This window comes from Caballeronia sp. TF1N1 (assembly GCF_022878925.1).
Taxonomy (GTDB): domain Bacteria; phylum Pseudomonadota; class Gammaproteobacteria; order Burkholderiales; family Burkholderiaceae; genus Caballeronia.
The window spans coordinates 340,557-454,641 of the sequence record NZ_CP084626.1; the positions used below are offsets into that span (position 1 = coordinate 340,557).

At 62.4% G+C, this 114,085-nt stretch carries 101 protein-coding genes and 1 pseudogene (2 of these 102 only partly in view); 39 read left to right on the forward strand and 63 right to left on the reverse strand.

All coding sequences use genetic code 11. The annotated features are described in order from the left end of the window. On the forward strand, positions 1-644 hold the 3' portion of the coding sequence (gene mnmA, locus LDZ28_RS01645) for a tRNA 2-thiouridine(34) synthase MnmA (RefSeq protein ID WP_244827006.1). The gene continues 493 nt to the left of window position 1, outside the view; 644 of the gene's 1,137 nt are visible here — the last part of the coding sequence; the start codon falls outside the window, past its left edge; it ends in the stop codon at positions 642-644. Between the two features lie 163 nt (positions 645-807). Beyond that, positions 808-1,365, forward strand: coding sequence for a TetR/AcrR family transcriptional regulator (locus LDZ28_RS01650; RefSeq protein ID WP_244827007.1), 558 nt, complete (start codon positions 808-810; stop codon positions 1,363-1,365). A gap of 422 nt (positions 1,366-1,787) precedes the next feature. Here LDZ28_RS01650 and LDZ28_RS01655 read toward each other — a convergent pair whose 3' ends face one another. The 5 genes from LDZ28_RS01655 to LDZ28_RS01675 form a co-directional block, all read right to left on the reverse strand. Further along, positions 1,788-2,396, reverse strand: a complete 609-nt coding sequence (locus LDZ28_RS01655) for a glutathione S-transferase N-terminal domain-containing protein (protein WP_244827008.1) — start codon at positions 2,394-2,396, stop codon at positions 1,788-1,790. A 72-nt stretch (positions 2,397-2,468) separates the two neighbouring features. Next, positions 2,469-3,191, reverse strand: a complete 723-nt coding sequence (locus LDZ28_RS01660) for a membrane integrity-associated transporter subunit PqiC (protein ID WP_244827009.1) — start codon at positions 3,189-3,191, stop codon at positions 2,469-2,471. Then, a complete protein-coding gene (locus LDZ28_RS01665) occupies positions 3,188-4,855 on the reverse strand; it encodes an intermembrane transport protein PqiB (protein ID WP_244827010.1) in 1,668 nt (555 codons plus the stop codon). Before LDZ28_RS01665 ends, LDZ28_RS01660 begins: the two co-directional genes overlap by 4 nt. Further along, complete coding sequence (locus LDZ28_RS01670; RefSeq protein ID WP_244827011.1) at positions 4,848-5,534, reverse strand: paraquat-inducible protein A; 687 nt, start codon at positions 5,532-5,534, stop codon at positions 4,848-4,850. Before LDZ28_RS01670 ends, LDZ28_RS01665 begins: the two co-directional genes overlap by 8 nt. Then, the gene (locus tag LDZ28_RS01675) at positions 5,531-6,196 is read right to left on the reverse strand and encodes a paraquat-inducible protein A (RefSeq protein ID WP_244827012.1); all 666 of its coding nucleotides are present in this window, start codon (positions 6,194-6,196) and stop codon (positions 5,531-5,533) included. Before LDZ28_RS01675 ends, LDZ28_RS01670 begins: the two co-directional genes overlap by 4 nt. 487 nt (positions 6,197-6,683) lie before the next feature. Here LDZ28_RS01675 and LDZ28_RS01680 point away from each other — a divergent pair, with 487 nt between their 5' ends. From LDZ28_RS01680 to LDZ28_RS01690, 3 genes are all read left to right on the forward strand, one after another. Continuing rightward, positions 6,684-7,253 carry a cytochrome b gene (locus LDZ28_RS01680; RefSeq protein WP_244827013.1) on the forward strand — a complete coding sequence of 190 codons (570 nt, stop codon included), beginning with the start codon at positions 6,684-6,686 and terminating at the stop codon, positions 7,251-7,253. 119 nt (positions 7,254-7,372) lie between these two features. Beyond that, the gene (locus LDZ28_RS01685) at positions 7,373-7,936 is read left to right on the forward strand and encodes a YceI family protein (RefSeq protein WP_244827014.1); all 564 of its coding nucleotides are present in this window, start codon (positions 7,373-7,375) and stop codon (positions 7,934-7,936) included. A gap of 124 nt (positions 7,937-8,060) precedes the next feature. Beyond that, a complete protein-coding gene (locus tag LDZ28_RS01690) occupies positions 8,061-8,579 on the forward strand; it encodes a YceI family protein (protein WP_244827958.1) in 519 nt (172 codons plus the stop codon). Between the two features lie 132 nt (positions 8,580-8,711). Here LDZ28_RS01690 and secF read toward each other — a convergent pair whose 3' ends face one another. From secF to queA, 5 genes are all read right to left on the reverse strand, one after another. Next, entirely contained in the window at positions 8,712-9,662 is a 951-nt protein-coding gene (gene secF, locus LDZ28_RS01695; RefSeq protein WP_244827015.1) for a protein translocase subunit SecF, read from the reverse strand. A 26-nt stretch (positions 9,663-9,688) separates the two neighbouring features. Beyond that, a complete protein-coding gene (gene secD, locus LDZ28_RS01700) occupies positions 9,689-11,761 on the reverse strand; it encodes a protein translocase subunit SecD (RefSeq protein WP_244827016.1) in 2,073 nt (690 codons plus the stop codon). Between the two features lie 123 nt (positions 11,762-11,884). Then, complete coding sequence (gene yajC / locus LDZ28_RS01705; protein ID WP_244827017.1) at positions 11,885-12,211, reverse strand: preprotein translocase subunit YajC; 327 nt, start codon at positions 12,209-12,211, stop codon at positions 11,885-11,887. Between the two features lie 222 nt (positions 12,212-12,433). Continuing rightward, entirely contained in the window at positions 12,434-13,594 is a 1,161-nt protein-coding gene (gene tgt, locus LDZ28_RS01710; protein ID WP_244827018.1) for a tRNA guanosine(34) transglycosylase Tgt, read from the reverse strand. A 111-nt stretch (positions 13,595-13,705) separates the two neighbouring features. Beyond that, positions 13,706-14,758 carry a tRNA preQ1(34) S-adenosylmethionine ribosyltransferase-isomerase QueA gene (queA, locus tag LDZ28_RS01715; RefSeq protein ID WP_244827019.1) on the reverse strand — a complete coding sequence of 351 codons (1,053 nt, stop codon included), beginning with the start codon at positions 14,756-14,758 and terminating at the stop codon, positions 13,706-13,708. 84 nt (positions 14,759-14,842) lie between these two features. Here queA and recG point away from each other — a divergent pair, with 84 nt between their 5' ends. The 7 genes from recG to LDZ28_RS01750 all read left to right on the forward strand — a co-directional run bounded on the left by recG (position 14,843) and on the right by LDZ28_RS01750 (position 22,989). Then, complete coding sequence (recG, locus tag LDZ28_RS01720) at positions 14,843-17,260, forward strand: ATP-dependent DNA helicase RecG (RefSeq protein WP_244827020.1); 2,418 nt, start codon at positions 14,843-14,845, stop codon at positions 17,258-17,260. Positions 17,261-17,400: 140 nt separating this feature from the next. Further along, positions 17,401-18,360 carry a hydrogen peroxide-inducible genes activator gene (locus tag LDZ28_RS01725; RefSeq protein ID WP_244827021.1) on the forward strand — a complete coding sequence of 320 codons (960 nt, stop codon included), beginning with the start codon at positions 17,401-17,403 and terminating at the stop codon, positions 18,358-18,360. Positions 18,361-18,695: 335 nt separating this feature from the next. Beyond that, positions 18,696-20,180: a catalase gene (locus LDZ28_RS01730; RefSeq protein ID WP_244827022.1), complete on the forward strand. Its 1,485-nt coding sequence runs from the start codon at positions 18,696-18,698 to the stop codon at positions 20,178-20,180. A gap of 20 nt (positions 20,181-20,200) precedes the next feature. Then, positions 20,201-20,359 carry a hypothetical protein gene (locus LDZ28_RS01735; protein WP_244827023.1) on the forward strand — a complete coding sequence of 53 codons (159 nt, stop codon included), beginning with the start codon at positions 20,201-20,203 and terminating at the stop codon, positions 20,357-20,359. A gap of 196 nt (positions 20,360-20,555) precedes the next feature. Continuing rightward, positions 20,556-21,044 (forward strand): Dps family protein, encoded by a 489-nt coding sequence (locus LDZ28_RS01740; protein ID WP_244827024.1) that lies wholly within the window; start codon positions 20,556-20,558, stop codon positions 21,042-21,044. 140 nt (positions 21,045-21,184) lie between these two features. After that, positions 21,185-22,042 carry a 4-hydroxybenzoate octaprenyltransferase gene (gene ubiA / locus LDZ28_RS01745; RefSeq protein WP_244827025.1) on the forward strand — a complete coding sequence of 286 codons (858 nt, stop codon included), beginning with the start codon at positions 21,185-21,187 and terminating at the stop codon, positions 22,040-22,042. Between the two features lie 116 nt (positions 22,043-22,158). Continuing rightward, positions 22,159-22,989 carry an FkbM family methyltransferase gene (locus LDZ28_RS01750; protein ID WP_244827026.1) on the forward strand — a complete coding sequence of 277 codons (831 nt, stop codon included), beginning with the start codon at positions 22,159-22,161 and terminating at the stop codon, positions 22,987-22,989. A gap of 149 nt (positions 22,990-23,138) precedes the next feature. Here LDZ28_RS01750 and proC read toward each other — a convergent pair whose 3' ends face one another. The 6 genes from proC to LDZ28_RS01780 all read right to left on the reverse strand — a co-directional run bounded on the left by proC (position 23,139) and on the right by LDZ28_RS01780 (position 30,278). After that, complete coding sequence (proC, locus tag LDZ28_RS01755; protein ID WP_244827027.1) at positions 23,139-23,951, reverse strand: pyrroline-5-carboxylate reductase; 813 nt, start codon at positions 23,949-23,951, stop codon at positions 23,139-23,141. A gap of 22 nt (positions 23,952-23,973) precedes the next feature. Next, a complete protein-coding gene (locus LDZ28_RS01760) occupies positions 23,974-24,669 on the reverse strand; it encodes a YggS family pyridoxal phosphate-dependent enzyme (protein WP_244827028.1) in 696 nt (231 codons plus the stop codon). Positions 24,670-24,710: 41 nt separating this feature from the next. Beyond that, entirely contained in the window at positions 24,711-25,937 is a 1,227-nt protein-coding gene (gene glcF / locus LDZ28_RS01765; protein WP_244827029.1) for a glycolate oxidase subunit GlcF, read from the reverse strand. A gap of 8 nt (positions 25,938-25,945) precedes the next feature. Beyond that, positions 25,946-27,034 carry a glycolate oxidase subunit GlcE gene (glcE, locus tag LDZ28_RS01770; RefSeq protein WP_244827030.1) on the reverse strand — a complete coding sequence of 363 codons (1,089 nt, stop codon included), beginning with the start codon at positions 27,032-27,034 and terminating at the stop codon, positions 25,946-25,948. A gap of 111 nt (positions 27,035-27,145) precedes the next feature. Beyond that, entirely contained in the window at positions 27,146-28,699 is a 1,554-nt protein-coding gene (locus tag LDZ28_RS01775; protein ID WP_244827031.1) for an FAD-linked oxidase C-terminal domain-containing protein, read from the reverse strand. Positions 28,700-28,856: 157 nt separating this feature from the next. Next, a complete protein-coding gene (locus LDZ28_RS01780; protein WP_244827032.1) occupies positions 28,857-30,278 on the reverse strand; it encodes an FAD-binding oxidoreductase in 1,422 nt (473 codons plus the stop codon). A gap of 338 nt (positions 30,279-30,616) precedes the next feature. Between LDZ28_RS01780 and LDZ28_RS01785 the strand changes: the two genes are divergently transcribed. After that, the gene (locus LDZ28_RS01785; RefSeq protein ID WP_244827033.1) at positions 30,617-31,183 is read left to right on the forward strand and encodes a cob(I)yrinic acid a,c-diamide adenosyltransferase; all 567 of its coding nucleotides are present in this window, start codon (positions 30,617-30,619) and stop codon (positions 31,181-31,183) included. Between the two features lie 50 nt (positions 31,184-31,233). On the opposite strand, the gene aroG is transcribed toward LDZ28_RS01785, so the two are convergent. From aroG to LDZ28_RS01805, 4 genes are all read right to left on the reverse strand, one after another. After that, positions 31,234-32,307, reverse strand: coding sequence for a 3-deoxy-7-phosphoheptulonate synthase AroG (gene aroG / locus LDZ28_RS01790; protein WP_244827034.1), 1,074 nt, complete (start codon positions 32,305-32,307; stop codon positions 31,234-31,236). A gap of 351 nt (positions 32,308-32,658) precedes the next feature. Beyond that, positions 32,659-34,125 (reverse strand): metalloprotease TldD, encoded by a 1,467-nt coding sequence (gene tldD, locus LDZ28_RS01795; protein ID WP_244827035.1) that lies wholly within the window; start codon positions 34,123-34,125, stop codon positions 32,659-32,661. Between the two features lie 133 nt (positions 34,126-34,258). Further along, entirely contained in the window at positions 34,259-35,086 is an 828-nt protein-coding gene (locus LDZ28_RS01800; RefSeq protein ID WP_244827036.1) for a carbon-nitrogen hydrolase family protein, read from the reverse strand. A gap of 57 nt (positions 35,087-35,143) precedes the next feature. Next, the gene (locus tag LDZ28_RS01805; protein ID WP_244827037.1) at positions 35,144-39,466 is read right to left on the reverse strand and encodes a YhdP family protein; all 4,323 of its coding nucleotides are present in this window, start codon (positions 39,464-39,466) and stop codon (positions 35,144-35,146) included. Positions 39,467-39,671: 205 nt separating this feature from the next. On the opposite strand from LDZ28_RS01805, the gene glnE reads away from it, so the two are divergent. Then, positions 39,672-42,473: a bifunctional [glutamate--ammonia ligase]-adenylyl-L-tyrosine phosphorylase/[glutamate--ammonia-ligase] adenylyltransferase gene (gene glnE, locus LDZ28_RS01810; protein ID WP_244827038.1), complete on the forward strand. Its 2,802-nt coding sequence runs from the start codon at positions 39,672-39,674 to the stop codon at positions 42,471-42,473. Between the two features lie 47 nt (positions 42,474-42,520). Here the strand turns inward: glnE and recN are convergent, their stop codons facing one another. Both recN and LDZ28_RS01820 read right to left on the reverse strand, forming a co-directional pair. Further along, complete coding sequence (recN, locus tag LDZ28_RS01815; protein ID WP_244827039.1) at positions 42,521-44,173, reverse strand: DNA repair protein RecN; 1,653 nt, start codon at positions 44,171-44,173, stop codon at positions 42,521-42,523. 29 nt (positions 44,174-44,202) lie between these two features. Beyond that, positions 44,203-45,096 carry an NAD kinase gene (locus LDZ28_RS01820; RefSeq protein WP_244827040.1) on the reverse strand — a complete coding sequence of 298 codons (894 nt, stop codon included), beginning with the start codon at positions 45,094-45,096 and terminating at the stop codon, positions 44,203-44,205. Positions 45,097-45,285: 189 nt separating this feature from the next. On the opposite strand from LDZ28_RS01820, the gene hrcA reads away from it, so the two are divergent. The 8 genes and pseudogenes from hrcA to pabB all read left to right on the forward strand — a co-directional run bounded on the left by hrcA (position 45,286) and on the right by pabB (position 54,880). After that, positions 45,286-46,302 (forward strand): heat-inducible transcriptional repressor HrcA, encoded by a 1,017-nt coding sequence (hrcA, locus tag LDZ28_RS01825; protein ID WP_244827041.1) that lies wholly within the window; start codon positions 45,286-45,288, stop codon positions 46,300-46,302. Positions 46,303-46,430: 128 nt separating this feature from the next. After that, the gene (gene hemH, locus LDZ28_RS01830; RefSeq protein ID WP_244827042.1) at positions 46,431-47,498 is read left to right on the forward strand and encodes a ferrochelatase; all 1,068 of its coding nucleotides are present in this window, start codon (positions 46,431-46,433) and stop codon (positions 47,496-47,498) included. Positions 47,499-47,512: 14 nt separating this feature from the next. After that, entirely contained in the window at positions 47,513-47,920 is a 408-nt protein-coding gene (locus LDZ28_RS01835) for an RNA-binding S4 domain-containing protein (protein ID WP_244827043.1), read from the forward strand. A 575-nt stretch (positions 47,921-48,495) separates the two neighbouring features. Continuing rightward, a complete protein-coding gene (gene grpE, locus LDZ28_RS01840) occupies positions 48,496-49,086 on the forward strand; it encodes a nucleotide exchange factor GrpE (RefSeq protein WP_244827044.1) in 591 nt (196 codons plus the stop codon). A gap of 17 nt (positions 49,087-49,103) precedes the next feature. Further along, positions 49,104-49,507, forward strand: a pseudogene (locus LDZ28_RS01845) (thioredoxin family protein). Between the two features lie 166 nt (positions 49,508-49,673). Beyond that, complete coding sequence (gene dnaK, locus LDZ28_RS01850; RefSeq protein ID WP_244827045.1) at positions 49,674-51,638, forward strand: molecular chaperone DnaK; 1,965 nt, start codon at positions 49,674-49,676, stop codon at positions 51,636-51,638. 271 nt (positions 51,639-51,909) lie between these two features. Next, entirely contained in the window at positions 51,910-53,046 is a 1,137-nt protein-coding gene (gene dnaJ, locus LDZ28_RS01855) for a molecular chaperone DnaJ (protein WP_244827046.1), read from the forward strand. Positions 53,047-53,083: 37 nt separating this feature from the next. Continuing rightward, positions 53,084-54,880, forward strand: a complete 1,797-nt coding sequence (pabB, locus tag LDZ28_RS01860; protein ID WP_244827047.1) for an aminodeoxychorismate synthase component I — start codon at positions 53,084-53,086, stop codon at positions 54,878-54,880. 39 nt (positions 54,881-54,919) lie between these two features. On the opposite strand, the gene dgoD is transcribed toward pabB, so the two are convergent. Further along, positions 54,920-56,068, reverse strand: a complete 1,149-nt coding sequence (gene dgoD, locus LDZ28_RS01865) for a galactonate dehydratase (RefSeq protein WP_244827048.1) — start codon at positions 56,066-56,068, stop codon at positions 54,920-54,922. 488 nt (positions 56,069-56,556) lie between these two features. Between dgoD and LDZ28_RS01870 the strand changes: the two genes are divergently transcribed. The 3 genes from LDZ28_RS01870 (at position 56,557) to LDZ28_RS01880 (ending at position 58,842) form a co-directional block, all read left to right on the forward strand. Further along, on the forward strand, positions 56,557-57,192 hold the full coding sequence (locus LDZ28_RS01870) for a FadR/GntR family transcriptional regulator (protein WP_244827049.1): 636 nt from the start codon (positions 56,557-56,559) through the stop codon (positions 57,190-57,192). A gap of 3 nt (positions 57,193-57,195) precedes the next feature. Further along, positions 57,196-57,525, forward strand: coding sequence for a hypothetical protein (locus LDZ28_RS01875; protein ID WP_244827050.1), 330 nt, complete (start codon positions 57,196-57,198; stop codon positions 57,523-57,525). A 303-nt stretch (positions 57,526-57,828) separates the two neighbouring features. Further along, positions 57,829-58,842 (forward strand): DedA family protein/thiosulfate sulfurtransferase GlpE, encoded by a 1,014-nt coding sequence (locus LDZ28_RS01880; protein ID WP_244827051.1) that lies wholly within the window; start codon positions 57,829-57,831, stop codon positions 58,840-58,842. 86 nt (positions 58,843-58,928) lie between these two features. Here the strand turns inward: LDZ28_RS01880 and LDZ28_RS01885 are convergent, their stop codons facing one another. The 14 genes from LDZ28_RS01885 to LDZ28_RS01950 all read right to left on the reverse strand — a co-directional run bounded on the left by LDZ28_RS01885 (position 58,929) and on the right by LDZ28_RS01950 (position 74,030). Continuing rightward, complete coding sequence (locus tag LDZ28_RS01885; protein WP_244827052.1) at positions 58,929-59,858, reverse strand: DMT family transporter; 930 nt, start codon at positions 59,856-59,858, stop codon at positions 58,929-58,931. A gap of 336 nt (positions 59,859-60,194) precedes the next feature. Continuing rightward, entirely contained in the window at positions 60,195-60,581 is a 387-nt protein-coding gene (gene gloA / locus LDZ28_RS01890; protein WP_244827053.1) for a lactoylglutathione lyase, read from the reverse strand. Positions 60,582-60,705: 124 nt separating this feature from the next. Then, positions 60,706-61,587, reverse strand: coding sequence for a M48 family metallopeptidase (locus LDZ28_RS01895; RefSeq protein WP_244827054.1), 882 nt, complete (start codon positions 61,585-61,587; stop codon positions 60,706-60,708). A 91-nt stretch (positions 61,588-61,678) separates the two neighbouring features. Next, positions 61,679-62,452, reverse strand: a complete 774-nt coding sequence (locus LDZ28_RS01900; RefSeq protein ID WP_244827055.1) for a 1-acyl-sn-glycerol-3-phosphate acyltransferase — start codon at positions 62,450-62,452, stop codon at positions 61,679-61,681. Positions 62,453-62,477: 25 nt separating this feature from the next. Next, positions 62,478-63,038 carry a D-glycero-beta-D-manno-heptose 1,7-bisphosphate 7-phosphatase gene (gene gmhB / locus LDZ28_RS01905; RefSeq protein WP_244827056.1) on the reverse strand — a complete coding sequence of 187 codons (561 nt, stop codon included), beginning with the start codon at positions 63,036-63,038 and terminating at the stop codon, positions 62,478-62,480. Continuing rightward, positions 63,035-65,134 (reverse strand): glycine--tRNA ligase subunit beta, encoded by a 2,100-nt coding sequence (gene glyS, locus LDZ28_RS01910; RefSeq protein WP_244827057.1) that lies wholly within the window; start codon positions 65,132-65,134, stop codon positions 63,035-63,037. Before glyS ends, gmhB begins: the two co-directional genes overlap by 4 nt. Positions 65,135-65,151: 17 nt before the next feature. Next, complete coding sequence (gene glyQ, locus LDZ28_RS01915; RefSeq protein WP_244827058.1) at positions 65,152-66,168, reverse strand: glycine--tRNA ligase subunit alpha; 1,017 nt, start codon at positions 66,166-66,168, stop codon at positions 65,152-65,154. Between the two features lie 253 nt (positions 66,169-66,421). Further along, complete coding sequence (gene lnt / locus LDZ28_RS01920; RefSeq protein ID WP_244827059.1) at positions 66,422-68,086, reverse strand: apolipoprotein N-acyltransferase; 1,665 nt, start codon at positions 68,084-68,086, stop codon at positions 66,422-66,424. A gap of 84 nt (positions 68,087-68,170) precedes the next feature. Next, positions 68,171-69,076 (reverse strand): HlyC/CorC family transporter, encoded by a 906-nt coding sequence (locus tag LDZ28_RS01925; RefSeq protein WP_244827060.1) that lies wholly within the window; start codon positions 69,074-69,076, stop codon positions 68,171-68,173. A 195-nt stretch (positions 69,077-69,271) separates the two neighbouring features. Then, entirely contained in the window at positions 69,272-69,949 is a 678-nt protein-coding gene (locus LDZ28_RS01930) for a gamma-glutamylcyclotransferase (protein ID WP_244827959.1), read from the reverse strand. Positions 69,950-69,984: 35 nt separating this feature from the next. Next, positions 69,985-70,446: an rRNA maturation RNase YbeY gene (gene ybeY, locus LDZ28_RS01935; protein WP_244827061.1), complete on the reverse strand. Its 462-nt coding sequence runs from the start codon at positions 70,444-70,446 to the stop codon at positions 69,985-69,987. Between the two features lie 4 nt (positions 70,447-70,450). After that, positions 70,451-71,536: a PhoH family protein gene (locus LDZ28_RS01940; RefSeq protein WP_244827062.1), complete on the reverse strand. Its 1,086-nt coding sequence runs from the start codon at positions 71,534-71,536 to the stop codon at positions 70,451-70,453. Between the two features lie 21 nt (positions 71,537-71,557). Next, positions 71,558-72,937 (reverse strand): tRNA (N6-isopentenyl adenosine(37)-C2)-methylthiotransferase MiaB, encoded by a 1,380-nt coding sequence (gene miaB, locus LDZ28_RS01945; protein WP_244827063.1) that lies wholly within the window; start codon positions 72,935-72,937, stop codon positions 71,558-71,560. Between the two features lie 121 nt (positions 72,938-73,058). Then, positions 73,059-74,030 (reverse strand): LysR family transcriptional regulator, encoded by a 972-nt coding sequence (locus tag LDZ28_RS01950; RefSeq protein WP_370652118.1) that lies wholly within the window; start codon positions 74,028-74,030, stop codon positions 73,059-73,061. Positions 74,031-74,133: 103 nt separating this feature from the next. Here LDZ28_RS01950 and LDZ28_RS01955 point away from each other — a divergent pair, with 103 nt between their 5' ends. Beyond that, on the forward strand, positions 74,134-74,511 hold the full coding sequence (locus LDZ28_RS01955; RefSeq protein ID WP_244827065.1) for an extradiol dioxygenase: 378 nt from the start codon (positions 74,134-74,136) through the stop codon (positions 74,509-74,511). 19 nt (positions 74,512-74,530) lie between these two features. Then, the gene (locus tag LDZ28_RS01960; RefSeq protein ID WP_244827066.1) at positions 74,531-75,712 is read left to right on the forward strand and encodes an MFS transporter; all 1,182 of its coding nucleotides are present in this window, start codon (positions 74,531-74,533) and stop codon (positions 75,710-75,712) included. On the opposite strand, the gene glpK is transcribed toward LDZ28_RS01960, so the two are convergent. After that, positions 75,709-77,205, reverse strand: coding sequence for a glycerol kinase GlpK (glpK, locus tag LDZ28_RS01965; RefSeq protein WP_244827067.1), 1,497 nt, complete (start codon positions 77,203-77,205; stop codon positions 75,709-75,711). The genes LDZ28_RS01960 and glpK overlap by 4 nt on opposite strands. A gap of 261 nt (positions 77,206-77,466) precedes the next feature. Here glpK and LDZ28_RS01970 point away from each other — a divergent pair, with 261 nt between their 5' ends. Continuing rightward, a complete protein-coding gene (locus LDZ28_RS01970; RefSeq protein WP_244827068.1) occupies positions 77,467-77,841 on the forward strand; it encodes a hypothetical protein in 375 nt (124 codons plus the stop codon). 48 nt (positions 77,842-77,889) lie between these two features. Here LDZ28_RS01970 and LDZ28_RS01975 read toward each other — a convergent pair whose 3' ends face one another. Then, entirely contained in the window at positions 77,890-78,087 is a 198-nt protein-coding gene (locus tag LDZ28_RS01975) for a hypothetical protein (RefSeq protein ID WP_244827069.1), read from the reverse strand. A gap of 443 nt (positions 78,088-78,530) precedes the next feature. Between LDZ28_RS01975 and ggt the strand changes: the two genes are divergently transcribed. The 3 genes from ggt (at position 78,531) to LDZ28_RS01990 (ending at position 81,903) form a co-directional block, all read left to right on the forward strand. Then, entirely contained in the window at positions 78,531-80,168 is a 1,638-nt protein-coding gene (gene ggt / locus LDZ28_RS01980; RefSeq protein ID WP_244827070.1) for a gamma-glutamyltransferase, read from the forward strand. 331 nt (positions 80,169-80,499) lie between these two features. Beyond that, the gene (locus LDZ28_RS01985; RefSeq protein ID WP_244827071.1) at positions 80,500-81,324 is read left to right on the forward strand and encodes a ferritin-like domain-containing protein; all 825 of its coding nucleotides are present in this window, start codon (positions 80,500-80,502) and stop codon (positions 81,322-81,324) included. A gap of 66 nt (positions 81,325-81,390) precedes the next feature. Continuing rightward, entirely contained in the window at positions 81,391-81,903 is a 513-nt protein-coding gene (locus LDZ28_RS01990) for a hypothetical protein (protein WP_244827072.1), read from the forward strand. Between the two features lie 17 nt (positions 81,904-81,920). Here the strand turns inward: LDZ28_RS01990 and LDZ28_RS01995 are convergent, their stop codons facing one another. The 4 genes from LDZ28_RS01995 to LDZ28_RS02010 all read right to left on the reverse strand — a co-directional run bounded on the left by LDZ28_RS01995 (position 81,921) and on the right by LDZ28_RS02010 (position 86,559). Further along, positions 81,921-83,513, reverse strand: a complete 1,593-nt coding sequence (locus LDZ28_RS01995; protein WP_244827073.1) for a DEAD/DEAH box helicase — start codon at positions 83,511-83,513, stop codon at positions 81,921-81,923. Between the two features lie 251 nt (positions 83,514-83,764). After that, positions 83,765-84,385, reverse strand: coding sequence for a hemolysin III family protein (locus tag LDZ28_RS02000; RefSeq protein WP_244827074.1), 621 nt, complete (start codon positions 84,383-84,385; stop codon positions 83,765-83,767). Between the two features lie 110 nt (positions 84,386-84,495). After that, a complete protein-coding gene (locus LDZ28_RS02005) occupies positions 84,496-85,794 on the reverse strand; it encodes a cytochrome c (RefSeq protein WP_244827075.1) in 1,299 nt (432 codons plus the stop codon). Positions 85,795-85,815: 21 nt separating this feature from the next. Next, positions 85,816-86,559: a cytochrome c gene (locus LDZ28_RS02010; protein WP_244827960.1), complete on the reverse strand. Its 744-nt coding sequence runs from the start codon at positions 86,557-86,559 to the stop codon at positions 85,816-85,818. A gap of 468 nt (positions 86,560-87,027) precedes the next feature. On the opposite strand from LDZ28_RS02010, the gene LDZ28_RS02015 reads away from it, so the two are divergent. Further along, positions 87,028-87,969, forward strand: coding sequence for a CopD family protein (locus tag LDZ28_RS02015; protein ID WP_244827076.1), 942 nt, complete (start codon positions 87,028-87,030; stop codon positions 87,967-87,969). 15 nt (positions 87,970-87,984) lie between these two features. Here the strand turns inward: LDZ28_RS02015 and LDZ28_RS02020 are convergent, their stop codons facing one another. The 7 genes from LDZ28_RS02020 to hda all read right to left on the reverse strand — a co-directional run bounded on the left by LDZ28_RS02020 (position 87,985) and on the right by hda (position 93,628). Then, the gene (locus LDZ28_RS02020; protein WP_244827077.1) at positions 87,985-88,284 is read right to left on the reverse strand and encodes a hypothetical protein; all 300 of its coding nucleotides are present in this window, start codon (positions 88,282-88,284) and stop codon (positions 87,985-87,987) included. 88 nt (positions 88,285-88,372) lie between these two features. Beyond that, positions 88,373-89,188: a 3-methyl-2-oxobutanoate hydroxymethyltransferase gene (panB, locus tag LDZ28_RS02025; protein WP_244827078.1), complete on the reverse strand. Its 816-nt coding sequence runs from the start codon at positions 89,186-89,188 to the stop codon at positions 88,373-88,375. A gap of 47 nt (positions 89,189-89,235) precedes the next feature. Continuing rightward, entirely contained in the window at positions 89,236-89,916 is a 681-nt protein-coding gene (locus tag LDZ28_RS02030) for a deoxynucleoside kinase (protein ID WP_244827079.1), read from the reverse strand. Next, on the reverse strand, positions 89,913-90,473 hold the full coding sequence (gene folK, locus LDZ28_RS02035) for a 2-amino-4-hydroxy-6-hydroxymethyldihydropteridine diphosphokinase (protein ID WP_244827080.1): 561 nt from the start codon (positions 90,471-90,473) through the stop codon (positions 89,913-89,915). Before folK ends, LDZ28_RS02030 begins: the two co-directional genes overlap by 4 nt. Positions 90,474-90,571: 98 nt before the next feature. After that, entirely contained in the window at positions 90,572-92,134 is a 1,563-nt protein-coding gene (gene pcnB, locus LDZ28_RS02040) for a polynucleotide adenylyltransferase PcnB (protein ID WP_244827081.1), read from the reverse strand. After that, positions 92,127-92,813, reverse strand: a complete 687-nt coding sequence (locus tag LDZ28_RS02045; RefSeq protein ID WP_244827082.1) for an HAD family phosphatase — start codon at positions 92,811-92,813, stop codon at positions 92,127-92,129. The genes pcnB and LDZ28_RS02045 overlap by 8 nt, the downstream gene beginning before the upstream one ends. An 11-nt stretch (positions 92,814-92,824) precedes the next feature. Next, positions 92,825-93,628: a DnaA regulatory inactivator Hda gene (gene hda, locus LDZ28_RS02050; protein ID WP_244827083.1), complete on the reverse strand. Its 804-nt coding sequence runs from the start codon at positions 93,626-93,628 to the stop codon at positions 92,825-92,827. Between the two features lie 267 nt (positions 93,629-93,895). Between hda and purM the strand changes: the two genes are divergently transcribed. After that, positions 93,896-94,951: a phosphoribosylformylglycinamidine cyclo-ligase gene (gene purM, locus LDZ28_RS02055; RefSeq protein ID WP_244827084.1), complete on the forward strand. Its 1,056-nt coding sequence runs from the start codon at positions 93,896-93,898 to the stop codon at positions 94,949-94,951. Between the two features lie 179 nt (positions 94,952-95,130). Here the strand turns inward: purM and miaA are convergent, their stop codons facing one another. Both miaA and mutL read right to left on the reverse strand, forming a co-directional pair. Further along, the gene (miaA, locus tag LDZ28_RS02060) at positions 95,131-96,075 is read right to left on the reverse strand and encodes a tRNA (adenosine(37)-N6)-dimethylallyltransferase MiaA (RefSeq protein WP_244827085.1); all 945 of its coding nucleotides are present in this window, start codon (positions 96,073-96,075) and stop codon (positions 95,131-95,133) included. Further along, positions 96,072-98,006, reverse strand: a complete 1,935-nt coding sequence (gene mutL, locus LDZ28_RS02065; RefSeq protein WP_244827086.1) for a DNA mismatch repair endonuclease MutL — start codon at positions 98,004-98,006, stop codon at positions 96,072-96,074. The genes miaA and mutL overlap by 4 nt, the downstream gene beginning before the upstream one ends. Positions 98,007-98,199: 193 nt before the next feature. Here mutL and LDZ28_RS02070 point away from each other — a divergent pair, with 193 nt between their 5' ends. Further along, positions 98,200-98,859, forward strand: a complete 660-nt coding sequence (locus LDZ28_RS02070) for a VTT domain-containing protein (RefSeq protein WP_244827087.1) — start codon at positions 98,200-98,202, stop codon at positions 98,857-98,859. Positions 98,860-98,936: 77 nt separating this feature from the next. Here LDZ28_RS02070 and LDZ28_RS02075 read toward each other — a convergent pair whose 3' ends face one another. Continuing rightward, positions 98,937-99,188: a GlsB/YeaQ/YmgE family stress response membrane protein gene (locus tag LDZ28_RS02075; protein ID WP_244827961.1), complete on the reverse strand. Its 252-nt coding sequence runs from the start codon at positions 99,186-99,188 to the stop codon at positions 98,937-98,939. A 382-nt stretch (positions 99,189-99,570) separates the two neighbouring features. Between LDZ28_RS02075 and LDZ28_RS02080 the strand changes: the two genes are divergently transcribed. The 3 genes from LDZ28_RS02080 to LDZ28_RS02090 are packed head-to-tail and all read left to right on the forward strand — an operon-like array spanning position 99,571 to position 101,454. Continuing rightward, positions 99,571-100,461 carry a peptidoglycan DD-metalloendopeptidase family protein gene (locus LDZ28_RS02080; protein WP_244827088.1) on the forward strand — a complete coding sequence of 297 codons (891 nt, stop codon included), beginning with the start codon at positions 99,571-99,573 and terminating at the stop codon, positions 100,459-100,461. Positions 100,462-100,497: 36 nt separating this feature from the next. Then, entirely contained in the window at positions 100,498-101,052 is a 555-nt protein-coding gene (gene bamE, locus LDZ28_RS02085; protein WP_244827089.1) for an outer membrane protein assembly factor BamE, read from the forward strand. A gap of 54 nt (positions 101,053-101,106) precedes the next feature. Then, positions 101,107-101,454 carry a hypothetical protein gene (locus LDZ28_RS02090; RefSeq protein WP_244827090.1) on the forward strand — a complete coding sequence of 116 codons (348 nt, stop codon included), beginning with the start codon at positions 101,107-101,109 and terminating at the stop codon, positions 101,452-101,454. A 320-nt stretch (positions 101,455-101,774) separates the two neighbouring features. Here LDZ28_RS02090 and LDZ28_RS02095 read toward each other — a convergent pair whose 3' ends face one another. Further along, positions 101,775-102,254 (reverse strand): hypothetical protein, encoded by a 480-nt coding sequence (locus tag LDZ28_RS02095; protein ID WP_244827091.1) that lies wholly within the window; start codon positions 102,252-102,254, stop codon positions 101,775-101,777. A 141-nt stretch (positions 102,255-102,395) separates the two neighbouring features. Next, positions 102,396-103,064: a glycine zipper 2TM domain-containing protein gene (locus tag LDZ28_RS02100; protein ID WP_244827092.1), complete on the reverse strand. Its 669-nt coding sequence runs from the start codon at positions 103,062-103,064 to the stop codon at positions 102,396-102,398. Between the two features lie 233 nt (positions 103,065-103,297). Between LDZ28_RS02100 and LDZ28_RS02105 the strand changes: the two genes are divergently transcribed. Further along, positions 103,298-103,453: a hypothetical protein gene (locus LDZ28_RS02105; RefSeq protein ID WP_244827093.1), complete on the forward strand. Its 156-nt coding sequence runs from the start codon at positions 103,298-103,300 to the stop codon at positions 103,451-103,453. A gap of 371 nt (positions 103,454-103,824) precedes the next feature. Beyond that, positions 103,825-104,544 carry a hypothetical protein gene (locus LDZ28_RS02110; RefSeq protein ID WP_244827094.1) on the forward strand — a complete coding sequence of 240 codons (720 nt, stop codon included), beginning with the start codon at positions 103,825-103,827 and terminating at the stop codon, positions 104,542-104,544. Positions 104,545-105,331: 787 nt separating this feature from the next. Here the strand turns inward: LDZ28_RS02110 and LDZ28_RS02115 are convergent. The 8 genes from LDZ28_RS02115 to LDZ28_RS02150 all read right to left on the reverse strand — a co-directional run. After that, on the reverse strand, positions 105,332-105,841 hold the full coding sequence (locus LDZ28_RS02115; protein ID WP_244827095.1) for a Mov34/MPN/PAD-1 family protein: 510 nt from the start codon (positions 105,839-105,841) through the stop codon (positions 105,332-105,334). Continuing rightward, positions 105,829-107,487 (reverse strand): ThiF family adenylyltransferase, encoded by a 1,659-nt coding sequence (locus tag LDZ28_RS02120; RefSeq protein WP_244827096.1) that lies wholly within the window; start codon positions 107,485-107,487, stop codon positions 105,829-105,831. The genes LDZ28_RS02115 and LDZ28_RS02120 overlap by 13 nt, the downstream gene beginning before the upstream one ends. Positions 107,488-107,558: 71 nt before the next feature. Further along, positions 107,559-108,590, reverse strand: a complete 1,032-nt coding sequence (locus LDZ28_RS02125; protein WP_244827097.1) for a cyclic GMP-AMP synthase DncV-like nucleotidyltransferase — start codon at positions 108,588-108,590, stop codon at positions 107,559-107,561. Continuing rightward, positions 108,587-109,600 (reverse strand): patatin-like phospholipase family protein, encoded by a 1,014-nt coding sequence (locus tag LDZ28_RS02130; protein WP_244827962.1) that lies wholly within the window; start codon positions 109,598-109,600, stop codon positions 108,587-108,589. The genes LDZ28_RS02125 and LDZ28_RS02130 overlap by 4 nt, the downstream gene beginning before the upstream one ends. 347 nt (positions 109,601-109,947) lie before the next feature. Then, complete coding sequence (locus LDZ28_RS02135; protein WP_244827098.1) at positions 109,948-112,098, reverse strand: hypothetical protein; 2,151 nt, start codon at positions 112,096-112,098, stop codon at positions 109,948-109,950. Between the two features lie 14 nt (positions 112,099-112,112). Further along, positions 112,113-112,871: a PP2C family serine/threonine-protein phosphatase gene (locus tag LDZ28_RS02140; RefSeq protein WP_244827099.1), complete on the reverse strand. Its 759-nt coding sequence runs from the start codon at positions 112,869-112,871 to the stop codon at positions 112,113-112,115. Then, on the reverse strand, positions 112,861-113,538 hold the full coding sequence (locus tag LDZ28_RS02145) for a VWA domain-containing protein (protein WP_244827100.1): 678 nt from the start codon (positions 113,536-113,538) through the stop codon (positions 112,861-112,863). Before LDZ28_RS02145 ends, LDZ28_RS02140 begins: the two co-directional genes overlap by 11 nt. A gap of 278 nt (positions 113,539-113,816) precedes the next feature. After that, positions 113,817-114,085: the 3' portion of a hypothetical protein gene (locus LDZ28_RS02150; RefSeq protein WP_244827101.1), read on the reverse strand. 3,802 nt of this gene lie beyond the right edge of the window; the window shows 269 of its 4,071 coding nt (coding positions 3,803-4,071); its start codon lies off the right edge, out of view — the gene reads right to left on this strand; it ends in the stop codon at positions 113,817-113,819.

Consider the following 114,085-nt stretch of genomic DNA (forward strand, 5'->3'; position numbering starts at 1 on the left):
TTCCGCTCGGAGAAATTCCGAAGACGCAGGTCCGCGAGATCGCGGCCCGGATCGGTTTGCCGAACGCGAAGAAGAAGGATTCGACCGGTATTTGTTTTATCGGCGAACGGCCGTTTCGCGAATTCCTGAATCGCTATTTGCCGACCAAGCCCGGTCCGATGAAGACGCCGGACGGCAAGGTCGTCGGCGAACATATCGGACTGGCGTTCTATACCTTTGGGCAGCGAAAGGGCATTGGTATCGGCGGCGCGAAGGACGGCAGCGGCGAGCCGTGGTTCGTCGCGGGCAAGGACATGGCGAGCAACACGCTTTATGTCGTGCAGGGGCATGACCATTCGTGGCTCTTGTCGAACACGCTGGAAGCGGGAAACACGAGTTGGGTCGCCGGGTTTGCGCCGGAAGAAGGCGCGGCTTGCGGCGCGAAGACGCGCTATCGGCAACAGGATGCCGCGTGCCATTTCTCGCGCGCCGACGATGCCCGCTTCGCGCTCCATTTCGACGACGCGCAATGGGCGGTGACGCCGGGGCAATCGGCGGTGCTGTATCAGGGCGATGTGTGTCTTGGTGGCGGCATCATCGAACAGGCGGCTTCGGGGCAGACTTCCGCGATGAGCGCGGAGCAGTGGGCCACGCAGGCGCTTTGACGCTTATCGGCGAGTTTTCGGGATCTTCGAAACTCGCCGACTTCCACCGACGCAATAAAGCTTTTTTGATACAAGTGCTTGACTGTCTATCTAGCGATAGATAAATTCTCCGACGTGTGATGCGATAACTATCATCAGTGTTAGAAAATCCGGAGACTGCGCAATGGACAAGAACACCGTACGCGAAGCACTGCTGGAACATGCACAGACGCTCATCATGACGCGCGGTTACAACGGCTTCAGCTATCGCGACTTGTCCGAGTTGGTCGGCGTGAAGACGTCGAGCATCCATTACTACTTTCCGGCCAAGGAAGACCTGGCGCTGGAAGCCGTGAACGCCTACAGCGCGGATGTCATGTCGTCGGTTTATGCCATCGACAGTTCCGCGGCGGCCGACAAAAAACTCGATCGATACACGAAGCTGTTTGGGCGCATTCTCGGCGACGGGAAGCAAGTGTGCCTGTGCGGCATGCTTTCGGCGGATTTCGATTCGTTACCCGAAAAGGTTCGTCAAGCCGTGCAGGGTTTTTTCAAGGCGAACGAGAATTGGCTGGCGAAAGTGCTCGCGGAAGGTGAAGCGCAAGACACGCTCGATGCGGGTGGCAAGCCAGAAGCGGCGGCGCGCGCCTTATATGCCGCATTTCAAGGCAGTTTGCTTGCTTGCCGGCTGTTTCAAACGCGCGCCAGACTGGACGAAGTTGTCGACGCTGTCAGACGGTAGATAACCCTGTGGATAACTATGTGGATTTCATGGGTTTTAGCGTTGCGTAATCTATCTCTAGATAGATAGATTTTGACGAAAAGTGTTTTAATTTGCCTTTGAATCGGGTCGGTGCGGACAAATGAGCGGCAGTAGCCGCCCGTTTAAAGCTTGCGGCTGGAATTCCGTCGCATATTAATTATGTGCAAAGGCTTAAATATTGCGAAATCTATCTAGCAGTAGATTTAATTTGAATTACGGATTAGCGACGATTTCGTGCAGCAATCGTCGTACGAAGCGAGCCGCAAAACAATCGCAAATTCGCCGCGATTATCGTGACAAGATCGATTTGCGAATGCTGAATGGGCCACGCGCAGCGTTCAACAAAGCAAACGCGGCCGTCGAGGCCGCGTCAATCTGGGAAGCGAAGCGTCCGCTCGCGTTCAAGCCGGCGCCGTATCCACGAACGACTGCCGTTGCGCAAGCCGCGCGTAAAACTTATCGAGCGCCGGATGCGCATCGCGCCAATTCAACTCCGGCAGGCGGAAATCCAGATAACTGAGCGCGCAGCCACAGGCGATATCTGCAAGCGTGAAGCGGTTCGCCGAGCACCATTGCTTCGAGCCAAGACCGCGCGCCATTGCGCGGATGCCGTCGTCGATCTTCAAACGCTGCCGCTTGATCCACGCCTCGCTGCGCTGTCCTTCCTCACGCAGCACTCCTTCCAGGCGAATCAGCACGGCGGCGTCGAGCATGCCGTCGGCGAGCGCTTCCCAGCAGCGCACTTCGGTGCGCTCGCGGCGTTCCTGCGGCAGAAGCTTGCCGACAGGCGTGAGCGTATCCACGAACTCGCAGATCACGCGCGAGTCGAACACCGCTTCGCCGTCGTCCAGAATCAGGCAGGGCACCTTGCCGAGCGGGTTGTAGTCGTGGATCTTGGAATCGGATGCCCATACGTCCTCGAGCACCAGTTCGCAATCAATCTTCTTCTCTGCCATGACGATCCGAACCTTGCGGACGTATGGACTTGTGTGCGAACCGATCAGTTTCATTATCTATCTTCGCGATCATTTCTTAATGCAGTCGAGAATGATCTTAACGGACGCACGCAAGCCATCGGCAAATTACAGGGGACGCCGCGCGTGGGTGTCGTCTGGTGACAACGCCGCCAGATTCCCCGACGGGCACGGCAAGAGCGGCGCACTCGGCGTGCTGGCGGCCGTCTTGCCCTTTGCGGACGACGAGACGGCGGGCGCGGGCGGCAGCGCGGCGACACTTCGCACGCCGCTCGAAATCGCCGATGCAATCTCGCTCACCGCCTGCCGATGCCCGTCTACGAGCGCATCGAAACCATCGCCGACGCGTTCCTGCGCCACGGTCCGGCACGTGAGCGTCGTCTGCGCTCCCGCCGATGTCTGCACGCTCCACACGGCGTCGATCACGGCCCGCGAGCCCGGCCACGATTCGAAGCGCTGCACGTTCACCTTCACGCGATACAGCGGCGTTCCTTCCGGCCGCGCCGTGCCCGAGACATCGATTGCCCCGAGCTGGCGTGTCAGATCCGCGGACAGCGCGCGCCGCATTTCGTCGGACGGCAGCGAGGCCCAGCGTTCCGTTTCGAGCACCTTGACCTGCGCGGGGCTCGTCTGCACGACCAACTGGTTGCGCGTGACCTGCTGCGGCATGTCCACCGGCGCGAGTTCGAAATAGAGCGAGGCCGGCTGCGCGGGAGCCGCGCCCGGCGCGTCCGTTCCGGTGAGCGTGTAGAAGCGGCTCGACGGCGACGAGGCGCAGGCGGCGAGCACGCCTGCCGCGCCCAGAGTCAACAACGACGCGACGAACCTCATGGTTTTTCTCCCGTTTTCCCGCGCAACAGCGATTCCGGATGGCGTTCCAGATAATCGGCGAGCGCATTGAGCGATTGCAGCGTCCGCGTGAGTTCCTGCATGGCCTGACGCACGTCGGACTGGACCGGCGAATCTTGCGAAAGCGTCGATTGCGCCGCGCCGAAGGTTTTCTGCGCCTCGGTCAGCGTGCTGCGCATTTCCGGCACGACTTCCGTATCGAGTTGCTTGAAGAGCGCATTGGCCTGCTTGAGCGAGCCGTTCAGATTCGTGCCGATCTCGTCGAACGGAATCTTGTCGAGCTTGCGGGCGATGTCGGCGATCTGCAATTGCAATTCGTCGAGCGTGTTCGGCACGGTCGGCAACTCGATCGGGTCTGTGTTGGCGAGCACCTTCGCGGCCGGCGCCTTCGGGAAGAAGTCGAGCGCGACGTAAAGCTGGCTCGTCAGCAGATTGCCCGTGCGCAACTGGCCGCGCAGACCGCGCTTGACGAGCAGATTGAGCATGTCCTGGCTCGCCGGCGAACCCTTGTCGGGCAGCGCTTCCTTCGCGCGCCGGCCGAGGCGGTCCGGATAGAGGTCGATCGTCACCGGCATCATGAAGGAATGCGATTCCTGGTCGTAGCGCACGCCGATACCCGTCACCTGACCGAGCACGATGCCGCGGAAATCGACCGGCGCGCCGACCGACAAGCCGCGCAGCGACTGATTGAAGTTCATCACCACGTGCACGGGTTCGCCGTCCGGATCGCGCATGGCGTCGGCCTGGTCGGCGGCGAGGCGGAACGTGGAGTTGTCCTTTGCCTGCGCACCCGACTGCTGGTTCGGCGGCGTCTGGAACGCAATGCCGCCGAGAATCACCGTCGCGAGCGACTGCGTGTTCAGCGTGAAGCCGCTCGAATCCAGGCGCAGATCCACGCCGCTCGCATGCCACCAGCGCGAATTGCCGCCTACGTATTGATCGTAGGGCGAATTGACAAACACTTGCATGGTGACGCCGGTGCCGTCCTTGTCGAGCGAAAACGCCGTCACCTGACCGACCTGCACGCGCCGGTAATAGACCGGCGAGCCGATATCGAGCGAACCGAGAGATTCTCCGTGCAGCGTGAAAGTGTGGCCCTTCTGATCCGCCGTGACGGCGGGCGGCGTCTCCAGCCCGACGAAATAGCTCTGATCCTCGGAGGACTTGCCCGCATCGACACCGATATACGCACCCGAGAGCAAGGTGGACAACCCCGTCACCCCGCTCGCCGCCACGCGCGGGCGCACGACCCAGAAGCGCGTGTCCTTCACGGCGAAATCGGTGGCTTCCTTGGTAAGTTGCACATCGACGAGTACGCGTGAATGGTCTTTCGACAACGTGATCGATTTGACCGTGCCGATATCCACGTCCTTGTACTTCACCTTGGTCTTGCCGGTCTCGAGCCCTTCCGCGCTGACGAAGCTGATGGTCACCGTCGGTCCACGGCTCGTCACGGTCTTGACCACCAGAAAGATGCCGATCAACGCCGCCACGAGCGGAATGACCCACACGAGCGAAGGCAGCCAGCGGCTGCGTGGCTCGATCACCGGTTCCGGCAGATTGGGCGGCAGTCCGCCGCGTTGTTTCGACGGCTCGTCACCACGCGTGGATTCGTTCGGCCCGTTCGGCCCCTGGCCACTAGTCATGTTTCTTTCCTGACGGTTCTATGTTGTCCCATATGAGGCGCGGGTCGAATTGCATGGATGCGAGCATGGTAAGCACGACCACCGAAGCGAAGGCGATGGTTCCCGGTCCCGCCGTGATGACCGCGAGCGACTTGAAACGCACCAGCGCGACGGTGAGCGTGACCACGAAGACGTCGAGCATCGACCATCGTCCGATGCCTTCGACGATTCTAAAGAGCGTGGTCCGCTGGCGCGGTCGCCACACCGAGCGTCGCTGTACGCTGATGAGCAGGAAGCCGAGCGTGGCGAGCTTCATCATCGGTACGAGAATGCTGGCGATGAAGATGATTGCCGCGAGCGGATAGTCGCCATCGTTCCAGAAGAGCGCGACGCCCGACATGATGGTGTCGTCCTCGGAGCCGAGAATGGACGACGTGTGCATGACCGGAAACAGGTTCGCCGGAATGTACAAAATCGCCGCGCTGATAAGAAGTGCCCACGTGCGCGCGATGGCATCCGGGTGCCGCCGGTGCACGACCGCGTCGCAGCGCGTGCAGCGCTGTCTTTCGATGGTATGCGCGAGCGGCTGCACCAGACCGCATGCGTGGCACGCCACGACGTTCTGGCGCGATGCCGTGGTGTAGAGCGTAGGCGGCGCTTCGGGTTCATCGACGGCCGCGCTGGTTTGATCCGGATTCATGATTTCTGCCTCACCGTCGGTGCGATGCGTTGTCTGCGTTCCGCGCGCTTGGGCAACCTTTCGGCGATATCCCACAGCCGTTGCGGATCGAAGCTCACGACCACGGCGACCATCAGCGTCAGCGCGCCGAAAGCGAACAGCGCGGCTTCGGGAATCACGCGCGCGAGACTCACCATCTTCACGAGCGTGACGAGCACGCCGAGCATGAACACCTCGATCATTCCCCACGGACGCACGAACTGAATGGTGCGTAACGTGGCATTGAAGCCCGGCGGCACGTAACCCGCGCGCAGCGGCACGAGCACGTAGAGCAGCGCGAGCAGTTCGGCGAGCGGCGCGAAGATGGTGGCGAAGAACACCAGCACCGCGATGATCTCCATCTGCTCGTTCCACAAGGAAACGATTGCACCGATCAGCGTGGTCTGCGAAGTGATGCCGTTGGCGTCCAGTTCGACGATGGGAAACGCCTGCGCGATCACGAAGGTGATCAGCGCGGCGAGCGTCATGGCGCTGATGCGATCGAGATTGCCCGCGATACTGCGATAGAGCAGCGCACCGCAACGCGGACAGCGCGCCGACGTATGCCGGGGCAACGCGCGCTTCTTGAAGAGCGCGTCACACTCGTGGCACGCAATGAGTTCATCCGGTTCGTTCTCGTTCATGGTCTGAAGCCGAGCCTTCTGATGCGGGTTGATCTGGCGCCGCGAAGATCGGCTCGGAGCGAGCACAGCAAATTACGAGCCAGCGCGATCGGAAGCAGCATGGTAACAAACGTCGCGGGACTGACGCTTATCTGGCGGCGCGGACAGGTGGTGGACGCGGTGAAATGAGCGCGGGAATATTGGCGCATGCTCCATCGTTATTCCTCATTGGGCGTCGGTCGGGCGTGTAATAGGCGTCTTGCAGGGCGTGCGGGCGACTGAAGCCGAATGAATCAATCGACCGTTGCATGGGCGGAATAGTTCGTTGCAACAGTGCGACGTAGCAGCAAAAGAGCGCGCAGCGTCAATGGCGGCGGGGCTTTGCGGCTATTGGGCAGACACCTCGCACGCGCTGGCAATTCCGTATTGTTGATGTAGGATTGCGGCCTTGAAGACCCGTCGTTCCGGACGGCCAGCCGCATAACGATGAATATCAGGGTGAAGCAATATGGAAAGCAGCGTTCGCATCGCGTCGGCTCAGTCGACCGGACGATACAGCGCCACGGCAATCGGCCTGCACTGGCTGATTGCGTTGCTGATCGTATGCGGCTTTTATCTCGGCTGGATCATGACGGACATACCGGGTTTCACGCCGACCAAGCTCAAGTACTTTTCGTGGCACAAGTGGATTGGCGTGACCGTGTTCGCGCTTGCCGTTCTGCGGCTCGTGTGGCGCGCCACGCATCGCGCGCCGCCGATGCCCGTCGACATGCCGGGCTGGCAGAAGGGCGCGGCGCATCTCACGCATTTCCTCCTTTACGCACTCATGCTGGTGATTCCCGCATCGGGTTATCTTTATAGTTCCGCGGCCGGCTTGCAGGTGGTTTATCTCGGCGTGTTGCCGTTGCCAACCATCATCGGGCCGGACAAGGCTTTGAAGGCGACGCTGAGAATCGTGCATATTGCGCTGAACTACACGTTGCTCTTCTTCGTCGTGATGCACGTGCTCGCGGCACTCAAGCATCATTTCGTCGATCGCGATGGCTTGCTCGGCCGCATGCTTCCGTTTCTGCGCTAAGCCGCCGATGCGATTGTTTCCTGTGCGTTGGCAAGGCGTTTCCCGCCTGCTGTTTGTTCCAGCATTCTTTTGATTTCCAATACCGGATGTTCGTCGGACCCGATCAGGAAAAGGTACACATGAAAGTGAAACTCAATCGTTGGATGCTGGCCGCCGTATCGGCAAGCTCGCTTGCGCTCGCCATCGGCGCACATGCGCAAGTGGACGTGAGCAAGAGCAGCGTGACCGCGACATCGAAGCAGATGAACGTGCCCACGGACGGCAAGTTCAACAAGTTCACGGCGCAGATTTCGTTCGATCCGGCCAAGCCCGCCGCCGGCAGCGCGAATATCACGATCGATACCGGCAGCTACGATCTCGGCGACGACGACTACAACAAGCAGGTGCGCGGCAAGGAATGGTTCGATGCCGCGACCTATCCGACCGCCACGTTCGTTTCGAGCGCCATTGCGCCGGCGGGCGGCAATCAATACAAGGTGACGGGCAAAATCACCATCAAGGGCAAGTCGCAGACGGTCACGGTGCCCGTGACCATCACGCAGCAGGGCGCAACGGAAACGTTCGACGGCTCGCTGCCGATCAAGCGCAACCAGTTCGACATTGGAACGGGTGAATGGAAAGACACGTCGGTGGTCGCCGACGATGTCGTCATCAAGTTTCATATCGTCGCCGCGAAGAAGTAAGCGGCCGACTCAAGCAAATTAAAGCCAACTCATTGCATCGCAACGATTCAACCAGGAGAAGCACTTGAACAAACTTTCCGTTTTCGCCGCAGGCGCGCTTGCAGCCAGCCTCTCGTTCAGCGCAATGGCCGCTGATACCTACCAGCTCGATCCCAACCACACGTATCCGAGCTTCGAATCCGATCACTTCGGCGGCGTGTCCACGTGGCGCGGCAAGTTCAACAAGAGCAGCGGCACCGTCGTGCTCGATCGCGCGGCGAAGACCGGCACGGCTGAAGTGACGATCGACATTGCATCGATCAACACCGGCAACGCGAAGCTCGACGAGCATCTGCAAAAAGCCGAATTCTTCGATGTCGCCAAGTACCCGACCGCGGTGTACAAGGGCACGTCGATCCGCTTCAACGGCGACACGCCGGTTGAAGTCATCGGCACGCTGACCATGCACGGCGTGACCAAGCCGCTCAACCTGAAGCTCGACACCTTCAAGTGCTTCGTCAATCCGATGATGAAGAAGGAAGTGTGCGGCACGGAAGCGTCGGCGACGTTCGATCGCGGCGACTTCGGCATGGACTACGGCAAGTCGTACGGCTTCAGCCTGAAGACGACGCTGCATATCCAGGCCGAAGGCGTGAAGCAGTAAGTTTCATCGAGTGTGGGATGAAACCGCCTCGCGTGCTGTACGTGAGGCGGTTTTTTTGCGCCCGCGCCAAATGCAAAGGGCCGGTCTCCTTTCGAAGACCGGCCCTTTGCTTGTCCATCGTTACGACGCGCCTTAAACCTGAGCGCCCGCGTTCGGATCGTTCGGATCGAACCTGTCCTTCTTGTCCTTGACGAGATCTTCGCGCTTCACGCCCAGCCACATCGCAAGCGCGGCGGCCACGAACACCGACGAGTAGATACCGAACAGAATACCCACCGTCAGCGCCAGCGCGAAGTAATGCAGCGTCGGACCGCCGAAGAAGAACATCGAGAGCACCATCATTTCCGTACAGCCGTGAGTGATGATGGTTCGCGACATCGTGCTCGTGATCGCGTGGTTGATAACCTCGATCACCGTCATCTTGCGCTGCTTGCGGAAGGTTTCACGAATCCGGTCGAAGATAACCACCGACTCGTTCACCGAATAGCCGAGCACCGCGAGAATCGCCGCCAGCACGGACAGCGAGAACTCCCACTGGAAGTAAGCGAAGAAGCCGAGAATGATCACCACGTCGTGCAAGTTGGCGATAACGCCCGCCACCGCATACTTCCACTCGAAGCGGAACGACAGATAGATCACGATGCCGATCACCACGCAAGCCAGCGCCAACAGCCCGTTGGTCACGAGTTCCTTGCCCACCTGGGGCCCGACGAACTCGACACGTTGCAGTGTGACTTGCGGGTCGTTGACCTTGAGCGCGGTGATCACCTGATCGCTCTGCTGCGCCGACGTGAGGCCTTGCTTGATCGGCAAACGGATGAGCACGTCGCGCGATGTGCCGAAGTTCTTCACTTGCGCATCGGCGTAACCGAGCCTGGCCATGGTGCCGCGCACGGGTTCGAGCGGCACGGCTTGCGGATACTGCACCTCGATGACCGTTCCGCCCGTGAACTCCACCGACAGATGCAGGCCTCGATGCACGAGGAAAAAAACGGCCGCGAGGAACGTGATGAGCGAGATCGCGTTGAAGATCAACGCGCGCTGCATCAACGGCAAGTCGCGGCGAATGCGGAAGAATTCCATGTTTCGTTTCTCCGGGGTTCAGTCAATCAGCGGGGCGAACCCGGTTTTTCCTCATCGATGCCAGGACCAGAACGGCGGCGCACGCTCGGCTTGCCACCGCGCGCAGGCGTCTGAACCTGAGCACGCGGCGCCGCGACGGGAACAGCCGTCTTGGTCTTGCCTTTCGCCGTCTTGATGATTTCGTCGACGGGCGAATCGTCACCGCGTTGGGCGGCGAGATACGCGGCCGCCGCAGCTTCGGTGTTGCCGCCTTCCGGGCGCCACACCTGACCGATAGCCAGCGACTTCAGCTTCTTCTTGCCGCCGTACCACAGGTTCACGAGGCCGCGCGAGAAGAACACCGCCGAGAACATCGAGGTCAGAATGCCGATACAGTGCACGACCGCGAAGCCGCGTACCGGACCCGAGCCGAACGCGAGCAGCGCGAGACCGGCGATCAGCGTGGTGACATTCGAGTCGAGAATGGTCGCCCAGGCGTGCTTGAAACCTTCCTGTATCGCCGTTTGCGGCGGCGCGCCGTTACGCAGTTCTTCGCGGATACGTTCGTTGATCAGCACGTTCGCGTCGATCGCCATGCCGAGCGCAAGCGCAATAGCCGCGATACCCGGCAAGGTCAGCGTGGCCTGCAGCATGGAGAGGATCGCGACGAGCAGCAGCAGGTTGACCGACAGCGACAACATGGAGATCAGGCCGAACAGCATGTAGTACACGATCATGAAGATGGCGATCGCGGCGAAACCGTACTGCACCGAATCGAAGCCCTTCTTGATGTTGTCGGCGCCAAGGCTCGGCCCGACCGTGCGTTCCTCGATGATGTCCATTGGCGCTGCGAGCGAACCGGCGCGCAAGAGCAGTGCGAGATCCGTGGCGGCTTGCGGCGTCGGCTGGCCGGTGATCTGGAAGCGGTCGCCGAGTTCGGACTGAATGGTCGCGACCGTCAGCACTTCGCCCTTGCCCTTTTCGAACAGAACCATGGCCATCGGCTTGCCGATGTTGTCGCGCGACACGCTCGACACCGCGCGGCCGCCGGCCGAGTCGAGGCGAAGATTTACGGACGGACGCTGATGATCGTCGAAGCCCGTGGACGCGTCGATGATGCGGTCGCCCGTGAAGATGATCTGCTTGCGCAGGAACACGGTGCGGTCGCCCTGCTTGAACGCTTCGTCGCCCGGCGGCACCGGATCGGTCGCGTTTCCGTAGGTGTTCACGGGATCGGCGAGACGTGCTTCGAGCGTCGCCGTGCGGCCGATGATGTCCTTTGCCTTCGCCGTGTCCTGCACGCCCGGCAGCTCGACGACGATCCGGTCCGAACCCTGCTGCTGAATCACGGGCTCGGCCACGCCGAGTTCGTTGACGCGGTTATGCAGCGTCGTGATGTTTTGCTTGAGCGCGCCGTCTTCCACCGTGCGCTGCGTGCCCGGCGTGAAGGTGCCGACCACCTGATAGCCGTCGCCGCCCTGACGCGTGGTCCATTGCAATTCGGCGACGCCCGTCGTGAGCAACGTGCGCGCGTTGTCGGCCGCGGCCGCATCGGCGAAATTCACCACCACCGATTGCCCCACGCGATTCACGCCGCCATCGCGGATATTGCGGTCGCGCAGGTAAGTGCGCGCGTCGGCGGCGTCGGAATCGAGCTTCTTGTTGAGCGCGCCAGCCATGTCCACTTGCAGCAGGAAGTGCACGCCGCCGCGCAAGTCGAGACCGAGGTACATCGGCAATGCATGCAGCGCGGAGAGCCAGCGCGGCGATGCGCTCTGCAGGTTCAGCGCGACGATGTACTGCGGGTCGGTCGGGTCGCTGTTCAGCGCCTTCGTGATGATGTCTTTCGCATGCAACTGCGTGTCCGTGTCTTTCAGACGCACACGAATGTTCGCACTCGCCGACGAGTTGTCGAACGTGACTTCGTCGGACTGGATCTTTGCCGCGGCGAGCGCGCTCTCGACAGTCGAAAGCGTGGCGGAGTCGAGCTTCACGGTTGCCTTGCCGCTCGATACCTGCACGGCAGGCGCTTCGCCGAAGAAATTGGGAAGCGTGTAGACGAGACCGATGACGAGCGCCACCAGCATCACGACATACTTCCAGAGGGGATAACGATTCATGGGGATGGCCGAACGGAAAGTTGGCTGCGGGGGAGGGGGCGTCCGGCGTCATGCGCTGCGAACCGCATGGGAAGACCCGGTGGCTCGGTGGCGAGGCCGCGCCGGACGCGAAGGAACGTGGCCTTACAGCGCTTTGATGGTGCCCTTCGGGAGAATGGTCGTGACGGCAGCCTTCTGCACGGTGATTTCCGTGCCTTCGGCGATTTCCACGCCAACGTAAGCTTCCGACACCTTCGTGACCTTGCCGACGATGCCGCCGTTCGTGACGACTTCATCGCCCTTGGCCATGGCCGACAGCATGTTGCGATGCTCTTTCTGACGCTTCATCTGCGGACGGATCATGATGAAGTACAACACGGCGAACATCAGGATCAGCGGCAGGAAGCTCATCAGGCTCGATTCCGCGCTGCTGGCGGTGCCTTGTGCAAAGGCATTGGAAATGAACGACACGTTGGTCTCTCCGTTAATACGTTCAGAATTGCGTTCGAAATGACGTTCGCAAATGCGTTTGAAAACCTGGGCCAGAAATTAGCCCGATATTCTACCACTCGCCGCGCCCCTCAAATGGCTGGAATGCGCTTTGGCATCAAGCCGTTACCGCGACTTTCGAGAGTCCGTTGCGAGCGACGGAAAGGCGATTGTAATGCCTGTCCGGACGATATCCGTCCCGCCTTAGTCGACGCCGCGCGCACGATTCTCCGCGAACGTCTTGCGAAATGCCTCGAACGTGTGTGTTTCGATCGATTGGCGCACTTCGCCGATAAGTTCCAGGTAGTAATGCAAGTTGTGAATGGTGTTCAGCTGCGCGCCCAGAATTTCCCCCACGCGATGCAGATGGTGCAGATAAGCGCGCGTGAAATTGCGGCACGTATAACAACCGCAGCTTTCGTCGAGCGGCTTTTGCGAGTTCTTGTGCGTCGCGTTCTTGATCTTGAGGTCGCCGAAGCGCGTGAAGAGCCAGCCGTTGCGCGCGTTGCGCGTAGGCATCACGCAATCGAACATGTCGACGCCTGCGGCCACGCCCGCGACCAGATCTTCCGGCGTGCCGACGCCCATCAAATAATGCGGCTTGTCGGCGGGCAGCTTCGGGCCGATGTGATCGAGCACGCGCAACATGTCCTCCTTCGGCTCGCCGACCGAAAGGCCGCCTATCGCGAGCCCATGGAAGCCGATTTCCGAGAGACCCGCGAGCGACTCGTCGCGCAAGTCCTCGAACATGCCGCCCTGCACGATGCCGAACAGCGCGTTCGGATTGCCGAGCCCGTTGAACTCGTCGATGGAGCGCTTCGCCCAGCGCATGGACATGCGCATGGAGTCGGCGGCTTCCTGGTGCGTCGTCGGTACGCCGTTCGTGGCGTAAGGCGTGCACTCGTCGAACTGCATGACGATGTCTGAATTCAGCACCTTCTGGATCTGCATCGACACTTCGGGCGAGAGAAAGAGTTTGTCGCCATTGATCGGCGAAGCGAACGTCACGCCTTCTTCCGTGATCTTGCGCAGTTCGCCCAGCGAAAACACCTGAAAGCCGCCTGAATCCGTGAGAATGGGACGGTTCCATCCCATGAACCTGTGCAGCCCGCCATGCGCGCCGATGGTCTCGAGACCCGGACGCAGCCAAAGATGAAACGTGTTGCCGAGGATGATCTGCGCGCGAATCTCTTCGAGTTCGCGCGGCTGGATTGCCTTGACGGTGCCGTAGGTGCCGACCGGCATGAAGATCGGCGTTTCGACGACGCCGTGATTCAGCGTCAGACGGCCGCGACGCGCCTGTCCGTCGGTGGCGAGCAGTTCGAACTTGAGGCCGTTGTCGGGCGGAGTGTGATTCTCGGTCATTGTGGTTCCTGGGCCGCCGGGGAGCGCAGAGATTGTCGCCATGGTAAGCGCTGTCGCTGGCCATGGAAGTCAAGCCGTCAGCTTCGGTCGATACGTCCGGCGCGTAGATGGTTAAGTTTGGGAATGGCGAGTCAAAAGCATGGCATCGCCATAACTGAAGAAGCGGTATTTCTCGTCGATGGCGTGCTGGTAAGCCGCGCGGATCGCGTCCATGCCGGCGAAGGCGGACACGAGCATCAGGAGCGTCGACTTCGGCAAATGGAAATTGGTGACGAGCCGGTCGACTACGCGGAAGGTGTAACCCGGCGTGATGAAGATATCCGTCTCGGCGCTCGTTGCGGCGAGCGGGCGGCCGGCTTCGGCGGCGTCGCGGGCGGCGGCTTCCAGCGCGCGCATGGACGTCGTGCCCACGGCGATCACGCGATTGCCGCGCGCCTTCACCGCCGCGATTTTATCGACGAGCGACTGCGGCAACTCGTACCACTCGCTGTGCATCTTGTGCTCGGCGATATTGTCCACGCGTACCGGCTGAAACGTGCCCGCGCCGACGTGCAGCGTGAGCGTGGCGCGTTCGACTCCACGCGCGTCGAGTCGGGCGAAGAGGGCATCGTCGAAATGGAGGCCTGCCGTCGGCGCCGCGACCGCGCCGGGATTTGCTGCGTAGACGGTCTGATAACGCGTTTCGTCGTAGGCGTCGGGGTCGTGCTCGATATACGGCGGAAGCGGCAAGCGCCCGTATTGCTCGATGAGCGTCAGGCATTCGGCCGGAAAATGCAGCGTATAGAACGGTTCGACGCGCTCGCCGACGGTGACATCGAATGCATCGGCGAGGCGAAGGGTCGTGCCCGGCCCGGGACTCTTGCTCGCGCGAATCTGCGCAAGCGCGGTGGTTGCGCCCGTCAGACGCTCTACCAGCACTTCTACGCGTCCGCCACTGGCCTTCTGGCCGAGGAAGCGCGCCTTGAGTACTTTGGTATCGTTGAAGACGAGCAGATCGCCGGCGTCGAGCCGGTTCGGCAGATTGGAGAAACGCCGGTCGATGAGCGTGGCCGGCGAAACGTGATTGTCCACTTCGAGCAGACGGCTCGCGCTGCGCTCGGTGAGCGCACTCTGCGCGATCAGCTCGGGCGGCAGATTAAAATCGAAATCGGAGAGCGTGAACATGGCGTTTGATAGTTGCCCGATGTTGCTTGAGGGCGGCACAGGCGCGCCGACCAAAACCCCATATTGTACTTGCGTAGAGAGCAGATGCCCTTGTCCGACCGCCGCGTGACTTCTCCCGACGAAGCGTTTCCAAGCGCCGAAGACAGCGGCGCGCGTGTCGAAGGGAAGGCCGCGCGCACGCGGAAGAAAGCGCCGAAGCCGGTCATGGCGGGCACGATCCAGCCGGAGGGCGAGGTGCGGGCGTCCGCGCTCGACGACGGTGATTCGCCGCCGACTGCTTCGGCGGCGAAGGCTCAAGACGCGGGTTTCGACAGCACCGCCGAAACCTTCGAGGAGCCGAGCGTGGCGGACGCGCAGTCCACTCGCGCCGCCCAACCCGCGTCGGCCGCGAAAACTGGGAACGCGGGTCTGACCAGCGCCGGCAAAACCGCGCCCAAGCTCGTCAAACCCGCCGACAAGCTCGCCAAGCTCGGCTTGAAGACCGACATCGACCTCGTCTTGCATCTGCCGATGCGCTATGAAGACGAAACGTCGCTCACGCCAATCGCCGAACTCATTCCCGGCGACATCGCGCAGACGGAAGGCGTCGTGTTCGATAACGAGATCGCGTATCGGCCGAAGCGGCAATTGCTCGTGAAGATTCGCGACGATGCCGGCGACGACCTGACGCTGCGCTTTCTCAACTTCTACGGTTCGCAAGTCAAGCAGATGTCCGTCGGCGTGCGCCTGCGCGTGCGCGGCGACGTGCGCGGCGGCTTTTTCGGCCTGGAGATGGTGCACCCGGTCGTGCGCCCCGTCGATGACGACACGCCGCTGCCGCAAGCGCTCACGCCCGTCTATCCGGCGACCGCGGGCGTCTCGCAGGCGTATCTGCGCAAGGCGATCGACAGCGCGCTCTCTCGCGTGTTTCTGCCGGAGTTGCTGCCCGAGCCGATCGCGCGCGCGCATCTCGCCCCGCTCAACGTGCCCGGCCTGCTCGACGCGGTGCGCACGCTGCATCATCCGCGCGCGGATTCCGACGAAACCGCGCTTATCGACGGCACGCATCCGGCGTGGACGCGCATCAAGTTCGAGGAACTGCTCGCGCAGCAGTTATCGCTCAAGCGCGCGCACGCCGAACGCCGCACTCGCGCCGCGCCTGCCATGCCGCGCCGTGCCGCTGGCGATTCCGCCTCGCTCGTCGTGCGTCTACTGAAAGCGCTGCCGTTTTCGCTGACCGGCGCGCAGCAGCGTGTCAGCGCGGAAATCGCGCACGAACTGACGCTCGCGCATCCGATGCAACGTCTTTTGCAAGGCGATGTCGGCAGCGGCAAGACCATCGTCGCGGCGCTCGCGGCGGCGCAGGCCATCGACGCCGGTTATCAGGCCGCGCTCATGGCGCCGACCGAAATTCTCGCGGAACAGCACGCGCGCAAGCTGCGCGGCTGGCTCGAACCGCTCGGCGTGTCGGTCGCGTGGCTCGCCGGCAGTCTCAAAGCCCGGGACAAACGCAGCGCAAGCGAGGCCGCCGCGCTCGGCACCGCGCACCTCGTCATCGGCACGCACGCGATCATTCAGGACTCGGTCGAGTTCGCGCGCTTGGGCCTCGTGATCGTGGATGAGCAGCATCGCTTCGGTGTCGCGCAGCGGCTTGCGCTGCGGGCGAAGGCGCAGAAAGCATCGAACGGGGCGAAAGACTTCCAGCCGCATCAGCTGATGATGTCCGCGACGCCGATTCCCCGAACGCTCGCCATGACCTATTACGCCGATCTCGATGTCTCGACCATCGACGAATTGCCGCCTGGCCGCACGCCGATTCTCACGAGAATCGTCTCCGACAGCCGCCGCGACGAGATCATCGGCCGCGTGCGCGAGGCGGCGCTGACTGGTCGGCAAGTTTATTGGGTGTGTCCGCTGATCGAGGAAAGCGAGACGCTGCAGTTGCAAACCGCCGTCGAGACTTACGAAACGCTCGTCGCGGCGCTGCCCGAACTGCGCGTCGGGCTGGTTCACGGTCGGCTTGCGCCCGCTGAAAAGGCGGCGGTCATGGACGCCTTCTCGCGCAACGAAGTGCAATTGCTGGTCGCGACGACGGTGATCGAAGTGGGCGTGGACGTGCCGAATGCATCGCTGATGGTGATCGAGCATGCGGAGCGTTTCGGGCTCGCGCAGCTGCATCAGTTGCGTGGACGCGTGGGGCGCGGCAGCGCCGCTTCCGTGTGCGTGCTGATGTACGCGAATCCGCTCTCGCAAACCGCGCGCTCCCGGTTGCAAACGATGCGCGAAACGACCGATGGCTTCGAGATCGCCCGCCGCGATCTCGAAATTCGCGGTCCCGGCGAGTTTCTCGGCGCGCGCCAGTCCGGTGAGGCGATGCTGCGTTTTGCCAGCCTCGAAAACGACGGCTGGCTGATCGAACCCGCGCGCGCGGCCGCGGATCGCATGCTCGAAGCGTTCCCGGACGCCGTTACGCGCCATCTCACCCGCTGGCTGGGCGTGCGCGAACAGTATTTAAAAGCGTGATGGGTGAACTTGAGCGGGCGTCGTCGGTCCCTATTTGCTAAATACACAGCCGCGTTTGCAATAGCCGCGAGAGTTGTCGAATTGCGCTTGGCGGGTGTATAAGATAAACCTATCGAATCAATGTATTCCATTGGCCTCCAATGACGCTCACTGAACTGAAGTACATCGTCGCGGTTGCGCGCGAGCGGCACTTTGGCCGCGCCGCCGAAGCGTGCTTCGTCAGCCAGCCGACGCTGTCGGTGGCAATCAAGAAGCTCGAAGACGAACTCAACGTGCAGATCTTCGAGCGCGGCACGAGCGAAGTCAGCGTGACGCCCATCGGCGAGCAGATCGTCACGCAGGCGCAGCGCGTGCTCGAACAGACGCTCGCCATCAAGGAAATCGCCAAACAGGGCAAAGACCCGCTTGTCGGGCCGCTGCGGTTGGGCGTCATTTATACGATCGGGCCGTATCTGCTGCCGACGCTCGTCAAGCAGATGATCAAGGCGGTGCCGCAGATGCCGCTAATGCTTCAGGAAAACTACACGCTCAAGCTGATCGAACTGCTGAAGCAGGGTGAGATCGATGTGGCGATCATGGCGCTGCCGTTTCCCGAAACGGGCCTCATGGTGCGCGCGCTGTACGACGAGCCGTTCGTCGTTGCCATGCCTTCGGGTCATGCGTGGGAAAACCGCGCGAAGATCGATCCGGACGATTTGAAGCAGGAAACCATGCTGCTGCTCGGCAGCGGCCATTGCTTCCGCGATCACGTTCTCGGCGTGTGTCCGGAGCTGATGCGCTTCTCGCAGAACGCGGACGGCATTCAGAAGACCTTCGAAGGCTCGTCGCTGGAAACCATCCGGCATATGGTGGCAAGCGGCGTCGGCATCACGGTTCTGCCGCGTATGTCGGTGCATGAAGTGAAGCCGCACGCGGCGGGCATCGATTCCGGCCTGCTCAGTTACGTCGCGTTCGATGACCCCGTCCCGGACCGGCGCGTCGTGCTGGCGTGGCGCAAGAGCTTCACGCGCGTGCCTGCCATCGACGCGATCAGCGATGCCATCGCTGCCTGCGATTTGCCTGGCGTGAGAAAGCTGGACATACCGGTGGCGGTGAACTGAGTTCGCCGCAAGTTTCACGTTTCATCGCAAAGCCGTGCCTTCATCGAAGTCACGGCTTTTTCATCTGGGTGGCGCCTCCAACTATCGAATAGATAAATTCAATCAAATTTTTGTTTTCGATAGTTTTCTATAAGATTCCTCCATCGACAGCGCTTGGCCACTCCGGCCAAGCCCACGGAGGAACGTCATGCACCGCCACGCCGCCATCGCCAAATCATGGAACGAACTGCGCCACGTCGCCGTGCGCGTTCTAGCGGACTTCGCGCGCGTCGCCTGAATCTCGGCGAACCGTCGCATCACTCATCTCAAGCCAACGCAAAAACAGGAGTATCACGATGACCAACGAACGCCTCACGACTGCCGCTGGCGCACCCGTCGGCGACAATCAGAATTCGCAAACCGCCGGTCCGCGCGGTCCGGTGACCTTGCAGGATTTTTGGCTGATCGAAAAACTCGCGCATTTCGACCGCGAAGTGATTCCCGAGCGCCGCGTGCATGCAAAGGGTTCGGGCGCCTTCGGTACGTTCCGCGTCACGCACGACATCTCGCGCTATACGAAAGCCAAGATCTTCTCGGAGATCGGCAAGGAAACGCCGATTTTCATGCGCTTCTCGACGGTGGCAGGCGAACGCGGCGCCGCCGATGCCGAACGCGACGTGCGCGGCTTCTCCATCAAGTTCTACACCGAGGAAGGCAACTGGGACGTGGTCGGCAACAACACGCCGGTGTTCTTCATCCGCGATCCGCTGAAATTTCCCGACTTCATCCACACGCAGAAGCGCGACCCATACACGAACATGCGCAGCAATGTCGCCGCTTGGGATTTCTGGTCGCGTCATCCGGAATCGCTGCATCAGGTGACGATTCTCATGAGCGATCGCGGTATTCCGAAGAATTATAGGCAGATGCATGGCTTCGGCTCGCACACGTTCTCGTTCATCAACGCCGATAACGAGCGCTTCTACGTGAAGTTCCATTTCAAGTCGCAGCAGCCGCTCGAAAACTACACGGATGCCGAAGCCGGCGCCGTGATCGCGAACGATCGGGAAAGCGCGCAGCGCGATCTGGTCGACAACATCGATCGTGGCGAGTTTCCGCGCTGGAATTTCCGCATTCAGGTGATGAGCGAGGAGGAAGCGGCGCGCTATCGCATCAATCCGTTCGATGTCACCAAGGTGTGGCCGCACAAGGACCATCCGCTGATCGATGTCGGCGTGATCGAATTGAACCGCAATGCGCAGAACTATTTCGCGGAAGTCGAGCAGGCCGCGTTCACGCCCGCCAACGTGGTGCCGGGCATCGGCTTCTCGCCGGACCGCTTGCTGCAAGGGCGCCTCTTCTCTTATGGCGACACGCAGCGCTATCGGCTCGGCATCAATCATCATCAGATTCCGGTGAATGCGCCGCGCGTGCCGGTGGCGAATGCATTTCATCGCGATGGCGGAATGCGCGTCGACGGCAATCTCGGATCGCGCGTCAATTACGAGCCGAACCGCTTTGGCGAATTCGCGCAGGACGCGAGCGTGAACGAGCCGCCGCTCGCGGCGGGGACGGTGTATCGCTTCGATCACCGTGAGGACGACGACTACTACAGCCAGGCAGGCGCGCTTTTCCGTCTCTTCGACGAAGCGCAGCGCGAGCGGTTCTTCGGCAATATCGCGCGGCATATCTTCGGCGTACCGGATGAGATCGTCGCGCGTCAGATCGAACACTTCCGCCGTGCGGACCCGGCTTATGCGGCAGGCGTGATAGATGCTCTTATCAAGCTCGGACAGAAAGTAACCGTGAAGCAGGACGAGGAAGATACCGCGGCCGCGTGATCGGCCAGGGAGAAACGACCATGAATCAGGCATTCAACACCATCGAGCAGGCCATGAAACATATCGAAGCAACTAGCCGCAAAGTGCGCGTGACGCTTGCGTTTGGCGCCGTCGCGATGGGTTACGGGCTCGTCGTTGCTAGTGCATTGCATGGCGCGGGCGCGGGCGTTTTTGCCTGAGGCAGGACGTCTATCGACACGAAGACAGGCCGCTCTGTCAGCACGACGCGGCGGCCTGTCTTCCATGCATGCAAAGCCGCGCCATATAAAAAAGTGACCTTGTTTCTACGATAAACTAGCGGACGGTCTGTAGCTTCGCGCCTCGCTTGAGCAATAGGCGCACTCAACGTTCGAATCACACTTTCACGGAGTCAATATGGCGAACAAAGACGCTGCACCTCCCGTCAACATCGGCATCAACGACGAGGATCGCAAGAAGATCGCCGACGGGCTGTCCCGTCTGCTGGCCGACACGTACACGCTATACCTGAAGACGCATAATTTTCACTGGAACGTCACGGGGCCGATGTTCAACACGCTCCATCTGATGTTCGAGACGCAGTACAACGAACTCGCACTCGCCGTGGATGCCATCGCCGAACGTATTCGCGCGCTGGGCGTGCATGCACCGGGCAGCTACAAAGACTTCGCGCGGCTGTCGACCATTCCGGAAGCGGATGGCGTGCCCTCGGCCGAAGAGATGATTCGCCAGTTGGTACAAGGTCAGGAAGCGGTGGTGCGCACGGCGCGCGAAATCTTCCCCGCGACGGACGCCGCCAACGACGAGCCGACCGCCGACTTGCTCACGCAGCGCATGCAGACGCATGAGAAGACCGCGTGGATGTTGCGCGCCATGCTGGCCTGACGTCTCGGCTTCAAACGCTTGGAAAGCTTCAAACGCTTCGATGAAAAACCCCGTGCGCGGGGTTTTTTTGTGGGCGCAATGCGCGGGCTTGCGCCAGCACGCTGGTCTAAAATAGGCCATCGAACTTTCGCTGCCTCGCCATGCTCGCCCGCCTTCCGCTGTATATGCGCCTCGTGCGCCTGGATAAACCCATCGGCAGCCTGCTGCTGTTGTGGCCGACGCTCAACGCATTGTGGATCGCGTCCAACGGGCATCCTTCGCCAATGCTGCTCGTCATCTTCGTGATCGGCACCATTCTCATGCGCTCGGCGGGCTGCGCCATCAACGACTACGCCGACCGCGATTTCGACCGCTACGTGAAGCGTACAGCCGAGCGTCCGATCACGTCGGGCAAGATCAAGGCATGGGAAGCGGTGGCGCTCGCGGCGGCTCTATCGCTCCTCGCGTTTTTGCTGATTCTGCCGCTCAATACACTCACGAAAGAGCTGTCGGTGTTCGCGCTGTTCGTCGCGGGCAGCTATCCCTTCACCAAGCGATTCTTCGCCATACCGCAGGCGTATCTCGGCATTGCGTTCGGCTTCGGCATTCCCATGGCGTTTGCCGCCGTGCAGAATCACGTGCCCGCGCTCGCGTGGATCATGCTCGCGGCCAACGTGTTCTGGTCGGTGGCCTACGACACCGAATACGCCATGGTCGATCGCGACGACGACATCAAGATAGGCATCCGTACATCGGCGCTCACTTTCGGGCGATACGACGTGTTCGCCGTCATGCTTTGCTATGCCGTGACGCTCGCCATCTATGTGGGCATAGGCGTGGCGCTTGGCTTTGGCTGGGCGTACTGGCTCGGCTGGCTTGCCGCCGCGGCATGCGCCGTCTATCACTACGCGCTGATTCGCGAGCGCGACCGCATGGGATGTTTCGCTGCGTTCAAACATAACAACTGGCTCGGCGGCATGTTGTTCGTGGGAATTGCGCTGCATTACGCGCTGGCTTGATGCGCCGTTAATCTTGCCGACTGGCATCTTTATGACAGTTTTCGGGCCATCGACTGATTGCGCGAAGCCGTCCAATGGCTAGACTCTTGCGGATTTCCGGACACACGTAAAACCGCATGAGTCACATCGAGCGCCCCATCGCCTTCATTCTGGCCGCGTCAAACCATGGCACGCTGATCGTCAATCGCAACGACTTCAACGCCGTGCAGAACACCGTATCGAACTACACCTACGGCGTCGGGCATCAGATCCTCAGCAAGTCCAGCTTCGATCCGCAAGAAGTGAAGTTCGTGCTCTCTCTTCTCGCGCTGCGTCGTCGTTATTTCGGTGACGGCGTATTCGCCATAGACGGCGGCGCGAATATCGGCGTGCATTCCGTGGAATGGGCGCGTCACATGAACGGCTGGGGACGCGTGCTGAGTTTCGAGGCGCAGGAGATCATCTACTACGCGCTGGCCGGCAATCTCGCGCTCAACAACTGCCTCAATGCGCGGGCCAGGCTGGCTGCATTGGGTGAGTCCGTGGGCGAGATCGGCATTCCGCAACCGAATTACTTCTCTTCGGCGAGCTTCGGCAGTCTGGAAATCAGGCCGCGCGAGCACACCGAGTTCATCGGCCAGGCTATCTCGTACGATGCCGCCGCAAGCACGACGGTGCCGATGATCAGTATCGATTCCCTGAAGCTCGAACGCGTCGATCTTCTGAAGATCGACGTCGAAGGCATGGAAATGGATGTGTTGAGGGGCGCGCGCGAGACCTTGCTTCGATGCAAGCCTGCGCTTTTGGTCGAATGGATCAAGGGCAGCGAGAACGATATTCGCGACTATCTGAGAGGCGTTGGCTACGAGACGTTTTATTCGGTCGAACCGAATGTGCTTGCCATCGCCAAGGGTGATCCGCTGCATGCTCATTTGAACGAGCGCGATGGCGTGCTCAATATCGGTTGAGCGAGCTCGCGCGGCGGCGGTGAGCGCGAGCGAATCCTTCAATGCGCGGGTGCGAAGCCCGCGCACCTCGAAAGATTTACGTGTTGCCGTGCCGCCAGTTCCTTTTGTGCGCATGCGAGTTGCCAGTGCACCGCGCACGATTCACGTTTTCACAAGCCGCCCAACTCGTCACCCATCTCCTTCGCGCGCGCCTGCGCCGCGAGCGCGCCACGCACGATGGCGTCCTTCACACCTTCAGCCTCGAACGATGCCAGCGCCGCCGCCGTCGTGCCGCCTTTCGATGTCACCCGTTCGCGCAGCACGCTCGCCGCTTCGCCCGATTGCGCGGCAAGCTGTGCCGCGCCGGTGAAGGTCGCCACCGCGAGTTCGCGGCCCTGGGCTTCGTCAAGGCCGAGTGCGCGCGCGGCTTCCTGCATCGCTTCGATGAAGTAGAACACGTAGGCCGGACCGCTACCGGAAACAGCGGTGACGGCATCGAGTTTCGCTTCGTCGTCGAACCAGACGGAGGAGCCCACCGCTTCCAGAACTTGCGATGCCAGCGCCTTCGCGTCGTCGCTCACGCCCGGCAGCGCGGCGAGTCCGGTCACGCCCATGCCGATCAGCGCGGGTGTATTCGGCATGGTCCGCACGATCTGCGTGTAGCCGTTCAGCCAGCGCGACAGATCCGTCGCGCGAATGCCCGCCGCGATGCTGATGATGGTTTGCTTCGACAGATGCGGCGCGAGCGATTCGGCCACGCTCTTGAGCACTTGCGGCTTCACGGCCAGCAGGATCGCGTCGTAAGCCGCGAGTTTCTCGTCTATGGCCGCGCCCGTTGCAATGCCGAACTGCTTCGCGGTGCGTTCGCGCGCTTCGTCGTTGATATCGACGGCATAGATATCCGCCGGCGCGACGCCGCGCTTGACCAGACCGCCGATGAGCGCCGCAGCCATGTTGCCGCCGCCGATGAATGCAATTTTCATGGTGAAGTAGTCGAGAGTGAAATCAATGCGAATAGTCGCGCGCGCCGAAGATCGCGGTGCCAATGCGCACCATGGTCGCGCCTTCGAGCACGGCGGCTTCGAGGTCGGCGGACATGCCCATGGAAAGCGTGTCGAGATCGAGACCGTCTGCGCGCAGCTTGTTCATGAGTTCGCGAAGGCGCGCGTGCGGCTCGCGTTGCGCGTCGAGTGTGTCGGCGGCTTCGGGAACGGCCATCAGGCCACGCAAGCGCAGGGCGGGGAGCGCCGCGACCGCATGCGCGAGCGCGGCGGCTTCTGCCGGTTCCACGCCGCTCTTCGAAGCCTCGCCGCTCACGTTGACCTGCACGCAGACATTGAGCGCGGGCGTGCCTTCGGGCCGTTGCGCGGACAGCCGCTCGGCAATCTTCAGCCGGTCGATGGAATGCACCCAGTCGAACTGCTCGGCGACGAGCTTGGTCTTGTTCGATTGCAGCGGCCCGATGAAGTGCCACTCGATGCCGCTGCGTAAGTCGGCGAGCGTGGCAATCTTCGCGATGCCTTCCTGCACGTAGTTTTCGCCGAACGCGCGCTGGCCGGCAATGAACGCGGCGCGCACGTCTTCGGCGGGAAAGGTCTTGGAGACGGCGAGAAGCTGCACGGACGCGGCGTCGCGCGAGGCGTCCGCCGCGGCCTTCGCAATACGCTGCCGGACTTCTTCGAGATGTTGAGCGATAGACATGCTGGCCGCCTGAAAAGCAATCCAGCCATTATACGAAGCGCTCAACCGTAAAGCAGATGCTCGAGCAACTGAATCCAGTGCGCGACGGGCGTGGACGTGCCGCTTTGCAAATGCGCGATACACCCGACATTCGCCGACACGATCATCTGCGGCTCGGTCTTTTCCAGCCGGTCGAGCTTTTGATTGCGCAGCGTGTATGAAAGCTTTGGCTGCAGCACCGAATACGTGCCCGCCGATCCGCAGCAGAGATGGCTATCCGCGGGCAAACGCACTTCGAGCCCGAGCGCGGTCAGCAGATGCTCGACGCGTCCGCGAATCTGCTGCCCGTGCTGCAAGGTACACGGCGGATGGTAGGCGACCGTATGCACGCTGCGGCGTCTTGCCAGCGCGATGAGTTCTTCCTCGTACATCGGCAGGATTTCGGCGAGGTCGCGCGTAAGCTCGACGATGCGCGCTGCCTTGTCCGCGTAGACCGGATCGTCGCGCAAAAGGTGCGCGTATTCCTTAACCGTCGCGCCGCAACCCGACGCGTTCATCACGATTGCCTCGACGCCGTTCTCCACATACGGCCACCATGCGTCGATGTTGTTGCGCACGTCGTCGAGCGCTTCGTCGTTGTAGCCGAGATGCAGGCGGATCGCGCCGCAGCAGCCCGCATCCGGCGCGGTGACGATCTCGATGCCGAGCGCGTCGAATACGCGTGCGGTCGCCGTGTTGACGTTGGGCATCATGGCCGGTTGCACGCAGCCGGAAAGCATCAGCATCTTGCGCTCGTGTTTGCGCGTGGGCGCGGCGAGCGGCTTCTCCGGGACGGGAATCTTCGCGCGCAGATTGCGTGGCAGGATGCCGCGGAACTGCTGGCCGAGTTTCATCGCTGGCGTGAAGAGCGTGCTGTTCGGCAGAAAGCTCGCCAGCAAGCGCCGCTGCAAACGCTGGCGCATGGGGCGCTCGACTTTCTCTTCGACCACCTTGCGGCCGATCTCCACGAGCCGTCCGTACTGCACGCCCGACGGACATGTGCTCTCGCAATTGCGGCAGGTGAGGCAGCGATCCAGATGCAGTTGCGTGCTGCGCGTGACCGGCGCGCCTTCGAACATCTGCTTCATCAAATAGATGCGCCCGCGCGGTCCGTCGAGTTCGTCGCCGAGAATTTGATAGGTCGGGCAAGTCGCCGTGCAAAAGCCGCAATGGACGCATTTGCGCAGGATGGCGTCGGCTTCGTCGCCATCGGCCGTGCCGCGGATGAAATCGGCGAGATTGGTTTGCATCGAGGCGCCTAGAAATCGGGGTACAGCCGGGCGCGATTGAACACGCGCGCCGGATCGAACGCCGCCTTCAGCCCGCGATGGATTTTCATCAGCGGCGCGGGCAACGGCGTGAACACGCCCGCATTGCGGTCATACGCGGAACCGGCGCGGAAGATGGTCGCGTGCCCGCCGGCTTGCTTCGCGCTGATACGCACGGTCTGCGGGTCGGTGTCCGTGATCCACCAGCGCTGCGCACCGCCCCATTCCATGAGTTGCGCGCCCGGCAAATGCAGCGGCTCCGCAATGGACGGCAACGCGAGCCGCCAAAGCGCCGAGCGCGGCTGAATGACCGCGAAGAACGGATCGGTCTGCTCGCGCATGCCGATCCAGAAACGGTCGGCTTCGACGGCGTCGACCACCTCGCCGCCGAGCGTGTTGCGCGCGGACTTGACAGCAGCTTCCGCGCCCGCGAGACGTAGCGCGAGCGTGCCGTCGCGCCACGCGCTGCCGGTGATCGGCAAGGGATGACCGCCCCATTCGTTGAGCTTGCGCACGCCGTCCGTTGCATGCATGTCGAATTTGAGCGTGGCTTCGGCGACGGGGCGGGGCAGCACCTTGATCGACAGTTGCAGCATGAGGCCGAGCGTGCCGAGCGAGCCCGCGAGCAAGCGCGCGACGTCATAGCCCGCCACGTTTTTCACCACTTGGCCGCCGAAGTGCAGCACTTTTCCGTGCCCGTTCATCACCACCGCGCCGAGCACGAAATCGCGCGGCGCGCCGGTCCATGCGCGACGCGGGCCGGCAAGTCCCGCCGCGATGCAGCCGCCGAAGGTCGCGTTACGGCCGAAGTGCGGCGGCTCGAAGGGCAGCATCTGCCCGTGCTCCCTGAGCGCGGCTTCGATTTCCGCGAGCGGCGTGCCGCTCTTCGCGGTGATCACGAGTTCCGCCGGATCGTATTCGACGATGCCGCGATGCGCGCGCGTGTCGAGAATCTCCCCTTGGAGCGTCTGTCCGTACCAGTCCTTCGTCCCGCCGCCGCGAATGCGCAGCGGCGTACCGGTCTCGGTGGCGTGTGCAATCCGCTCCGACCAGCCGGCGACGATGTCGTCCTGTTCCATGGGTGTCCCGCTTGATTGATGCTTTTTCTATTCCGTCTCGTCCGGTCGATTGTACCGGGCGCTTAACGCAGCCACAGTCGGACAAACGTGGATAGCGGGATCGCGCACTCGTCAAAAGCGCGGAATCTCCGGGTGCGGCAAAAGCCCGCCGCGAATGTGCATCTTCCCGTATTCGGCGCAGCGCGCGCGCGTGGGAATGCCCTTGTCGGGATTGAGCAGGCCGGGCGGATCGAACGCGCGCTTGACCGCGTGAAAGGCGTCGCGCTCCTCGGGCGAGAACTGCACGCACATCGAATTGATCTTCTCGATGCCCACGCCGTGTTCGCCCGTCACCGTGCCGCCCAGTTCCACGCAGGTTTCGAGGATATCGCTGCCGAACGCCTCCGCGCGATGCCATTCGTCGAGATCGTTGCCATTGAAGAGAATGAGCGGGTGCATGTTGCCGTCGCCCGCATGGAACACGTTGATGCAGCGAAGCGCGTACTTCTGTTCCATCTCTTCGATCCGCTTGAGCAGCGGCCCGATGGAGCGGCGCGGCACCGTGCCGTCCATGCAGTAATAGTCAGGCGACATGCGGCCGGCGGCGGGAAAGGCGTTCTTGCGGCCCGACCAGAACTTGAGGCGCTCGCTTTCCGTGCGCGAAATCTGGATGCGCGACGCGCCGAACTCGCGCAGCACCGCCGTCATGCGGACGATTTCCTCGGCGACTTCGTCGTGCGTGCCATCGGATTCGCACAGCAGGATGGCGGCGGCGTCCAGGTCGTAGCCAGCGTTGACGAATTGCTCGACGGCGCGCGTCGCGGGCTTGTCCATCATTTCGAGGCCGGCCGGGATGATGCCCGCCGCGATGATCGCCGCGACCGCGTTACCGCCTTTGACCACGTCGTCGAAGCTCGCCATGATGACTTGCGCCGTCTGCGGCTTCGGGATCAGCTTGACGGTGATCTCGGTGACGATGGCGAACATGCCTTCGCTGCCGATCAGCACGGCGAGCAGATCGAGGCCGGGCGCGTCGGGTCCGAGCGAGCCGAATTCGACGGCATCGCCGTCCATGGTGACGGCGCGCACGCGCAGTACGTTATGCACGGTAAGGCCGTATTTCAGGCAATGCACGCCGCCCGAATTTTCGGAGACGTTGCCGCCGATAGTGCACGCGATCTGCGACGAAGGGTCCGGCGCGTAGTAGAGCCCGTAAGGGGCGGCGGCCTCCGATATGGCGAGATTGCGCACGCCCGGCTGAACCGTCGCGGTGCGCGCGTACGGATCGACTTCGATGATCTTGCGAAAGCGCGCAAGCGACAACACGATGCCATGACGGATCGGCATCGCGCCGCCCGAGAGCCCCGTGCCCGCGCCGCGCGGCACGATCGGCACGTCGAGGCGCGCGCAGATCTGCACGACGCGCTGCACCTGCGCTTCGGTTTCCGGCAATGCGACCGCAAGCGGCAGACGGCGATACGCCGCGAGACCGTCGCACTCGTATGGCGCCGTGTCTTCCTCGCGAAACAGGAGGCAATGCGTGGGCAGCACCGCCATCAGCGCCTGCACGACATCGCGCTGACGCGCCGCGAGTTGTTCCTCGGAGAACCGCGGCGCGTCCGCATGCGGCAAATTCGGCGAAGTGTCGGTCACGAGTGCGGTCTTGAGCTCGTCGGGTGCGTTCATGTCTCCTCCGGGCGCTCGGCGGCGCTTCGTTCGGTTTGATCGACGCAGATGCTCTTCGTCGACGAATGATTGGGTTACCGCGGTCCATCTTGCCCGCTTGCGGCGACAGCGTCCATTGCCGTCGCCGTGTGCGCGAAATGAAGCGCAAACCGCGCGATTACTGCTCGAACGCGAAGATCTTGCCCGGATTCATGAGGTTTTTCGGGTCGAGCGCGTGTTTGATCGAGCGCATCACGGCGATGGCGTCCTCGCCGTGCTCCTCGATCATGAAGCCCATCTTGTGCAAGCCGACGCCGTGTTCGCCCGTGCAGGTGCCGCCGACCATCAGCGCGCGTTCGACGATGCGGTGATTCAGCCGTTCGGCTTCCGCTAGTTCCTCGGGCTTGGCCGGATCGAGCAGCATGGCGACGTGGAAGTTGCCGTCGCCGACATGGCCGACGATTGGGCAGGGAAGCGGCGAATCCACCAGGTCTTTTTCCGTTTCCTCGACGCATTCCGCGAGACGCGAGATCGGTACGCAGACATCCGTGGTGACGGCGCGGCAGCCGGGCTTCAGTTGCAGCATCGCGAAGTAGGCGTTGTGGCGCGCGTTCCAGAGACGGCTGCGGTCTTCGGGACGGGTCGCCCATTCGAAACCGGTGCCGGCGTTCTCGGCGGCAATGTCCTGCACCGTTTGCGCTTGCTCCTTGACGCCGGCTTCGGTGCCGTGAAATTCGAAGAACAGCGTCGGCGATTCGGCGAGCGTCAGATTCGAATGACGATTGATTGCGCGCACGGCGAGCGAATCGACGAATTCGACGCGCGCAATCGGCACGCCCATCTGAATGGTCTCGATGACGGCGCGTACCGCATCGCCCATCGACGGGAAAGCGCAGATGGCGGCGGAAATGGCTTCGGGCTGCGGATAAAGCCGCACGGTGATTTCGGTGATGACACCGAGTGTGCCTTCCGAGCCGACGAAAAGACGCGTCAGGTCGTATCCCGCCGACGATTTGCGCGCGCGCGTGCCGGTTTTGATGACTCGGCCATCGGCGGTGACGACCGTGAGGCCGAGCACGTTTTCGCGCATCGTGCCGTAGCGCACGGCGTTGGTGCCGGAAGCGCGCGTTGCCGACATGCCGCCGATGCTGGCGTCCGCGCCGGGATCGATCGGGAAGAAGAGGCCGGTGTCTTTCAGCGCTTCGTTCAGTTGCTTGCGCGAAATGCCGGGTTCGACGGTGACCGTGAGATCTTCGGCGTTGATCGAGATGACGTTTTTCATCGCCGACAAGTCGATGGAGACGCCGCCTTGCACTGCCAGCAGATGCCCTTCGAGCGACGAGCCGTTGCCGTAAGGAATGATCGGCGTGTCGTGTTCGGCGCAAAGTCTGACGATGGCCTGCACGTCATCTGTGCTGCGCGCGAAGACGACGGCGTCGGGCAGTTGCGGGTCGAACGGGGATTCGTCGCGGCCGTGGTGCTCGCGCACCGCCTGGGCGGTGGAGACGCGCTCCGCGAATCTTGTGCGCAGCGCATCGAGCAGGGCGGCGGGGAACGGGCGGCGGAAGGCGGTTCGTGCGGCTTCGGCGGGGTGGTTCACGGTGTCTCCGGGGCAGCTTGGGCGCTGCGATTGTTCGGTCGATTTTCGCGGCGGATTCGTCGCGTGTTGCTTATTCGTGCCACTAAACGCTTCAGGCGACGGATCGAGCACGTTGCGTTTTGCGCGCCGGTGCTTAATCGTCGCGCTCGTTGGGCTGCCGCGCTCGGCGTGGTCGAGTGCTTGCTTCACGACTTCCGTCTTATTTTACGCCGATGGGATGGAGGGCGGCAGGCGGGTAAAACCGTGGGACCGCGTGCCTATAATGGGTCGGAGTTTCGGCGCGGTTCAAAGCGTGAACGCGCGTTTCGAGCGATGAATCAACGAGCAAGGAGAAAACGATGGGCAACCGTCTGAGCAAGATCGCCACCCGTACCGGCGACGATGGCACCACGGGGCTCGGCGACGGCCGTCGCGTTTCCAAGGACGATGCGCGGATTGCCGCAATCGGCGATGTCGATGAATTGAATTCGACTTTGGGCGTATTGCTATGCGAACCGCTGCCAACGGACGTGCGCGATGCGTTGACGACGATTCAACACGATCTCTTCGATTTAGGCGGCGAGTTATCGATTCCTGGGCATTCGATGATCGAGGAATCGCATTTGGCGCAGCTCGATGACTGGCTCGCGGAATACAACGGGACGTTGCCGCCGTTGGCTGAATTCATTCTGCCGGGCGGATCGAGAGCGGCGGCAGTGGCGCATGTGGCTCGGACGGTTTGCCGAAGAGCGGAGCGGTCGATCGTGGCGCTAGGGAAAATCGATGAAGCCGGAGTAAACGAATCGCCGAGGCGGTATGTCAATCGGCTGTCGGATTTGCTTTTTGTACTGGCGCGGGTTTTGAATCGCGCGGATGGCCAGAACGATGTCTTGTGGAAGCATCAGCGCGACGCGGCAACCGATTAACCGTGAACAAATAGACAGCGGCCGCTGAGTTAGCGGCCGCTGTCTATATCTTAATTGCCGCCGCCTCGCGCAATGCGCCGCTGTTTAACCGACGCTGCCAATCCTTCGAGTACAGTCACGCTCTCATCCCAGCCGATGCAAGCATCCGTCACGCTTTGTCCGTAAGTCAGCTCGCCTCCTGGCTTGAGGTCTTGCCGGCCGCCAACCAGATGCGATTCAATCATCACGCCGATGATTCGCTCATCGCCGGAGGCGAGTTGCTTGCCAATATCCTCGCACACCGGAATCTGATTCTCGTGTTTCTTCGAGCTATTCGCGTGACTCGCATCGATCATCAAGCGCGCCGCTAATCCCGCCTTGCCGATATCGCTGCAAGCCGCATCGACACTAGCGGCATCGAAATTCGGCGATTTACCGCCGCGTAAAATGATATGGCAATCCTCGTTGCCGGCGGTGGAAACGATCGCCGAATGTCCGCCCTTCGTGACCGACAGGAAATGATGCGGCTGCGAAGCGGCCTTGATAGCATCGACGGCAATCTTGACGTTTCCATCCGTGCCATTTTTAAAGCCCACCGGACAAGACAATCCCGATGCAAGCTCACGGTGAACCTGAGATTCGGTAGTCCGCGCCCCAATCGCGCCCCACGAAATCAGGTCCGCAATGTACTGCGGACTAATCATATCCAGATACTCGGTGCCGGCCGGCAAACCAAGCTCGTTGATATGCATGAGCAATTCTCGCGCAGCCCGCAATCCATCATTGATCTTGAAGCTGTTATCCATGTACGGATCGTTGATCAGCCCCTTCCAGCCCACCGTGGTACGCGGCTTTTCGAAGTACACGCGCATCACGATTTCCAATTCGCCCGCGAAGCGCTTACGCTGCTCGATCAGTCGTCCCGCATATTCCATCGCCGCCTTGGGATCGTGAATGGAGCACGGTCCGACGATCACGATCAAGCGATCATCCATTCCGTGCAGTATGCGATGCATCGACTTGCGCGCGTTGTAAATCAGTTCCGACACGGGTTCGGCGCAAGGGAATTCGCGGATCAGATGCGCGGGAGGCGTCAGTTCTTTCAGCTCACGAATGCGGACATCGTCGGTATTGTGCGGGGGCATTTCTTTTCTCCTGCGTCTCTTTCAATCAAAACCAACGTGTGAAGGGCGAAAAAAAACCGCCAGACTCGCTGGCGGTTTTTCGGGAATTTGGTTTTGCGTACTTACCGTACTTGCAACGACCCCTCTCCATCCGCCAGCGGCTTGAGATGCCAAAAGAAATAAAAATAAAACTTGGCGGTCATGGCTTAAGAGAGAAAAGTCTGTCGCAAAAAATCAGGTAGCTGCTTTTATAACCGCAAACACGCGGCGCTGGCAAGCCTTCCACTCGAAGAACGCGGGAATCCCGCATCGCCGGCCCGTGCAATCGCAAACGCAGCCCGAAGCGACGCGGAAAGCCCGCATCGAAAAACATCAAACCGTGCCGCCCACCGTCATCTTTTCGATGCGCAACGTCGGTTGCCCAACGCCCACCGGCACGCTCTGGCCTTCCTTGCCGCACACGCCGACGCCCGTATCCAGCGACATGTCGTTACCGATCATCGTCACGTATTTGAGCGATTCCGGTCCGCTGCCGATCAAGGTCGCGCCCTTCACCGGATACGTGATCTTGCCGTCCTCGATCATGTACGCCTCGGACGCCGAAAACACGAACTTGCCGTTGGTGATATCCACCTGACCGCCGCCGAAATTCACCGCGTACAAGCCTTTCTTCACCGAAGCCAGAATCTCCTTCGGGTCCTTGTCGCCGTTGAGCATGTACGTGTTGGTCATGCGCGGCATCGGCAGGGCGGCGTAGGATTCGCGGCGCGCGTTGCCCGTCACGGGCATCTTCATCAAACGCGCGTTGAGCGAATCCTGAATGTAGCCCTTGAGAATGCCGTCCTCGATCAGCGTCGTGCACTGCGTCGGATTGCCTTCGTCGTCGATGTTGAGCGAGCCGCGCCGATTCGGCAGCGTGCCGTCATCGACCACGGTCACGCCCTTCGCCGCGACCTGTTCGCCGATACGACCCGCGAACGCCGACGATCCCTTGCGGTTGAAGTCGCCTTCCAGCCCGTGCCCGATTGCTTCGTGCAAGAGCACGCCCGGCCAGCCCGGCCCGAGCACGACGGTCATGGCGCCTGCGGGTGCCGGACGCGCTTCCAGGTTCACCAGCGCCGCGTGCACCGCGTCGTCGACGTAGCGGTTCAGGATGTCGTCGGTGAAATAGCCATAGTCGAAGCGTCCGCCACCGCCGCCCGTGCCGATCTCGCGGCGTCCGTTTTGCTCGGCGATCACCGTGACCGATACGCGCACGAGCGGTCGCACGTCGGCGGCGAGCGCGCCGTCGCTGCGCGCCACCAGCACGACGTCGTATTCACCGGCGAGCCCGGCCATGACTTGCGTGATGCGCGGATCGCGGCCGCGCGCCATCTGTTCGACGCGCTCCAGCAGCTTCACCTTCGCGTCGGAATCAAGCGAATGCAGCGGATCGGCGGGTAAATACAGATCGCGGCCCGACACGCCCGTGAGCGTGCTCGCCGACTTGATTTTGTGCTTGCCGCCGCCCGCCTTGGCGATCGCGCGTGTTGCGTGCGCCGCCTGGCGAATCGATTCGGGCGAGAGATCGTCGGAGTAGGCGAAAGCCGTGCGCTCGCCCGAAACGGCGCGCACGCCGACGCCCTGATCGATGCTGAAGCTGCCCGATTTGACGATGCCTTCTTCCAGACTCCACGCTTCGCTGCGCGTGGACTGGAAATAGAGGTCGGCGTAATCGACGCGATGCGTGAAAATTTCCGCAAGCGTACGTGTGATAAGCCCCTCGTCGAGGCCATACGGCGTAAGCAAAACGTCCTTCGCCGTGACCAGATTCCTAATGCCGGGTTCGATGATGTTCATGCGGTGCCTGTTGCGAGTTCGGTGATATTTCAGACCATTCTAATGGCTGACGGGGTTCGGTCATGTGCGGAGAAAAAATCGCGCTTTCAAGACCGTCGGAAAACCTATTTTCAAGATACTTGGCGCGCGCGTCTCAGCCGATCACGCGATGCCGATACGCCGGCAAGCTCTGTCGCACTGACGCAATGCGCGCCGGATCGATCTGGCCGGCCACGACGCCCGCGCCTTCATCGCGCACGTCGATGATTTCGCCCCAAGGGTCGATCAGGATGCTGTGGCCGAAAGTGCGCCGGCCGTTTTCATGTTTGCCGCCTTGTGCCGCGGCGAGGACGTAGCACTGGTTTTCAATGGCGCGGGCGCGTAGCAAGATTTCCCAATGTGCCTTGCCGGTCGTGTAGGTGAACGCGGAGGGGACGACCATCAACGCGCAGTCGCCCATTTTTCGATACAGCTCCGGGAATCGCAGGTCGTAGCACACCGAAAGGCCGACTCGTCCGAATGGCGCGTCGAAAGTCCGCACTTCGCTGCCGGGGCAGATGGTGCGCGCTTCGTCGAACGATTCCTCGCCTTTCTCGAAATTGAAGAGGTGAATCTTGTCGTAGCGCCCAACCTGCTTGCCGGCGGGGTCGAACACGAGCGTGGTGTTCAATACGCGATCCGGCTCCGCCGACTGCAACGGCAAAGTCCCGCCGATCACCCACACGCGATGCTCGCGCGCCGCATCGGACAAGAATTGCTGGATCGGACCCGCGCCCGGCGTCTCGCGAATGGCGCGTTTGTCGGTGTCCTTGAAGCCCATGTAGCAGAAGTATTCGGGCAGGAGCACGAGTTGGGCGCCGTCGCGCGCGGCTTCCGCGATCAGCCGGCCGGCCTCGGTCAGGTTGCGATCGCGGTCCGGCGCGCTGACCATCTGTAGCGCGGCGACGCGGAAATTCGCGCTTTCGCTCGATTTATCGTTCATATTTTTGTGCGCATTTGCCAAAAAAGGTGACGAAAATAGGGCGGAACCGTGTCGCCTTCACGGAGCGACTGCTGGTACGGCAGCAGGGACAGCGGCGGCGGCAGGTGTTTCGATCTTACCCTGATCGCCCCGCAGGCGCTGAACGACCGGTTTGGACCAGGGACCGGTGATCGAATAGTCGAGTTCGAACGCCTTCTGAATGGACTTCGACAATGCGAGATCGGCGGCCAGCGCGCCCAGACCGAGCAGCGGATTGATGACCGCCGCGCCGATTGCGACCGCGCCCGCGCCGACGGTCGGTATGACCTTAACGTGCAAATCCTGCGTGCGTTGCGGCAGGTCGACGAGTCCTTGCATCTGCACGCGCGCGGGCGATGTGATCATCACCAGATCGTCCGTCCTCGCGATGCCCTGTTCGATATGCGCGTCGCCCGTGACTTTCTCGAACGGCAGTCCCTTGCCGACGACATCCTGAAAATGCAGCGTGAGCAGATTCGCAAGGCTGCGCAAGCTGAAGATGCCGAGCCATTTCGCGGCGCCGGGCGCGCGCAGAATTTGGCCGTGACGCAAATCGACAGCGACGTTGCCATCGAGCGAATTTGGATCGACTGTCGTCGGGCCGCCGTTCCACGCCGCGTGACCGGACACCGTGCCCGCGCCGTGATTGACCGTGCGCGGCAGACCGAAGCGGTCGATCAACTGACCGGCGTCGTTCACGTCGAGCTTGAAGTCGAGTGCCGTGCGGCGCGGAAAGGTGTCGTCGTTCGCGGGTTTCACGGCGGTCGAGACCACGCCGCCCGGCAGCGTGCGCCACGTCGCGTTTGCGGTGAGCGTGGCGTCGGGGTTCGCGAGTTCGAGCTTGTCGAGCGTCCAGACGGGTTGATCGGCGATGACTTCGTTATGCGCATCGACCTGAAGCCGGCCGAGATCGTGCTCGCGATATACGAGCTCGTTCACGATGAGATCGATCGCGGGCATGTTGCGCGGCGGCTTGCTCACGATGCGTTCGTCCGGCGCGTTCGTCGCCGCTATCTTCTCGGGAATGACCACTTTGTCGAGGCGCGCCTGCAATGCGCCCGGACTTCCCTTGAGCGCGCCCGGCGTGAACGCGAGCGTGCCCGTCACCTGATTCGACGCCACGTTCGCCTGCCATTTGCGATTCGCCGGCTCTTCGTTCGCGCCGATCCGCACGTTGTCCCAGCGGCGGTCGAGCAGCTTGAGCGTGGTGAAGCGGATGTCGGCACGCGTCGGGATGAACTGCCTGACCATATCGCTCATCGGTGGCGAGGCGGGCGCGGCTGTATCGGCCGCGGGTGAAGCGCTCGCGGATGCGTTGATATCGGCGATGAACTTGCGCCACGCGTCGGCATCGAGCGTGTTCATATCGACGGATGCCGACACGCCTTCGGCGGGCAACGCCGCCGGCTTGTTCACGGCGATGGCGCCGCGCGCAACCTTCAGCCGGGCGCGCATGTTCATCGGCTCGGCGGGGTTCTGCGGATCGACCGTGACCTGCGCGCGGCCGATTTGCTGCAGCGAGTAATGCGCCTGCACGGGCCCGAACGTGAGTTGCGCGTCATGCAGATCCGAAGGCCCGCCAGGCGCGGGCTGAAAGGTGAACGCGAACGGCATGGGCGTGCCCTTCGCCTTCCCGAACGGCGCGGGCAGATCGAAGCCGATGCCCGTCAGATCCGAACTCGCCTGCACGACAGGCAACGCGTTCTTCACGCCATGCACGTGCGCCTGATACGGCGCGGAACCGTCGATGCGCTTCAGGAACTGCGCGACCTGCGGCGTGATGCGCGTGTTCAGACGCTGTGCCGCGTCCGCGCCGATGCGCCCGTTCACATCGAACGTGTAGCTGCCGTCCGGTTGCACGCCGCCTTTCGCGCGCACGTCGCCGCCGAGCAGTTGCGCGTTCAGTCCGTCGAGCGTCACGGTCTTCGCCGCGAAATTCGCCTTGCCGCGCAGATGTTCGAGCGGCGGCAGATTGCCATAAGCGACTTCGTTGTCTGCGAACGTGAGCGAGCCTTTGTATTCGGTGCGAAGCGGCGGCGCGGGCGGCGGCGGCCGGAATCGCGGAATGCCGAGCGTAAGCGCGAGCGCGGCATCGCCTTTAGCTTGCAGTTTGCGCGTGGCGTGCTTGGCCATCAGGCCGAGCGAACTGTCGTCGACATACTGAAGCATGTCCGAGAGCGGTCCGCGTGCTTGCCCGTCGATCCACAGTTTCGATTCGCGGTCGCCGGTATCGTCGATTCGCCCGCTCAGATTCGATACCTTCACGCCACGATAATGTCCGCGCTCGACATCGAAGCGCAGTTTGTTTTGCGCGAGCTTGAACGTGCCGTCGATCCCGTCGAAACCCGGCCAGATGCTCGGCATGCCGTTGGCGAGTTTGCGCGGCGGGAACGGCGTCGGATCGAAACGGCCGCCGGTGAACGGCGCCTCGATGCGAAACACGCCCGCGTCCGGCGCCTTCGCATACGGGAACTTGGTGAGGTCGCCATGCACTTCGAGCACGCTGTTGCGCGCCACGCCCGCTTGCAGCGCATGCCCGAGATAGACGCGCACGCGTTCGTTGAGACTCGTCGGCAGATAGCGCACGAGCCTTGTGACCTGCATGTGCGCGATCTTCGCCTTGAGATCGAGATTGCCGCGCCCGTGGCCCTGATTCCAATATGAAGCAGTGACGTCGCCTTCGGCATCGGCGTTCTTCACACGCAGCGTGTCGAGGTGAATGGTGAATGCGCGGCGCAATTCGCCGGGCGCGATTTCATCGGCGACGGTCCAGGTTGCGTGGCCTTGCAGCGTATCGAAGGTCAGACGCGGATCATCGAACGCGCCGGGAATGGTGATGGCCGCATTTTTCGTATCGATGTCGATAGCGCCTTGCGCCTCGTTGGCATCGACATGACCCCACAGATTTTCGATGCCCGGAATGCCCGCACGCGGATGGTTGTTCACGGTAAGTCCCGGCGGCGGTTCCTGCGCCTGCACGCTGATGCCCTGCAAGTCGGCCTTGAGCGTGAAGTGCAAGAGCTTGGCGTCGCCTTTTTCGTGCTGCTGCTTTACCTCTTCTTCATTGCGCGGCGCCGCGCGCTCCGTGTAGATCGAGTAGTTCGCAATCTGCCCGCGCGGATTGAAGCGCACGAGTTCGTTGAGCACGCGCGGCGGCACGGGCAGCGCCCGCACGAAGTCCGCGAGGATGCCGAGATCGACGTGATCGCCCGCGACGCGAAACATCAATCCCTTGCCAACCGATCCCGGCCGGTACGTGCCCGTGAGCGTATGCGCCGCCAGAAGACGCGCGACCGGCGTGCCGTCCGAGAGCGCGGGCTGACCGAGTTCGGCATGGATGTCGGACAGATTCAGCGTGTAGGCCGTGTCGTTCTTGTCGATGGTCCAGTCGAAGCGCGCAATCGGCAATTCGAGGCGCGGCTGGGTGGCGCGCACGCGCAGCGCGACGTTGCCGCCGTTTAGATCGCCGCCTGCCTTTTGCAACTGGCCGCGCGCGAAGTCCACCCAGATACGGTTTTCGACGCGGCCATCGTAGATCTGAAAAGGCAGCTTCACGTAGCGGCCGAGCGTCGGCAGGTCGAGCGGCCCGGTGGAAACGTAGAGACGTCCGGTCCAGTTCGCGGGTGCGCCCATCGCGGTGAACGGCTCGTGGCGAAAGTCCGCGCGCACATCGAGCGGGCCGTGCAGCACGTCGCCGTCGGCGGGTGCATCGAGTGCGAGCCGATGCCGCAAGCCGTCGTTGAGGATGGTCAGTTGCAGGCGCTTGAACGCCACTTCGGGCGCGTCGCGTTCGGCATCGCGCCAACGCAGCGTGCCGTCGCGCAGACGAATGCGGTCTTGTCCGAGCAGCCAGTTCGTGAACGCACCAGAACCCGTGCGATGCGTGGGAACAGGCACGCCCGCCACGGTCAGTTCACCCTTGGCATTGCGCGCGACGATGACATCGGGACCATCGACGGTGAGATCGGCAAGCTTCGGCCGAAGATGCAGCAGCGAGCCCCACGCGATGCTCGCGCGCGCATGCGGCACCGCCACGCCGGGCGATCCGTCGGCGGCGTCGATACGCAGATTGTCGATCAGAAAGGTGGGTTGCGAACCCGCCATGACCGCCGTGATCCGGCCGATATGTAGCTGCGCGTGAATGCGCGAGGAAACGAGTTGCTCGATGCGCGGCCGGAACGAATCGACCTGCGGCAACACGATATAGCGCAGCGCGAGATAGATGCCCGCAACCGCGAAGTACACCACGGCCGCGAACACGAGAACGATTTTGAAGACGCGTGAAAGCACGCGCTCGGCGTTGCCGCTGGGCTGGGCTTGTCCAACTTCGGTCGGGTCGACGGATCGTCTGCTGTCGGACATGCTGCGGCTAGTCGGCGATATGGTAGTTTTGCGTGTTTGACGCTGCAATGTAACACAGGGAAAAGCGGGCAAGGCTTGGCCGCGCCGCTCTGGAAAAGTCTCTCGGAGCCGCTTCGGATAAGCCTCGCGGACCATTGGTTCAAACCGCTTCGCTGCCCGTGTACGATCAGCATCTGTACCAAGCAACGAGCGAGCCTACCCTTTCATGACCGACGCGAAACTCCTCAGTTCCAGCTATTCCAACTACGCGTCGCGCGCTTATTCGGCGCGTCCGGAACTAGCCTCCGATGTCGCCCAGTGGGCAAGGACGCCGATCACGCGGCAATGGATCGAAGCGCGCCTCGACGCTCATTGCGTGCCGTGCGTCGAGACCGGCACGCTCGATGAAGCCGCGCTCAAGACGGCGTTGCGCCGCTTACGCATGGAGGTTTTCTGCACGGCGATGGAGCGCGATCTAGCGGGCACGGCGGATGTCGCCGAAGTCACCGGCGCAATGACGGATCTCGCCGAAGTAACGATCCAACGCGCCATCGCGGTACTCGCGGCCGACCTCGAAGCGCTCTTCGGCGAGCCGCGCTCACCCGAAGGCGAACGGCTTACGCTCGGCGTCGTCGGCATGGGCAAGCTTGGCGGGCGCGAACTGAACGCGTCGTCGGATATCGATCTGATCTTCGTTTATGAAGACGATGGCGAAACCGCCGGCGGCAAGCGCTCGCCGCTCTCGGTGCAGGAATTCTTCACACGGCTCGGGCGGCGCGTGATCGGCGCGCTCGCGGAGATGACGCAAGACGGCTACGTGTTTCGCGTCGACATGCGGTTGCGTCCCAACGGCGATTCGGGTCCGCTCGTGTGCAGTCTCGGCATGCTCGAAGAGTATTTCTATGTGCAAGGGCGGGAATGGGAACGCTACGCGTGGATCAAGGGGCGCGTCGTCTCGGAGACGAAGAGCGATGCCGCGCGCCGTCTCGTCAAACAACTCGAAGCCATTGCGACGCCTTTCATCTATCGGCGATACCTCGACTACGGCGTGATCGCCGCGATTCGCTCGCTGCATCTGCAGATTCGGCAGGAAGCGCGGCGGCGCGCGTCAATGCGTCCCGACAAGGCCGACGACATCAAGCTCGGACGCGGCGGTATCCGCGAGATCGAGTTCAGCGCGCAGGTTTTCCAGTTGATTCGCGGCGGACAGGCGGCGGATTTTCGCATTCGTCCGACGCTCAAGGTGCTCGAACGCGCCGCCGCGCACGGGCTGATCGCGCAGAACGTGTGCGACTCGCTCACCGACGCGTATCTGTTTCTGCGCACGGTGGAGCATCGGCTGCAGTATCGCAACGACGCGCAGACGCATGCCATGCCGGTTGCCGACGACGAGCGCGCGTTGCTCGCGTCATCGCTCGGATTTGCGGACTACGCCGCGTTGATGGACAAGCTCGATGCGCATCGCGAATTCGTCGAACAACAGTTCGATGCCATCTTCGCCGACAAGATCGGCGGTGAAAACGGCTGCGGCGTGTCGGACGATTCGGCTGCATCGTGGATCTGGAGCAGCGCGCTCGCCGACGATTCCGCGCAGGAAGAACTCGCCGGCCGTCTGTCCGAACTCGGCTTCGCGGACCCGGCGCCGGTGCTCGCGCGTCTAACGGGCGTGTGGAACTCCACGCGTTACGCGAGCCTGAACGAGCACAGCCGCGAGCGCTTCGACGTGGTCGCGCAGCGCGCGCTCGAAGTCGTGCAGTCGATCGATGCCGCGCGTCGCGGCGATGTGATCGCGCGGCTTTTCGACTTGCTCGAAGCCATCGGCAAACGCGGCGCGTATCTCGCGCTTCTGACTGAATATCCGGCGGCGCTCGAACGCGTGCTGTCCGTGTTGTCCGGCTCGCGCTGGGCGGCGGGTTATCTCATTCGCCATCCGCAATTGCTGGACGAATTGCTCGATGACGAAGCCATTGCCAGCCCGTTCGACTGGGACGGGTTCAAGCGTTCGCTGCTCGCCCGGCTTGCGGCAGCGGAGGACGCGGAGCATCAGATGGACCTGCTGCGTCACGCGCATCAGGCCGAAGTGTTCCGCATTCTGCTGATCGATCTGGCGGGACATCTGTCGGTGGAACATGTGAGCGACCGTCTGTCCGAACTCGCCGATGCCGTACTCGACGTAACCGTGCAGACGGTTTGGCGGCAGTTTCCGAAGCGGCATCGCGATACGCCGCGCTTCTCCGTCATCGCGTATGGAAAGCTCGGCGGCAAGGAACTGGGTTATGCGTCCGATCTCGATCTGATCTTTCTCTACGACGATCCCGACGATTCGAACGACAGCGCCGCCGACATTTACGCGATGTTCGCGCGCCGTCTCATCACGTGGCTCACGGCGGCGACCGGCGCGGGCACGCTGTTCGATGTGGACTTGCGTCTACGGCCGAACGGCGAATCGGGTTTGCTGGTGACGAGTCTGGAGTCGTTTCGCCGCTATCAGATTCGTGAAGGCGATGCCGCGAATACCGCGTGGGTCTGGGAGCATCAGGCGCTTTCGCGCGCTCGCTACAGCGCCGCCGACGCCGAGATCGGCGCGCAATTCGAAGCCATTCGCGCGGACGTGCTGGTGATGGAGCGCGATGCGGCATTGCTTGCCCGCGAAATCGTCGCGATGCGCGAGCGTGTGGCGGCGGGGCATCCCAATCGCAGCGAATTGTTCGACCTGAAGCACGATCGCGGCGGGATGGTGGATATCGAGTTCATCGTGCAGTACTGGGTGTTGCTGCACTCGCGCGAGCATCGCGAGTTCGTGCGCAATGCGGGCAATATCACCTTGCTCAAGATCGCGGCGCAGAGCGGGTTGATCAGCGCGGACGAAGCGGAAACGATTGGCGCGGTGTACCGGCACTACCGCAAGCTGCAGCACACGCTGCGGCTCGATGGAATGGAGAAGGCGCGCGTCGCGCCGGATGCGGTAAAGGGCGAAAGGGAAGCGGTGACGGCGTTGTGGAGACGCGTGTTCTCGATTGCCGAGTAAGGTGGAAGGCGGCGCAGCGTTTTTGCGCCGCCTCGTTCGCCCGCGCCTCAAGCCGCGAGCATCTCCTTTGCATGCTTGCGTGTCGTCGCCGTGATTTCGATTCCTCCAAGCATCCGCGCCACTTCTTCGATGCGTTTCGACTTGTCGAGCGGCGTCACCGTGCTGACCGTGCCGCCGGCATCGTCGGAAGTTTTCGCCACCTGGAAATGCTGATCGCCGCGCGCCGCGACTTGCGGCAAGTGCGTGACGCACAGCACTTGCCGGTCGCGTCCGAGTTGATGCAAGAGCCGTCCGACCACTTCCGCCACGCCGCCGCCAATGCCCGTATCCACTTCGTCGAAGATCAGCGTGGGCGTCGGGCTCGCGGTGCTCGCGATCACGGCGAGCGCGAGGCTGATGCGCGCGAGTTCGCCGCCCGATGCGACCTTCGCGAGCGGCCGTAACGCGACGCCAGCGTGGCCCGCCACGCGAAACTCGATCTGTTCCAGCCCGTTTGCGCCGCCTTCCGCAAGCGGCACGAGCGCGACTTCGAAGCTGCCGCCCGCCATCGACAATTCCTGCATGCCTTCGGTGACTGCCTTCGACAAAGTCTTGGCCGCTTTCGCGCGCGCCTTCGACAGCGCTCTTGCATCCGCGAGATAAGCGTCCTTCGCTTTCTCGGCGACGGCGTTGAGCGCGTCGAGGTCCGCGGCGGCATCGAGTTCGGCTAGCTGGCTGCGGCGCGCTTCATGTTCCTCGGGCAGCGCTTCGGGCTGAAGGCGGAACTTGCGCGCCGTCGAGTGAAGCTGATCCATGCGACGCTCGACCTGCGCGAGCCGGTCAGGATCGAGTTCGAGGCGCTGCGCGTAGTGCGAAAGCGAGTACGACGCTTCCTGCAACTGAATCTCGGCGGGTTCGAGCGAGGCGAGCACGTCGCTCAACGCGGGATCGATATCGGCCAGATCGCGCAGCTTCGTGATGATGGCGGCGAGTTGGGAAATCATGGCTTCGTCGGATTCGGACAATGCGGACAGCGCGCTTTGCACGCCGTCGATGAGACTTGCCGAGTGCGAGAGCCGATGATGCTCCGCGCTCACTTCCTCCCATTCGCCCGGCTGCGGCGCGAGCTTGTCGAACTCGCTCAACTGCCATGCGAGACGCTCGCGTTCCAGTTGCAGTTCGCGGTCGCGGCTTTGCGCGGCTTCTACGGCCTGCTGGGCCTCGCGATACGCACGCCACGCGCGACTCACGGTGCTCGCTGTGTCGACGAGACCGGCGTGCGTGTCGAACAGTTCGCGTTGCGCGTCGGGGCGCATCAGCAATTGATGCGCGTGCTGGCCGTGGATGTCGACGAGCATTTCGCCCACTTCGCGCAGTTGCGTGAGCGTGGCCGGCGTGCCGTTGATGAACGCGCGCGAGCGGCCGCCGGAATCGATCACGCGGCGCAGCATGACGGTGTCGCTGTCTTGCGAGAGCGCGTGCTCGTCCAGCCAGCGCGCCACTTGCGCGTGCGTGGTGAATTCAGCGGTGATGTCGGCGCGCGCTTCCCCCGTGCGCACGACGCTCGCGTCGGCGCGGGCGCCGAGCGTGAGCGCGAGGGCGTCGATCAGGATGGATTTGCCTGCGCCGGTTTCACCCGAAAAAACCGTGAAGCCGGAGTCGAACTCGATATCCAGCGCGGCAACGATGACGAAGTCTCGAATGGAGAGATGACGGAGCATGGACGCTTGGAAAGGGCGTGGTGAGCGCTTCAGAGGGCGGAGTCTTGCGAGGGATGCTCGTTCCAGTGCAGCTTTTTGCGCAGCGTGGCGTACGTGCTGTAGCCGACCGGATGCAGCACCGGCACCGTGTGCCGTGAGCGCCGCACTTCGATGGCGTCGTTCAGTTCGACGGCCGTGAACGACTGCATGTCGAAGTTCACGTTGACATCGCGCCCGCCGATGAATTGAATGGTCACCTTGGAGTCGTCGGGCAGCACGATCGGACGGTTCGAGAGCGAATGCGGCGCAATCGGCACGAGCACGAAGCCCTGCAACTGCGGATGAAGAATCGGCCCCGCCGACGAAAGCGCGTAGGCGGTCGAGCCGGTGGGCGTCGCGACGATCAGACCATCCGAGCGCTGGTTGTACATGAAGTGGCCATCCACCGACACGCGCAGTTCCGCCATGCCTGAAAAGCCGCTGCGATTGACCACGACATCGTTGAAGGCGAGCGCGTGATAGATGGGCTTGTCGTTGCGCACGATACGCGCTTCGAGCAGGCTGCGTTCCTCGCGCTCGAACTGTCCGGCGAGCATCTGAGGCACGATCTCGCGCATCTCGGTGAGCGGGATGTCCGTGATGAAGCCGAGCCGCCCGTGATTCACGCCGATGAGCGGCGTCTTGTACGGCGCAAGTTGGCGGCCCACGCCGAGCATGGTGCCGTCGCCGCCCAGCACGACCGCCACGTCCGCGCGCGCGCCGATTTCGGCGACCGAGAGCGCCGGGTAATCGGTCACGCCGACATCCTTCGCGGTGCCGGCCTCGAACACGACCTCGAAACCCTGCTTCGAGATCAGCTCCGCGAGCAGGCGCAGCGGCGTCTCGATGCCGGGCGTATTGGTGCGCCCGATGAGCGCGACAGTCTTGAATTGGCCAATTTCCATGCCGGCATTACACCATAGGTGGAAGGCGAAAAGAACCGTGCGCGAAGGGTGGTTGCGATGCCACCCGATCACGCCGGGGCACGCCCGTTGTTTATCGCTAGAATGGAGCGGACATTGAATCGCTCGACAAGCGATTCATCGCGGCGGGTACGTTCGCCGCGCCACGACACGTTAGGCTAAAATTTCCCCATGCTAGACCCACGTGCACAAACCCTCCTCAAAACGCTGATCGAGCGCTACATCGCCGAAGGTCAGCCGGTCGGTTCGCGCACGTTATCACGGCATTCCGGCCTGGAGCTGAGTCCCGCGACCATTCGCAACGTGATGTCGGACCTGGAAGACCTCGGTCTCGTCGTCAGCCCGCACACGTCGGCGGGACGCATTCCCACGCCGCGCGGCTATCGGCTCTTCGTCGACACCATGCTCACCGTGGAAGCGCCGCAAGACGAAGCCATGACCACCGCCGTGAAGACGCGCCTGCAAGGCGAGGAGCCGCAGAAGATCGTCGCGGCGGCGGCGAGCGTGCTGTCGAGTCTCTCGTCGTTCGCTGGCGTGATCCTCACGCCGCGCCGCAGTCACATGTTCAAGCAGATCGAATTCATGCGGCTGTCGGACAAGCGCATTCTGCTTATCATCGTGACGCCCGAAGGCGACGTGCAGAACCGCATGATGGCGACGCAGCGCGACTATTCGCCGTCGCAACTCACGGAAGCCTCCAACTACATCAACGCGCATTTCGCGGGCCTGTCCTTCGACGAAGTGCGTCTGCGGCTGCGTCAGGAAATCGACGAATTGCGCGGCGACATGACCGCGCTCATGCAGGCGGCCGTGGTCGCGAGCACCGCCGAAACCGATCCGGGCGAGACCGTGCTGATTTCCGGCGAGCGCAACCTGCTCGAAGTGGCGGACCTTTCGTCCGACATGGCGCGGCTGCGCAAGCTGTTCGATTTGTTCGACCAAAAGACGAGCCTCCTGCAATTGCTGGATGTTTCGAGTCACGCGCAGGGCGTGCAGATTTTCATCGGCGGGGAATCTAATCTGGTGCCGATCGAGGAAATGAGCGTCGTGACCGCGCCGTATGAAGTCAACGGCAAGATCGTCGGCACGCTCGGCGTGATCGGACCCACGCGCATGGCCTACAACCGCGTGATTCCCATTGTCGATATCACCGCACGCCTGTTGTCGATGTCGCTCAGTTCTCAATAGCTTTTCCTTCAGCCCATCATGCCGGCCCGCGCGCCGCGCCGCCACTAGGCCGTTCGGCCAATGATGCGGCGTGAAACGCGCCGCTATAATGGGTTTCACCTTTCGACCACTTCCGGCCGCCTTGCCCTATGCGTTTCGATCTCGAGTTGCCTTCGCAGCCTAGCGCTTCGCATCGTGTCGCGGTGCTGCTGATCAATCTCGGCACGCCGGACGCGCCCACGCCGCGTGCCGTGCGCAAGTATCTGGCGCAGTTCCTCTCCGATCCGCGCGTGGTCGAGATTCCCTCCTTGCTCTGGCAGATCATTCTGCGGTTGATCATCCTGCCGTTTCGCGGGCGCGCGTCGGCAAAGAAATATGCGCAGGTGTGGATGGCGGAAGGCTCGCCCTTGCGTGTCTATACGGAGAAGCAGGTCGAGGGCTTGCGGCGCCTCTTCGCTGCAAACGACTACCACGTGCTCGTCGACTACGCGATGCGCTACGGCACGCCGGGCATCGGCGTCATGCTCAATCAGCTCAAGCTCGAAGGCGCCGAGCGCATTCTCCTGGTGCCGATGTATCCGCAGTACTCGTCTTCGACCACCGCGACCGCTTTCGACGACGCCTTTACCGCGCTCAAGCGCGTGCGCAATCAGCCCGAGATTCGCACCATTCGTCATTACGCGGATCATCCGGCGTATATCTCCGCGCTTGCAGAGCAGGTGCGCGATTACTGGCGTCATCACGGCGTGCCGGATTTTGCCGCCGGCGACAAGCTCGTGCTGAGTTTTCACGGCGTCCCCAAGCGAACCATGGATCTCGGCGATCCGTATCACGACCAGTGCCAATTGACGGGCTCGCTGCTCGCCTCCGCGTTGGGGCTCACGCCGGTGGAATGCCGCGTCACGTTCCAGTCGCGCTTCGGCCGCGCGGAATGGCTGCAGCCATACACCGCGCCGACGCTCGCGGAACTCGGCGCGGCGGGTGTTGCGCGCGTGGACGTTTTTTGTCCGGGCTTCACGGCGGATTGTCTTGAGACGATCGAGGAAATCGGCATCGAGGTGCGCGACGAATTTCTGCACGCAGGCGGCAAGCAGTTTCACCGCATTCCTTGCCTGAATGCATCGCCGGCGTGGATCAAGGCGCTGGGAGAAATCGCGGCGCAGAATCTGCAAGGCTGGCCGGTGCAGGCCGTGCAGCCATTGACGGTTGCCGCCTGAACGAACGGTAATTCATGAACTACACGATTTCGACGGAACCGGGCGCGCGTCTGCGCATCGACAAATGGCTTTGGGCGGCGCGCTTCTTCAAGACGCGTTCGCTCGCGAGCGACGCGGTGGAAAAAGGCCGCGTGAAGATCGGCGGGGCGAACGTGAAGCCGTCGAAGGACGTGCGCGTCGGCGATCTCGTCGAGATCGATATCGAGCGGATCGTCTGGCAAGTGGAAGTAAAGGGCGTGTGCGACGTGCGCGGACCGGCTAGCGTGGCCCAGACGCTTTACGCGGAAACGGAAGAGGGCCGAGTGAAGCGGTTAGCCGAAGCCGAGCGGCGCAAGACGTTTCGCGAGCCGGCTGCCGGAATTCAGGGCAGGCCGACGAAGCGCGACCGGCGCATTATCGACAAACTGGCAGGTTCGGATTGAAGTAGTTTTCGATGGTCGCATGAACCCCGCCGTACTCGGTGTTACGGGCGGTGACAGCGCCGGACATACATATGGTGGTCGTTCCCGCAACCAGTACCAGAGCGACCACCGCGATAGCAAAGGTCAGTTTCATGGTACCCCCGGTGAGCGGGATAACCGGTCGTGAAAACCGGAAGGAAACAGGCAAGGGCTGAGCGGTTACTGCATTCGTAGGATTAGGGTTAACGTGTTCCTGCGACGCATGTTCGAAGTGTAGGCGAACAACGCAATCGCCTCAATCTGATTTTTGCGTACTGCGACGAAACGCCCATTACGAAGTGTTTCTCGCAGTTAAATGTGGCGAATTTGCACTTAACGCTTCACGCCGCCGACAAGCGTGGCCCGCCGTTGTCCGATGTTTGATGCGCACGCGAAAAAAGCTAAATTTCGTCCGAAAAACCGCTTCTGGAGCCTTGAAAATCCCTCGGATGCCCCAAATTCCGCCGCTAGTGCGAAAAAGCCTGGCCTGGTTCTCGGCGGTAAGAGGACTCCCGGCCGATCGCATCCATTTCACTCACAGCAATACATTCAGCGACATGGAAAACACGCAAGAGAATCCAGCGAGCCAGAACCCCACGCCCGCAGACGAAACCGCGCGCCAGGCCGCCGACCCGACCCAAGCCGGCGCAACCGGAGCGCCGACGGGCGCCGATGCGCCGCAAGTCGCGCCGGACGCGAACGAAGCCGCGCTGGCCGAAGCGCAGGCGAAGATCGCCGCGCTCCAGGAAGAGTTCCTGCGCGCCAAGGCGGAAACGGAAAACGTGCGTCGCCGCGGTCAGGACGATGTGCAAAAGGCGCACAAGTTCGCCATCGAAAGCTTCGCCGAACATCTGCTGCCGGTACTCGACAGTCTCGAAGCCGCGCTTGCCGATCAATCGTCCGATCTCGTCAAGGTGCGGGAAGGCGTCGAACTCACGCTGCGTCAACTGACCGCCGCGCTGGAAAAGGGGCGCGTCACCGCGCTGAATCCGGTAGGCGAGAAGTTCGACCCGCATCGTCACCAGGCTATTTCCATGGTGCCGGCCGAGCAGGAAGCGAATACCGTCGTGTCCGTCCTGCAAAAGGGCTACGTGATTTCGGATCGCGTGCTGCGTCCGGCTCTCGTCACCGTCGCCGCACCGAAGTAACGCGCCGCGAGAACGCCATGGCCGCCTCGGAGAATCGCGTTCCCGTCGATGCCACCGCGTTTTCGGTCTTCGCCATGCAGGAGTTGGACGCCCCCGGCTTCGACGCCAGGCTGGCTTCGACGGGCGATGATCTGGCCGTCGTGTTCTTCTGGGGCGTCGACTGCTTCAACTGCGAAATCGCCAAAAAAGCGATGCTCGCGAGGCCCGATGAAATCCGCGCGCTCGGACTGAAGTGGTTTCACAGCAATGTCTACGAGCATCGGGAACTGGGACGGCGATTTTTGCTGCATGGCGTGCCGACGTGGTTTTTCTTTCATCGCGGCAAGCGTCTTGGGCGCGCCACCGGCTGCATGGGCTCGCGCAATTCGAAGCGGCGGTCGCGGCGGCACGGGAAAAGATCCGCGGCAAGGCTTCCGAGTGAAAAAAGATATAGACCGCATCGCTTTCAGGGTCTTGAAAACGAAATCCGCGTTCTTATCTTGCGTACAGGTATGAATATTTGGGCGTTCGGCCCGGTAAATCGGCCGCAAAAGCCGGCGTTTTCCGGCCGCAGCGCTAAAGCGATCAAAGCTAGGAGAGTATAAAAAATGGGCAAAATCATCGGTATCGACCTCGGCACCACGAACTCGTGCGTGGCGCTGATGGAAGGCAATCAGGTCAAGGTCATCGAGAACTCGGAAGGCGCGCGCACCACGCCGTCGATCATCGCGTATGTCGACGACAACGAAATCCTGGTTGGCGCACCTGCCAAGCGTCAGTCGGTTACGAATCCGCGCAACACGCTTTACGCAGTGAAGCGCCTGATCGGCCGCCGCTTCGACGAGAAGGAAGTGCAGAAGGACATCAGCCTGATGCCCTACAAGATCGTCAAGCACGACAACGGCGACGCATGGGTCGAAGCGCACGGCAAGAGCCTCGCGCCGTCGCAGATTTCCGCTGAAGTGCTGCGCAAGATGAAGAAGACCGCTGAGGACTACCTCGGCGAGCCGGTTACGGAAGCCGTCATCACGGTCCCGGCGTACTTCAACGACAGCCAGCGTCAGGCAACGAAGGACGCAGGCCGCATCGCCGGTCTGGAAGTGAAGCGCATCATCAACGAACCGACGGCAGCCGCGCTCGCCTTCGGTCTCGACAAGGCCGAAAAGGGCGACCGCAAGATCGCCGTGTTCGACTTGGGCGGCGGCACGTTCGACATCTCGATCATCGAAATCGCGGACGTGGACGGCGAAATGCAGTTCGAAGTGCTCTCGACCAACGGCGACACGTTCCTCGGCGGTGAAGACTTCGACCAGCGCATCATCGATTACATCATCGGCGAGTTCAAGAAGGAACAAGGCGTCGATCTGTCGAAAGACGTGCTCGCGCTGCAACGCCTGAAGGAAGCGGCTGAAAAGGCGAAGATCGAACTGTCGTCGACGGCTCAGACCGACATCAACCTGCCGTACATCACGGCTGACGCGTCGGGTCCGAAGCACTTGAACCTCAAGTTCACCCGCGCCAAGCTCGAAGCGCTCGTCGAAGAGCTGATCGAGCGCACGATCGAACCGTGCCGCACCGCCATCAAGGATGCGGGCGTGAAGGTCGGCGATATCGACGACGTGATCCTCGTCGGCGGCATGACGCGTATGCCGAAGGTGCAGGAGAAGGTGAAGGAATTCTTCGGCAAGGAACCGCGCCGTGACGTGAACCCGGACGAAGCCGTGGCCGTTGGCGCCGCGATTCAAGGGCAGGTTCTGTCGGGCGACCGCAAGGACGTGCTCCTGCTCGACGTGACGCCTTTGTCGCTCGGCATCGAGACGCTCGGCGGCGTGATGACGAAGATGATCAACAAGAACACGACCATCCCGACGAAGCACGCGCAAGTGTATTCGACGGCGGACGACAACCAGGGCGCCGTGACCATCAAGGTGTTCCAGGGTGAGCGCGAGATGGCCGCGGGCAACAAGCTGCTTGGCGAGTTCAACCTCGAAGGCATTCCGCCTTCGCCGCGTGGCGTGCCGCAGATCGAAGTGACTTTCGACATCGACGCGAACGGCATTCTGCACGTCGGCGCGAAGGACAAGGCAACGGGCAAGGAAAACAAGATCACCATCAAGGCGAACTCGGGTCTGACGGACGCGGAAATCGACAAGATGGTGAAGGACGCCGAAGCCAACGCCGAGGAAGATCACAAGCTGCGTGAACTGGCCGATGCCCGCAACCAGGGCGACGCGCTGGTCCACAGCACGAAGAAGGCGGTTGCCGAGTACGGCGACAAGGTCGAAGTCGGCGAGAAGGAAAAGATCGAAGCTGCGTTGAAGGAACTCGAAGACGCGCTGAAGGACAACGCGAGCGACAAGGCGACCATCGAAGCGAAGGTCGAAGCACTGGCGGCGGCATCGCAGAAGCTCGGCGAAAAGATGTACGCCGACATGCAGGCGCAGCAAGGCGCGGCGGGCGCGGCGGCAGGTGCGGCCGGTGCGGCGGGCGCGGGTGCATCGGCGGAAGCGGGTGCGAGCCAGCAGCACGATGACGTGGTCGACGCCGACTTCAAGGAAGTGAAGAAGGACTAAGCCGAAGGGCGCGTGAGTGGCGACATTCATGCGCCCTTGGTCGTTTCGCGGCGCGTATGCGTCACGCGAAGACCGGCATCGGGACGCGTCTAGCGTCTGACGTGGAACGCGCCTGGCGAGCCTGACGGCTCTCCGGGCACGTTGTTTTTAGAGGCGTCTTGCTTCGAGCCGAGTTTTGGGGCGAGGCGTCAGAGGTTTCAAGCGCGGGTCGAATGGCCCGGAGCATCTCAGAGGAACCGTCGGGTTAGAAGCGCGGCGGAATCGAACCGACATGGCGAAACGGGATTACTACGACATTCTGGGCGTCGCGAAAAACGCGAGCGACGAAGAGATCAAGAAGGCGTATCGCAAGCTCGCGATGAAGTATCACCCTGACCGCAACCCGGACAACAAGAAGGCCGAGGAGAATTTCAAGGAGGCGAAGGAAGCCTACGAAATGCTCTCCGACCAGCAGAAGCGCGCGGCCTACGATCAATACGGCCACGCTGGCGTCGATCCGAACATGGGCGGCGCGGGCGCGCAGGGCTTCGGCGGTTTTGCCGATGCCTTCGGCGACATCTTCGGCGACATCTTCGGGCAAGCCGCAGGCGGCGCGGCGCGTGGCGGCCGCGCGGGTCCGCAGGTGTATCGCGGTGCGGATCTGCGCTACAGCATGGAAATCACGCTGGAGCAGGCGGCGCACGGCTACGACACGCAGATTCGCGTGCCGAGCTGGGCCAACTGCAATGTTTGTCACGGCTCGGGCGCGAAGCCCGGCACGAAGCCCGAGACTTGCCCGACTTGTCATGGTCAGGGCCAGGTGCGCATGTCGCAGGGCTTTTTCAGCATCCAGCAGACGTGCCCGAAGTGTCACGGCAGCGGCACCTATGTTCCGGACCCGTGCACGAACTGCCACGGCGCGGGCAAGGTGAAGGAAACGAAGACGCTGGAAGTGAAGATTCCGGCGGGCATCGACGACGGCATGCGTATCCGCTCCGCCGGCAACGGCGAGCCGGGTCTCAATGGCGGTCCGAGCGGCGACTTGTATGTGGAGATCCACATCAAGCAGCACTCGGTGTTCGAGCGTGACGGCGACGACCTGCATTGCCAGATGCCCATTCCGTTCACCACGGCGGCGCTGGGCGGCGAGATCGAAGTGCCGACGCTGGCGGGCCGCGCGAGCTTCACGGTGCCGGAAGGCACGCAGTCGGGCAAGACGTTCCGGTTGCGCGGCAAGGGGATCAAGGGTTTGCGTTCGAGCATCGCGGGCGACTTGTATGTGCATGTACAGGTCGAAACGCCCGTGAAACTCACCGATCAGCAGCGCGATCTGCTCAAGCAGTTCGAGAAGTCGCTGACGGAAGGCGGCGCGCGCCACAGCCCGCAAAGCAAGAGCTGGTTCGACCGCGTGAAAAGCTTCTTCGATTGATGTGTAAGACGTGGCACGACCGGCAGCGAGTGTTGCCATGAAGACTGAAGAGCGCGGCGCGGTGTTCGCGCTGCTCGACGACTGCGAAGCGACCGCCGAAAGGCGGTCGAGTCGTTTGTACACGGGATTCGTGCGCGCCCATGTCTGCGAAGACGGGCGCATGCTCGACGCCGTATGCGCGGCCATCGATGCCGATTTGCAGAGCGGCCTGCATGCGCTCGTCGTCGCGGATTACGAGTTCGGGCGCAATCTCCAGTTCGGCGGTATCGGGCGCGGCGAGGATCGTGCGTTGCGAGTGCTCATGTTCCGCGAGTGCGCGCCCATGTCTCGCGACGAAGCCAGCGCGTGGCTTGCATCGCGAGATGGCGGTTGTGAGACGCCCTCGGTGGCGGGCGTGGCGGGCATCGAGCCGAGCATCACGCGCGACGAATTCGATACCGCCATCGCCGCCGTTCATCACGCGCTGCGCGAAGGCGAGTCGTATCAGATCAACTTCACGTTCCGGTTGAATTTCGATGTATTCGGCACGCCGCTCGCGTTGTATCGGCGTTTGCGCGAGCGTCAGCCGGTGCGCTTTGGCGCGTTCATCGCCATGCCGGACGGCCGCGTGGTCGTCTCGTGTTCGCCGGAGTTGTTCGTCGAGAAGCAAGGAGCGCTTTTGCGCGCGCGGCCGATGAAAGGCACCGCGCCACGCGACTCCGATCCCGCCGCGCTCCACGACGACCCGAAGAATCGCGCGGAGAACGTGATGATCGTCGACCTGTTGCGCAACGACATGTCGCGCGTGGCGGCGACGGGCTCGGTGCATGTGCCGGCGTTGTTCTCGGTCGAGGCTTATGCGTCGGTGTGGCAGATGACGTCGACCATCGAGGCGCGTGTGAAACCGGGCGCTTCGTTCGCCGATATCGTCCGCGCGCTGTTTCCCTGCGGCTCGATCACGGGCGCGCCGAAATACCGCACGATGCAGCGCATCGACGAGATCGAGAGCACGCCGCGCGGTCTTTATACCGGCGCGATCGGCTGGCTCGATACGCGCGGCGACTTTTGTCTGTCGGTCGCGATCCGCACGCTCGTCGTGGATGCCGATGGCACGCGCGGCGTGATCGGTATCGGCGCGGGAATCGTGCTCGATAGCGATGCCGCGAGCGAGTACGAAGAGTGTCTGTTGAAGGCGCGCTTTCTGACGGGCGCGGACCCTGGCTTCGAGTTGTTCGAGACGACGCACGCCACGCGCGATGACGTGCGCCACGCCGCGCGTCATCTTTCGCGTTTGAAGGCGAGCGCCGCGTGGCTTCGTTTTCCGTTCGATGAGCGCAAGCTGGACGCGCAACTCGCGCAACATCGTGCGGGCTTCGAGGCGGGCACGCCGTATCGGTTGCGGATCGCGCTCGACAAGAGCGGACGCTTTGCATTGACGAGCGCGCGGCTTGCGCCGTTGGCGTCGGATAGCGTGGATGTGTTGCTCGCTTCGGATCGCGGGTTTGCGCCGCGATACTCCGGCGACGCGCTGTTGCGTCACAAGACGACGCATCGTGCCGACTACGATCGCGCGTGGAAAGCGGCGGAAGCGGAGGGCGCGTTCGACATGCTCTTTTGCAACGAACGCGGCGAGATTACGGAAGGCGGGCGGTCGAGCGTGTTTGCGCGCATCGACGGAAAGTGGTGGACGCCGCCCATCGAGGCGGGCGTGCTGCCGGGCGTGATGCGCGCGGTGTTGATCGAAGAACTGGAAGCCGCCGAGCGCGTAATGACGACCGAAGACCTCGAGGGCGCCGATGAGTTGCTCATCAGCAATGCGTTGCGCGGAGGGGTGAAAGCGCGTCTGAGACGGTGACGGCTCGCGATCTCGACAAGCCGTCAGCGCGTCAGGAAATCACCACTCGGCTACGCTTCCATCCGCATGCCGCCAGACCGGATTGCGCCACCGGTGACCGATTTTCGCCATTTCGCGCACCTTCTCTTCATTGACCTCGATTCCCAGCCCCGGTCCTTGAGGAATCGCGACCATCCCGTCCGCATAAGCGAACACTTCGGGATTCTTGATGTAGTCGAGCAGGTCATTGCCCTTGTTGTAGTGAATGCCGAGGCTCTGTTCCTGAATGAACGCGTTGTAGCTCACGGCGTCGATCTGTAGACACGTGGCAAGCGCAATCGGCCCGAGCGGACAATGCAGCGCGAGCGCGACGTCGTACGCTTCGGCCATCGAGGCAATCTTGCGGCACTCGGTCAATCCGCCAGCATGCGACGCGTCCGGCTGAATGATGTCCACATAACCGCCTGCCAGGATGTGCTTGAAGTCCCAGCGCGAATAGAGCCTTTCGCCGAGCGCGATGGGCGTGCTCGTCTGACTGACGATATCGCGCAGCGCCTCGACGTTTTCCGACAGCACGGGTTCTTCGATAAACATCAGCTTGAACGGATCGAGTTCACGCGCGAGCACCTTCGCCATCGGCTTGTGCACGCGGCCATGAAAATCGACGCCGATGCCCACGTTCGGTCCCACCGCTTCACGCACGGCGCGCACGTTGTCGATGACGCCTTGCACCTTGTCGAAGGTATCGATCATCTGCAGCTCTTCCGAGCCGTTCATCTTCACGGCCTTGAACCCGCGTTCGACGACCGCGCGCGCGTTGTTCGCGACATCGCTCGGACGGTCGCCGCCGATCCACGAATACACCTTGATTTTGTCGCGCACTTGTCCGCCGAGCAGCGCGTGAACCGGCACGCCATGATGCTTGCCGAGAATGTCCCAGAGCGCCTGATCGACGCCTGCAATCGCGCTCATGCCGATAGGCCCGCCGCGATAGAAGCCCGAGCGATACATCACTTGCCACAAGTCTTCGATATGTCGCGGGTCTTTGCCGATGAGATAGTCGGCGAGTTCATCGACGGCGGCGGCGACGGTATGCGCGCGTCCTTCGACAACGGGTTCGCCCCAGCCGGTGATGCCCTCGTCGGTTTCGATCTTGAGGAAGCACCAGCGCGGTGGAACGATGAAGGTTTCCAGTTTCGTGATTTTCATGGACGTCTCCTGAACGGGTTCGCTATCTTAGCAAAACGCGGCTTGATGTAGTATTAATAGTACTATTGGCGGATTGGCAGATTGGCAGATTGGCAGATTGGCGGATTGGCGGATTGGCGGATTGGCGGATTGGCGGATTGGCGGATTTGCCAATCTGCGGATTCGCGGATTCGCTAGATGTTCGGTGGTGAGTTGGTGTAGTGGGAGTTGTGGGAGTCGTGAGTAGCTTGGTGGTTAAGTGACCGAGGTGCGAGTAGTGAAACAGCAGAGTGGCGAAGTCGCGGATCGGTGCACGAGCAGTCGGATGGTGGAGCGGTGGAAATATGGCGGCGCTCGCGCATGCACTATCCGCTATCCATGCAAAGCCGCTTTGTTCCAAGGAAACCGCTTCAGCACACCCGGCCAATGCCCGATAATCGTGCGCAAACGAGCAGGAGAACGAGATCATTCATCGCGATTTACACGGCCGCGTCGCTCACGAACTCGGCATGGCCATTTTGCGCGGCGATTTCGCGCCGCAGACTTCGTTGCCGCGCGAGGCCGAATTGATGGAGCGCTTCGGCGTGAGCCGCACGGTGCTGCGCGAGGCGCTGCGCACGCTCACATCGAAAGGGCTGATCGAATCGCGGCCCAAGGTCGGCACGCGCGTGCGCGCAAGGGATGCGTGGAATCTGCTCGATGCCGACATGCTCGATTGGTACTCGCGCGTGGCGCCGCCGCTGCAATTCGCGCTCAAGCTGCAGGAGATGCGCGAGATGATCGAGCCATACGCAGCCGCGCTCGCCGCTGACAATCACGAAGTGCAGACGCGCGAGCGGCTCACGAACGCGCATCAGGCGATGGTCGGTGCGCAGAACGTCGACGAATGGGTACGCGCCGATCTGGATTTTCATTTGTGCGTGCTGGCCGCCTGCAGCAACGAGTTGCTGATTCCGCTTGGCGCGCTGATCGAACGCACGCTGGAAGGCCAGCTCCGGCTGAACGCGAAGCGCGCGGAGGTGTACAACGCGTCGCTTGCCGAACACACGGCGGTGTTCGATGCGATCATCGCGCGCAATGCTGGCGCCGCTCGCCGCGCAATGGCCGATCTGCTCGGCGTGACGCGGTCGCGGATCGAGAGTTGAGGCGTGCGTCGGTGGATCATCGTGCGCGATGCCGCACGGCGCACGACGCACGACGCACGACGCACGACGTACGGCGCACGGGGCACGGCGCACGGCGCACGGCGCACGGCGCACGGCGCACGGCGCACGGCGCACGGCGCACGACGCACGACGCACGGCGCACGACGCACGGCGCACGGCGCACGGCGCGCGGCGCACGGCGCACGACGCACGGCGCACGGCGCAGACGCACGGCGCACGACGCACGACGCACGGCGCACGACGCACGACGCACGACGCACGGCGCACGCCGCACGCCGCACGACGCGCGCCGGCCAATCGGCTTTGGCGTGACGCAATCGCAGATAGCAGACAGCAGATCGAGGCGTACATCGGAGGCATGAACCATCTGTCCTGCGACCTCGGCATGTGTCGTCGCCGAACCGGCTGGCGTTCATCGGCAAGAAGGCAATGCGCGCTTCTTCCCCGCACATCACACCGCAGTGACAGCGCCACGCACGCACGACCCAAACGCCCCGCTGACACCGCTACATTCAGGCAAACCATTCACGATCGCGATAAAGTGGAGCCCTCGCGCACCGCACCGAAAGCACGCCCGCATCGAAGAACCGTGCGCTAGCTCGTGAAGGAGTTTGAATGCCGCACGTCCCGACTTCGCTTGCGTCGTCGTGGGGCGCGTGGGCCGTGTTCGTCAGCGTCCTCGCGACGCAACTTGGCGTGCCGGTCCCCGCCGCGCCGATGCTGATTCTCGCCGGCTCGCTCGTCGCGTCCGGCGAGTCGTCCTTCTGGCCGATGCTTGGCGCGGCCGTGCTCGCGGTGCTCATCGCCGATTCGCTCTGGTTCGCGGCAGGCCGTCTCTACGGCCGACGCTTCCTCAACTCGCTGGTGCGCTTCTCCCTCTCGATCGACTCCACGCTGCGCACCGCGCGTCGCTGGTTCGAACGCTTCGGCGTGCCGCTGCTCGCGTTGTCCAAGTTCGTTCCCGGACTCGGGCTCGTGTCGGCGCCGCTGCTAGGCACCACGCAGATCGACGTGCGCGTGTTCGTGTTGTGGGACTTGATCGGCGCGACCGCCTGGGCCAGTTTCTGGATTCTGGGCGGCGCGGCGCTGCAGGAGCAGATCGCGCGCCTCGTCGTGCTGGTTCGCGCGAACGGCGCGACCGTGATCGATATTCTCGTGCTCGCGGGCGTCGGTTTCATTCTGTATCGATGGGTGCGGCGCGTGCAGTTTCACCAGTGGCTGGAGAAGTATCACATCACGCCCGACCAGCTCGACGCCATGATGCAAAGCGATACGCCGCCCGTCATCTACGATGCACGGCCAATCGACATACGCCGCAAGGAGCCGTATCGCATTCCGGGCGCGGTCGCGCTGGATCTCGATTCCCCCGGCCGCGTCGATCAGTTGCTGTCGGAGCACGAAGTCGTCGTGTATTGCGTCTGCCCGAACGAAGCGACGGCCAAGTCTATCTCGCGTCGGCTGCGCGCCAAGGGTTTCACCAACGTGCGTCCGCTCAAGGGCGGCCTGGACGCGTGGGAGAAGCACGGCTATCCGATCGAATCCATTCCGCCGGAAAAGCCGCACGTCGATACGCACGAAGACAGCGACATGGACGACATGGTCACGATCCGCGCGACGGCGCCCGAGTAATCGAAACTCGGGCGGTCCTGCCGCGCCGGCTTACTCGGGTGATAGCCGCAAGCGCCCATGCTCCAGGTCGGCGCTCGAATCGAAACTCAAGCGTTCCCGCCGCGCCGGTTGACGAGCGCGATGCCCGCAAGCACCATCGCCGCGGCGACCATGAAGCGCGCGGTGAAGTGCTCGCCGAGCAGCAATACGCCGAAGGTCACACCGAAAATCGGCGTCAGAAACGAAAATACGGAGAGCCGCGACGCCATATAGCGCGTGAGCAGCCAGAACCAGGTCAGATAGCTCACGAACGCCACCACCACGGCCTGATAAACGAGACTTGCGATAGCGAGCGGCGGCAGCGCGTCGACATGGGTTTGTCCAGTGACGGCCGCGAGCGCGAGCAGCATGACCGCCGATACCGCGAGCTGATAGAAGAGCGTCTTGCTCGCACTCGTTCGCGAGAGTGACGAGGCGCGCACGACCACCGTCGTCGCGGCCCAGAAAAGGCTCGCCATGACGCCGAGCGCATCGCCTGCGATGCCGCGCAAGGTCGATGCGCTTTGCGGCGCGCCGTGCAGAAAACCATCCGCGAAGGCAAGCGCCATGCCGCAAAACGCGAGCATGATGCCGCACCACTGCGTGCGCGCAAGCCGCTCGCCGGCGACGAACCAATGCAGGCCAAGTGCGGTGAAACAGGGGGCGGTATAGAGAAAGACGGCCATGCGCGAGGCTGTCGTGAGACTCAGGCCGAAGAAAATGCAGACGAATTCACCGCCGAACAATATGCCGGCAAGGATTCCGGCGGGCAGGGTATCGTCGCGCTGAAAGAGCGGCACGCCGCGCGTGCGCGTCCAGATCAACACCAGAAAAGTGGCGATGAGCGAGCGTACGCCCGCTTGCAGCATCGGCGGAATGAAGCTGTTTGCTTCCTTGATGGCGACTTGCTGAAAGCCCCACACGCCGCACAGCGCAATCATCACGGCGACGGCCGTGAGGTCGGGCGCGCGGCGCAGGGCGAAAGAGGATGTGCTCATGTTCACGCATCGACGTCGCACTGTTTTGGAGCGTCGATTGTGCCAGCGAAGTGGTGACGCTGCGCGTGAAAAACCAGAAGTAGCACGACGGTGATGCGAAAGCGTGACCGGCCTTACGTTCGAGCGCGATGATTACGGCCGGCTTAGCCGTGGTCGGTCGTGCGCCCACAGCCTGACGTTCGAACACGCCGAGTTCGGCTTGACGACAAGCGCCGTCGTGCGCAAGCGCACGTCGTTTGGAAGCGGTAAGCACGGTCTGCTTGAGCAAACGGCATCACTTCGCCGCTTCCGATTGCCGCAATTGCCCTGAATCGAACGTCCAACGTCGGACGTCGATCAAGAATGTTTTTCGATCAACTCGACCTTGTACCCGTCCGGGTCTTCGACGAACGCGATCACCGTCGTGCCGCCCTTCACCGGGCCGGCTTCGCGCGTGACCTTGCCGCCGGCTTCGCGGATACGGTTGCACGCGTCGGCGGCGCTGTCCACTTCCAGCGCGATATGACCATATGCCGTGCCCATCTCGTACTTCTCGACGCCCCAGTTGTAGGTCAGCTCGAGCACGCTGGTCTCGCTCTCATCGCCGTAACCGACGAACGCGAGCGTGTACTTGTACTCGGTGTTCTCGCTTTGACGCAGCACTTTCATGCCGAGAATGCGCGTATAGAAATCGATGGAACGTTGCAGATCGCCGACGCGCAGCATCGTGTGAAGGAGTCGCATGGTGGGGTTCCTGTTGTTTGATTGCGAAAAGACGACGCGCCCGGTTCGTTTTTATCGATTGGTCGGGCGGCGCGGTTCTCGTCTCGAATTGTACCGGGCACCCGCGGCGCGCGCTGACGGGCGCTCAAAGCGCGGGCAGCAGATCCGGCGGATGATGCTTGAGCGTATGCCGGGCTTCGCGGAACTCGGGAAAGATGGATTCGACGGTCTGCCAGAAACGCGGACTGTGGTTCATCTCGCGCAGATGCGCAAGCTCGTGCGCGACCACATAGTCGATGATCGACATCGGAAAATGAATGAGCCGCCAGTTCAGGCGAATCTTGCCATCGCTCGAACAACTGCCCCAGCGCGTCGCCGCCGACGAAAGCGCATACGCCCGGTATTCCACGCCGAGCTTTCGTGCATAGACCGCGAGCTGCTCGCCGAAGATGCGCTTCGCTTCGCTTTGCAGCCAGCCTTGCACGCGGTCCTTGATCTGCTGCGCATCCGCGAGTGCGGGAAGCGGCACACGCAGCACGCCGGTCTCGTCATCGAACGAAAGCGATCCCGCGCCCGCATTCAGCGCCACGCGTATGGTCTTGCCGAGATACGGAAACTGCGCGCCGTCTTTCCAGTCGATGCGCGGCAACGCGCGCTCTTCCACACGCGTCTGCCATTCGGTCAGCTTCTTGAAGATCCAGCTTTGCTTGCCGCCGATCGCGCTTTCGATATCGGCGATCGTCACCCAGCGCGGCGCGGTGATGGTGAGTCCGGTGCCATCGATGCAAAAGCCGATGGTGCGCCGCGCCGACCGCTTCAGCCGATAGTCGAGCGCGCGCGCACCCAGGACGATGCGGCGCTGACGCACGCCTTCCGGCAGTGGTGCGCTTGAAGGAGGAACTTCGCCGCGCAGAGGCGCGGGCGCCGTGGATGGCGCACAGAACTCGGGCGCATGCTCGAACGGTAGATCGAGTTGCAGGGTATCGAGCGCGACGGCGGGGCGCTGTCGCGAAGGTTGCTTCTGCATCGGCTCGGCTTTGCGCTCCCGGCGCAGGAATGACGAGAAGAACGAGAAAGGCACGCCGCGGCTCGATCGGATGCGAATGCGAACGACCGCGTCAGCGGCCAGCGCCCGCCGCGCCAGGTTCACCCGGTCGCACGTCGGGCGTCGCATAAGCGAGCGGATCGATGCGGCGCATTTCCATTTCGATCCAGCTCTCGACTCGCGTGTTCACTTCCTCGGGTGTGAGTCCGGCAGTGTCGATCGGCTGGCCAATCGACACCGTGACTATACCCGGATATTTGATGAACGAATTACGCGGCCAGAGCCGCCCCGCGTTATGCGCGATAGGCACGACCGGCGCGCCCGTCGCCACCGCGAAGCGCGCGCCGCCCGTCTTGTACTTGCCCTGCGTGCCGGTGCGTGTGCGCGTGCCTTCCGGAAACATGATGACCCACGCGCCTTCGTCCATGCGCGCACGGCCTTGCCGCGCGACGGAAACGAACGCATCGCGGCCTTGCTTGCGGTCGATATGCACCATCTTCAGGAGTCCGAGCGCCCAGCCGAAGAACGGCACATAGAGCAGCTCGCGCTTGAACACATAGCAGAGCGGACGCGGCATGAGCGCCGGAAACGCGAGCGTCTCCCAGGCCGATTGATGCTTCGACAACAGCACCGCCGGACCATGCGGCAGATTCTCCATGCCGACAATCTCGTAGCGAATGCCGACCAGATAGCGCAACACGACGATGGTCGACTTGCACCAGCCGGCCGCCATCCAGTAACGCTTGTCGGCCCGCATGAAGGGGAACGCGATGAAGCACGCGGTCGCGTACGGCACGGTGTACGCGACGAAGTAAAGCATCAACAGCAACGAACGGATGAAGCGCATGGAAGGTCAGTGATGCGGCGGCCGGTCAGTCACGATGCCGCGCGAGATAGTCGAGCGCAAAGGCGCGCAGATCCTTGTGAACGCTTAAGCCTTCGGGCAGATTGCCTTCCGCGAGCGTAATCGGTCCCTTGCCGGTCAGAACGAGATGCACGGGAAAGCCGAGCGCCGCGCCGGCTTGCAGGTCGCGCAGCGAGTCGCCGACGACCGGCGTGTCTTCCGGGTCGATCTCGAAGCGCTCGATGATCTGCTGCAACATGCCAGGCTTCGGCTTTCTGCAATCGCACTGGTCTTCGGCCGTATGCGGACAAAAGAAGATGGCGTCGATACGCCCGCCGACTGCCGCCGCCGCGCGATTCATCTTCTGATGCATGGCGTTGAGCGCGGCCATGTCGAACAGGCCGCGCCCGATCCCCGACTGATTCGATGCGATCGCCACGCGAAAACCGGCCTGATTCAGCCGCGCGATGGCTTCGAGACTGCCGGGAATGGCGACCCATTCGTCCGGCGACTTGATGAAGGCATCGGAGTCGACGTTGATGACGCCGTCGCGATCGAGAATGACCAGTTTGCGATTCATCATCGTCATGCGGCCAGTTTGGAGATGTCCGCGACGCAGTTCATCTGCTGATGCAATGCGTTGAGGAGCGCGAGGCGGTTGTTACGCAACGCCGCGTCTTCCGCGTTCACCATCACGTCGTTGAAGAAAGTGTCGACGGGAGCGCGAAGGGCGGCGAGCGCGGTCAGCGCTTCGGTGTAATTGCGTGCGGCGAGCTGGCTCTGCACGCGCGGCGTGACACTTTCGATCTGCGCGTAAAGGTCTTTCTCCGCGGCCTCGACGAGCAGTTCCGGATTGACCGCCGTCGGCACGCCTTGCTCGGACTTTCTGAGAATGTTCGAGATGCGCTTGTTGGCCGCCGCGAGCGATGCCGCCTCCGGCAACGAGGCGAATTCGCGCACGGCATCCAGGCGCGCGACGATGTCGTCGAGACGCGTAGGATTCAGGCTCAGCACGGCGTCGATTTCGCTCGCGTTGAAGCCGCGTTCGCGCAGAAGACCACGCAGACGATCGAGGAAGAACGCGTAGATTGCTTCGGTCGAATCCGCGACTTGCGGCATGCCGGCGAATTGGCGTTGGGCCGCGTTGACGAGCTCGCGCAGGTCGATCGGCATCTTCTTTTCGAGCAGGATGCGCAGCACGCCGAGCGCATGACGGCGCAGCGCGAACGGATCTTTCTCGCCCGTCGGCGCAAGGCCGATGCCCCAGATGCCGACGATGGTTTCCAGCTTGTCCGCGAGCGCCACGGCGCAACCGACGCCGGTGGACGGCGTGTCGTCGCCCGAGAAACGCGGCTGATAGTGCTCCGAGCATGCGAGCGCCACTTCCTCCGGTTCGCCGTCGTGGCGTGCGTAGTACGTGCCCATCGTGCCCTGCAATTCGGGGAATTCGCCGACCATGTCGGTGAGCAAGTCCGCCTTCGCAAGACGCGCGGCGCGGCGCGTGAGCGCGGCATCGACACCGACGAGCGGCGCGATCTCGCCCGCGAGTGCTTCGAGACGCTCCACGCGCTGCAAGGCCGAGCCGAGCTTGTTGTGGTAGACGACGTTCGCAAGTTGCGGCACGCGGTCTTCGAGGCGCTTCTTCTTGTCCTGCGTGAAGAAGAACTTGGCATCGGCGAGACGCGGACGCACCACGCGCTCGTTGCCTTCGATGATCTCGCCGGGCGTCTTCGTATCGATATTGGAGACGATCAGAAAGCGCGAGCGCAGCTTGCCGTCCTGGTCCGTGAGCGCGAAATATTTCTGGTTGGTCTGCATCGTGAGGATGAGACATTCCTGCGGCACTTGCAGGAACTCATCGTCGAACCGGCACTGATACACGACCGGCCATTCGACCAGCGCGTTCACTTCGTCGAGCAGCGCTTCGGGCATCACGACGCGATCTTCACCCGCGAACGCCTGCAATTGCGTGCGAATGGATTCGCGGCGGTCGTCGAAATTGGCGACGACATGGCCCTTGGTGCGCAGCGTTTCGGCGTAGTCGTCCGCGCGAGCGATCGCAACGAAGCCTTCCGACATGAAGCGATGACCGATGGTCGTGTCGCCCGCATCGACGCCGAGCGCGCTGACCGGCACGATATCGCGGCCATGCAACGCGACCAGACGCTGCACCGGACGCACGAACTGCACGCTCGCGCCGTCCGGACGCTGATACGTCATGACCTTTGGAATCGGCAACTTGGCCAAGGTTTCGTCGAGCGCGGCTTGCAAGCCTTCGGTGAGCGTTGCGCCCGGCGCCGCGTAGCGCAGGAAGAACGCTTCGGCCTTGCCGTCCTGCGCGCGTTCGAGTTCGCCAACGGGGAAGTCGGGAAAGCCGAGCGCCGCCAGCTTCTTGGCGAGCGGCGGCGTGGGATTGCCGCTCGCGTCGAGCGCGACGGTCACGGGCAGCACCTTCTCGCGCACCTGCTTTTCCGGGGCGACGTTGCGCACGTTTTCGATCAGCACGGCGAGCCGGCGCGGCGTGGCGTATTTTTCGAACGAAGCCGCGCCTTCGATCAGATCGCGCGCGGCCAAACGCTCGACGATGCCTTCGGCGAAAGCGGTGCCGAGACGCGCGAGCGCCTTCGGTGGCAGTTCTTCGGTCAACAGCTCGACGAGCAGAGAAGCGGAAGTGGATTGCGTCATTGTTCTGTCGTCTCTCGTCAAGCTTGTTCGGTGTTGCCGGGATTGCTTTCGACTTTCAACGCGGGCGCCCAGGCGGGACGCGCCGCTTCCTCGCTGTCGGTGATGAGCCCGGCTGCGGCGTGCACCGGATTGCCGAGCATCGGGAAGCCGAGCGCTTCGCGCGAATCGTAATACGCCTGCGCGACGAGTCGTGACAACGCGCGGATGCGGCCGATATACGCCGCGCGCTCCGTCACGGAAATGGCGCCGCGCGCATCGAGCAGATTGAATGTGTGGCCGGCCTTGAGCACGAGTTCGTAGGCGGGCAGCGCGAGCTTCGCTTCGATCATCTTCTTCGCTTCGGCTTCGTAGCTATTGAAGAAGGTGAAAAGCAGATCGACGTTCGCGTGTTCGAAGTTATACGTGGACTGTTCGACTTCGTTCTGGTGATAGACATCGCCATACGTAAGGCGCCGCAGTTCGCGGCCATTCGGGCCGTCTTCCTGCCATTCGGTCCAGATGAGGTCATAGACGTTATCGACCTTTTGCAGATACATCGCGAGACGTTCCAGACCGTAGGTGATTTCGCCGAGCACCGGCTTGCAGTCGAGACCGCCTGCTTGCTGGAAGTACGTGAACTGCGTGACTTCCATGCCGTTCAGCCAGACTTCCCAGCCGAGACCCCAAGCGCCGAGCGTGGGATTTTCCCAGTCGTCTTCGACGAAGCGCACGTCGTTCTGCTTCAGATCGAAGCCGAGCGCTTCGAGCGAGCCGAGGTAGAGATCGAGGATATTTTCCGGCGCGGGCTTGAGCACCACTTGATACTGATAGTAGTGCTGCAGGCGGTTCGGGTTCTCGCCATAGCGGCCGTCCTTGGGGCGGCGCGACGGCTGCACGTAGGCGGCACGCCACGGTTCCGGGCCGATGGCGCGCAAAAACGTATGAACGTGCGAGGTACCGGCGCCGACTTCCATGTCGATCGGCTGAAGAAGCGCGCAGCCCTTGTCGTTCCAGTAGGACTGCAGCGTCAGGATGATTTGCTGAAAGGTGAGCATGATTGCCTTTGATGCGGACCGGACGCGGCCGTGGACGCAGACGTCATGGTGCTCGTGACGGCACGGACCCGAGGCTCGGCGGAATACCGAAACTCTCAATTCTAGCGTATGGCGGGGTGGGGGAGCTTGCGTATGGGTTGCCGAGCGCGGATAGGGTGTTGGACCGATCCCATGCGCGGTGAGCCTTCGCGTGACTCGGCAGCTTGGATCGATGCGGCGCGCGCACCGGCATGAGCGCACGCCACAGTCGTGTTTACGAGCGTTTTCTCCCCGGCGCAAATGCAAATGCCAACGCCAGCAACAACAACGAAACGGCAATCACGGTGACGTTCCCGCTCGTCACATAAGGCGTGCGCCCCGACATTCCCTGCACCGTCGCCTCCAGCACGCCTGTCGTGAACGTCGGCAGACGCGAGACGACATCGCCGTTCGCCGCGATCACCGCGGTCATTCCCGTGTTGGTCGCGCGCAGCATTGGCCGGCCGGTTTCGATCGAACGCATGCGTGCGATCTGCAAGTGCTGGTCGAGCGCGATCGTATTGCCGAACCACGCGAGATTGGTCGAGTTCACCAGCACGCCCGCAGGCGCTTCCTGCTCGCGGATCGTATGCGCGATCTCTTCGCCGAAAATGTCCTCGTAACAGATATCGACGGCTACGGGCTGGTTATGCACGAAAAACGCCTTCTGCGCGATCGGCCCACGCGCGAGATCTCCGAGCGGAATGCCCATCAGTTGCACGAACCAATGAAACCCGAGCGGCACGAACTCGCCGAACGGCACGAGATGATGCTTGTCGTAGCGATAGACATCGAGCGTCCCCGGCGTGATGCCAAAGAGACTGTTCGTGAAGTCGGTCACGCGGCCATCGGGCAGAACCGTTACGCCAATTGCACCGAACAGGATCGATGACTTCGTATTGTCGGCGAAGCTGCGAATCTTGGCGGCGAAATCATGCGGCACCTGGACAGCCAGTACCGGCAGCGCGGTTTCGGGTGTCACGATGAGATCGGCGGATTTCTCCGTGATGAGCCGCTCATAAAGCGCGAGCGATGCATCCACGCCCGCCTGTTCGAACTTCATCTCCTGTTTGACGTTGCCTTGCAGGAGCCGCACGGTGAGCGGCGCGTTGGCGGGCGTCGTCCATTGCACGAGCGAGAGCAGCATGCCGGCGACGATCAGCGCGAGCGCAACCGCGCCCGGTACAAAACGCGCAGCGCGCGCTCGGCTGACTTGATAGACCGTTTGAACGATCAGCGCGGCGACGAGCGCCAGCACCCATGCAACGCCATATACACCGACGACCGAACCGAAGCCCGCGAGCGGTCCATCGACTTGCGCATAGCCGCTTGCGAGCCACGGAAAGCCCGTGAACACGAGCCCGCGCAACCACTCGCCAATAGCCCATGCGCTCGCGAAGGCGAACGCGCCGTGCCAGGTGGGCACGTAGCGCGACGCGGTTTCGATATCTTGCACGGTGGCCGCATCTTCATCGCCGAAACGCGCGCGCCCTGCGACGAGCGCCCAGAGCGCGCTCGATAACGCCGGATACATCGCGAGATACAGGCAAAAGAGCGCGACGGCGGCCGCCGCGAGCGGCGCGGCCATGCCGCCGTACACATGCATGCTGACATAGAGCCACCACACGCCCGTGACGAAATTGCCGAAACCGAACGCCCAGCCGGTTGCCGCCGCGCTCTTCCAACTGGTCGTGCGTGAGAGCCACGCGAAGAACAGCGTGAAGAGCAGGAGCTCGATCCAGCCGCCATGCGGCGTCGGCGCGAACGAAAGCGTGTTGGCCGCGCCGAGCACGGCGGCCACGAGGTAATGCCAGAAGGGAAGAGCGCGGGGCGTATTGCCGGTTGCGGATTCAGATGCCGCGCGTCGGCGCGAAAAAAGACGGAACGATGAGTCGGTCATGGAATACGTGGTTGACGGCGGAGCCGTGCGGGAGCGGAGGCGTGGTTGTGGTTTGCGATCGAGACTTTATCAATCGCGCACCCCTCAATCCCGCAGCTCATCCTCGTCATCGGCATCATGCCGGCGATGCTGCGCCACGCTCGGCACGCGCCTCACGAGCAGCACGTGAATCTGCCGCGCATCGCCACGCAGTATCTCGAACACGAAGTCGTCGATGCGCACCTTCTCGCCGCGATGCGGCACGCGCCCGAAACGATGCGTGACGAGCCCGCCGATGGTGTCCACTTCCTCGTCAGAGAAGTCGCTGCCGAATTGCTCGTTGAATTGTTCGATGCCCGTCAGCGCGCGCACCCGATACTTTCCGTCCGGCGACGCGATGATATTGCCCGCTTCCTCGTCGAAATCGTATTCGTCCTCGATATCGCCGACGATCTGCTCCAGCACGTCTTCGATGGTGATGAGGCCCGCGACGCCGCCGTATTCATCGACGACGATGGCAATGTGATTGCGGTTCACGCGAAAGTCGTGCAGCAGCACGTTCAGACGTTTCGATTCCGGAATGAACACGGCGGGGCGCAGCATGCCGCGCACATCGAACTCTTCTTCCGCGTAATAACGCAGCAAATCCTTCGCGAGCAGGACGCCGATGATGTTGTCGCGATTGCCCTCGAACACCGGATAGCGCGAGTGTGCTTTTTCCAGCACGAACGGAATGAATTCCGCGGGCGTTTCGGCGATGTTGATGGCGTCCATCTGGGCGCGCGGCACCATGATGTCGCGCGCGCAGAGATCGGACACCTGAAAGACGCCTTCGATCATCGAAAGCGAATCGGCGTCGAGCAGGTTGCGTTCGTGCGCGTCCTGCAGCACTTCGAGAAGCTCGTCGCGCGACTCGGGTTCGTGCGAGATGAAGTCGGTCAGGCGTTCGAGCAACGAGCGCTTTTCCGGCGGTTTTTCGGAGTGTCGTCGACTGGGATAGGGTTCGTTCATAGCGGAGCGCCCGGGAATGCCCGGGCGCGTTTTAGCGGAAAGTTAAGCATACACCAAGGAAAATAGCGGCCGGGGTGAAGCGGCGCGCGCGCTTCTCCTGCGAAGGAGATGCTAGCCGAGAATTATGCGAGATGTGTGTCTCGTGCGCGGATTGGCCATCCGGACGATCTTCGTACGATGCCCGAGCGCGCGCCTTCACTCCGCGTTTTGCCCCTTGCAGCGCCGCAACAGCGCTTCCAGCGCGCGGTCCGGCATGCCGCTTTCGCGCAGCGCCACGACCGTGCGGCTCACGTAATCGAGCGTCGTGCCATAACGGCCGCTCGCGCAGCCGAGCACGGTCCGAACGATCGGGTCCGCGAGCTTGCCCGTGTACGACACCACGTCGCGACGCATCACGAAGGCAAGCGCATCGACGCGCCGGCCGTCGATCAGCGTGCACGGCAGCCACGCGGGACGGTACGAGCCCATTGCCATTTCGCGTCGCCAGAGCACTTCGAGATGTTCGTGCGCCTCGGTTCCGGACAGGCGAAACGCCATGCCGGTGCACGAGCCGCCGCGATCGAGCGCGAGCACGAGGCCCGGCTGTTCCGGCGTGCCACGATTCACACGCGACCACAAATAGAGCCCGCGATGATACCCATGCACCTTGCCGCGCACGGCTTCGAGCGTCGGCAAACCGGGGTTCCAGATGAGCGATCCATAGCCGAAAAGCCAGATGTCGGATTTGCCGTCCCAATCGGCGAAAGTCACCGCGCGCGAGGCGGCGAGCTCCTCGTCGGTGAGAAGCGCGGAGTTGCCCAGCACCGGCGGATAGTCGGGGCACGGCGTGGCGGGTTCGTAAAAGGGCGTGGGTTCAGGCGTCTTGTCGTTCACGGCGCGTGGCAAGGCATCTCGATGAAGACCGGGGATCAGACGAGCGGCACGTAGGGATCGGTGAAACCCAGAGACTGCATGATATCCGTCTCGATCGATTCCATCTCTTCCGCCTCGCTTTCGACCTCGTGGTCATAGCCTTGCGCATGCAGCGTGCCATGCACGATGAGATGCGCGTAATGCGCGGCGAGCGGCTTGCCTTGCTCGGCGGCCTCGCGCTCGACGACCGGGCAGCAAAGAATCAGATCGCCGGCGACCGGATCTTCTTCCGACTCGGCATAGGCAAAGGTCAGCACATTGGTCGCGTAATCCTTTTGCCGATACGTCCGGTTCAGCATGCGGCCTTCTGCTTCATCGACGAAACGCACGGTCAATTCGGCGTCAGCGAAGAGCGAAGCCTTGATCCAGCGCGCAACCGTCGCACGCGGCAACAGCGCCTTGTGCGACGGATACGCTTTCGCGGCAGGAAACTGCAGCGTCAAAGTGAGGCGAGGCATGACTTCACTCGGACCTTTGCCGCGCTTCCGCGATTGCCGCATCTTTCTGCGATTGCGCGTCGTAAGCCTCGACGATGCGCGCGACCAGCGGATGGCGCACCACGTCCGCCGACGTGAAGTGCGTGATCGCGATGCCACGCACTTCCGCCAGCACATGCTGCGCTTCGATCAGGCCGCTCTTGTGTCCGCGCGGCAAATCGACCTGCGTGGTGTCGCCGGTTACGACCGCCTTCGAGCCGAAGCCGATACGCGTGAGGAACATCTTCATCTGTTCGGGCGTGGTGTTTTGCGCCTCGTCGAGAATGATGAACGCGTGGTTCAGCGTGCGCCCGCGCATGTAGGCGAGCGGCGCGATTTCGATCATCTGGCGCTCGAACATCTTGGCGGTCTTGTCGAAGCCGAGCAGGTCGTAGAGCGCGTCGTAGAGCGGGCGCAGATACGGATCGACCTTTTGCGCGAGGTCGCCCGGCAGGAAGCCGAGCCGCTCGCCCGCTTCCACGGCGGGTCGCGTAAGCACGATGCGCTTGACCTGATCGCGTTCGAGCGCGTCCACCGCGCACGCGACCGCGAGATAAGTCTTGCCCGTGCCCGCCGGCCCGATGCCGAAGGTCACGTCGTGCGCGATGATCTGCTTCAGATAATCGCGTTGCGCGGGCGTGCGGCCGCGCAAATCGGCGCGGCGCGTGTAGAGCTTGGGACCGTGGTCTTCTTCGTCGCCCAGGTCGATGGTGGCGCTGGGTTCGTCGAAGGGATGGTCCGGATCGCCGCGAAAACGCGGATCGATCGGCGTTTCTTCTTCCTTCGCCTTCGCGCGGCGCGTTGCGTGGCGCGCTTCGACCAGCGCGAGCTGGATGTCGTCCACCGAGAGCGGATCGCGCGCGCGGTTGTAGAAGTTTTCGAGCGCGGTAAGCGCGACCTTTGCGCCACGGCCGCGAATGGCGATCTTGTGGCCGCGCCGCGAAAGCGTCACGTCGAGCGCCTGCTCGATTTGCCGCAGGTTCTCGTCGAGCGGACCGCAGAGGTTGGCGAGCCGCGCGTTGTCATCGCGCGGAGCGGTAAATTCCAGATGCTGCTGAGGAGCGTTCTTCAAGGCGAAGTGGGTGTCCTTAACTTAGTTGGCCAACTCGGGCGTCGCCGCCGTATCCGGCGCGAGCACCAGCGCGCCGCGCAACGAGTGCGGGTACGCGTGATTGATCTCGACGTCGATCATTTGGCCGATCAGGCGCTTGTGAGCCGAAAGCGGCGCCGGGAAATTGACCACGCGATTGTTCTGCGTGCGTCCGGCGAGCTCGCTCGGGTCCTTGCGCGACGGGCCTTCCACGAGAATACGCTGCACCGAGCCGAGCATGGAATTGCTGATCTTGACGACGTTTTCCTCGATAGTCGCCTGCAAATGTTGCAAGCGCTTGAGCTTGACTTCGCGCGGCGTGTCGTCGTGCAGATTCGCGGCGGGCGTGCCGGGACGCGGGCTGTAGATGAACGAGAAACTCGTGTCGTAGCTCATCTCGTGAATGAGCGCCATCATCTTGTTGAAATCGTCTTCGGTTTCGCCGGGGAAGCCGACGATGAAATCCGTCGACAGCGAAAGGTCCGGGCGAATGGCGCGCAGCTTGCGGATCACCGATTTGTATTCGAGCACGGTATAGCCGCGCTTCATCGCCATGAGAATGCGGTCGGAACCATGCTGCACCGGCAAATGCAAATGGCTCACGAGCTTCGGCACCTTGGCGTAGGTATCGATGAGGCGCTGCGTGAATTCCTTCGGATGCGACGTCGTATAGCGAATGCGCTCGATGCCCGGCACTTCCGCGACATACTCGATGAGCGTGGCGAAGTCGGCGATTTCCTGCGAACCGAGCGTCAGCGCGCCGCGATAAGCGTTCACGTTCTGGCCGAGCAGCGTGACTTCGCGCACGCCCTGGTCGGCCAGGCCGGCGATTTCGGTGAGCACGTCGTCGAGCGGGCGCGAGACTTCCTCGCCGCGCGTGTAGGGCACGACGCAATAGCTGCAATACTTGCTGCAGCCTTCCATGATCGATACGAACGCGCTCGGGCCTTCGACGCGCGCGGGCGGCAGGTGATCGAACTTTTCGATTTCCGGAAACGAGATGTCCACCTGCGCGCGGCCGGTCGAGCGGCGCTTGTCGATCATGGCGGGCAGGCGATGCAGCGTTTGCGGACCGAACACGAGATCCACGTAAGGTGCGCGCGAAACGATGGACGCGCCTTCCTGGCTCGCGACACAACCGCCTACGCCGATCAGCAGATTCGGGTTTGCTTCCTTCAATTCGCGCACGCGGCCGAGGTCGGAAAACACTTTTTCCTGGGCCTTCTCGCGCACCGAGCACGTGTTGAACAGGATGACGTCCGCATCTTCAGGCGTGTCGGTCTTGACGAGCCCTTCCGCCGCGCCGAGCACGTCGACCATCTTGTCGGAGTCGTACTCGTTCATCTGGCAGCCGAAGGTCTTTACATATACTTTCTTGGTCATGAATGGTCGCCGGTCGCAGTGGTTAACCTGGGGGCGCTAAAAGAGATTGAGAGGGTTTTGCGCGTGAGTTGCCGCGCTTTTGCAGCAATCTGCACGGCTTCTACTTGTAATTAGGCCGATATTATAGCTCTGGCGACCAATCCTGACGAAGCCCGACGCGCTCGGGCGGATACGCCAGATCGCCAAGCAGTTCGCCCGTGGTCGTCTCGAAGCGTTCGATCAGAAAATCCAGCAGCACGCGCACGCGCGGCGCCATATATCGATTGGCGTGGAAGAGCCCGTGTACGGGCGCTTCGTGCGTGCACCAGTCGGGCAGAATCAACTGCAGCGCGCCCGAGCGCACGTCGGCGGCAATGTCCCAGATCGACTGATGCGCGATGCCATGTCCCGCCAGCGCCCATGCGCGCGCGATTGCGCCGTCGTTGGTTTCCCAGGCATTGGCGACGGGCAAGGTGTAGGAATAGCGCTCCTCGCCGCGCACGAAAGCCAGTTCGTTGAGGGTTCCCGCAGCGGTGAAAATCACGACGAAGTGGTGCCCGGTGAGTTCGGCGGGCGTTTGCGGCACGCCTTTGCGCGCGAGATAGTTCGGCGACGCGCACAGCACGCGCCGGTTCGGCGCCAGCGAGCGTGCCGCGAGCCCGCTGTCCGGCGGCGCGCCGAAGCGAATCGCCAGATCGATTTCCTCCTGCAGCAGATTCGACACCGAGTCCGACAGCGTGAGCGCGAAGCTCACGTCCGGATGCAGGCGGCTGAAGTCGTCGAGCCAGCCGCGCAGCATGTGCCGGCCGAAATCCGACGTCGCGGAAATGCGGACTTTGCCGCGCACGCGATTTTGCCCCGCTTGCAGCGCCGCTTCGGCGTCGTCGATAGCCTGCAGCGCGATACGGCAATGCTGCAAGTACAGCCGCCCTTCGTCCGTCAGGCGCAATTGGCGCGTGGTGCGCTCGAAGAGCCGCGCGTGCAGCGCTTTTTCCAGCTTGATGAGCCGCGCGCTCGCCGCCGCTGGCGACAAGCCGAGTTTGCGTCCCGCCGCCGACAGGCTGCCGAGCGTGGCGGCTTCGGTGAAAAGGCGCATGTCGCCAAGCCGATCCATTGTCATCTTCAAATCCGGTTTGACAATGATTCAAAGGCTAGCCCAATTATCAACGGCGCGCCATGCGGTCACAATCCGTCCAACTCGTTTCAGGTTCAACGCCATGCAACTCGATCACGTGACTATCGTCGCGCCGGACTGCGATTCGATGATGCGTTTCTTCATCGATGTCGCCGGTATGTCGGTGGGTCCGCGACCGCCATTCGGTGTGAGCGGCTACTGGCTGTATCTCGGCGCGCGGCCGGCCGTGCATCTGATCGCGACGGGCGATGCGTCTGTCGCCGCGCACCCCGATGCGACGCGCATCGACCATCTCGCGCTGCGTATCGACGACGAAGCCGAGTGGCGCACGCTCATCGACCGTCTCGACTGTCGCGGCTACGCCTATCGGATCGCGGAAGTGCCGCTTGCGCGCGAACGTCAGCTTTTCGTGCGGTTTGCGCCGGGCGTGGTCGTCGAGTTCGTGACCGCGCGCCATTGATCTATTTCGGAGCATGACCATGCCTTTACCTCTTCTCGCGCTGGCGATCAGCGCGTTCGCCATCGGCACGACCGAGTTCGTCATCATGGGCTTGCTGCCCAATGTCGCACGCGATCTTTCCGTGTCGATTCCATCGGCAGGGCTGCTCGTCACGGGCTATGCGCTCGGCGTGGCGGTCGGCGCGCCGCTGCTCGCCGTGCTTACGAGCAAAATGCCGCGCAAGCTCGCGCTGCAATTGCTGATGCTCGTGTTTATCGTCGGCAACGTGTTTTGCGCGCTCGCACCGAACTACGGTTTGCTGATGATCGCGCGCGTCGTGACCTCGTTCGCGCACGGTTCGTTCTTCGGCATCGGCGCGGTGGTCGCGGCGTCGCTCGTGCCCGCCGACAAACGCGCGAGCGCCATTGCGCTCATGTTCACCGGCCTCACGCTCGCGAACGTGCTGGGCGTGCCGTTCGGGACGTTCGTCGGTCAGGAACTGGGCTGGCGCGCGACGTTCTGGATCGTCGCCGGTCTCGGCTTGCTGTCCGCGCTCGGCGTGACCGCGCTCGTGCCGAATCGTCACGATGCGGCACCAAGCGGACTCGGCCGCGAAGTACGCGTGTTGCGCGACCCGCAGGTCTGGCTCGCGCTGACGATGACCGTGCTCGGCTTCGGCGGCGTGTTCGTCGTGTTCACGTATATCGCGCCGATTCTCGAACAGGTCGGCGGCTTCTCGCCGCGCGGCGTGACGCTCGTGCTCGTGCTGTTCGGCATCGGGCTTACGGTCGGCAATACGATTGGCGGCAAGCTCGCGGACCGCGCGTTGATGCCTTCGCTGATGGGCATTTTGCTGGCGCTTGCCATCGTGATGGCCGTGTTCGCAAAGACGAGCCACAGTCAGGTCGGCGCGATCGTGACGATCTTCGTCTGGGGCATCGCGGCGTTCGCGACGGTGCCGCCGTTGCAGACACGCGTGGTCGAGAAGGCGAAGGACGCGCCCAATCTTGCTTCGACGTTGAACATCGGCGCGTTCAATATCGGCAATGCGGGTGGCGCCTGGCTCGGCGGCGCGGTATTGATGCATGGTTATGGGCTCGATGTGTTGCCTTGGGCGGCGGCGATGGTCGCAGTGGCCGCTCTTGGGGTGACGTGGTTCGCGGCGCGCTTCGATGCGCCGCAGGTCAGGTCGGGGGTGAAGGCGGCGGATTCGAATGCTTAACCATCCGCCCACGCCTTCGCCGCCTTCACCGCCCGCTGCCATCCCGCGAGAGACGCCTCGACATCGGCGGCGGGCATCGTCGGTGTGAACTGCCGCTCGAGTTGCCACTGCGATTTCAGCTCGTCGATGTCCTTCCAATATCCGACCGCGAGCCCCGCGAGATAAGCCGCGCCAAGCGCGGTCGTTTCGGCGATGCGCGGTCGCACCGCATCCACACCCAGGATGTCCGCCTGAAACTGCATCAACAGATCGTTGGCGCAAGCTCCGCCATCCACCCGCAATTGGGCGATGCGTATGCCCGAATCCGCTTCCATCGCGCGCAAGACATCGACCGATTGATAAGCGATCGAATCCAGCGCCGCCCGCGCGATATGGGCGGAAGTCGTCCCGCGCGTCACGCCGAACAGTGTGCCGCGAGCCCGCGCGTTCCAGTGCGGCGCGCCCAAGCCAGCGAAAGCGGGCACGAGATACACGCCATCGCTATGCGGCACGCCGCGCGCAAGGGCTTCGACGTCACTCGCGCGGCGAATCAGACCCAACCCGTCGCGCAGCCATTGCACGACCGCGCCCGCAATAAAAATACTGCCTTCGAGCGCATAGTTCACCGTATCGCCGATTTGCCAGGCAATCGTCGTCACGAGATTGTTGCTCGACTCGATCGGCGTTTCGCCCGTGTTCATCACGAGGAAGCAGCCGGTGCCGTAAGTGTTCTTCACCATGCCGGTATCGATACACATCTGGCCGAACAACGCGGCATGCTGGTCGCCGGCAATGGACGCGAGTGGAAGATCGGCCGCGAACACGGTGCCCTCTGTCGTGCCATACACCTCAGATGAACTGCGTACTTCCGGCAGCATGCTGCGCGGTATCTCGAATGCATCGAGCAGTTCGTCGTCCCAGCGGCGCGCGTGGATGTCGAACAGCATGGTGCGCGACGCATTGGTGATGTCGGTGACATGCAAACCGCGCCGCGTGAAATTCCACACAAGCCAGCTATCCACCGTGCCGAACGCGAGCCGTCCCTGCTTCGCCTTGTCGCGCGCGCCTTCGACGTTATCGAGAATCCAGCGGATCTTGCTCGCCGAGAAATACGCGTCGATGGGCAACCCCGTCTTCGCGCGCACCATGGCTTCGAGCCCGCGCGCCTTGAATTCGTCACACAGCGAGGCCGTGCGCCGGTCCTGCCAGACGATCGCGTTATAGATCGGCTTTCCCGTTTCCCGATCCCACACGATGGTCGTTTCGCGCTGATTCGTGATGCCCACCGCCGCAATCGACGACGCGCTCAAACCCGCCCGCGTCACGGCTTCGGCGGCGACGCCCGCCTGAGTCGACCAGATTTCCTGCGGATCGTGCTCGACCCAGCCCGCTTGCGGATAAATCTGCTGAAACTCCTTCTGCGCCACCGAAACGACATTGCCATTCCTGTCGAACAGCATGGCCCGCGAACTGGTCGTGCCCTGGTCGAGCGCGAGGACGTACTGATCCTGCATGGTCATCTCCCGAAAGTGCACGGATCGGCGTGCTTGTGAAATCGAGCGATGCCGTGCGAGGTCTGCATGCGCAATCTATCGGACGCGCGGCGTGCGTACAACCTGGCCGGATGGCATAGGCCGTTAGCACATAGCGCCGTAAGGAGCCGTTCGCGCCAAGGAAACCGTAAGAATGCCTATGCCATTTGGCCGAGTGGCGCGAACTCGCGGTTCGTCCGATACTGGCAACTCGAAATCGGGCAACGGGTGAATGCAATGCGAATGCGGGTTCTGTCAGGCGTGCTGGGCGTGGCCGTGCTGGCCGGCTGTGTAGCGACGCCGAATATCGACGGATCGAGCGGTGCGCCGTCGTTCAGCGCGTTGCAGGAAATGTGCGGGACCACGCAGGTGGACTACGGCGGGGACGCGCCGTCCGTCTACACGGCGTTCTTCGACGCTTACGTGGCGCAACGGCGCGGCGGGTTATCGAAGGATCGCTATTGCGCGTTTCAGGGGACGATCGCCGCGCGCTACGGCGTATATCGCGCGAATCCGGGGCCGGAGGCGCAAAGTGCGTGGGCCAGCTTCTTTCTGGACCAGCGGGCGCAGGCTTTGAGTTGGCGCGCGGCAGTCGACCCGACGCTGCGCGCAGGATAGGACGCGGCGCAGATAAGTCCGCGTCCGAAATCGCTTCGGAAGCGAAGGCTAGGAGAACCGCTTGAATGCCTTGATGGTGGAGTCGCCGGTTGCGGTAAGGCGCCATTGTTGTCGGCCCGAAGCCAGGTTCTCGAGTTGAACGAGTTGACGTTCGAGCAATGCATCGAGTTCATCGCGTTCCATGTCGACCTGATTGGGCTCTTCCTGAACCAGCAGCAGCGTGGCGAATTCGTGCGGACTCAGCATTCGTGTTCTCCATTAAGACCGAACGGCAAGTCGACCGGCTTTGTGAGCCGGGTCTCTTTGCTTCTAAGCGTTTATTTGGAAGACTTCAATCTGCCGGGCAGTCGCGTTGTCGTGTGCTGCGTTTGCCGGGAATTCGGATTGTAGGCAAGCGTCTGAAGAGTGCCAAACTCCCGGTGAAAATTTTGGCTTTGACATTTCCTCGTCGCGCAAGCGGGTCCCAAGTCAGCCGAACTTGAAGAAATTACTTGAAGGTTTTGCCGCACTGCAAACACGCCAAAACAGGTTTATTCAGCGCCATGCCATTGACTCATCAATTGCGGCGACAAATGAATTTGCTTTGAATTAAGCAGACAATGCACCATTTGTTCTTTTGAACTGTCGGCTGATCGACGCGGCAAGCCGTCAGACCAGATCGGCTCGCTGTTAATCCGGACATCAATCACATGACTCGTTTCAACTGGCAGAACCCTTATCCGACACCGCGCTTGCCGGTTTTTGCGCGCAATATCGTTTCGACGTCGCATCCGCTGGCCGCTCAAGCTGGTTTGCGCATGCTCTGGAAGGGCGGTAACGCCGTGGACGCGGCCATCGCCGCAGCGGCCGCTATCACGGTCGTCGAGCCGGTTTCATGCGGGCTCGGCGGCGACGCGTTCGCGCTGGTCTGGGATGGCAACCAATTGCATGGACTGAACGCTTCGGGCGTGGCGCCAGCGGCCTGGAACGTGGACTACTTCCGCAACAAATACGGCGAAGAGAACGGTCTTGCCCGTCAGCCCAAACGCGGCTGGGACGCGGTGACGGTGCCCGGCGTCATCGCCGGATGGGAAGCGCTTCACGCGAAGTTCGGTTCGCTGCCATTTGCCGATTTGATGGAACCGGCCATCGAAATCGCGGAGCGCGGACACGCGGTGGCCAGCATCGTCGCCTATAAATGGGCGGCCGCCGTGCCTGAACTGAAAGATCAGCCAGGTTTCGCGGATGTCTTCATGCCGCGTGGACGCGCGCCCGAAATCAGCGAACTCGTGCGTTTTCCCGGCCATGCGAACACGTTGCGACGGCTCGCGGACCACGGCCCGCGCGCGTTTTACGAAGGCGAAAGCGCCGAGCGCATCGCTGCGTTTTCGCGGCAGGGCGGCGGCGCCATGACCATGGACGATCTCCGAAATTACCGCGCCGAGTGGGTCGAGCCGATTCAGAAGGATTATCGCGGCTACACCGTGCACGAGATTCCGCCGAACGGACAGGGAATCGCGGCGCTTATCGCGCTTGGCATCCTCGACAAGTTCGATGTCCGCGCACTGACCGTCGACCGCATCGAGTCGCAGCATCTGCAGATCGAGGCGATGAAACTCGCGTTCGCGGATGTATATCGCTATGTCGCCGATCCGCGCTCGATGGAAGTCACGCCCGAGCAAATGCTCGACGACGCCTACCTCACGGAACGCGCCAAGCTGATCGATCCGAACAAGGCAAGGCATTTCGACTTCGGCATGCCGAAAGCGGGCGGCACCATCTACATGTCGGTCGCCGACGAGCGCGGCATGATGGTGAGCTTCATTCAATCGAACTACATGGGTTTTGGCTCGGGCGTGGTCGTGCCGGATACGGGCATCTCGCTGCAAAACCGCGGTTGCGGGTTCTCGATGGACCCGAAGTCAGCGAACGTGGTCGAGGGCGGCAAGCGGCCGTTCCACACGATCATTCCTGCGTTCCTCACGCAAGAAGTGGATGGCCAGCGCGAGGCCGTCATGAGCTTCGGTGTGATGGGCGGCGACATGCAGCCGCAAGGACATCTGCAGTCGATCGTGCGCATGCTCGACTACGGTCAACAGCCTCAGGCCGCCTGTGACGCGCCGCGCTGGAAGGTGAATCACGATTTCACGATCGATATTGAAGCGACACTCGACCTCGAAACGGCCCGCGCGCTCGAAGGGCTCGGCCACACCATCAAGTCGGTCGACGATCCATACATGGATTTCGGCTCGGGACAATACATCTGGAAGCTGGATCGCCACGATCCAGAGCGTGGTTACGTTGCCGCAAGCGACAGTCGACGCGACGGGCTTGCGGCCGGCTTCTGAGCATGCACGCGCCGGCAGCTGATCACGGCGGCAGGCGCGTCGTCGACGCCAAATCGCGCAACCTCCCTTGGCGGCACATTTCGTGCTCCTTCGTGCGCCAGCCGTTCTTGCGCATCGACTCGTAAGAATTTGACATAGACGGAACTGCGCTGATGCAGCGCAAGTCTGTCCCCATGTCTGCAAATTCATTGCAGGACGGCTAAGATGGAAAAACAAGCCGTTAAGACGCGAAGTTGAAGTCGCCCGAGCCGAATGGTTCGCGGCGTCGCCTGAACCTCGGCCCGCTCTTGTTGGCCGATGGCGCGTTCAGTCCATCCAGGGAGCGCGATACATGCACACCGATAGTACCCATGTGATGCCGTGGCGCATCGAAGACATCGATCTCAACCGGATCGATCGTCAGAAGGCGGCATCCAACGAACATCTTCTTTTGCTGTTGTGCGCATGCTCATTCATCGAGAGCGGCACGGATCTCTACACGAGCAATCTCAGCAAGTATTTTCACGACGACCCCGAGATTTCGGCGTGGCTGAACGACGAATGGGAGCCCGAAGAAATGCAGCACGGCCGGGCGCTCAAAACTTACATCAACCACATCTGGCCGGAATTCGACTGGGACCGGGCTTTCAAGAGCTTCTTCGACGAGTACTCGCTAACGTGTTCCTACGAAGCGTTCGAGAAAAAGCGTGCGCTCGAAATGGTGGCGCGGTGTGTTGTCGAAACGGGCACGGCCACGCTGTATCGCGCGATCAACGACTGCTCGGACGAGCCGGTGTTGAAGGAGATCACCGACAACATCCGCACCGACGAAGTGCGCCACTACAAGCACTTTTTCCGCTTCTTCAAGAAGTGGAACAAGATCGAAGGCAACGGGCGTCTCGCCGTGCTTGGCGCGTTGATCCGTCGCGTGATGGAACTGAAGAGCGAAGACTCGGAGATCGCGCTACGGCACGTGTTTGCGGTGCGTTATCCCGAGCGCGTCAAGGACTCGAGCTATAACCGCGAACTGTTCGCGCAGGTGAACGCGCTCGTGCGGCGCAATCTTTCGGCGGATCAGTGCATCAAGATGCTACTGAAGCCGCTCGATCTGCCCGCGCGTATTCAGCCGGGCGTTCACTATCCGCTTGCCAAGATCACGCAGTTGTTTTTCCGCTGATCTGGACGATGCCCGCTCAGGTTCATGCGGGCATTCGGTGGATCTGCCATTCAAGTCATTTCCCCCATGACCGATGCCACGCCGCGTCAGGCCGAACTCTCGTCGCAAACGCCTTTCGATGAATGGCCGCCTGAACTCAGGACGCTCTTCGATGGCACGCTGACCGGCGCGCCCGTCGGCTTCACGGCGTCGCTATGTGCCGTCGACAGCGGCGGGCGCGTCCGCACCGCGCTCCTAAGTGCGGGCGAGCTGCTCGCGCCCGACGCGCGCACGCTCGTGTTCGCGTTGTGGCCCGGCTCGCGTACCGCGCAGGCGATCGCCGCGAGCGGGCGCGCGACCATCGCCTTCGTATTCGACGAAGCGTTCTTTCAGGTTCAACTGGATACGCGCCGCGTGGTGCTCGACGATGTCCCGCTCGCATGCTTTGTCGCCACGATCGAAAGCGGCGAAGCGCAACGTGTCGCCTATGCGCGTTTGAAGAGCGGGATTACGTTCGAACTGACGGAGACCGAGAGCGTGCTCACGCGCTGGCGTGAGCAGCTCGACTGGCTGAAGCGGGCAGCGAGCGCTGCCGCCTGAAACACATCTACGAATACTTAACGTCCGCGGCCGCCCGAGCGCATGCCGTCGCGCCGCGCGCCGCCGCTGTCGCTGCGCGCCTTGCCACCGAGCAGCGCGCCGGGATTACCGGCCTTTGCGTTCGGATTCGCCGCGCGTGCCGCATCCGGACGGCGCGTTGCCGCGCCTGCATTGGCGTTGGGAGCGGCGGGCTTCGCGCCGGCAGGCTTGGGACCGCGTGCATCGCGGCCATCGCGTGAATTCGCCGCTTGCGATCCGCCGTTGCGATTACCGTTCGCCGGCTTGCCACTGCCGCGCGCTTCGCCAGATGCCGCGCCGCTTGCACGGCCGCCATCGCGTCGCGCTTCGCCGCCACCGCGCTTCGCTTCGCCTTCGCGTCGCGGGGCGCTGCTGCGCTTCGCTTCGCCGCCTTCACGCGGACCGCCGCGCCCTTGGCTGCGGCGCTGAATCGGTTCGGGACGGGCATCCGGGTCCGGCTCGAAGCCGGGAATCACTTCCTGCGGAATCGAGCGCTTGATCAGACGCTCGATGTCCTTCAGCAACTGAAGCTCGTCCACACAGACGAGCGATACCGCTTCGCCATCCGCGCCCGCGCGACCCGTGCGGCCGATACGGTGCACGTAATCTTCCGGCACGTTCGGCAAATCGAAGTTGACCACGTGCGGCAACTGATCGATATCGATACCGCGCGCCGCGATGTCGGTGGCGACGAGCACCTGCAAGGTCTGATCCTTGAACTCGGCCAGCGCACGCGTACGCGCCGACTGACTCTTGTTGCCGTGAATCGCAAGCGCGCTAATGCCGTCCTTGCCCAATTGCTCGGCAAGCCGGTTCGCGCCGTGCTTCGTGCGCGTGAACACGAGCACCTGGAACCAGTTGTTCGTGCGGATCAGATGCGTGAGCATCTCGCGCTTTCGGTCGCGATCCACCGGATAAATCTTTTGTTCGATACGCTCGGCCGTCGTATTGCGGCGCGCGACTTCGATCAGCGCGGGCGAATCGAGCAGGCTGTCGGCCAGCGCCTTGATTTCATCCGAGAAAGTAGCCGAGAAAAGCAGGTTCTGACGCTTCGCGGGCAGGCGCGCGAGCACGCGCTTGATGTCGTGAATGAAGCCCATGTCGAGCATGCGGTCGGCTTCGTCGAGCACGAGAATCTCGAGCTGCGACACGTCGATGGTCTTCTGCTGCATGTGATCGAGCAAACGTCCCGGCGTTGCCACGACGATATCGACGCCGCGCTTCAACGCGTCGATCTGCGGGTTGATGCCCACTCCGCCGAACATCACGGTCGACTTGAGCTTCAGATATTTGCCGTAAGCGCGCACGCTTTCCTCGACCTGCGCGGCGAGTTCGCGCGTCGGCGTGAGGATGAGCGCGCGGATCGGACGCTTCGTTCCGGCGGCAGCGGGCGCCAGTTGCGAAAGACGTTGCAGGATCGGCAGCGTGAAGCCGGCGGTCTTGCCCGTGCCGGTCTGCGCGCCCGCCAGGAGATCGCCGCCCTTCAGAACGGCGGGGATGGCCTGGAGCTGGATCGGGGTCGGGACGGTGTAGCCCAGTTCGTTGACAGCGCGTAGCAGAGGTTCGGACAGGCCGAGTGAATCAAAGGACATAAGGGATTTTCGAATTCGTTGTGTCGAACGGCGTGCATGCGAATGACGTTGCGGCGAACCGTGGTTCTGCCGGTTGCGCGCATGTGCGACGCTCGGAAAAAAATCGGGCGGCTTGCCATCGAGCGTTCATCGATTTATCGATGAGCGCGAAGCGTTGCCGCGGGGATTCGACGCGTTATCAAGACACGCCGGCTGGCCGTAAGTTGCATCGATGAAGCCGCGATGCCCGGGCTCACTCGCTTTTCGCCGCTTCACGCGACATAGCGCGCGACGCTCACGAACTGACAAAGACTGCCCGCCAGCACGAACAGATGCCAGATACCGTGGCCGTGCCGGATACGCTCGTCGTTGATGAAAAAGTAGATACCGGCGCTATAGATCACGCCGCCCGCCACCAGCCACGCGGTGCCCGCGGGCGGCAGCGCCGTCACGAGTGGACGGACGGCTACGAGCGCGAGCCAGCCCATCAACACGTACAGCACCATCGAAACGCTGCGGGTTCGGCGCCCGAGCGTGAGTTCCTGCGTAATGCCGAGAACCGCGAGGCCCCAGCTTACGCCGAATAGCGACCAGCCCCAGGGACCGCGCAATGTCACTAGTGTAAACGGTGTGTAGCTGCCTGCTATCAGCAAATAAATTGCCGAATGGTCGCACTTTTGCAGAATCGACTTTAGGCGAGGCGAGCGCGCGCAGTGGTACAGCGTCGAAATCAGGTAGAGCGCGCAGAGCATGGCGCCATAGATGGCGAAGCTCACGACCTTATAGGCATCGCCGTCCAACGCACCCATTACGACGAGCGCCACCAGACCGGCGATCGACAAGACCGTGCCGATCAAATGGCTGATGCTGTTGAACCGCTCGCCTACGTACATGCCCGATCCATACCGAAAGACGCGCCGGTGACGCGCCACAAAAGACAAGGGGCGCGGCCTAAGTTGAAGGCTGCGCCCCAGTGCGTATTGTACGCTGTCTTTCCCGAATGTCAGTCGAGCGGCGCCGAACGCAGATTACTCACCTGCTGCGGCGACACCGGCGTGCCGTGATTGCCCCACGACATACGGATGTACGTCACGACCGCGGCCACTTCCGTATCCGACAGCGACTGCGCGAACGGCGGCATGCCGTGCGGCATCGGGTTGCCACCCGTGCTCGGCGGATAACCACCGTTGAGCGTCATGCGGATCGGGTTGACGGCCGACGGCATCTGGATGGACTGGTTATTCGCGAGCGGCGGATATGCCGGCGGCTTGCCGAGACCATTCTCCTGGTGACACTTCGCGCAGTTCTCGGTGTAGACCTTCTTGCCCATGGTCAGCAATTCGCCGCCGAACTTCTCGGAGGTTTCGAGCTGCAACGACTCCGGCGCTTCCTTCTTTTGCGGAATCGACTTGAGATACGTCGAGATCGCGTTGATGTCGCCGTCGGTCATGTACTGCAAGCTGTTGTGGACGACTTCAGCCATCGGGCCGAACACCGCGCCACGCTGCGACACGCCGGACTTCAGCAAGTCGTTGATGTCCTTGATGTCCCAGTCGCCGAGACCGGCTTCCTTGTTCGACGTCAACGACGGCGCATACCAGTTTTGCAGCGGAATCAGACCGCCGGCAAATGCCGCCGAGCTGACCGGACCGCCCATGGCGTTGATCGACGTATGGCACATGGCGCAATGGCCGAGGCCTTCGACCAGATACGCGCCGCGGTTCCATTCGACCGATTTGGTCGGGTCCGGCTTGTACTCGCCTTCGCTGAAGAACAGGGTGCGCCAGCCGATCAGCAGATTGCGGTTGTTGAACGGGAAGCGCAGTTCATGCGGACGGCTCGCTTCGTTGACCGGCGGGACGGAGCGCAGATACGCGTAGATCGCGTCCGAGTCGGCGCGCGTAACCTTCGTGTAGCTCGTGAACGGGAAGCCTGGATAGAGCAGACTGCCGTCCTTCGAGCGGCCGGTGTGCATCGCGCGGTAAAAGTCGTCCGACGTCCATTTGCCGATGCCGAATTGATCGTCCGGCGTGATGTTCGGCGTGAACATGGTGCCGAACGGCGTCGCCATGGGCAGGCCGCCCGCGAATTCCTTGCCGCCGCGCACCGTGTGGCACGCGATACAGTCGCCGGCGCGCGCGAGGTATTCGCCTTGTTTGATCAGCGCGGCTTTGTCGGTAGGCGTCGCCGCGACGGCGCCGCGCGAATGCAGGTTGTCGCCGCCCGACCAGAGGACGGCGGCGGCTGCGACGGCTGCCACCACGACAGCCGAGGAGAGTGCGAACAGGGACTTGCGTTTCATTATGTTGTCGCTCCAGACGCCTTATTGCGGTTCGCTGCCGCAGGTCAGCGGCATCTTCAACGAGCCAGCGGGCGCGGGCACCGGGTTGGCGGGTGCGGTTTGCGTAGAGAGCCAGGCAGCGACGGCGGTCACGTCGTCGTCGGTCAGGCGCGAGGCGATTTGCTGCATGCAGTCAGGCGCTTTCGCGTGGCGCGTGCCCGATTTCCATGCACCGACTTGCGCGCTGATGTAATCCGAGTGCAACCCGACGAGGCCCGGAATGGCCGGCTGCATGCCGGTCAGACCCTTGCCGTGACAGGCCGCGCAGGCGGGAATGTTCTTCGATGCATCGCCGTTCAGCACGATTTGCTGGCCGCGCGCAAGCGTGGAAGCCGAAACGTTCGTCTTGGCGGGCGGCGGATACGGCGGGCGCTGGCTCGAGAAGTATCCGGCGATCTGATGAAGGTAGTCGTCCGAGAGATACGTGACGAGGTAGTTCATAGGCGGATACTTGCGCCGGCCTTCGCGGAAATTCTGGAGCTGGTTGTACAGATAATCGGCAGGCTTGCCGGCAAGACGCGGGAAATAGTCATTGTCCGTGCCTTCGCCATGAACACCGTGACATGCCGTGCAGCCTTGCACGCGCGCTGCCATGGTGTCCGGGGCGATCGGCTGGTTCTGCGCCTGGGCTTGTGCCTGACCCGCGCCGAATACGCCGGCGCTGCTGACGACGGCCAAAGCGAGCAGCGGACGAAAAATGCGTCTTGAAAACACGCGACACTCCATGAAATTCGGGGACCTGCCGAGCTTCGTGCGGCTCGGTGCGAAGGTGGCGAACCACGGCCACGCGTTGGGTGGCGGAGGGTGGCGGGCCACGGCCATAGTGGCTCGACGAGCCTCTGATGCGACGCGGAATTCTATCATCGATGCATGATGATGACTATTTGACACAACTTTCCGCCCTCACTGAGGCGCAATCGCGACAATCTGCCGCGTCGCAACCAAGAACTTTGACATAGCGCAACACAAGTGCATGTCGACAAAGCATCGACTTCTTCGTGCGAAAAACGGGGTCGCTGCACTCCATTCTCACGGCAAGCTTAGGAAGCTCGATGCACAGGTTCAAGACCTTTCAATGGTGCCGCGCAAGGTGCGTTCGTTTAGACTGCGCGAGCCGAGACTCGCAGGTTCTTCCATGATCTCCCCAGCCTTACATCCAACAATTGGCGTTCCCGAAGCGTCCACGGCGGCGCCATGAACGGCGATTTCGACTTTCTCTGGCTCGCGCAGGTCGTATTCGGAGCATTGAGCGATACCGCGTTTGCCTGTGCGCTTGGCGCGGCGCTCTTCGACGCGTGGCTCTGCGGCGAAAGAGCGCACGCGGTCGTTTCGCCTGCGCATCGGGGTTGGCGGCATGCAGCGCGTGCCGGAACCGTGGCCGCAATTACCTTCGTGGCTTGCAACTTCGTGTGCTTGTGGCTTCAGGCCGCGGCGATGAGCGGTTCGCCTGTCACCGATGCGGGCGCGTCGCTGTGGCTCGTTGCGACTAGCACGCAAGCGGGCATCGGCTGGCTGGTGGCGTTGGCGGGCGGCCTGGTGATCGTGCTGGCCTGCGCGACGGGCAGACCGCAAGGCGCATCGAAGACAGGGTTCGCGATCTTCGGCGCGCTCGTGGCCGCTGCAGGGAAAGCGGCTATCGGCCATGCCGCCGATGCCGGCGCGTTTTCTCTCGCCGAAGCCGTGCAGACGCTGCATCTGCTTGCCACGGGCGTGTGGGGCGGAATCGTCATCGTGGGCGCGCTGGCGACGTTGCCGGCGCTCGGAACATCGGTGGCGCGTGCGTTCTTGATTCGCATCGTCGCGCGTATGTCGCGGGCGGCGACGCTCGCGGTGATCGTCATCATCGCGACGGGCGTGTTCAACGCGTGGCGCGGCACGGACGGATCGGCGGCGGTGCTCGTCGACAGCAACTGGGGGCACGCGCTGATCGTGAAGACGGGACTGGTTCTGGCGGCGCTCGCCTTGGGCGCGCTCAACCGCTGGTCGGTGTTGCCGCGCCTGCAGCGCACGGCATCGACGATGGATGCGCACACGGTCATCAACGTGATGCGCCTTGAAGCGGTGCTGATGCTTTGCGTGTTCGCCACGGCGTCGGTGTTGTCTCACGGCGTGCCGGGCGCGGCGCTCGCCGGCTGAACGCGTTTCGAACGGTTACTCGTATCCCAGCCGATGGCTGACGATCGGCGCGCAGAACAGCGCCACCGCGCAACCGATCACTTTCCCCTGCAATTCGACATAAGCCGTGTGCGAGCTTGCAACGAGCAGCACTTCGAGCATTTGCGGCGCGCAGAAAATGCCCGCCACGCCAATGAACCAGTTAGTAACGACAGGAATGCGCCAGCCACGCTGCGCGCCAATTGCCGCCGCAACGACGCGCGCGACGCCGAAAACGACGAGCGCGCCGACGGCCATCTGCGCGCGGATATATTCATCGGGAAGGACTTGCCACATGGCTGTTCTCGTTCTTGGTGACTGTTCGCAGCTTACTTTGCAAGAATCTCGCCATATGTACGACAAAACGCAATCGGCGTCAAAAAAATCAGAAGGTGTGTTCCGGGCCGGGGAATGTGCCTTCACGCACTGCGCGCACGTAAGCGTCGACCGCCGCGAAAATGGTCGGCTGTCCCTGCATGAAATCTTTGACGAAACGCGGACGCTTGCCGTGGAAGATGCCGAGCATGTCGTGCAGCACCAACACCTGTCCCGAGCAGTCGATGCCCGCGCCAATGCCGATAGTCGGAATCGCCAGACTCTCGGTCACTTCGCGCGCGAGCAGCGTCGGCACGGCTTCGATCACGAGTAAGCGGGCGCCCGCCTGCTGGAGCGCCAGCGCGTCGCGGCGCATTTGCTCGGCGGCCGCTTCGGACTTGCCCTGCACCTTGAAACCGCCGAACGCGTGCACCGATTGCGGCGTGAGACCGACGTGTCCGCATACGGGAATCGAACGCTCGACGAGAAAGCGCACCGTGTCCGCAAGCCATTCGCCGCCTTCGAGCTTCACCATCTGCGCGCCGGCGCGCATCAGTTGCACGGCGTTGGCGTAGGTTTCCTCGCGCGATCCGATGGTGCCGAACGGCATATCCGCGACGATCAGCGCGCCCTTGCTGCCGCGCGCCACGCAAGCCGTGTGATACGCGATGTCCGCGAGCGTGACCGGCAGCGTCGTCGCATGGCCCTGAAGCACGTTGCCGAGCGAATCGCCGATCAGCATGACATCGACGCCCGCGCGATCGAGCAGCGCGGCGAAGCTCGCGTCGTAGCACGTGAGCATCGCGATTTTTTCGCCGGCTTCACGCATGGCCTGGAGTTTCGGGACGGTGATCGCCGAACGGCTCGTTTCCTGCAAGTACGTCATGGTCGTTTCAAAACTCGATTAGGGGAAAACAGCAGCAAGCCTGGCGCTCAGACCGACACGCCTTTCACGAAAGATTCCTTGCGTCCGCGCATGGTCTCGATGCGCTCGACGAGCAACGCGAGATCTTCTTCCGATGTCAGCGGGTTCAGATGCTCCGCGTTCACCGTGAGCAGCGGCGTTGCATCGTAGTGATAGAAGAACTCGTTATACGCATCGCACAGTGCGCGCAGATACGAATCCGAAATCTGCAGTTCCATGGGCAGCGCGCGTTTTTGAATGCGCGAAAACAGCACTTCGGGACTCGCCTGCAGATACACGACGAAATCCGGCGCGGGCCCGGTCGTACCGATGCGTGAGGCCAGGTCCTTGTACAACTGGAACTCGTCGTCGGGCAGCGTGAGGCGTGCGAAAAGCTCGCTCTTTTGCGTGAGAAAGTCCGCGATCAACGGCGTATGGCCGGTGAGCATTTCCGCGGCTTCGCGCGTCTGCGTCACGCGCTGCAACGCGAAACTCAGTTGCGTCGCGAGCGCATGGCGCGTGGTGTCGCGATAAAAGCGTTCGAGAAACGGGTTGTCCTGCGGGCGCTCGAACAGCGTGCGCATGGACCAGCGTTCGGCGAGCAAGGTTGCAAGCGTGGTCTTGCCCACGCCGATCGGACCTTCGATCGCGATATAGCGGTGCGGCGGGCGCAGTTGCGGCGCGGTGACAGTGAGAGGCGGAGCGCTCATCGGCAATTGGGTTTGGTGGCGGCAGCGGGTGCCTCTGCTGCACTGGATGGAGCGGCGCGCGTGAGCACCTGACATTGGCAGGTCGCGACCTGCTCGATACGCTGATCGGCGACGCCCGCGAGAAATGCATTGGCGCGGCCGCGTCGCGGAATGACGAGCTCGGGTTCGAGTTCGAGCAGCGGCACGAGCACGAACGCGCGCTCCGTCATGCGCGGATGCGGCACGATCAGGTCCGCTTCGTCGATGCCCGACTGGCCATACAGCAGGATGTCGAGGTCGAGCGTGCGCGGCGCATTGCGATACGGCCGCTCGCGCCCGAATTGTTCCTCGATGTGGTGACACAAGCGCAAAAGCGCGCGCGCCGGCAACGATGTTTCGAGCTTCACGACGCAATTGAAATAGTCGTCGCCCGAAGAGTCGATCGGCGCGGTGCGGTAAAGGCTCGATTTGGCGAGCACGGTGATCGTGTGCTGCTGGGCGAGACACACGACTGCGTCTTTCAGGGTCTGGCGCGCATCGCCGAGATTCGCTCCCAGGCCCAGATAAGCAATCGTCATGGCAGAAGTCCTACGCCGTCGTTCGGCGAAAAGCGGGTAGATCCCGGCGATACGGCCCGGGGGCAAACCTGTATTCGCTACTGTAACGAAAAGCGGCGCTATTCGTTGTCGGCGCCTTCGACTGGGCCCGAGTCGCTCGCCGCGCCTGCTTCGTGTGCTTCGTGCTCCGCGGTCTCACCGTTCTTGCGCTTTGCGTTGCTGCGCCGCCGGCGCTTCTTCGGACCGCGATCTTTCGTGCCGCCTTGCGTAAGCAATGCTTCGCGATCGGCGTGATCGGCTTCGATGAAATCGGTCCACCATTGACCGATTTCGGCATCCAGTTCGCCCGACTCGCAACGCAGCAGCAAGAAATCATAACCCGCTCTGAAGCGCGGATGTTCCAGCAGCTTCAAGGCGGTGCGGCCGCGCTTTTCGAGCCGATGCTGAAGCCCCCAGATCTCGCGCATATCCGACGAAAAACGCTTGTGAATGGCGAGCTTTTCGGTCTGCATGTCGAGCACGTCGTCCATTGCGCGATGCAGCGCCGGCACCGGATAGTCGCCGGCTGCGGTGAACTGTTGCCAGCGCGTCTGCACGTCGTGCCAAAGCAGCGTGGCGAAGAGAAAGCCCGGCGACACCGGCTTGCCCGCGCGCACGCGTTGGTCGGTGCTCGTCAACGCGAGCGTGACGAACTTCTCGCCATGCGGTTGCTCCAGCACGACATCGAGCAAAGGCAGGACGCCATGATGCAGCCCTTCCTTGCGCAGACGCGTGAGACACGCCAATGCGTGACCGGAAAGCAAGAGCTTAAGCATCTCGTCGAACAGACGCGCGGCGGGCACGTTGTCCATGAGATCGGCGAGTTCCTGAATGGGCGCGCGCGTAGCGTCGTCGATCTCGAAGCCGAGCTTGGCCGCGAAGCGCACGACGCGCAGCATCCGCACCGGGTCTTCGCGATAACGCGTGGCCGGGTCGCCGATCATGCGCAACAGGTGCGCGCGGATGTCGGCCATGCCGTCGTGATAATCCAGCACGGTTTGCGTGGCCGGATCGTAGTACATCGCGTTGATGGTGAAGTCGCGGCGCGTGGCGTCTTCGTGCTGCTCGCCCCACACGTTGTCGCGCAAGACGCGGCCGCTCGCGTCGACCGCGTGCGTGCGCGTGTCGAGTTCGCTGCGCTTGTAGCGGCGCGGCGCTTCGGCGGCGGGCGCGGTTTGCGCGGGCGGTGCATCCACGAGCGCGCGGAACGTGGAAGTCTCGATGATCTCTTGCCCGAACTGCACGTGCACGATCTGAAAGCGCCGCCCGATGATGCGCGCGCGCCTGAAAAGCCGTTGCACTTCGTCGGGCGTGGCGTCGGTCGCGACATCGAAGTCTTTGGGCGCGACGCCGAGCAGGAGATCGCGCACCGCGCCGCCGACGATGAACGCGCGATGCCCCGCCTGTTGCAGCCCGTCGGTCACGCGCACCGCGTTCTTCGGGATGAGCGAAGGATCGATGCCATGAACATCCGACGACAGGATGACCGGCACGCTCGGATCGCGCTTGGGCGGCGCGACGGTTTTCTTGCGCGTGCTCTTGCGAGCCGGTTTCGTTTCTGACGAAGCGCTGGCTTGAACGTCGCCATCGGTGGTATCGGCGCTTTCTTGTCCGAACAGCTTGCGGATGAGTTTTTTAATCACGTGTATCGAAGAGATTCAGAATGCGCCAGCCTTTGGCTTGCGCATGCGCGCGCAGGGTGTCGTCGGGATTGGTTGCGACCGGGTCGGTCACGCGTTCGAGCAACGGGATGTCGTTGTGCGAATCGCTATAAAAATAGCTGTGTTTGAAGTCGGCGAGCGACTTGCCGAGCGTGCCGAGCCATTCCTCGACCCGCACGATCTTGCCTTCGCGATAACTCGGCGTGCCGGTCGGCCGGCCCGTGAGCGCCCCTTGCGGGTCGTTGTCGACGGTTTCGAATTCGCAAGCGATCAGCGTTTCGATGCCGAACGCTTCCGCGATAGGCGCGGTGATGAACGCGTTGGTCGCGGTGACGAGGCAGCAGAGATCGCCATTATCCTGATGCTCGCGCACGAGCGTGACGGCAGCCGGGACGATGCGCGGATTGATCACCTCGCGCATGTACTGCGCGTGCCAGTCGTCTAGTTGCTCGCGCGAATGCTTGGCAAGCGGCCCCAGCATGGCGTGCAAATACGCGTTGATATCGAGCACGCCCGCCTGGTATTGAGCGTAGAAGGCATCGTTTTGCCGCGCGAAGCTGTCTGCATCGACGATACCGAGCTTGACCATGAAGCGGCCCCATTCGTGGTCGCTGTCGGTGGGAATGAGCGTGTGGTCGAGATCAAAGAGGGCTAGGTTCATGGGAGCGCATTTTACTTGAAGCGGGTCGGAGCGTTGTCTGTAGCGGCGTGCGCGTGAGGCTCGCCGAACAGGTCGATGGAATCGGGCGATGCGCTTTCCGTCTCGGACCCGGCCAGGTCCCACGAAGGCTGGCCGAAGCGCGCGAGCACGGTGCGCAAAAGCGGCATGGTCACGGCGCGCTTTTTTTCGAGCGAGAAGCGGTCGAGTTCGTCGAGCAGCGCCATGAGACTCGGCATGTCGCGCCGGAAATGCGTGAGCAGATAAGCGGGCACGCCTTCGGCCAGCACGATGCCGCGCTCGCGCGCCGCGTGCCGCAGCACCGACGCCTTGGCGTCATCCGCGAGCGGCAGCAGATGGAACACGAGGCCCCAGCCGAGCCGCGTGCGCAGGTCCTCGCGCACGGCGAGCTGCATTGGCGCGACGTTGCCGGTCGCGACGAGCGCGCTGGCGGGGTAAGCGCGCACTTCGTTGAAGAGATTGAACAGCGCGATTTGTTGCGCGGGCGAGAGGCCGTCGCAATCGTCGACGGCGTAGAGCGTCACGCGCGGATCGAAACCGAACGCGTTCAGCGCGCTTTGCGGGCTCAGAAAGCGCGCGCGGCCGTTCGCCTCGTACACGAGCGCGTGCAGCAGATGGCTGCGGCCGCTGCCGGCTTCGCCCCAGATATAGAACGTGCGATCCGCGACGGGTCCGGCCGCGAGCGCGCCTTCGAGCTCGCGCAGGCGCGTCACCAGTTCGTGGTTGCTCGCGGCGAAGAAGTTGTCGAAGGTGGCGGGCGGTGGTGTGCCCAGGTCGAGCGTCAGTTGGCGTTGCACGTGAGAAAGGAGTCGGTTCGGGCTGTTTGGGCGGATCGGTTGTGTCTTCGTCTTGTCTTCGTCGTGTCTTGAAAACAGGCGGTTCGGGTGCGCCGATGTTCGAAACGCCGCCGCTGGCCGCCTTTCGCGCGCGGCGCCGCTGCTTTCGCCGGACCGTATTCGATCTCGAAAAGAGCGCCGGCAGGCTTCGATGCACGCGCGGGAAAACCAGCCGGACGGCTGTCATCGGGTAAAATCGCATTTTACCGACCTTCTTGCGCTCCCCCCATGAATCAACCGAAATCCGCCCCTGATGCTCCCGGTTTGTCGTATCGCGATGCGGGCGTCGACATCGACGCAGGCGACGCGCTCGTCGACCGGATCAAGCCGTTCGCCAAGAAAACCTTGCGCGAAGGCGTGCTGGGCGGCATCGGCGGATTCGGCGCGCTGTTCGAAGTGCCCAAGAAGTACAAGGAACCGGTGCTCGTGTCGGGCACGGACGGCGTCGGCACCAAGCTGCGTCTCGCGTTCGAACTGAACCGGCACGACACGGTGGGCCAGGATCTCGTCGCCATGAGCGTGAACGACATCCTCGTGCAGGGCGCGGAACCGCTCTTTTTCCTCGATTATTTCGCCTGCGGCAAGCTGGACGTGGATACGGCGGCGGACGTGGTGAAGGGCATCGCGCAGGGTTGCGAATATGCGGGCTGCGCGCTGATCGGCGGCGAGACGGCGGAAATGCCGGGCATGTACCCGGACGGCGAGTACGACCTCGCGGGCTTCGCGGTCGGCGCGGTGGAGAAGAGCAAGATTATCGACGGCAGCACGATCAAGCCGGGCGATATCGTGCTGGGTCTCGCGTCGAGCGGTATCCATTCGAATGGGTATTCGCTGGTGCGCAAGATCATCGAGCGGGCCAATCCCGATTTGAACGCCGATTTCGACGGCCGTTCGCTCGCCGACGCGCTGATGGCGCCCACGCGCATCTACGTGAAGTCGCTGCTGTCGGCCATGCAGACCGTGACCGTGAAGGGCATGGCGCATATCACGGGCGGCGGTCTCGTCGAAAACATTCCGCGTGTGCTGCGCGAAGGGTTGACGGCTGAGCTGGATCATCGCGCTTGGCCTTTGCCGCCGCTGTTCGCATGGCTACAGAAGCACGGCGGCGTCGCGGATGCGGAGATGCATCGCGTGTTCAACTGCGGCATCGGCATGGCGGTGATCGTCGCGGCGGAAGACGCGCAGGCAGCCACGGGCTTGCTGTCGGCAGCGGGTGAACAGGTTTGGCAGATTGGTGTGGTGCGGGAAAGCGCGGAAGGGGAGGCGCAGACGGTGGTGGTTTGAAGGCTTGCCGCGTTGTGATGTCGGTGTGGAAAACCCTCGCTGGTGGCGGGGGTTTTTGTTTTTTAGCGCGACTGTTCGTCGTTACGGTTCACAGCGCAACACAAAGAATAAAAACAAAAACGAGCAATTCTTGAAGCTATCGTTTTTATCGGTCCCGCGCGCCCACCTTTTCAAGTGGCTTACCCCCCCACCGCCAACACCGTCGCCACCGCCCGCTCCGTTGCATCCCCCGCGCAACAATCCACCACCGCCCGCTCCGGTATCGAACGCAGCCAAGTCAACTGCCGCTTGCACAACTGCCTCGTCGCGAAGACGCCCTTATCGCGCATTTCGTCATAGCGTGTCGCGCCGTCGAGATACTCCCATGCTTGCCGATAACCCACGCATCGCATCGACGGCATCGACAGATCGAGGTCGCCACGGGCGCGCAGCCGCTTCACTTCGTCGATGAAACCGTGCGCCAGCATCGCATCGAAGCGTGCCGCGATACGCGCATGCAGCACCGCGCGATCCGAAGGTTCGAGTGCAATCGGCACGAAGCGATACGGCGCATCGCCCGAAGACTCGCGCGGCGCGGCAAGCAGCGCCGACATCGGCTGCCCGGTGAGCATGAACACTTCGAGCGCGCGTTGAATGCGCTGCGAGTCATTGGGCGCGAGACGCGCGGCGGTTTGGGGATCGATTAACGCAAGTCGCGCATGCAACGCCGGCCAGCTGTCGCGCGCGGCATCGGCATCCAAAAGAGCGCGCGTATCGGCATCGGCGGGAGGCAAGTCGTTCAAGCCCTGCGTGAGCGCCTTGAAGTACAGCATCGTGCCGCCGACCAGCAGCGGCACATGCCCGCGCGCGACGATTTCGCCGACGAGCCGCAGCGCATCGTCGCGAAACTGCGCGGCGGAATAGCTCTGTGAGGGATCGATGATATCGATCAGATGATGCGCGGCCAGCGCGCGTTCTTCCGCGCTCGGTTTGGCCGTGCCGATATCCATCTCGCGATAAACCAGCGCCGAATCCACACTGATAATCTCGACCGGCCGCGCCGAGCGCGCGGCAATCGCAAGCGCCGCCGCTGTCTTTCCCGATGCCGTCGGCCCCAATAAACACGCGATGGAACGAGCCGTCATTGTCCGCGCATGAAGAGGCGGTCGAGGTCCGCGAGCGTGAGTTGAAACCACGTCGGCCGGCCGTGATTGCATTGATCGGCGCGTTCGGTTGCTTCCATCTGGCGCAAAAGGCCATTCATTTCATCGAGCGTAAGGCGCCGGTTGGCGCGCACGGCGTGATGGCACGCGAGCGTTCCAAGCAACTCGTGCTGACGCTCGGTGAGCACGCGCGACCCGCCATACGCCTGCAAATCCGCCAGCACGGCGCGCGCAAGCGCTTGCAGATCGGCATCCTTGAGCAGCGCGGGAACTGCGCGAATGGCAATCGATGTCGGCGAGAGCACGGCCAGATCGAAGCCGAGCGCATCGAGCGTGGCGCGCTCTTCCTCGACAATGCCGATCTCGACCGCATCCGCCGTCATCGATACCGGAATCAGAAGCGGCTGCACGGCGATCGCACGATCCGCAAGCGCATTCTTGAACTGCTCGTAGAGAATGCGTTCGTGCGCGGCGTGCATGTCGACGATCACGAGTCCGCGCGCGTTTTGCGCAAGCACGTAGATGCCGTGAATCTGCCCGACGGCGAAGCCGAGCGGCTGGTCATCGGCGTGATCGAGCGGAGCGGGTCGCGGCGCATAAGCCGGCGCGCTTTCGCCGGCCCATGCCACCGAAGGCGACGCATCGGGCGCGGCGTTGTCCTTGCGGCCAAAGAGCGCGTCGTACAGCGCAAGCGGCTGCGCGACAGGCAAGGTGCCCTGCATCATGCGCGACTGGCGCATCCATGACGTGCCGTTTTCGCCGCGCATCGGCGCCGTATCGCCGCTGCCCGTGGTGTAAGGCTTTGCGCTGAACGAAGCCGGTCCGGTCGGCGACAACTGCGCCGCATGCCCGCCCGACGTGGTTTCCGGCGACGCGCCCGCTTGCCGCGCGAGCGCGCGCTGCACGGCATGAAACACGTATTGGTGAATCGAGCGCGAATCGCGAAAGCGCACTTCGATCTTCGACGGATGCACGTTCACATCCACCGATTCGGGCGGCAAGTCGAGGAACAGCACATAGGCCGGATAGCGATTGCCATGCAGCACGTCTTCATAGGCCGCGCGCACCGCGTGCGTCAGCAGCTTGTCGCGCACGAAGCGGCCGTTGACGAAGAAATACTGTTGATCGGCGCGTCCGCGACTGGCGGTCGGCAGGCCCGCGCAACCATAGACGGCGAGCGGCCCGGCGCGTTCATCGAGCGGCAGATGCGCGGTTTCGAACACCTCGCCGAGAATCTTCGCGACGCGCGTCCGCGGATCGCTCGCGTTCCAATGCTCGACGGCCTTGCCGTTGTGCATCACCGAAATGGCGACGTCCGGGCGCGCGAGCGCCATGCGCCGGATCACATCGAGGCAATGCCCGAGTTCGGTCTGTTCGCTCTTGAGGAACTTGCGTCGCGCGGGCGTGTTGAAGTACAGCTCGCGCACTTCCATGGTGGTGCCGACCGTGCCGGCTGCCGGGGAAATGGCGCCCGTTTGCGCGTCGATGCGCGTCGCGTGCGGACAACTCTCGGTGCGGCTCGTGATGAACAACTCCGCGACGGAAGCGATCGAGGCAATTGCCTCGCCGCGAAAGCCGAGCGTGGCGACGGCTTCCAGGTCCGCGAGCGAGCGGATTTTGCTGGTCGCGTGGCGTAAAAGCGCGAGCGGAAGTTCGTTGGGCGGAATGCCGCTGCCGTCATCGGCAATGACGATTCGCTTCACGCCGCCTTCATCGAGCGTGATGCGCAGGGTGCGCGCGCCTGCATCGAGCGCGTTTTCCAGCAGTTCCTTCACGACCGATGCCGGCCGTTCCACCACCTCGCCCGCCGCGATCTGGCTGATGAGCTGGTCGGGAAGCGGCGCGATGGCGCGCGAACCGCGCGCGGCGTCTGCGGTCAATGTGTAGGCGGAGGGATCGTTGAGTTCGGCCATCCCGAATTATAGCGATTCGCATCCGAGCGTCCCGATGCGCGATTTTGGCGGCAAAAGGGCGTCGAGACGGCGTCTGGATGAGCGCTTCCTAATTGAAGGCGCGTTTGCGTTCGGTATCATGGCGCGACCTTCCACGGTTCTTGACGGCGGGCAGATTCCTGTCGCGCCGGGCCATTTTTTTCGAGGAAAGCTTTTGGACACGCTGCTGCAATTTCTAGGGATGATCCTTCACATCGACAAGTCGCTCGGTGTCTTTATCCAGCACTACGGCGCTTGGGTCTATGCGGTGTTGTTCCTCATCGTGTTCTGCGAAACCGGGCTCGTCGTATTCCCGTTCCTGCCGGGCGATTCGCTGTTGTTCATCGGCGGCGCGTTTGCCGCGTCCCACGCGATGGACTTGAGCGCGCTCATCGTGCTGCTGCTCGTGGCGGCTGTTCTGGGGAACACGGTGAATTACTGGATCGGGCGCGCTATCGGCCCGAAGGTGTTCGACACCAACATTCCCGTGCTGGAGCGCTTTCTCGACCGCGCGGCGCTGCAAAAGACCCATAACTTTTATGAGCATCACGGCGGCAAGACTATCGTGATCGCGCGCTTCGTGCCGGTGGTACGGACCTTCGCGCCGTTCGTGGCGGGCGCTTCGTCGATGAATCACACGCGCTTTCAGTTCTTCAATATTCTGGGCGCGCTGGTTTGGGTCCTGTTGCTCGTGCTACTCGGCTACTTCTTCGGCAACATTCCGTTCATTCGGCAGTATTTGAACGTGATCGTGCTGGTGGGAATCGGCGCGGCAGTGGTGCCGATCGCGCTGGGTGCGCTTTGGAAGCTGACGCGGCGGCGCTCGAAGGCGTAAGCCGTAACGGCAATTGCTGCTTTGGGGCACTGAAATCGAGCGAGACGCGTGTTACTGCGCGCCTCGCTCGATGCGTTTTATCCGCGGCGAATCAGGCGGATAAGGAACAGCAGCACGACTGCGCCGATCACGGCCGTCACGAGCGAGCCGAAGATGCCACCGCCGAACGAGATACCGAGCGTGCCGAACAGCCAGCCGCCGATCAGACCGCCGACCACGCCGACGATAATGTCGACGATCACGCCGAAGCCGCTGCCGTTCATGATGAGACCGGCGAGCCAGCCCGCGACGCCGCCGATGATCAGCCAGAGGATGATTCCGTGTTGCAAGAAATTCATGAGAAAAAACTCCGAGAGATTGGATGATTGCAGGACTGCAGGAAGCTCCTGCTTTCGAGCGCGGTGAATTTAGCCCAAAGAACGGCCACGCGGACCGGCCTGAGTGTCAAGTTTTGTCGATGCCACGGCTCGCGCCAGACACGGCAAGCGCGTCGAAGATAGTGTGTAATTTGATCAAAATTTAGAATGCCGAAACGCCCGGTGCACCGAATGGCCACGTGTGTCGTTTATGTCACGACGGCGGAATTGTTTCGGTAATGTTTTATGCTGGCGGATGTTGATCGTTTCACGTAATGCAACAGGAGCGGCGCGACGCATTGCTGTAATCGGCGCTGTGGGCTTTGAACACGCTGCAAGAGACTAGAACAAGAGAATGAGAACGTTGGTGTCGATGCAAATGGAAGGTTTCAAGCTATTCAGCCGCGCGGGCATCGCGGGGGCAGCGGTCGCGGCAGTGCTCGCCGGATGTTCCTCCACACCGCGCACGCCCGCGCCTATCGTCGAGAGTTCGGCGTCGAGCGCGCCGCCTGTCGTTCAGACGACGTCGCCCGCCGTCATTCCCGCGCCGGTCGTGCCGCTCAACGCGCCGCCAGCGGAGCCGGGCTTCTATCGCGTGAAGCCGGGCGACACGCTTTACGGCATCGCGCGAAACTACAAGCAGAAGCCCGACGACCTCGCCAAATGGAACACGCTGCCCGAAAGCAAGCAGGTGAATATCGGACAGTTGTTGCGCGTGGTGCCGCCGGGCGCAGCCGTGGCATCCGCGAGCACGGCGCAAAAGAAAGACATGCCGCCGCTCATTGCCACACCGCAGAAGTCATCGAGCGACAAGACCGAAAAGTCCGTCGCGCAAAAGCCCGCGCCCGAAGCCAGCGAAGAACATGTGAGCGCCGCCAGGGGCACGTTCGTGTGGCCCGCGAAGGGCGAGGTCGTGCGCAAGTTCGGCGCGAGCGGCAACAAGGGAATCGATATCTCCGGCAAGGTCGGGCAGCCCGTGAAGGCGGCGGCCGGCGGCAAGGTCGTGTATGCGGGCAGCGGCTTGCGCTCGTATGGGCGCATGATCATCGTGCGGCATGGCAACGATTTTCTGACCGCTTACGCCTATAACGACAAGCTGCTCGTGCACGAAGGCGATACGGTCAAGCAAGGTGCGACCATCGCCGACATGGGCACGGGACCGAGCGGCTCTCCGGAGCTGCATTTCGAAGTACGCAAGTCGGGCGCGGCGGTTGACCCGTTGCCCCTGCTTGGCGCAGGTGGTTGAGAATGAAGGTTGAAAAATGAAGGTCGAAGGAGAGTGATGGTGAAGAAAGTCATGGGCGCGGCATGTGTCGCGCTGTCATTGCTTGCTGGCTGCGATCAGCAGCAAAGCGAGGATGGGTTGAACAAGCTCAAGGCAATTTTCAATGCCGTGAAGCCCGACAATCTGCTGCTGAAGGATTTGCAGCCTGGCGTCACGACCGAGGCGCAGATTCGCAGTCAGATGGGCGACCCGGAAATCGAACGGACTTTCACCGACGGGTCCAAGCGGCTCGAATATCCGCGCGGCCCGGCGGGAACGAACACCTATTTCGTCGATCTCGACGCCGACGGACTCTTCGTGTCCGTGACGCAGGTCCTGACCGCGGCGAATATCGCGAAGGTAAGGCCCGGCATGACGCAGGATGAAGTGCGCCGGTTGCTTGGCAAGCCGACCACCGTCGCGGAGTATCGACTGAAGCAGGAACGCGTGTGGAGTTGGCACTGGCTCGAAGATGGCGTGAATCGCGACGCCATGTTCAACGCGCATTTCGATCCGAACGGCATCGTGGTGACGACTTCGCGCTCGGAGGCGGAGGGCGGCGGACGTCATTGAGAGGTTGCAGAGGCAATGAACAATCAGAATAACGACAAGAGACGAAACGCCTTGATGAATGACGCCGCGCGCTATCGCGACCGTTATCTGCAAGACGCGAACGATGCGACGCTCACGCTCTGGGCTTGCGACCGTGGTCATCACTGGGACGACGCGGTAGATGCGGCTCAGAATATTCGTTGCATGAACTGCGCGTCGCACCGGCGCGAGGTCGAGATGCAGCGCTTGCATGGCATCGCGCAGATGCGCGGCGGTGCGCTGTTATCGCCGGGCCGTGCCGACATCAAGGCGCCGCCTTCCTGGCGATGCGCGTGGGGACACGTCTGGGATGCGGATATCGAATCCGCGCAGCGTTCATGGTGTGCGGAGTGCGGCCGGACGGTGTTCTCGAAGTACCGCTGAGTCGCGCAAAAAAGAAAAGCCGGCGAGTGCCGGCTTTTGAGCTTCTTTGTCGGAGCGATGGCGTGGTTCGCCTGCTACTCGCCGGGCTGTTGGCAAAACCGTGCGCTCTTTATTCGTTACCTGCCTGGCGCGCCTGTGCCTTTACCCACAACTCGGTCGAATGCCGCCCATCTTTTTTGTGGTCCGTTTGCGCTTGAATCGACTTCCCCCGTGCGCAGACACAGTATCGAGGCAACGGTTTTGTATGAGTGTTCGTTCTCGAACACACGCAAGCAAGATACGTGGCGGATAAACCCTTAACCGTCCAATCGGCTTTTCGACTAAGCCAGTTCTTCGTGTTTGGCCTCGTGACGCAGGTTCGCCGCGACGAGCGATTGCGTGACCATGCGTGCTTCGGCTTGCGCAATGTGTTCGAGCGTCGCGTCTTCGAGCTGGTCGGCATAGATGGCGAGTGCATCGCACAGGTTGGCGTGCGCTGCGTCGTCGAGCGTCCACTCGCCCGTGCCGGTGTGCCGCTCGTCCAGTTCGACGAGCGCTTCGTAGGCTGCGGTGATGTCGTCGGCGTGATCCGTCACGTGACCGAGCTGGCCGAGTTCTTCCGCGATCAGCAAATGCCGGCACAGCGCCATGAAGAGCGGCTTCGAGCCGTGTCCGCGCCGGAAGGCGTCGAGTGCGGCATAGGCTTGAAGCAGCATGGCGTTGGTCATCGGTTCGCGGGCGGCGCGGCTATAGGTCAGCGCGCGCAACAGCGGCGACATGGCAGGACGGCCGGACTTCATATTCGTCGATTTTTTCTTCACGGAAATCTCCGGAACAGGTTCTTGCTCGCGCACCCGAACCGGCGGGCCGGGACGCTTCGTGCAATGAGCATGGAAACATCATCGCACTCGATAATTAGTGTTGTCTTAAGACGCGTCAGGCTTTGCAAAGGCGCGCCGTTCTCAAGCCGGGCTCAGCGATTCACCCGCCACGCGCACTCGCTCGCCGACCGTGACGCCAGGCGCGCTGTCGTAATTGAAGCTGCGCACGCTGCCATCGTTCATGCGGACTTGCACCTGATACGACGTCGTCTTGTGGACGACATGTTCGATCTGATTGCCCGCGAGCCCGCCGCCAAGTGCGCCGATGATCGTCGCCGCCGTGCGTCCGCGACCGTTACCGATCTGCGTCCCCGCCAAACCGCCGACGACCGCGCCGCCTATTGCGCCGAGACCCGTGGTGGGCTGCGCGGTCTGCACCGCGTTCACCGCCATGACCTGGCCGGCATACGGATCGTACGCCGGTTGGGCTTCGACCGCTGCGGGCGCCGCGGCCGCCACGCTATGTGCCGTCGTCGACGCCGGTTTCAAGTGATGCCCGCGAACCGCACGCGGCAATCGATCCGCGTCGCTCCCAGTCAGAGCCGGCGCGCTTGCGGGCGACGCCTTGGCGACTTGCCCATCTACCAGCGGCGAAGCCGTCACGGCCGTCGCGGTGGCTTTCGATGACGGCAGAAGGCCGGTCATCGCGGCCACGCCTGTACCGCAAGCGAGGATCACCGAGACGGCGGCCGCTGCCATGAGCGGATGAATACGCGAGGGCTTTTGATCGAAGTGGGGTACGGCGTTCATGGCAGCGTCTCCGTTGAGTGCTTGCAAGGCATTGATGCCTGCCTGCTATAACGCCGCGTTTGCTGCCCGGTGGACGCGTTCGGTGTGACATTTGTAAGCAAACATCTCCGCTTGATTCGAACGAGGAGGCGTTTGAGAAGCGTCGCGTCACTTCGCGGCGGGCAAGTCACGCGTGTTGAGTGTCATGGCGACGAGCGCGTAACCAAGGAGATGCGGAAAGGCGCCGGTCATGCATGAAGACAAAAAAACGCTGGCATGCCGGGAAGCGCGCCGAAAGCAAAAAGCCGCTGATCCTTGCGGAACAGCGGCTTCTTTTGATGCTGGTGGCGAATCAGGGAGGGCAACCCACCCAGGGCGATTCGCCAACCAAATCAATCGCTTGGCGCTAGAAAGCCAAAAGTTTGCCAAAATAAGGGTGGCTCACCATCAGTATCACGTGACGTCATCACTTACGCAAGTCTGGAAAGCTCCTCAGCTAACCGTCCTCCGCCTGTTCCAACGGCTCAGAAATAGAGCGCGTGCGTTTCGAAGGTGCCATGGGGAGACCGCGACGTGCGTGCGAATCGTCTCGTGTTACTCTCTTTGCTAATCGTTGAGAGTTGTGTGCGGCAATTGAAAAAAACTGCGGAGGTGTTTTCGCGAGAGACATCGCTTGGAGTGCTTTATGTGGTTGGCTGGAGAATGTAGTGACGACAGCCGACAATCGCTACACGAACTTAATATTGAGCTTCGTGACATATAGAATGAGAGTCGAGAGAAAATGGCCACTCTTGTTGAAAACTTCAAGTTAAAAATTTTTCCTAGCTTTATGACGTGGTTCACGGTTTGTTGCGTAACGTTTTTTATATCCGGGATTTTTAGCGGCAAGGGCGATGTTCTTGATTTTCCAGGTATTGAGGTCATACAAAGATTTGATGAGCCACTCTTCATCTTCATTTTTCCTATTGTTGCTGGATTGTTTTGGTCGTTGATTGACGCGGTCTCTTCGGTCGTGCTGGGGCTTGTTGTTCTTTGGGAAAGGTTGAAGGCTTGGGTGGTGCGATTGATGATAAGAAGAACTGCTGCCCCGAAAAATAATTTGCTCGCAGTAATATCGGGAGGTGGTTCCAATAAGCAAGTCAAATTGATGTTTGCGAAAGAGTCTATATCTCAATTCATCGCGCTAGGCTCGATCGAGATGTCAATAAGTGTTTTGTCAATGCTGTTGAAAACATTAGTTAATGCGCCTATTCTTTGGCGCACTATTTTCAATGGCGCGTGGCCGGCGATGCTGCTCTGGGTGATAGCATTGTTCTGGGATTGGCGCCTCTCGGCATCTTCAATCGCTGCTGTCGGGGTGGCATCCGTTGTGCCTCAAGGACAGCCTGGTCAAACGGTGGCAGGAGCTACGCCAAATCCAAGCATCACCCCGGCGTCTTCACAAAGTGGTTCATCCGGAACGCAAGCGAATAAGCCGGGCGGTGGGGGCGCAGTGCCGTGACTTTTAGAGATTGAAATAAACTCTAATGGCAAGGCCCGCTAACCCCATGAGGACTACGGTCAAGGCAGTTGCTCGGTCAGTCATGTGGAGGCGAGATCTCACGGTCCTAAACATTGTCTTTACGTCCATCATTTTCGAATAACAGTCGGAGGCCGAAGGGGGGTGATTATAAGAAAGCGCTCGGCCTTTGCAACCTCGCAAAAGAAATTGGCGACGGACGGTCTGCGCCTCTTTTCTTCTGCCGAATGTCCCTGCCGATACAGTTCAGACTGGCTGATCCGCTCAACTTTTTTGGCATTCGATTTTTGGCCTGTGCATACGAGAGCCCGTCATATTTTCGTGCGCTCTACAGGTCGATCGTGCTCGACGCTAACCAATGCGCACTGTTATTATCGGAGCAGAAATCAAGAAACCGCACGGCCGCTAGTGTCGATCAACTGACCGAAGAGGAGCCCATCCCATCGCTTAGAAAGCGGAAGGCAACGCGCAGGCTGGGCCTTGTGTGGGAGTGCGACGAGTTTGCTGCGCGCCTCCGGTTAGGTCGCGGAGGGACTTCAAACTCGTGCTATGAGGGGGTCTTTTCACTTCCCTCTCGTTTGGAGATTTCCGGTGCTGCTATCGATTAAACAATTCCGCGCAAAATGCGGTGGTGCTTTTTTCAATGTCAGGTCTGCCGCAAGCCGATGAACGGCGAGCTGCCGGTCAGTTCTCACGCTCTAGGACAGGAGACCGTCGATGATGTCCTGCGAACTTAACCCGTCTTTTTCAGCTCGCTCGGCGAGATCTCTTATTCGCTCGCGCTCGCATGAGTCCAGCGTTCAATCCCATCCGAGCTGCCGCTATAAAAAGCGACCCCGCTTTCGCCGCTTTCGGTGCCTTGGATCAGCATAAAGAGGACATTGACGCGCAATCGTGATTTCGCGAGCAATCGCGAAAGCGCGTCGGTGTCGTCGCGCGACGCGGTTGGTCGCGGCTCGGGATGTGTGTGCCACTCTCCTAGATAGACCAATCCTCGCTGAACGCAACGGTCGATTTCTCGTTGCGCTGAGATCGGATCAGACCGAAACGACGTCCGGGTTCGTTCGTCCTCGCGGCGTGGCCCATTGGCTTCCAAAATTTGAATAACTGAGCCATCAACGGATCCGAACAGTTGTCCCCCAGCTTCTCGCGCACAGGCGCGAATCTGTCGATATCGACGAAGATGCGCCAATGCCTCCGTCGCTATCTCAACATGTTGGTCGAATCGTTCGTGGCGAATGAGCAAGGGCCGCCCCAGCATTTCAGCTAACGCGGCCATGGCATTTCTCGCTCAGTCATGCCCGCGTCGAACGTCGTTGCCAGAGTGGCTCCCGATCTGGCAACGCGGTCGCGATCGCCAAGCCAGACGCGATAGGTCGACGCGGCGCGACGGCCCATCAAAGAATCGAGCGCGAGACGAGTGGCCAGCGCAACGGTGTTAAGCATGTCGAGCGCGCTGTAAGGCTGAAACGACGTTCCGCATCCTGCTTCGGTGACGGTCCCGACCGACGATGGCCAGTTCGACGTCATAGCCAGTTTAGGTCGCCCGGCGATGTCGAACAGCTCCGTCAGGTCGGTGTCGGAAACCAGAAGCGCTGCATGGCCGGCGCAGGCAAGCTCTTCGGCCCACGCGACCAACCACGGGCGTTTGACTGCGGCTCTTTTGCGGCGTTCGTTCACGCGGATGTCGGTCGGCAAGAACAATCCAGCCGTGATCACCAAATCCGCCGCGTCGATTTTCACAAGTTGGTCTTCTGGCAACTGCTCGTAGCGTTGGTCGAACGAGCAGGCTTGCCGGATGGTGGGAAAGTCCCTTTTCAGCTTCTTGGCCAATCCGCTCGCCTTCTTGCCGCCAGTCTCTGCGGAGCCAAGCACATGACGCGAAGTGTTTTCTGAGGCCAAGGTGTCATGGTCGATCAGCATCAGATTGCCAACGCCGGATTGCGTGAGCAGGCGGGCGATTTCAGCCCCCAAAGCGCCGCACCCGATCAATGCGACGGTCTTTTCAGCGAGAATGGCCGCCGCCGGATTGTGGTCGCGACCATGAACCCAAGAGTGGTCCGCTCTCACGACCTGCACACGCTCGACTCGACGACCGGAGTAGGCGGGCAGAACACGAACGTCTGGCAGTCGTGCGCCCGGTCGAAACCCTTTCCACATGTCCCTCTTCGAGGGGCACTGTAATTGGACTGCGACAAACACCGCGCCTGTCTTAGTCGGCATGCCCAGCAGAACGGGGAAAAAGCGCGGAGGATCGAGCATCGGAAGGATTTGCTCGCAACCGATCAGCCTAAGCAGATCGCTCCCGGTCGATGGGTATTGCGCGGGGACCAGCGCTTCGTCAAGCATCGCGAACCACGCGCGCATCGGCTTTGGCGCATCGCCAATGTTGGAATGACGGAACCAAGACAATAGCTGAGTTTCCGAATCTGCAAAGACAAAGGCGCCTCGGTGATTCGCATAAAAAATAGCGCGAGAAACGCCCGCGGGAGGGAATAGCGATCGCCAAGATTTTGTGTCGCCCGATTCGCGTTCCCAATAGGACAGCGCTTCGCGTTGGAATTCCGCTTTGCGCGCGGCTTCGTCCATCGAAAAGAGCATTGCGGCGTCCGTCACAGCCCGCTTAAGGCGCTCATCGATTGGGAGCCCGAGAGGTTGACTGGCCAGACACAGCATCCCTTTTCCTTCCACATGTGGCCATCGCTCCGCCAAGCGGCCTTCGGCTTGCGGCGCGCACACGCGAAATTGCGAGAAAGGAAAGACGTCATCAATGAGCAAAATCACGTGGTCGACGCGAGGATGCAAGTGCTCGCCGAGGGGCATGTCGAGCTTCCAAGCGCCCGCGATCGGGAAGGAGCCCGCGAGCTTCGCCTGAAGTCCGGCCACCTCTCGTCCGCGCAGCTTGCGCCATTCGTCGGGCCACATGTGCCGCAGCGTGTTCTCGATGGCGCGCCCGGCAGACGACGCGCTGGCCGCTGGCGTTATTGGAGACGAGCTCAACCGAATCTTCCGCCGCCGTCATCGCGCCGATCAAGCGCTTCTGTGGAGACAACAACGCGCGACTTGTTTCCGCCGCCTCCGCCGTTGGAGGGCGAGGGCTGTCTGGAAAAGAAGCTCGTCGCGAAGGTTTCGTCCCATGCAGCCCGCGCCTCGCCGCGTGTCGGCTCGTCGTCCAAGACGAGCAATGTGTCGAGAGCTTCGGCCAATTTGTCGCGCAAGAACGCAGCTTTCGCGTCGCCCTCTTTCGCAAGCGGCGTCTCCCCGACGGGATGCTCGACCACAAGGGATCGCTTCAAGCGAGCGTGGACTTTCTCCCATGTGTCGCGCAGCGACTGGTCGTCGCGGTCTTTGGCCGGGACGAACTCGTCGCAAACAAGGCGCGAAATCATTATTCCGCTGCCCGTCCTTTCCTTCCAGTCTTTGCGGCTTCGCGCGTAGAACTTTGTCAGCCTCACGACCTTGCGCAGTTGTTTCGCGTTGTCGCCAGCGTTCGCCACGTGGTCTTGGAACCACCGCGTAACCTTTCGGGCATCAGAGAGCTCCCACGCATTTTCACTGGCGAGCTCGTGCTTTGTGGTCTTTCCCCCGTGGCTGTCGATATCGACAAACGTCCGATACACGGGAATGTCAATGTGATAGCCCTGCGGATAGGGTTGCCGAACGCAATTGCGGTGCACCTCGGCGTCGTTCGCCATGCGTTGGTCTTGGGCAAGCGCGTCTCGCACTCTTTCTTTGGCTTCCCGCGGGGTCAGCGCGCGGCCATCGGCGTCGACGAGGTCGCCTTCTTTGAAATACGCGCCGTCGTCGATGTCGTATTCGTTATCAGCGTCCTGAACCATTGTGTGCATCGCGTAGGACCCTTGCGAGTGATGGTCAGGCAAGGGATGCCCGTCGCGGCCCAAACCTTTCTCCAGCCGTGTTCGCCCGCTGTTGCGACGGTCGTGCATTGCTTGGCGTTGGCTTTGAGCTAGCGTGACTTTCTCGCCGTGAAAGGCGCTCATTTCTTTATGGCAATCAAACATGGTCATTCGCTCGGGTTGTTCCCGATGCGTGTCCTGAACGCATCGAGAAAGGCTGCTGCGGCCGGTTCGCCGCGATCGGCAGAGGCCCACAGGAAATCAACATCAGACACCGCTTGGCGCGCCAGAGCGTTCAAAACTTTCGGGCGAGCGTCGTCCATGTTGGAAAGATAATTTCGAAGCTCGTTGGACGGGCACTGAGCGGGCAGGCGCCACCCACCGCTGCCGGCGCCGCGCAACTCTAGGATTTTTTTCGCGATGTAGTCGTATCCAACAGCTTGCGCGTTTATCGACGCTTCCATTATTTTGAGGCCAGCTTTCCAGCCGCCTGCGCCTCGAAAACGCTTGCTGTCGGGGATTTCTTCGCCGCCTTGCGCGGGGAGAGAGCCAAGCATGAAAAGGTGGATCGGGCGGTCGCCTTGGCTTGCTGCTGCGCAGATTTCAATCGCTTCGATCGCGCCAAGCGCGCCCGGGTTGTTCGCCCAAAGGCCACCGTCTGTGTAGACGACGCCCACGCCGTTGTCCGGCTCGGTCAGCGAGGCGAGCGCGCGCAAAATCGGCGCCGCGGTGCTCGCCATGCAGGCGTCAACGAGAGTTCGGTGATCATCGCGGCCGTTCAAGCGCTGAATGTGCCGCGTCTTGAACACAACCGCCGCGTGCCGCGCCATGTCCACTGTTGGAATCGCCAACGCGATTCCTCGTCTATCGAGCACTTGCGCGAATGTCGTTTCACCCAGCTCGGCGGTCAGCGCTTCCTTCAAAGCGGCCTCGCCGCTGCGATTCCCGAAGCCACACGCCCTCAAGATGTCGCCGATCACCGGAATGGCTCGAAATCGCTGGCCGGGGAAAATGCTCTGGCCATGCGTTTCGTAGAGTTTCCGAACATCTCGCGGGCTCTTGCCCGCCGCAAGCGCGCACGCAACTATGGCTCCCGTGCTCGTCCCCACCAACAGGTCGAAGACGCTGCCAGCATCGATCGGAGGAAATCCCGGATTTGAGTTGGCCATCCGAGAGATCACAGAGTCCAAGTAAGCCGCTTGGTAGACGCCTCGCATGCCTCCGCCGTCGAGACACAGGACTGTAAAAGGGCGTGCTGGCATCATGAAGCTTTCAGCGTGAAGGTTCGGAAAGGTTATTTTATACCGATCCTAGTTGTTGACCATTCAGAGGGCACTATATATAGTGTTGTATGTATTTTGCAACATATAATAAGTGCCGAATTGACCAAGAGCGCCACCGTCGAGTCCGACGATATCCTTTCAGGGCGTTGCGTAGTTTGTGGGACTGGAGGCGGGGACGCTGGACGCGAATAGTCGGCAAATCCGATCGTCCGCCAATGCAGAGCGCGACCCAAGGCTTTCATTGCCTATAGATTCCGAGCGCCATCACAGCTTGGAAATCTAGCGCATCCCCAAAATTGGTTCCCCGCGTTCCGGCCTCGACGCGCGGTTTGAAGACGCATAGCCGACGAGCACTTGGGACAAAGCGGAGGTTTGACTGCCTGCGACGCCTGAGCGGGCGCAGGCGTGATTCGAGGCGAGGCCGGCGGGGGCGCCGGCCGCTTCGGGAGGACAATCTCGACAGGTTGCGTCGGCGGAGGCGCGATGCCCAGCTGTTCGCAGTGGCGCCGCGCCGCTTCGCGGTTTTCGAGAGCCTCTTTGAGCGGAGGAAACGCCATCGGGTTGGCCGCGGCGAGCTTCGCCGGCGCCATTTTCAGGTTGGCGAGGCCCGCCCGCAGCTTGCTTTCGATGGCGACGCGTTTTGCCGCCCACGCCGATTTCGCCGCGCTCTCGGCCTGCGCGTCGGAGGCGTCGCGCAGCGTGTTGTATCGAAAGTTTTTCTCGTGGCTCTGGCGCCACGCGAGGAGCTTCGCCGTGTAGGCCTCGCCGAAGCCGGGCACGAGCAAGACCGCTCCGCGCGTGATGTCGTTCGCGGTCTCGATGCCGAAGGACGCCAGCGTCGCCGTTTTGGCTGGCCCAATGCCGGAGATTTTCGCGCGCCGAATCAGGAACCCGTCGAGATAGGCAGCCCGTTGCCGCGACTCGCGCGAGCTCTGCAAATCGGCGAGGGCGCGCGCAAGCTCTTGGTCAAGCGCTCGATGCTGGCCGACGGCGCTTTCGAGGTCTGCCCGCAGGGCCAAGGCGTCCACGTAGCCAATGCGCCTTAGCCAGTCGACGGCGGCGGCTCGCGCCTGCTCGTCGGCGGCGACGAACGCCTTCTTCAACGGCTCAGGGTCGACCTTCGCCGCCGCCGCAGAAATGGCCGCGGCCAAACCGCACGCGAGCCACAAGCCGAACAGCTTCGGCGCGAAGGCCAACGCGATCAAAGCCGGAATGATCCAAAACAAGCGCGCGTTTCTCCGCTTCCGCCGCTCCGCCAAGGCGTCTTGCGCGGTCGGCTTCGAGACGCCCGCGTCGGCGCACGACGAGGGGATGAGATCCTCCGGGCGTGGCAGCGCGAGCGCCTTGAGGGCCGCCCAAACGCCGTCGACGTCGAAATGATTGGCGCCGGATTGCGCCGTCGACGGGAAGGACAAGGCCGGGAACATGTCGATGCCCGACTGGGCGAGCAGCCGGCACCACGGGCACTCGCCGGAGGATCGCGGAAACCAGTGGGCGGGAACCGCCGCGCATTGCCGCAGGTCGCCTTCGAGCCCGTTGAGCAAATTGACCCACTGCGCGGCGGTTGGGCGCTTGGCGGGGTCGCCGCCGAAGGCGGCCTCGAACGCGGCGATCAGCGGAGCCGGAAAGTCTTCAAGCCGGATCGAGCCCGGAGGAGGAATCGTTCGGGTTTGCGCCCGGCGGGCGATCGAAAAGGCGAAGCGGTTTTGCGCGATCGACTCGCCGAGGCTCAGATCGGCGTCCGAGCAGCGGCCGGCATAGGGATGCCGGCCCATTGCCAACATCTGGAAAATCGCGACGGCGAGCCCGAAATGGTCATGCGCCTTCGTCCGCTCGATCTGTCCCAGGCGCGCGCCGTGCAGCTCGGGCGGCGTGAAGTCCTCGGTGCCGACGATGCATCGATGCAGCCGGCCTTGCGCCCGGAACTGGAAGCTGTCGGCGTCGATCAGCGCCACGGTCGCGCTCGTGCTGACCAGCACGCCCGAATGGTTGAAGTCGCCAATGACGCAATCCATGTCATGGACCGCGGCGACGGCGCGCGCGACGTTGGCTGCCGCCCGCGCGAGGAATCGATAGTCCGCGCTCGGAAATTGAATCTTCCGGGACTTCGGCCCATAGAGCTCGTGAATGGGGCGGTGCTTGGACACCAACCGCATGACGAAGCCGGCGAAGCGCCCCGACTCGTCGGCGGCGATTTCCAGCGGAAAGGCGACCAGGCTCGTTCGCTCCGACAGCCGGCTCCCCACCATCGCCGCCACTTTGTCCTCGCGAGGCGCGCGCAGGTCGCTCTTGTAGAGCTTGACGGCCTCGCCCGGGCGGCCTTCGATGAAATAGACGTCGCCCTCGCCGCCGCGGCCTAGCAGGCCGCCGAGCCGCGCTCTCTTTCCCGAAATCAAGACAGACGGCGCGCTCATAGGCGTGAAAGGAGGACCAAGGTTTTGTCGTCGTCGGTCCGATCGCAAATCGCTTTGCCGTCGAGGTAGCGGCCCAGCGCTCCCGACAAGGCGCCAAGGCGGCCTCGCTCGCTCGCTTGGTCAATCGGCCGCAGCATCGGCTCAAAGAAGCGCGGCGAGGGCGCAAGCGTCGCTTGCTCCAACGCCAGCGACTCGATGCCGTCGGAGAACAATGCGAAAGCGTCGCGCCCCGCGTCGATCCGCCGGGCGCGCAGGCGCGCTTCGGGGTCGTCCGTCACGAAGAACGTCGTCGAAGCGAACTCGCCGCTCTCGGGGGCCGACACGGTCTCCCACTGGCCGCCTGATCGGGCGACCACGGCGCCGTCGCCGATGTGCAGGCACAACGCCTCGTCGCCGCTGGTCGCCAGCAGAACCAGCGTCGCGGCCAACTGCCTTCGGTCGATATTCCTGTTCGAGGCGGCGCGCCCCAAACGGTCGCGCAACTCGTCGATCCAGTTCACGGCTTGGTCGTCGCTTGGCAGGCGCTCGCTGCGCTCAAACCATTCGCGGAACCGGCAAGACAGAACGCGGCAAACCAGCGAGGCGCCTTCTCCGCCATGGCTCGCGCTGCCCGCGCCGTCGGAGACGACGGCGACAAGCGAGCCGCGAGCGGACGCGGAGACGCTGAAGGCGTCTTGCTTGCGCGTCCCATGCCGAACATGCGACGTGCCGACACGCGACGCGGCGGCCCAGCGCCAGCGCGGGTCAGCCCGCAACGGCCCACCCGTCCGGCGCGGTCGGATTGGCGAGCGGCACGGGGTCGCCGGGGCTGGACCGAGACACGGAGCCCAAGGACGCCGACAGCCACGAGAAGAACTCGCGGAACGCGAGGCCTCTGAGCTTCAAAGGCTGGCGCACGGCGATCTGGGAGAGCAGGGCCATGTCGGCCTGCTCGACGCCGACCGCGTAGAACATGAATTCCTTGCGTTCTTCGCCCACGCGCACTTGCTGGGCGGCTTCCTCCCAACGGTCCGTCGGAGCGCCGTCCGTGAAGAGGAACACCCACGGGCGGTAATACTTCACGCCGTTCGAACGGTAGCGGTCTTTGCGCTCGCGCAAAAGTTGAAGGGCTTGCGTGATCGCCTCGCCCATGGGCGTCGATCCGTTCGCCTCGTAGGCCTCCGGGAAGAAGCCGTCCATCGTGGCGAAGTCATGCCGAACCGCGACCGGCCCGAACGTGACGATCGCCACTTCGACACGCTTGGCCGCCATGGAGTCCGCATACAGCTCGTCTTTGAAGAGAGACAGCGCCTCGTTGAGCTGGCGAATCGGCTCGCCCCTCATCGAAGCCGACGTGTCCAGAAGCAGAATGCATGGACAGCGAGGCTCGGGGTTCTCCAAAAGCTCCGCGTCGACGAACGGTTGCTGCTCGAACTCTTCCATGGGCCCTCTCCGTTATTTTTAAAGTCGGACAATTCCAGCAGGCAGAGTATAAAAGGGCTTTTGGGCGCCGAAAAGGAGTGTGCGCCGAAACGACAAATCATCGGATCGTCGCAGAGCTTCGCCGCAATAGGAGCAGCGCGCCACGCCGCATGGCAATGGAATAGAACCACCTGTCGCCTCAAGCGACACCTTTCCAACACAAGTCCCAGAGAGAGCCGAATCGGTAAGTGGCGGACGACTGAGGCAAGCCAGGGGTGGGCGCAATGCACTCAATGCAGTCACCATGGAACTCGCGCTGCATGCGCTTTCATCGATTTGCGCAGCTCGTCGCGAAGCTCGCGCCCGGCCGCAATGCCCGTGGCGGCTTCGGCGGCGTTGAACAGCTTGAGCAGCTGCTCCGGCGCGTTCGTCGCGCTCTCGATTGCGTCATGAAGAAGCGGCAGGACGATCCTTGGCGATTTAAGCAACGCGGGCGTGGACCCATGCTGACGCCACATGGATGCAAAGTGTCTAGCGATAGGCGGAAGCATCGCATCGAACGTTAATT

What these genes read in the sequence shown, in the direction of transcription:
- LDZ28_RS02030 (WP_244827079.1), bottom strand. Translation starts at nt 89,916, where the DNA reads ATGAGCGCTCCGCCTCTCACTGTCACCGCGCCGCAACTGCGCCCGCCG.
- LDZ28_RS01880 (WP_244827051.1), top strand. Translation starts at nt 57,829, where the DNA reads ATGCCGCACGTCCCGACTTCGCTTGCGTCGTCGTGGGGCGCGTGGGCC.
- LDZ28_RS02080 (WP_244827088.1), top strand. Translation starts at nt 99,571, where the DNA reads ATGAGAACGTTGGTGTCGATGCAAATGGAAGGTTTCAAGCTATTCAGC.
- LDZ28_RS01870 (WP_244827049.1), top strand. Translation starts at nt 56,557, where the DNA reads ATGGCCATTTTGCGCGGCGATTTCGCGCCGCAGACTTCGTTGCCGCGC.
- LDZ28_RS01740 (WP_244827024.1), top strand. Translation starts at nt 20,556, where the DNA reads ATGGCGAACAAAGACGCTGCACCTCCCGTCAACATCGGCATCAACGAC.
- dnaJ (WP_244827046.1), top strand. Translation starts at nt 51,910, where the DNA reads ATGGCGAAACGGGATTACTACGACATTCTGGGCGTCGCGAAAAACGCG.
- LDZ28_RS01985 (WP_244827071.1), top strand. Translation starts at nt 80,500, where the DNA reads ATGCACACCGATAGTACCCATGTGATGCCGTGGCGCATCGAAGACATC.
- pabB (WP_244827047.1), top strand. Translation starts at nt 53,084, where the DNA reads ATGAAGACTGAAGAGCGCGGCGCGGTGTTCGCGCTGCTCGACGACTGC.
- LDZ28_RS02110 (WP_244827094.1), top strand. Translation starts at nt 103,825, where the DNA reads ATGGCCACTCTTGTTGAAAACTTCAAGTTAAAAATTTTTCCTAGCTTT.
- LDZ28_RS01750 (WP_244827026.1), top strand. Translation starts at nt 22,159, where the DNA reads ATGAGTCACATCGAGCGCCCCATCGCCTTCATTCTGGCCGCGTCAAAC.
- LDZ28_RS01805 (WP_244827037.1), bottom strand. Translation starts at nt 39,466, where the DNA reads ATGTCCGACAGCAGACGATCCGTCGACCCGACCGAAGTTGGACAAGCC.
- glpK (WP_244827067.1), bottom strand. Translation starts at nt 77,205, where the DNA reads ATGCAGGATCAGTACGTCCTCGCGCTCGACCAGGGCACGACCAGTTCG.
- tgt (WP_244827018.1), bottom strand. Translation starts at nt 13,594, where the DNA reads ATGACCGAGAATCACACTCCGCCCGACAACGGCCTCAAGTTCGAACTG.
- LDZ28_RS01650 (WP_244827007.1), top strand. Translation starts at nt 808, where the DNA reads ATGGACAAGAACACCGTACGCGAAGCACTGCTGGAACATGCACAGACG.
- dgoD (WP_244827048.1), bottom strand. Translation starts at nt 56,068, where the DNA reads ATGAAAATCACGAAACTGGAAACCTTCATCGTTCCACCGCGCTGGTGC.
- LDZ28_RS02100 (WP_244827092.1), bottom strand. Translation starts at nt 103,064, where the DNA reads ATGAACGCCGTACCCCACTTCGATCAAAAGCCCTCGCGTATTCATCCG.
- LDZ28_RS02120 (WP_244827096.1), bottom strand. Translation starts at nt 107,487, where the DNA reads ATGTGGCCCGACGAATGGCGCAAGCTGCGCGGACGAGAGGTGGCCGGA.
- recG (WP_244827020.1), top strand. Translation starts at nt 14,843, where the DNA reads ATGCCCTTGTCCGACCGCCGCGTGACTTCTCCCGACGAAGCGTTTCCA.
- recN (WP_244827039.1), bottom strand. Translation starts at nt 44,173, where the DNA reads ATGCTCCGTCATCTCTCCATTCGAGACTTCGTCATCGTTGCCGCGCTG.
- LDZ28_RS01955 (WP_244827065.1), top strand. Translation starts at nt 74,134, where the DNA reads ATGCAACTCGATCACGTGACTATCGTCGCGCCGGACTGCGATTCGATG.
- LDZ28_RS01970 (WP_244827068.1), top strand. Translation starts at nt 77,467, where the DNA reads ATGCGGGTTCTGTCAGGCGTGCTGGGCGTGGCCGTGCTGGCCGGCTGT.
- LDZ28_RS01730 (WP_244827022.1), top strand. Translation starts at nt 18,696, where the DNA reads ATGACCAACGAACGCCTCACGACTGCCGCTGGCGCACCCGTCGGCGAC.
- LDZ28_RS01690 (WP_244827958.1), top strand. Translation starts at nt 8,061, where the DNA reads ATGGCCGCTGATACCTACCAGCTCGATCCCAACCACACGTATCCGAGC.
- LDZ28_RS02000 (WP_244827074.1), bottom strand. Translation starts at nt 84,385, where the DNA reads ATGTACGTAGGCGAGCGGTTCAACAGCATCAGCCATTTGATCGGCACG.
- LDZ28_RS01655 (WP_244827008.1), bottom strand. Translation starts at nt 2,396, where the DNA reads ATGAAACTGATCGGTTCGCACACAAGTCCATACGTCCGCAAGGTTCGG.
- LDZ28_RS01725 (WP_244827021.1), top strand. Translation starts at nt 17,401, where the DNA reads ATGACGCTCACTGAACTGAAGTACATCGTCGCGGTTGCGCGCGAGCGG.
- lnt (WP_244827059.1), bottom strand. Translation starts at nt 68,086, where the DNA reads ATGACCGACTCATCGTTCCGTCTTTTTTCGCGCCGACGCGCGGCATCT.
- LDZ28_RS01995 (WP_244827073.1), bottom strand. Translation starts at nt 83,513, where the DNA reads ATGTCCTTTGATTCACTCGGCCTGTCCGAACCTCTGCTACGCGCTGTC.
- tldD (WP_244827035.1), bottom strand. Translation starts at nt 34,125, where the DNA reads ATGAACATCATCGAACCCGGCATTAGGAATCTGGTCACGGCGAAGGAC.
- LDZ28_RS01835 (WP_244827043.1), top strand. Translation starts at nt 47,513, where the DNA reads ATGAACTACACGATTTCGACGGAACCGGGCGCGCGTCTGCGCATCGAC.
- queA (WP_244827019.1), bottom strand. Translation starts at nt 14,758, where the DNA reads ATGTTCACGCTCTCCGATTTCGATTTTAATCTGCCGCCCGAGCTGATC.
- aroG (WP_244827034.1), bottom strand. Translation starts at nt 32,307, where the DNA reads ATGCCCCCGCACAATACCGACGATGTCCGCATTCGTGAGCTGAAAGAA.
- LDZ28_RS01685 (WP_244827014.1), top strand. Translation starts at nt 7,373, where the DNA reads ATGAAAGTGAAACTCAATCGTTGGATGCTGGCCGCCGTATCGGCAAGC.
- ggt (WP_244827070.1), top strand. Translation starts at nt 78,531, where the DNA reads ATGACTCGTTTCAACTGGCAGAACCCTTATCCGACACCGCGCTTGCCG.
- panB (WP_244827078.1), bottom strand. Translation starts at nt 89,188, where the DNA reads ATGACGTACTTGCAGGAAACGAGCCGTTCGGCGATCACCGTCCCGAAA.
- LDZ28_RS02015 (WP_244827076.1), top strand. Translation starts at nt 87,028, where the DNA reads ATGAACGGCGATTTCGACTTTCTCTGGCTCGCGCAGGTCGTATTCGGA.
- LDZ28_RS01960 (WP_244827066.1), top strand. Translation starts at nt 74,531, where the DNA reads ATGCCTTTACCTCTTCTCGCGCTGGCGATCAGCGCGTTCGCCATCGGC.
- LDZ28_RS01950 (WP_370652118.1), bottom strand. Translation starts at nt 74,030, where the DNA reads ATGGATCGGCTTGGCGACATGCGCCTTTTCACCGAAGCCGCCACGCTC.
- glnE (WP_244827038.1), top strand. Translation starts at nt 39,672, where the DNA reads ATGACCGACGCGAAACTCCTCAGTTCCAGCTATTCCAACTACGCGTCG.
- LDZ28_RS01820 (WP_244827040.1), bottom strand. Translation starts at nt 45,096, where the DNA reads ATGGAAATTGGCCAATTCAAGACTGTCGCGCTCATCGGGCGCACCAAT.
- glyQ (WP_244827058.1), bottom strand. Translation starts at nt 66,168, where the DNA reads ATGCTCACCTTTCAGCAAATCATCCTGACGCTGCAGTCCTACTGGAAC.
- LDZ28_RS02115 (WP_244827095.1), bottom strand. Translation starts at nt 105,841, where the DNA reads ATGGCCGCGTTAGCTGAAATGCTGGGGCGGCCCTTGCTCATTCGCCAC.
- folK (WP_244827080.1), bottom strand. Translation starts at nt 90,473, where the DNA reads ATGACGATTGCTTATCTGGGCCTGGGAGCGAATCTCGGCGATGCGCGC.
- LDZ28_RS01660 (WP_244827009.1), bottom strand. Translation starts at nt 3,191, where the DNA reads ATGAGGTTCGTCGCGTCGTTGTTGACTCTGGGCGCGGCAGGCGTGCTC.
- gmhB (WP_244827056.1), bottom strand. Translation starts at nt 63,038, where the DNA reads ATGACGATGATGAATCGCAAACTGGTCATTCTCGATCGCGACGGCGTC.
- LDZ28_RS01975 (WP_244827069.1), bottom strand. Translation starts at nt 78,087, where the DNA reads ATGCTGAGTCCGCACGAATTCGCCACGCTGCTGCTGGTTCAGGAAGAG.
- hrcA (WP_244827041.1), top strand. Translation starts at nt 45,286, where the DNA reads ATGCTAGACCCACGTGCACAAACCCTCCTCAAAACGCTGATCGAGCGC.
- glyS (WP_244827057.1), bottom strand. Translation starts at nt 65,134, where the DNA reads ATGACGCAATCCACTTCCGCTTCTCTGCTCGTCGAGCTGTTGACCGAA.
- LDZ28_RS02145 (WP_244827100.1), bottom strand. Translation starts at nt 113,538, where the DNA reads ATGGAAGAGTTCGAGCAGCAACCGTTCGTCGACGCGGAGCTTTTGGAG.
- LDZ28_RS01665 (WP_244827010.1), bottom strand. Translation starts at nt 4,855, where the DNA reads ATGACTAGTGGCCAGGGGCCGAACGGGCCGAACGAATCCACGCGTGGT.
- LDZ28_RS01760 (WP_244827028.1), bottom strand. Translation starts at nt 24,669, where the DNA reads ATGTCTATCGCTCAACATCTCGAAGAAGTCCGGCAGCGTATTGCGAAG.
- miaB (WP_244827063.1), bottom strand. Translation starts at nt 72,937, where the DNA reads ATGACCAAGAAAGTATATGTAAAGACCTTCGGCTGCCAGATGAACGAG.
- LDZ28_RS01895 (WP_244827054.1), bottom strand. Translation starts at nt 61,587, where the DNA reads ATGCAGAAGCAACCTTCGCGACAGCGCCCCGCCGTCGCGCTCGATACC.
- LDZ28_RS01885 (WP_244827052.1), bottom strand. Translation starts at nt 59,858, where the DNA reads ATGAGCACATCCTCTTTCGCCCTGCGCCGCGCGCCCGACCTCACGGCC.
- ybeY (WP_244827061.1), bottom strand. Translation starts at nt 70,446, where the DNA reads ATGCCTCGCCTCACTTTGACGCTGCAGTTTCCTGCCGCGAAAGCGTAT.
- LDZ28_RS01800 (WP_244827036.1), bottom strand. Translation starts at nt 35,086, where the DNA reads ATGAACGATAAATCGAGCGAAAGCGCGAATTTCCGCGTCGCCGCGCTA.
- secF (WP_244827015.1), bottom strand. Translation starts at nt 9,662, where the DNA reads ATGGAATTCTTCCGCATTCGCCGCGACTTGCCGTTGATGCAGCGCGCG.
- LDZ28_RS02010 (WP_244827960.1), bottom strand. Translation starts at nt 86,559, where the DNA reads ATGGAGTGTCGCGTGTTTTCAAGACGCATTTTTCGTCCGCTGCTCGCT.
- LDZ28_RS01990 (WP_244827072.1), top strand. Translation starts at nt 81,391, where the DNA reads ATGACCGATGCCACGCCGCGTCAGGCCGAACTCTCGTCGCAAACGCCT.
- LDZ28_RS01900 (WP_244827055.1), bottom strand. Translation starts at nt 62,452, where the DNA reads ATGCGCTTCATCCGTTCGTTGCTGTTGATGCTTTACTTCGTCGCGTAC.
- LDZ28_RS01675 (WP_244827012.1), bottom strand. Translation starts at nt 6,196, where the DNA reads ATGAACGAGAACGAACCGGATGAACTCATTGCGTGCCACGAGTGTGAC.
- LDZ28_RS01925 (WP_244827060.1), bottom strand. Translation starts at nt 69,076, where the DNA reads ATGAACGAACCCTATCCCAGTCGACGACACTCCGAAAAACCGCCGGAA.
- purM (WP_244827084.1), top strand. Translation starts at nt 93,896, where the DNA reads ATGAATCAACCGAAATCCGCCCCTGATGCTCCCGGTTTGTCGTATCGC.
- LDZ28_RS02020 (WP_244827077.1), bottom strand. Translation starts at nt 88,284, where the DNA reads ATGTGGCAAGTCCTTCCCGATGAATATATCCGCGCGCAGATGGCCGTC.
- LDZ28_RS01670 (WP_244827011.1), bottom strand. Translation starts at nt 5,534, where the DNA reads ATGAATCCGGATCAAACCAGCGCGGCCGTCGATGAACCCGAAGCGCCG.
- glcF (WP_244827029.1), bottom strand. Translation starts at nt 25,937, where the DNA reads ATGCAAACCAATCTCGCCGATTTCATCCGCGGCACGGCCGATGGCGAC.
- LDZ28_RS01735 (WP_244827023.1), top strand. Translation starts at nt 20,201, where the DNA reads ATGAATCAGGCATTCAACACCATCGAGCAGGCCATGAAACATATCGAA.
- glcE (WP_244827030.1), bottom strand. Translation starts at nt 27,034, where the DNA reads ATGGAACAGGACGACATCGTCGCCGGCTGGTCGGAGCGGATTGCACAC.
- mutL (WP_244827086.1), bottom strand. Translation starts at nt 98,006, where the DNA reads ATGGCCGAACTCAACGATCCCTCCGCCTACACATTGACCGCAGACGCC.
- LDZ28_RS01785 (WP_244827033.1), top strand. Translation starts at nt 30,617, where the DNA reads ATGGGCAACCGTCTGAGCAAGATCGCCACCCGTACCGGCGACGATGGC.
- dnaK (WP_244827045.1), top strand. Translation starts at nt 49,674, where the DNA reads ATGGGCAAAATCATCGGTATCGACCTCGGCACCACGAACTCGTGCGTG.
- ubiA (WP_244827025.1), top strand. Translation starts at nt 21,185, where the DNA reads ATGCTCGCCCGCCTTCCGCTGTATATGCGCCTCGTGCGCCTGGATAAA.
- grpE (WP_244827044.1), top strand. Translation starts at nt 48,496, where the DNA reads ATGGAAAACACGCAAGAGAATCCAGCGAGCCAGAACCCCACGCCCGCA.
- secD (WP_244827016.1), bottom strand. Translation starts at nt 11,761, where the DNA reads ATGAATCGTTATCCCCTCTGGAAGTATGTCGTGATGCTGGTGGCGCTC.
- LDZ28_RS02005 (WP_244827075.1), bottom strand. Translation starts at nt 85,794, where the DNA reads ATGAAACGCAAGTCCCTGTTCGCACTCTCCTCGGCTGTCGTGGTGGCA.
- LDZ28_RS01680 (WP_244827013.1), top strand. Translation starts at nt 6,684, where the DNA reads ATGGAAAGCAGCGTTCGCATCGCGTCGGCTCAGTCGACCGGACGATAC.
- LDZ28_RS01775 (WP_244827031.1), bottom strand. Translation starts at nt 28,699, where the DNA reads ATGAACGCACCCGACGAGCTCAAGACCGCACTCGTGACCGACACTTCG.
- miaA (WP_244827085.1), bottom strand. Translation starts at nt 96,075, where the DNA reads ATGACGGCTCGTTCCATCGCGTGTTTATTGGGGCCGACGGCATCGGGA.
- LDZ28_RS02125 (WP_244827097.1), bottom strand. Translation starts at nt 108,590, where the DNA reads ATGACCATGTTTGATTGCCATAAAGAAATGAGCGCCTTTCACGGCGAG.
- bamE (WP_244827089.1), top strand. Translation starts at nt 100,498, where the DNA reads ATGGTGAAGAAAGTCATGGGCGCGGCATGTGTCGCGCTGTCATTGCTT.
- LDZ28_RS02105 (WP_244827093.1), top strand. Translation starts at nt 103,298, where the DNA reads ATGAAGACAAAAAAACGCTGGCATGCCGGGAAGCGCGCCGAAAGCAAA.
- gloA (WP_244827053.1), bottom strand. Translation starts at nt 60,581, where the DNA reads ATGCGACTCCTTCACACGATGCTGCGCGTCGGCGATCTGCAACGTTCC.
- LDZ28_RS02045 (WP_244827082.1), bottom strand. Translation starts at nt 92,813, where the DNA reads ATGAACCTAGCCCTCTTTGATCTCGACCACACGCTCATTCCCACCGAC.
- LDZ28_RS02090 (WP_244827090.1), top strand. Translation starts at nt 101,107, where the DNA reads ATGAATGACGCCGCGCGCTATCGCGACCGTTATCTGCAAGACGCGAAC.
- hemH (WP_244827042.1), top strand. Translation starts at nt 46,431, where the DNA reads ATGCGTTTCGATCTCGAGTTGCCTTCGCAGCCTAGCGCTTCGCATCGT.
- proC (WP_244827027.1), bottom strand. Translation starts at nt 23,951, where the DNA reads ATGAAAATTGCATTCATCGGCGGCGGCAACATGGCTGCGGCGCTCATC.